This window comes from Brevundimonas sp. NPDC055812, from assembly GCF_053616535.1.
Genome location: NZ_JBSHDX010000002.1, coordinates 301,509 through 411,667, shown reverse-complemented (window position 1 = coordinate 411,667; position 110,159 = coordinate 301,509). Strand labels below are relative to the sequence as shown.

Below are 110,159 nucleotides of genomic sequence, written 5' to 3'. Positions count from 1 at the left end.
TGAAGCGCGAGGATCTCGCCGAGGTTCTGCGCACTCTCGAGGACACGCTGACCCGCACCGTACGTCGCGTGCTCATCGTGGAGGACGATCTGGTCCAGCGCGACGCGGTGAGCCGCCTGCTGGCCTCCGGCGACGTAGAAACCGTAGGCGTGGGCACCGCCGCCGAATGCCTGGAGCAACTCAGAACCCAGACCTTCGACTGCATGGTGCTTGATCTCACCCTGCCTGACGCGTCGGGCTTCTCCCTGCTGGAGACCCTCAGCCGCGAGGGCGGCCATGGCTTCCCGCCTGTGATCGTCTATACGGGGCGCGATCTGTCGCCCGATCACGAGCAGCAGCTGCGCCGCTATTCGAGCTCCATCATCATCAAGGGCGCCAAGTCGCCGGAGCGGCTGCTCGACGAGGTCTCCCTCTTCCTCCACCAGGTGGTGTCCGAGCTTCCGCCCGAGCAGCAGAAGATGATCCGCAAGGCGCGCAATCGCGACGCCGTGCTGGAAGGGCGCCGGATTCTGATCGTCGAGGACGACGTCCGCAACGTCTACTCCCTGACCAATGTCCTTGAACCGCGCGGCGCCCTGGTGGAGATCGCCCGCAACGGCAAGGAAGCGCTCGAGGCGCTGGAGCAGGCCTCGACCGATCCTTCGAAGGCTGTCGACCTTGTGCTGATGGACGTGATGATGCCGGTCATGGACGGCCTGACGGCGACGCGTGAAATGAGAAAGGATCCGCGCTGGACGACTCTGCCGGTGCTGATGCTGACCGCCAAGGCCATGCCGGACGACCAGGAGCGCTGCATGGCGGCCGGGGCGAACGACTACATGGCCAAGCCGCTGGACGTGGACAAGCTGCTGTCCCTGGTCCGCGTCTGGATGCCCCGCTGAGTCCGCCATGACGAACGAGATCGAGGATATCGAGATCGGTCTGCTGCTGGAGGCGCTATACCAGCGCTACCATTACGACTTCCGCCAGTACGCACGGGCGTCGATCAAGCGCCGCCTGATTCAGGCGCGCAGCCATTTCGGCCTGCCGAGCCTGACGGCCCTGCAGGAACGGGTCCTGCACGATCCCGAAATGCTGCCTCGTCTGCTCGCCTTCCTGACAGTTCAGGTCAGCGAGATGTTCCGCGATCCCGGCTACTTTCGCGCCCTGCGTGAGCAGGTGCTGCCCCATCTGCGCACCTATCCCTCGCTCAAGGTGTGGATCGCGGGGTGCAGCGCCGGGGAGGAGCTGTATTCCATGGCCATCCTGTTCCGCGAGGAAGGCCTGTTCGATCGCACCCTCTTCTACGCCACCGACATCAATCCCGACGCCCTGCGCGCCGCGGAAGCGGGGATCTATCCCCTCGATCGAATCCGCAAATTCACCGAAAACCACCAGAAGTCGGGCGGCCGCTCGTCCCTGTCCGACTACTATACGGCCGACTACGGTCGCGCGGTCTTCGACAAGTCGCTGCGCGCCAATGTCGTCTTCTCTGACCACAGCCTTGTCACGGACGCCGTCTTCGCCGAGATGCAGCTCATCTCCTGCCGCAACGTCATGATCTATTTCGACCGAGGCCTTCAGGATCGCGCCGTGGGCCTTTTCAGGGACTCCCTGGCGCGCAACGGCTTTCTGGGGATCGGATCGAAGGAAAGCCTGCGCTTCTCACGCCATGCGGCCGCCTTCTCCGAGTTTGTCCCGGCGGAGAAGATCTACAGGAAACGCGAACCATGAGTCCGTCCCCCGACCGGGCCGTGGTGATCGGCGCCTCCGCCGGAGGGGTGCAGGCCCTGCTCGCCCTCCTCCCGTCGCTGCCGGCGGACTTCCCCTGGCCGATCTTCATCGTCCTGCACGTCCCGGCCGACCGCGGCAACGTGCTGGCCCCTCTGTTCGGGGCCAGATGCCTGCTTGAGGTCAAGGAGGCCGAAGACAAGGAGACCGCCCGTCCCGGCGTGGTCTATTTCGCCCCCTCAGACTACCACCTGCTGGTCGAGAGCAACGGTGATATGGCCCTGTCCTCCGACGAAGCCGTCAACTACTCCCGCCCCTCCATAGACGTGCTGTTCGAAAGCGCGGCGGACGCCTACGGCGCCGGCCTGACCGGGGTGATCCTGACCGGCGCCAACGAGGACGGCGCAGCCGGGCTGAGCGCCGTCGCCGCCGCGGGCGGGGTCGCCCTGGTGGAGGAGCCCGCCGCCGCCTACGCCCAGGCCATGCCCCAGGCCGCCCGCAACGCCTGCACGGCGGCCGTCGCCCTGCCGCTCGAAGGCATCGCCGAACATCTGAAAGGTCTCGGAACAGAATGAGCAGCCCGGAACAGCCGATTCACCTTCTGCTGGTCGACGACCTTGAAGAGAACCTGCTCGCGCTGGAGGCGCTGCTGAAGCGGGAGGACGTCGTCTGCCTGAAGGCCCGCTCGGGCGACGAGGCGCTGGAGCTGCTGCTGATCCACGATGTCGCCCTGGCCCTGGTGGACGTGCAGATGCCAGGCATGGACGGTTTCCAGTTGGCCGAGTTCATGCGCGGCAATGTGAACGCGCGCCACGTCCCCATCATCTTCGTCACGGCGGGAAGCGCCGATCTGCAGCGACGGTTCAGGGGCTATGAGGCCGGGGCCGTCGACTTCATCCAGAAACCGATCGAAACCGACATCCTGCGCAGCAAGGCGAACGTCTTCATCGACCTCTATCGCCAACGCAGGGAGATTCTCGCCCAGCGCGATGAACTGGAGGCCTACGCCAACGCCCTGCGCGCGGCGGACCGCCGCAAGAACGACTTCATCGCCATGCTGGGCCATGAGTTGCGCAACCCGATCATGGCGCTCCGCGCCGGTCTTCAGCTTCTGGAGCGCCAGTCGGACAAGAACCGCAAGGCCGACATCCAGGCGCGGATGGAGGTTCAGGCCCACCACCTCTCGCGGCTGATCGAAGACCTGCTCGACGTCGCCCGGATCGATCAGGGCAAGATTTCCCTTCAGCGCGAGCGTGTGAGTCTGCAGAGCGTCATCGAGTCCGCCGTGGACACCAGCCGACCCAAGATCGAGGCGGGCGCGCATGACCTGACGGTCGCCCTGCCTTCCCAGCCCCTGTGGCTCGAAGGCGATTTCACCCGCCTGTCGCAGGTCGTCAGCAACCTGCTGACCAACGCCGCCAAATACACGCCGTCCGAAGGACAGATCCGTATTTCCGCGGATGTCGTCCAGGACGAGGTGCGGATCGACATCGCCGACAACGGCGTGGGCGTGCCGCATGACATGCAGGGCCGCATCTTCGATATGTTCACTCAGTCGAAGGGGCCGGACGATCGCTCGCGCGAAGGTCTCGGCATCGGCCTGGCTCTCGTAAAGCAGTTGGTCGAGATGCATGACGGAGCCGTCGAACTGGCCAGCGACGGCCCCGGTCGAGGCAGTTGTTTCACCCTGCGTTTTCCACTCGCCGCCTGACCGCGTTCACGCGTCCGATGCGCTCTTCGCCGCGTCGCGAAAGCGCCATTTCATAACCAGGACCGCCGACGCCATCACGAGGGCGGAGGCGTTGGCGACGGTCACAGGCCAGGCCGAGGTCATCACGCCGTAGATCGTCCACAGGATGAAGCAACTGACGGTCAGGGAATAGGTTTTGAGGCTCACCGCCGAGGCGTCCCTCTCCTTCCAGATCTTGTACGCCTGCGGGGCAAAGCTCGTAATCGAGCAGATTGCTGCAGCCGAGCCGATAAGTGTTGCAACATCGCCAGTCATGATGGGCCAACGTCATGTTAGCGACGCTGTTCCCAAGGTGCATGTTCGCCGCTGAGGTCAATGTAGTGACGATCGCCTCAGCGCCGCCGACAACGATCCTAATGGATCGGAGCCTTTTCCGATTGCGCCGGGGTGGGTCGATAAAAGCCATCTACGCTTGCGCCTGTAGCGAGAACAGGGACGGACGCGGCCGATCTCGCGCCGCCGTCCCACCGCGACCGCCCGCTTACTCTGGAGGCGACTCCAGGTAGGCCTTGTCGAACTCGGCCAGGGCGGCCAGCCCGCCCCAATCTTTCAGATGAACAAGAGCCCCCTTCCACTCCACGAGACCTTCTCGTCGAAGCTCCGCCACGACGCGGTTCACATGGACGGTCGAAAGCCCAAGGATATCCGCTATCTCCGCCTGGGTCATAGGCAACTGGAAGCAGCAGTCTTTCGCGCGGCCCACCAGTTCCAGTCGGCAGTAGAGTTCACACAGGAACCAGGCCAGGCGCTCCTTTGCGCTCTGGGCGCCGAGCGCAAGAATCCACTCGCGGCTTACGGCGCCGTCGACCAGGGTGTCCAGCCACAGGCTTCTGACCAGGTCGCCGTCGGCGTCGATCAACCGATCAAGGCGAGCATGGGGAATGGAGGCCGCCCGACAGTCCGTCAGGGCCACGACGCCCTGCGGCTGACGCTTCTTCAACAAAGAGCCGAGATTGACGAAATCGCCTGGGAGACAAATCTCGGTGAATTGGCGCCGCCCATTCCGCAACAAGCGGTAGCGAGCCGCAAACCCGTTCAAAAGCAGGAGGCAGGAGGAGGCCTTGACGCCCTGTACGATGAGGTCGTCCCTCGCAGGGATGAGCGCCAAGGGATTGAACGCTTCACTGAGCTTGCGGAGGGTTGCTGGAGACACGCTCCTGCGCCGCGTCAGCTTGATCGTGATCAGATCGTGGAGCTCGTCGCCGGACCACATCCCCTCTTCGCCTTCCCGCTCCACACTTCGCGCATTTCCATCGCCGCCGCTCATGCGACGCGGCGTCGATAACGTCCTCGACGCCCAGGCGTTGCTTTAACGGTTCCCCTTCGCATGGGTCGGATCGCCTGGCGCCATGCCGAGAGACGCCGATCAGCAGAGTCATCCTAGGTTCAGGCTCGGGCGTATAGGTTTCCGTCATGGCCCTCTACGATTTCCTCGTCGCCGGTCTGGAGGTGGATCAGGTCCACGAAGCCGAGGCTTCGACGGACGCCGAGGCGCGTCGTCAAGGGTTTCGCTTCGCCGGCGATCTGATCAAGGAGCGCGAGATCCTGAGCCGGGAATCCGTCGCCTTCGAAGTGAGAGTGAAGACGAAGGACGGCCGCCAGATCTGCGCGGTCAATGTGAGGCTGGATTAGGATTCCCGAAATGGGCCTCGGACGATCGGCCGGTTGCTCTAACAGGACATGACGGTTGGCATGGTACCGGACGACGTTTGTGTTACACATTAACAATGCCTTCTTCCCGATCGACCGCCTCGCCGTCCTTCTTCAACCAGGAGATGGCGGACGCCTACGACCATCGGAACCGCGCCCTCGTTCCGATCTCCAATTGCCTCCACTTCCTAACGGGCCTGGTCCTGGCCGAATGTCCGAGCGAAGCGCGAGTGCTGTGCGTCGGCGTGGGAACGGGCGCTGAAATCCTCTCCCTGGCCCAAGCGCGTCCAGGATGGTTTTTCGTCGGGGTCGATCCTTCCGCCGAGATGCTGAATGTCGGCCGGGACCGGTTAAAGGAAGCGGGCGTTCTGGAGCGATGCGAGCTTATCCAGGGCTACGCCGAGGACGCGCCCCCCGGCCCATTCGACGCCGCGGTCAGCCTGTTGGTCGCCCATTTCATCAGACGGGAACAACGGCCGGCCTTCTACAGCGCCATTCATGATCGACTGAAGCGGGGCGGTCGCTTCGTCAGCGCCGAAATCAGCGCCGATCTCGAAGATGCGGCGTTTCCAGACATGTTGAAGGACTGGAAGCAGGTCCAGACCCTGATGGGCGCGACCCCCGAATCGTCGGCCAGGCTGGAGAGCATGCTGCGCGACGCGCTGGGGGTTCTGCCGGCGGCAGAGACCGAGGCCCTTTGGCGGGCAGCAGGGTTTGCGACGCCCGTGTCCTTCTTCCAGGCCTTCATGATCCGAGGCTGGCACGCCATGAAGGCGTAGGCCGGACGCGATCCGGGCCGGGACGCTGGCCGGCCTTTGCTGACGCAGTCGCAATGGCCGGCCGTCGGTTGGAAGCCCCCAAACTTATGGAACAGCCTGCCGGGCTGGACTACAGCGCCCCTTGAACCGTCTCCGCGGCCATCCAAATAGCGACCGCCTTCACTCTTCACTGGAGATGCTTCGATGCGAACCGTCGTTGTAGAACCCTTTGGCGACGTCTGGGCCGTCCGCGTGGATGACGTCGAGCCTCAGCTGTTTGGGCGCGGGCGCGCCGCGGAAGACGTCGCCAAGACCGTGGCGGAGCGGCTGGCTGCCGCCGGCGACCACGTCGAGATCCATCTGTTCCTACGGAACGGCCAAAAGGCGGCGCGATTTGTTTGCCTACCTCCCCTTTCAGCCGAGGACTCTCCTCTGCTGATCGGAGGAAGCCTGCTGGCCCAGGCGGCGGCGAACGTCGACGATACCGACCAGCGCGTAAACGCCTGACGGCCAAGGCGGAGTGCAGCAGGTAGAAGGGGGCGCCAGAAGAGCGCTGCGGACTCGCCCTTCCCTATGCTGCCCAGGAGGGATTTATCCAGGTCGCCGAGCCGGTCCGTCGATGCGGCCGGTCGAGGGCTGGACAGCCATGCAAATTGTAAAATAGTAACATCGTTCACGACGGGAGGCGGAACGTGCCGGGGCGGCCCAAACGAACGGGACGGATGACAGAGGCGGTCCTGATCGCCCTGTGTCTTGCGATCTTCGGCATCCTTTACTGGATTGCGACCGGATAACGTGAAGCGGGCCGGCTTCGGCTGTCATTCCGCAGTTGGTCGAAGAGCCGCCCCCGTGGAACCCATCGCCCTCGGGACGGCTAAGGATTGTCTTCCGCGCGGAAGTCTGCGGCCCGGAGCGCAACCCCCCTGACCACCGCTCCGGGCCGCAACCCCTGACGAGAAAGGCGCGACCGAGAGGAACCAGGCCGGGCTTAAGCAGTTTGCCGGGCATCCCCTTCTTCCTGGCGCCGGGAGATCGTCTTTGCGCAAACAAAAATCTCCCATCCCCCGCTGGTGGCGTCTAGCCGGGTGGGAGGCGGCGCGGCTGCTCGGAACGCTTTCGTTCATAGGGATCGTCGGGTGCGCCTACATGGGCTGGATGGGCTGAGACGGAACCCCGGATGGTCCTCGAGCTTTAAGGAGGCGCATTCCGGCGCTGGCGTGCGATGCGGCCCGGCGCGCAGCCACGCACCCCCTGCGGCGCACCGGGCCGCAACCAATTCCGGCGCAGCTTGTTGGCTTCGCATGACTGGATTTGGCGGACACCTGCTCGCGGCGCTCGATCGCCTATTCAAACGCCTGACCGGGAACGAGCGCCTCCTCTAGGCGGCCTCCGTCCCTCGACTGCGGCGGCGTGCGGGCTGAAATATCAAAAGCGCTGCCGTTAATCATCACAGGTTAAACGCGCAAAGCGCTTGGAGATCTAAGCTCGCCCAGTCGCTCGCCTCCTGAGCGGGCCTGCTCCAGTCCCTCGCGCACCTCCTGAAAGAGCGGGGCTGGACCGACGGTAGAGGAACGCGACTTGCCCAGACGTCCCCAATGGCGACCCAGCTTCGGCGAATGGTCGGTGGTGATTGCGATTTTGGCCCTACTCGCGATCGCCGCTTCCTCGGCCTTCGAGTGATCGGACAGACTCATTGATGTCGGCCGTCAGGTCGTCGGCCGTGCGGCGAGGTTGCTTTCAGGTGGCCATGACGACAAGGAGACCACCCCATGGCGGAACGTCGACTTTCGCAATGGCGCAACCTCGGCCTGGCGGCCCCGGTGATCTTTGCCGCTAATCGAGTGCGGCGGCCTCGCCTGTCCAGCTGGCATCCGAGTGTCGTCTGCGGGGCTTCGCCGTCGCGGGCGTCGCCACCGGCTCCCTGATAAGGTTTCTGGCCGTGCTGTCGGCCTTGCAACGCCTGCGTCCCGTCTGCTGCTAGCCCCGGCCGGTCTTCCGTAGAGAGAAGCTTGGGAGGTCGTGGCGCCGACAGCGACGGCGACACCATCAATGTGAGCGCTGGCCCGGCCGGCGGATGTGGCTCCCGCCCGTGCGAGCGTTTCTTCTGTAGGCAAATGAAGACCCCTCGCCGGCGCCTGGGGCCTCCAACGAGGGGCTTCGCGGTTCAACAGAGGGCAGCTCCAGGGGTTAGAGAGCTGCGATGGGCCAACTCACGGGAATGAGAACGGTTCCGAACGTCAAGGACATGCCCCCCGAAGCGAGAGCACGCATGAGGCGCGTCTGCAGTAAACTTCAAGCGCCAAAGGCCGCTCTCCGAATACCCGCCAAACCGGAGGCCCTGCAATCCGGGCTCGCTCCCTCTCGCAGCTGAGCTTTCAGGCTCGTTAGGCCCTCCTGAGTCCCAATGCGGCAGATCGGTTTTCTTATGCTCGCCTAATAAGTCCAGCATGCTGAGGCGCGCCTTCGCGTCCCGCCGGTCGTCGACGGAGCCGTCATATCAGGCCACCGCCGATGGCGACGTCCAAAGCGCGCGGCCCGCTGTAGAGCTGTCCTCCGGACAGTTCGCTCTTTCAGCCCGCCGACGCGTTCGTTCAAGTCGTGGATACCTCGGAGAGCGCCGATGACCTGCGGGACCGCCGACCACCCTCTCTATCGTTTCGCCCTGTTCGGGCACCGCTCCGCCTTCTGCGCGGAGATCGCGGCGGCCACGGACGACGACGCATACAGGGAAGCTCTGCGCTTCATGGGCGAGCTGTTGAAAGAGGGCGACACCATGAGGGACGACGGCTTTTCGTATCGGGTCACGGTGACCGCGATCGACGGCCGCCGAATCTGCGACATCACAAGCTGCGGCGCAAACCACGCGAGCCGAGATTGATCGCGTCGGACGCGTACGCCCGAGCGCCCGCTCGGATGCAACGCCGCAGGCGCGGGAGCCTTATCTAGAAGGCCCAGCGTCAGATCGACGACGGCCGGTTTCAAAGCTTGAGCGCCTCCTCGTTTGGTTAGGACCGTCAGGAAATCCGCATGTTCTTCCCCACCCGCCGGCCCAGGTCGACCGCGCCGCCGCTCCCGGCCGGCCGTCGCAAGCCAAGCCATCCGGCCGCCCGGCTCGAAGGCGACCTGATGGAAGGAGCGCCCGATCACAGCGATCGCCGCCCTGGACCTAGCTCCGCCGACATGGGGATTGGGCAGCGGCGCGCGGCCCTGGTCGCCCTTCTCGACCTGCTGGCGGCCGCCGGGTACGATTTCGTGAGCCCGACCCCCGCCACCCACAGACGGGTGGCGTCCCGGCGGGAGCGCGCCCGCGCCGCTAACCTGCGAGACATCTTCGGCTGGGGGCGCCCCTTCGACCCGAACGACCTCGACCCTACCCTCCTCGCCACGATGTCGAGCGGCGGGCTCCTCGTCGACGAGGGCGCGTCGCTTCGATCCGCTGTCAGGGTCAGTGCGCTTGACGGGCGCCTGCACCTGCACTCCGCCCGGAGCGACGCCTCTGACGCCGTCTTCCTTGGACCGGACAGCTACCGCTTCGTCCGCTTCCTGACCTCCGCGCTATGCGGTACGCAGCCGCGCTCGATCCTCGACGTCGGCGCCGGCGCCGGCGCCGACGCGCTGGCGCTGGCCGCACGCTTGCCGCATTCCAGGGTCGTGGCCGGGGACGTGAACCCCTTCGCCCTTGCTCTCCTCGCCGCCAATGCCGCCCACGCCCGCCTGTCGATTGAAATTGTCGCGGGCTCTGGGCCCGGGGCCGCGGCCGGCGAGTTCGATCTCATCATCGCCAACCCGCCCTATCTGGCCGACGGCGAGCACCGGACCTATCGCGATGGAGGCGGCGCCTTGGGCATGGACCTCGCCTTGGCGTGGGTCTCTGTTGGACTGCATCGCCTGCGTCCGCGGGGGCGCTTCGTGCTCTACACGGGCAGCCCGATCATCGAAGGCCGAGATATGCTGCGCATCGAGCTCGAGCGGCTCGCCGCCGAGGCAGGCGCGAGCATGACATATGAGGAGATCGACCCGGATGTCTTCGGGGGGATGCTGGCGCACGAAGGCTATCGAGAGGTCGAAAGGATCGCGGCCATCGGCGCTGTCCTGTCTCGCCAGGCCGCGCCGCGAAGGTTATTCGCCACCCGGGGCCTTCGCCCTTAGACCGCTTGGGCTTCGGTGAAGGCTGCGTTCCTTATGCCAGCCTTCGGTCGCATCCGCGTGAGGAGGAACGGGATCCCGGAGCGCCGGTTAAACCTCTGAAGGCCTTAATAGAGGGCGTGGCTAGAGAGTATGTGCACAGGTCCATGACGCAGATCGACGTAAGTTCGCCAGAGCCCCAGCTCTGCCTCCGATGCGCGGGATCAGGCATCTTCGACACGGGCGTCTGCCACATGTGCGACGGGTCCGGGAAGGCGCAGATCGACACCGACCTTTCAGCCGCCGCCGAGCAAGAGTCGAATCCCAGATCGCAGCCGAATTCTTCCGCTCGCCTCGCGGCCCAGCGCTGATGGACGACGGCCTTTACAAGATCGGCTTCAGGACACGGCTGGGACCGGGCTATGGGGTAGTCGTGCTCCAGGGCGGGCGCATCATCGGCGGCGACAGCAGCTCGTTCTATGTCGGCTCCTATGTCATTCACGGAGCGAGGTTCAAGGCCAGCCTGCAGCTCGATCGGCATACCATCATCCCTGTCCTGCGATCCGTGTTCGGCGTCGAGCGTGCGCGTATCGAGTTGGAAGGCGATATCCTCGGCCAGGACGCGCTCATGTCGGGGTCTTCGCCCGATGCGCCCGAAGTGAGTTTCGAGGCCGTGATGAGCAGACTGGCCTAGACGGCGCGCCGTCGTTTACGGCCAGATCAACAACGACCGCCTCCGCCGATCGAGGCTGCGCCTTCGCAATCGCCTTCCATCACCAGGCGACCGACCACTTCTGCTCCGCCCTGCAGGGCCATGAGCTTGTCTTCAGCGTCCTCCCAGTCCTCCGCTTCCAACTGGAGAGAAAAGCAACGCTCGCCCTGCTGGTAGTCCACGAGAAACATCGGCATCGCCTATCCTACCACCAACCAGGTTGAGGGACGTCCTCGAGCCGCGAGACGGCGAGCGACGCTCCAGGCGAAGGCCCGTTTCGCCGCAGCTTTGTCATCATAGCGGCGCGGCTTGTCCGTCCCACCTCCGGTCAGGCGATACCACGCCTCCCGTCGTCTTGAGCCAGGCTGGATGCGTTCAAGTCTGACGCCCACGCGGGAGCGTAACAGGCGTTTTCTTTTCATTTCTCCGTCCTCCTGCCCCCGCGCGAGGCGGCGAAGGCGGCGCAAAGCGCCCGCGCCGCCTCCCCTGCGCGCCTTATCGATATCGAGCGCGCTCCGCAGCGATCTCGTCGGTTGTATAGGGCGCCCCGGCGGGGTCAAAGCGCGTCCAGCCCGTCTGGCGGTAGGCGGCCCCTCGAGCGGCGGCGTCCCAGCCGCGGCTCTCGTCCAGGATCGCCTGCGCCCGGGCCCGCTCCGTTTCATTGACGCGAACGCTGACAAGGGTTCCGCCCCGACGCACGCCTTCGGCGTAGACGTGGGCGTCATCGTCATCATGGCCCGCCTCTTTGAGCGCGCCGAGAATTCCGCCGACCGCCCCGCCCGCAGCGGCGCCCGCGGCCCCTGCAACCGCCGCCGACGCGAGCCAGCCTGCTGCCACCACGGGGCCCAGGCCCGGCACCGCCAGCATGCCCAGGCCCGCGAGAACGCCGGCGCCCACGCCGAGCGCGCCGCCGGTCGCCGCCCCCTTGCCCGCGCCTTCTGCGACGTCGTTCTCGCCGTCGCCGTTCATGTCACCGGGCGCCCGCCCGTGATGCCGGTGGCTCTCGTGCCAGTTGTCGGCGTTATTGGAGATGACGCTGATGTCAGCCGCTCCAAAGCCGGCGGCTTCGAGGGCGGACACGGCGTCCATCGCTTCGGTGTGAGTATCGTAGAGTCGCGTGATAGTGGACATGGAAATCTCCTTCAGCATCAGGAAGCGGGCGACGCGCTGACGACGCCTTTGTAGTCTACGGAAACCCTCGACTCGACGCCGTCCTTGACGGCGGTCGCCGTCCAGACGCCGTCTTCGCCCTGGCTCAAACCGCCGACCTGGGCGTAGCCCTGTTTCTCAATGGCGCTTCTCGCCTGCCCCTCGGTAAAGGAATTTGCGCCCGGCGTGATCGTCCCCTCTGCAGCGTTCTCCGTCGTGTCGACGGCGGGGTTCCGAGGTGTCTCCGACGCGGACACCACAGGCCCTTCGACAGGGGATTGGGCGTCGCGGTTATCTCCGCACGCTCCAAGCAGAACGACGGCTCCGATCAGACCTATGGAAGCTCTCATGGGTTTCTCCTTTGATGAGGTGTTGAGGGAAGTCGCCCGGATTCAAAGCGTTCCGCCGCGTCGAAGACTTTCCCGCGGACCGTAAGGTTCCGGGTCATCCAGCCCGCTCCGAGGTCCGCGCTTCGCCCGTCTCTGCGGCCGAAACGCCATCTCGCCTCGACGCCAGTCGGTACAAGGCATGCTCGTCGTCGAAGACTTCAGCGGAAGAAAAGGTCCGGCTGACGGCGAGCCGCCGCCGCGCCTCGGCCATGGCGGCCGCGGCGTCCTCCACCGTGACGCATTCGACGCGCAGGACGCCTGTCCCCGCTCCACTGTAGCGAATGGTGAAGTGAGGCATTTCGCGGCTCCTCTGTGACGGTGAAGCAAGAGCCCGCCGCGCGACCTGTTCCTTGGGTCGCCTAGCGGACCCATGCGGAAGCAGGCTGGCGCTCGAGAGCCGAATCCTCTTTCGCGCTGGCATCCCCGTTTCGAGACACGGCCGGGACACGGCCTCAGCAAAGTCGATCGGACCTGGCTCCCACGATCTCGAATCCAAGCGCTGGAAGAGCAGCATCACCTTTGCAACTCGGCGCGACACCTATCCCTGCCGCAATTCGCGTTGATGGGCGTAGGCGAGGCGAACACCGGCGAGACAGTCATGGCGCCAGGTTCTGGAACGCCTCCTCGCCCCCTCAACTTCTCTGGGAATAAGAGGAGAGAGCCATGACCGAGACCCCACGTGATCCGCCTGAACAGCTCAACAATGAGGACGGCGACCTGACGCCGGTCAAAGCCGACACAGTATCGAGGGGTGATCCAGCCGAACGGCTTCGCGGCGTCGGCCAGGAGAACATCTCCGCCCGTCCGGTCAAGCCGAAACCATCGGACCCGCCCCCTGCCCCGCCGGAGTTGGACGACGACGCCACACAGATGAAGAAGATCGAGGACGCCGCCGGTACGGAGCCTTCACCGCCTGGCGTCGCCGAGCCGGAGGGCGCACGCGAACTGCCCAGGCCGCCGCTTGCGGATCCGATCTGATGGCTCCGCGGCTCAAGCTGTTCGAATGGTCGGACGGCTTCCACACCTTCACCGTGGCGGCCAGCTCGCGACCGAAGGCGTTAGCCGCTTGGGGCAGCGGCCAGGATCTCTTCGCCACCGGCCTGGCCAAGGAAATCGACGACAGCCCCGACGCTGAGGCCGCCAAGGCTTCGCCCGGCACGGTGATTGAGCGCAGGCTCGACGTGAAGCTCCCGGCGAGCGATCCGAAGAAGGGGGCGGCGAAGAAGACGAAGCAGCCCAGCGCCGCCGATCGGAAACGCGTGGAGGAAGCCCAAATCGCCCTGGACGACCTCGACGCCATGCACGGTCAGGCCGCACGGCGGCTGGATGAAGAGCTGCAAGCCATTAGGGCGCGCAGGGAAGAGGAACGGACGGCCTATGAAGCGCAGCGCGAGAAACTACAGGCTCGCCTGGAGAGGGCGCGCGCTAAGCTCTAGCCCTCATCGTCATCGTCTTCGTCGTCCTCGGCCTCGGCCTCGGCCCCGAAATCCGCGAACACGAGCTGCATCTCAACCCTCACCTCGTCCATGGTCTGCTGGACCCAGGCGTGAAGGGCGCGGACGGTCTTCTCGGCTGATACGGCGTCCGGCGAGAACAGACGCTCCATGACATCCGTCAGCGCCTGGTTCCTGCCCATGAGCACGCCAGCCCGATAAATCGGGTCGTCTGAAGGGTCGATGTCGTCGTCTTCGTCCATGTGCGACCTTCTGGCGCGCTAACACTCTTGTGAGTTGCGCACTCGCGTAACGGTTGTGACCCTCTCGCCAGGAGATAGTCTCCATCGGGAGAGCTATATGTCCGTAAAACTATAGGCGTCGCGATGGCTGCCCTCACGATGAATGTTATGGCCGCGGGCGCGGCGCCCGTGCCGCCTGACTGGTAACCTTCCGCGGCGCTTCGCCGTCAACAAATCCCTTCAATGGGATCAGCGGCCCGGCTTGAGGACAGTCCCCCGGTTCTCGCTGGGCCGTTTCGATTCGCGAAGTAGCTCGGAACCAGTGAACCTCCCACCGCTTGGTTTCAGGCAACCAACAGGGAGATGACCATGACCGACGTCCAACCGAACGATCCGAACCGCAATCCCAGGGAAGCGCCCGAACTGGACGGCGATGAAGTCGAAGCTGGCCGCCAGGCTCGCAAGAGCGGAGCCAATCAAGACCCTCTGGCGAACAACAATCCGGCCGACAGGAACACATCGCCTTCGACCGGCGGCGACGGCGCCGCGGGCGCCGGCGGTCCGAAGGGCTTTGGCACGGGCGCCTGATCAGCAGGAATGGGTGGCTGGCCGAATCTCCGGAGCGGCGCCCATTCGACTGATTGATCGTCGGTGGCGGCGGCGCTCTTGCGCCGCCGCACAGCTTGAGCGCCGCCCTGTTCCGGCGACGCCCTATACACTTGGCGTCCGGGCTCACCGAGCCGCCCTGACCGCCTATCTCCGATCGTCGCGGGTGCGATCTCGCAGTTCACCAGAGCGGCGCGCAACCATCGGGCTCACGCTGTGCAAATCTGACGCCGTCAGGCTGGTCGGCTAAGGCCGCCGCGCGCGTGTCGCACCAGCGACCGTCGCAACGCCAAGGCCTGCAACGACAAGGTCCTCGACGATCCCGCTGCGGGTCTGGCCAATGCGCCGCAGCGCGGCCTTTCGGCCGGCCAGCGTCAGATAGGCCAGCGGTATGGCGACGCCCACGGCCAGGGCGGCGCCGCGCCGCTCGCGTCCCCTCGGCGCCAGGGCGCCGCCGGCGATCCCGGCGCTCGCGATCCGGGCAAGCAGGCCGAGGAATACCGTACGATCCGGCGCGGACTTCATCTTGTCGCCCAGCAGTTCGCCAACGCCCATCGCCAGCGCACCGAACCTGAATAACGGACGGTCGAGCAGAACGAGTCTGCCCGGCGTGGCGCGGCGGCCCAGGCGCGCTGCGGCGATGACGGCCATGGGCGTCATCGAACGCGCGCTGGCGGCGGCGCCGATCAGGACCGAGGGAAGCAGGTCGAGGAAGCGCATGAAGGCTCAACCCTCTCCGACCGGGCGGGTTGCGTCGGCCGTCTCACGAAGCCTCCTTCCACCCTCGCACATTTCCGGCGAGGACCGCCACGACCGAAAAGGGCAATGAGATATTCTGAGATCGCCCCTGGTGGAGGCCGGTCAGCGCCGACGCGCCGACTGGCGCAGTCCCCTATGGCGCCGCTGGCGAGCGACCGATGCCGCCAGCGACGATCTGGAACTGATGATCCTCAAGGACCTCGAGAGCCTGCGCATCGTCTCGCGCAGCGCCCCCGTGCTGGGCCTTGTCGCCACCATGATCCCCATGGGCCCCGCCCTGCTGGCGCTGGGACGTGGCGACGCCTCGGGCGTAGGCGAGAACATGGTGGTGGCCTTCTCAGGCGTCACACTGGCCCTGATCGCCGCCAGCATCGCCCACTATGTCCTGACCGTGCGCCGGCGCTGGCTGCTTCAGAACCTGCGCGCCATCGAACGCGCGCGGGAGGCCGGTTGATGCGCTTCCTCGACGAAGAAGACGACGATCCCATCACCGCCGTTGTCAATCTGATCGACCTGTTCGTAGTGATCATCGCCGTCCTGCTCGTGGTTCTGGTTCAGAACCCGCTCAACCCCTTCAACGCGCGCGACCTGATGGTGATCGAGAACCCTGGCAAGGCCGACATGCGCATCACCGTGAAGGAAGGCGACGAACTGACCCGCTACGAATCCCAGGGCCAGATCGGCGAAGGCCAAGGCGTCAAGGCGTCAAGGCGGGCTCGGCCTATCGCCTGCCGGACGGCAGAATGATCTATGTGCCGGAATAGAAGTCCGGTCATAGATTCTGATCTGCTTCACCTTAACCGGAGAACCGGCCGTGTAATGCGCTCTCCTCAGAGACGCGCATAGAAGCGTCGCAGGACTGGTTGCCTATCTGCAACCTTCGGAGCCATGTCGACGCCACAGCCGGAAAATTTGCAATTAATAATCCCTCGCAATAAAGCAGGGCATCACCACGCCGTCGAGCCATTCGCCAGCGGGCGATCGATGCTTCGAAGGATGACTCATGCGCAAACCCGCCCTTATCGCCGGCGCAACCCTGGCGATGTCGCCTCTCGCGGCCGCGGCTCAAACTGAAGGCTCCGTCGCTTCTGAAGCGCCCGTGGCGGTGGGCGAGGTGGTCGTCACCGGCCGTTACACGCTTCCCAACCGGATCGACACCGCAACGGGCCTGGGCCTGACCGTGCGCGAGACGCCGCAATCGGTCAGCATCGTCACTGAGCAGCGCATCCTCGACCAGAATCTGGCGACCGTCGCGGACGTCATAGCCAATGGGGTCGGCGTGTCGGTCAATGAGGTCGATGACGTCCGCAACACCTTCAGCGCCCGTGGCTTCGAGATAAAGAACTACCAAGTCGACGGCGTGCCCCTGGCCTGGACCCTCGCCGGCGGCGCCGGCGAGACCGTGGCAGACGTCTCTCTCTATGAGCGGGTCGAGATCGTGCGCGGCGCCACCGGGCTGCTGACTGGAGCCGGCGATCCGTCCGCCTCCATCAACCTGGTCCGCAAACACGCCGACAGCGAGGTCCTGGGCGGCTATGTCGGCGCCAGCGTGGGATCCTGGAACACCTGGAGCGTATCGGCTGATGTGGGCGGCAAGCTAAACGCCTCCGGCGCGCTGCGCGGGCGGCTGGTCGCCAAATACGAGGAGGGCGACAGCTACATCGACCTCTACCATAATGAGAAGACCGTGCTGTATGGGGTGATCGACGCCGACCTGACCGACCGCACCCTGCTGAGGATCGGCGCAAGTCATCAATCCGGTTCGCCCAACGCCCCGGCCTGGGGCGCCCTGCCCTCCTTCTACAGCGACGGCTCCTTCGCCGTCTGGCCGCGCTCCAAGACCGCTTCGGCCGATTGGACCTACTGGGACACCGAGAACCAGAACATCATCGCCAACATCCAGCACGAGTTCGCCAACGGCTGGCGGCTCACGGCCAACTACAATTGGTTGCGCAACGCCCAGACCACCGAGATTCTCTATCTGTCGGGCCTGGTCGATCTCTCTACCGGCTCGATCCAGTACACCTATCCCTACTCGGACGATGGCGAGAGCATCCAGAACAGCTTCGACATTCAGTTGAAGGGCGACTTCGGCCTGTTCGGCCGCCGGCATGAGTTCGTCGTCGGGGCCCTGCACAGCACCCAGGATCGGGAGACCTCCACCTACGCCGCCCTCGCCTTCCCCCCGGCGGACGACTTCGTGAATTGGGACGGCGCCGCCTATCCCTATCCCGGCTTCTCCGACGTCGGCGTCCTGGCGGTCGATGAGACGGTCAAGCAGACAGGCTTTTACGGCGCCCTGCGGCTGAACCTGACGGACTCGCTGAAACTGATCGGCGGGGGGCGCCTGGCGAGCTGGGAGCTGTCAGGATTCAATTTCGGACCCGAGCGCGACTACGGCGACGACGACGTCTTCATTCCCTATGTCGGAGCGCTCTATGACCTGACGCCGACGCATCGGCTCTACGCCAGCTATACCGAGATCTTCCAGCCCCAGGATGCGCGCGATCGCAACGGCGGCTATCTGGAGCCTATCGTCGGCGCCGCCTATGAGGCCGGGCTCAAGAGCGCCTTCTTCGACGACGCCCTGCAGACCTCCGTCGCCGTGTTCCGGATCGAACAGGACAATCTGGCTCAGGCGGACATCGGCTATTTCGTTCCCGGCGTCACCCCGCCGGCGCAGGCCTATTACGGCGCCGAGGGCGCGACCAGCAAGGGCTTCGAACTGGAAGTCACCGGCCGCCCGCTCGAAGGCTGGAACATCAACTTCGGCTACAGCCAGTTCGAGGTCGAGGACGCGACCGGCCAGGCCGTGAACACCGACCATCCCCGCCAGTTGCTCAAGCTGTTCACCACCTACCGCCTGCCCGGCGCCTGGAGCGATCTGGTCATCGGCGGCGGGGTCAACTACCGCAGCAAGAACTATTCGGCCGGCGTCAATCCCGTCACCAACGCGCCCTTCCGCTTCCAGCAGGACGGCTTCGCCCTGGTCAGCCTGATGGCGCGCTACGACCTGAGCGACGCGCTTCAGCTGCAGGCCAATGTCGAGAACCTCTTCGACGAGACCTATTACAGCCAGATCGGCTTCTTCAGCCAGTATCGCTACGGCGCGCCCCGAAACGCGACCGTCAGCCTGCGATACCGCTTCTGACCCCCTCATGCCCAAGGCCGTCAACATGACCAGATTACAGAAATCATCCGCCGCCGCCCTCCTGCTGCTCGCCGGAGCCGGGCTTTCCACCTCCGCGCTGGCGCAGAACATGCCGTCGGGCCTGCCCGCCGAACCCGCCGCCAGCGCCGCCGTGCAGGATAATGGCGTGCTCTACCGCGAGTTGACGCGGGGGATCTATGAAGTCCGCTACAATCCTCGCGACGACGCGCTCTACGTTGCCTCCGCCCTGGCCATTCCGGGCGTCAAGGGCGGGATCGTCTATAAGTTGAACGCCGACACCCTGGAGCCGGTCGGCGCGATCCACACGGACCGGGGCAATTTCGCCCTGGCCCTGAACGCCGACGGCTCAAGGCTCTATGCGACGAACAGCCTTGAGCACAGCGTCACGGCCTTCAACCTGGAAGACAACAGCATCATCGGCCGGCTGGACCTGAACGAGGTCGGCCCGGACGGTAATAAATTCGGCCCCCGTCAGGTGATCCATGACGCCGCCAACGGCGCGCTCTACATCGGAGCGGTGGGCGATCCCGGCGTGATCTGGGTCGTTGACGCCGATACGCTTCAACTTCGCCATACAATCCGCGAGGCTGGGAAATGGGTCACGGGCTTGGCGATCCATCCGCGCACGGGCGACCTCTACGCAGCCAACGGCGGGGGAGAAATCCTGGTCATCGATACCGCCTCCTACGCCATCAAGCGCCGTTTCCGCCCGGCCGGAGACGCCGAAGCCCTGCTGCTGAACTTCGCCTTCGACGTCGATAGCAATCGGCTCTACGTGACCGATCACTCGAAGCTGAAGACGGTGCTGATCGTCAATCCGGACACCGGCGAGAAGATCGGGGACATTCCGGAGGCCGGCGAGTCCATGGCCATCCTGCTCCACCCCCAACGGCGCGAACTCTATGTGACCAACCGCGAGCGGGGCACGGTGTCGGTATGGGATGCGGATACGCACGCCCTGAAACGCACGGTGCGGGCCGGGCCGAACCCGAACAGCCTGGCGCTTTCGGCTGACGGACAGACATTGTTCGTAACCGTGAAGACGCCCTTCACCAGCACCTACTCCGCCAGCGGCGTCGAAAGCATCGTCCGCATTCCGCTGGATGTCGCCGCCCCTCCGGCGGCCCCGCGTCCCTGATCGGCGAAGGGGCCGCTCCGGCGCCCCCGAACCGAGCAGAATCTGCGGCCGGCTCAGTCCGACGGCCACGGATGCCGCTCGTCAGATAACCTATCGTCGTCGACCTGCTCGCTTGCCGTCTCAGCCGCCTCGCTCTCTCGAAGTCTATCAAACGCACAGGCAGGCGCTGATCGACTACGCCTGCGGCATCGTCGGCGATCACGCCCATGCCGAAGACCTGGTTCAGGACGCGTGGCTTCGGGTCGAAGCTGTCGAACGTCGCCGGCTCATCGCCGAACCTGTCGGCTACCTCTATAGAACCGTTCGAAACCTTGCGCTGGACGTTTACCGCGCGCGCAAGCGGTCAGGGCGGCGATCCGTCGAAGGCCTGGTCGAGGACGGAAACCAACCGACCGACGACTCCCCCTCCCCTGAAGCCGTGGTCGTGGCGCGTTCCGATCTCCAGCGCCTGCTGGAGAGCCTGAACGAACTGCCCGAACGGACGCGACGCGCGGTCATTCTCTACAAGGTCGAAGGTCTGAAGCTCCGAGAAGTCGCCGCACGTCTGAACGTGTCCGTCGCCTTGGCCCAGGCGCTTGTCGTCGACGGCGTGGAACACTGCGCCCAGCGCCTGTCGCGAGACGTCTGAACCATGATCACGACGCCTGTTTCTGGAAAAACCATCGGTCCAGACGTTGAGTTTGAAGAGGCCGCAATCTTCATCCAGGCCCTTCTTGAGGGGAAACGGAAATGACAGCGCCGGCGAAGTCCGACACGCCCCTGAGGCAGGCGGCGCAATGGTCCGTCCGTCTGAACGAGGCGCCGGGCGACGAAGACCTTCGGCGCGCGTTCGAACGCTGGCTCGATCAATCCCCCGCCCACGTCATCGCCTGGGAAGACGTGGGCCAGGTCACCTCTCTGATGCGGAAGATTCCAACGTCGCGCGCGTCGTCGCGGCCGCGAGCCCGTATCGTCGTCGATTGCGGGATCGCCGCAGCCTTGATAGCCGCCGTCCTGGCGCCGTCGACGGCCTTGCGGTGGACCGCCGATTACGTGGCGGACATCGGTCACGAGCGCACCATTGCGCTCGCAGACGGCAGCACCGTCCGCCTGGCGCCGGGCAGCGCGATCTCGATCGACCGGCAGGGAGATCGCCGCGATGTCCGCCTCGTGACCGGCGAGGCCTATTTCGAGGTCGCACACGACCCGACCCGTCCTTTTCATGTTGAGGCCAAGGACGCGCGCGTCACCGTGCTGGGCACCGGCTTCAATGTGCGGATGGGCGCGGCGGGCACGGACGTCGCTGTTCGACACGGCCGGGTCCGCGTCGAGCGAAACGACGCCGACGTCACCGTCCTGAATGGCGGCGACTGGACGCGAGCCGTCCCCGGCGGCGTCCGGATCGGGCGTAGTGCGCCCGAGATCGTGGGCGCCTGGCGGCAAGACCGTCTCATCGCGCTGGATCAGACCGTCACCGAGATGCTGAGCGATGCACGACGGCGCCACCGCGGGGTGATCATCCTGACAGACGGCGGACTTGGCCGCCGCACCGTAACCGGCTCCTACGACATGACCGATCCTGCTTCAGGTCTGGCTGTGATGGTCGAACCCCTGGGCGGAAAGGTGCGGCGCATCACGCCATGGGTCATCATCGTATCCACATAACATATTGAATAATCGTTATAAATAATCATCCCAACCCGCCAGTCGGCACTATTTCTGGAAAACCGGACCGCTCGCTCGTTAAGCCCAGAACAGGCGATTGCGAATGAATTGCATCCGCCGCTTCAGTCGAGAGATGGAGTTTCTCAGTGAGTATGGGGCGAAACGCGCGTAGTCGGGCGCGCCGGTCGGCGGTGACTTCCTTCCTGATGGCGACCGCGGCCCTAGGGCCGCTTTATCTCGCCTCGCCCACGCTCGCGCAGTCCGCCGCGCAGCAGGCCGCACGCGCCTATGACGTGCCGCGCCAGCCGCTGGCCGACGCCCTGGTCGTCTTCGCCACCCAGTCAGGGCTTCAGGTCGCCACCGACGGCGCGGCGGTTCGGGGAATCCAGACCGCAGGCGTCCGGGGCGTCCTGACGCCGCGGCAGGCGCTGGATCGCCTGCTGGCGGGCTCCGGCTTCACCTATCGGCTGAACGGCGCCGTCGTCACGCTGGAACGGGCGCCCCAGGCGCAGCCGGGCGTTATCCAACTCGGCGCAGTGCGGGTCGAGGGCGCCGGCGACAGCCGTCAGAGCGAAGCCGGCTCCGGCGCCGTGGGCGGATGGGACCGCACCGCCTCAACCGTCTATGTGACCCCCGGCTCCGTCAGCGTGATCGATCGCGAAACTCTGGACGCCTATCCGGGAACCTCGCCCGCCGACCTGCTGAAAAGCGAAAGCGGCGTTCTGTCGGGCGAGTCGCGCAACAGCGGCGGTCTGGACGTCAATATCCGTGGATTGCAGGGCCAGGGCCGCGTCGCCGTCACCGTGGACGGCGCCATCAACGGAACCACCGTTTATCGGGGCTATCAGGGGACCAGCAACCGCAGCTTCATCGATCCGGACTTCATCAGTTCCCTCGCCATCGAGAAGGGCCCCTCGAACGGCAACGCCATCGCGGGGGGCATCGGCGGTTCGGTCAGCATGACCACCCTGACCGTCGACGACGTGGTCCCGCAAGGCGAGACCAGCGGCCTGCGCTTCAAACTGGGCCTTGGAACCAACAGCACCGAGCCCGGCTCATCCATGCGTCGCTCGCTGATCGAACCCGCGCTCTGGGGCGGCTATGAACCACTGCTGGCCACGCGCGGAACCGGCCGCCCCGCCGTGTTCGAACCCACCAACGGGTCGGGCAGCCTCGTCTATGGCCGCAAGGGCGAGCGCCTGGACCTTGTCGCAGGTTACGCCTTCCGCCGCAGCGGGAACTATCACGCCGGCGCGAATGGCGACGGTGCGCCCCAGCGCACGAACACGCCCTCCGAATACTGCGTCTCCGCGCCCAAGGATCAGCAGATGACCCAGTTGTGTGCGCGCGCCCTGGCCTTCTACGACGGCTACGGCGCGACGCCGTTCGCCGCCGGCGAAGAGGTGCTGAACACTTCCACCGAAACAGAATCCGTTCTGTTCAAGGCGACGTTCCGGCCGGCCGAGGATCACGCCGTCGAACTGGGCTACGGCGGCTACTGGAGCAGCTTCGGCGAGAACTATCCCGGCGCCATGACCAATCCGACGGCCTCCGTGAATCAACGGCATCCGCTGTCGCAGACGGCGCTGGACCGTTTCACCGGCCGCTATCGCTGGAATCCGGCGAATGAGCTGATCGATCTGAAGCTCAACGCTTGGCTGTCGCAACTGGAGGAGAGCGCGCCGTCTCTGGGCCAGTCCGACCCGATGCGTCGCTACATCGACACCTGGGGCGTTGATGCGACCAACAGCTCGCGCCTCGCAACGCCGGCGGGGCTGCTATCCGCCGACTACGGCGTCTCCTATCTGCGCGAGGAAGCCGGCCCGATCGGCGAATGGAGCGGCAGCGGCAACCCTCCGGCCCGCCAGGGCATGCGCGAAGAGGCCAGCCTGTTCGCGCAGATGCAGTTGACGCCGACGGCCTGGCTGCAGTTGAACGGCGGCCTGCGCTATCAGGATTACAGCCTCGAAGACCGCCAGACCGGCACGGTGTACAGCGCCCCGATCCCGAACCGCAGCGAGGACGCCTTCGGCTTCTCGCTGGGCGCCACGGTCATGCCTGCGGACGGATGGCAATTGTTCGCCAACTACAAGCAGGCGGCGCGCCTCCCCTCGCTGATGGAGGCGACATCCGGCTTCTTCATGATGGCCAATCCCGACCTGCACAAGGAAGAGGCCCATAACTGGGAAGTCGGGGTCAACTATGTCCGTTCCAACCTGTTCGCCGCCGATGACGACCTGGGTCTGAAGCTGGTTTGGTTCGACAACGATATTCACGACTACATCGCCCGCCGCTACGTCCGCTCCGTCTATCAGATGCAGATGTACAACATCGATCGCGCCCAGTTCAGCGGGCTGGAGTTCAACGCCGACTACAGCATCGGAGGCTGGAAGGTCGCGGCGGGCGCGACATGGTATGACGACATCCTGTTCTGCCGCCCCGGCGAAGCCTGCGTGGCCAGTTCGCTGGCCTCCGACTACGCCACCAACTACATCCCGCCCGAGTTCTCGGCCAATCTGTCGATCAACAAGAGCTTCCTGAATGATAGGGTCATGGTCGGCGGCCGCATCGTCTATCGCGGCGAGCGCGCGGTGGAATTCGAGCCGACGGACAGCGGCTTCGCGCCTCTGTTGAAGGCCATTCCCTGGGAGGCCTACACCACCGTCGACCTGACGGGACGCTATCGTTTCAGCGACGCCGTATCGCTGGACTGGAGCGTCGAGAACCTGACGGACGAATATTATCTGGAGGCGCTCAGCCTCGGCGTTGTGCCTGCGCCGGGTCGCACCTTCCGTATCGGTCTGACCGGCCAGTTGGGCGCCGGCTCGAGCGCCTGGCTGCCGAACTGGTTCGGCGGCGCCGACGACGGTGAGGTCACGGACTGGACCGGCCCCTATGTCGGCGCCAGCTTCGGCTATGGCTTCGGCCGCTCGGAAGGAACGGTCACGGATGCTTCGGGCGCTCCGGCCGATCTGGAAAACGACGGTCTGATCGATCTGCGCCTCGACAACGCCATGGGCGGCGTCCACGCTGGCTACAATTGGCAGTTCGCCAATAATCTGGTGCTGGGTCTGGAGGGCGATTTCCAAGCCGGCGCGCTAGGAAGCTGGACTGGCGTGCTGGTCAGCGACCCAAGCAGCTATACAGACAGCCTGCGCGCGCTCGACACGCTGGAATCAGACACGAGCTACGACTGGGATCGCATGGGGGTCTTGCGCGCCCGTGTCGGCTACGCCCTGGGCCGTACGTTCGTCTACGGCGCCGCCGGACCGGCTTGGCTGCGAGAAACCCAGACCCGCAATCAATATCGTTCGGTCGGCGGCAACGATCAGGGCATGATCAACGCCCTGGAGCATTTCTTCACCGAAACCAGCCGCAAGACGCGGTCCGGCTGGAGCCTGGGCGCAGGCCTGGAACGTGATCTGGGCGGTTCGTGGTCCGTGCGAACGGAGTACCTCTATTCACGCTTCGGCGACGCCACGCACAGCTTCGATGAAGCCAGAAAGGGCGCGGCCCTGGCCTGGTCCCAGACATCGTTCGTCCGCGATCCTGTTACGGGCGCCATCATGCGCGACCGTGTGACCGGCGCTATCCTGCGCGAGACGATTTCCAGCCCCGGGACGTCCAATATCGTCAACGGCCGAAAGGTTCGTAGCGACGCGGACCTGCACGCCCTGCGCATCGGCTTCAGCTATCGTTTCTAGGCAATGATCACGACAATGAGCGCACACAGTCGCGCGCGGCGCCTCAAGGCCGCCAGCCATCAAATTCACGACAGCCTCGACAAGACCATCATGGCCGCGGATCCGTTCGCCGACAGGGGACGCTACGTTCGTTTCCTGCGGGTGCAGCACGCGTTCCACAAGGACATCGCGGCGCTCTACGATCAGCCGGAACTGGCGGCGCTGATCCCGGACCTGTCACATCGACGCCGCGAAGCCGAAGTGCGGGCCGATCTGGCCGACTTGGACGCCGAGCCAGCCACGGACGACGATCCCCCCCGCTTCGCGGCAGGCCAGGCCGCCGATGTTCCCACGGCCCTGGGCTGGCTCTATGTCGCCGAGGGCTCCAACCTCGGCGCCGCCTTCCTGCTGAAGGCCGCCGCAGGCCTGGGATTGTCAGAGGCCTTCGGCGCCCGCCACCTCGCCCCCGCGTCGGAAGGTCGCGCAAACGCCTGGCGCGCCTTCACCGCCCGTCTCGACGCTCCGGATTTCTCCGCCGAAGAGGAAGAACGGGTGAACGAGGGCGCGCGTGACGCCTTCAGGCGTGTTCGAGAACTCGTTGATCGCGCCTTCTATTTCGACGCCGGTCAGGCATGAGGCTGACCGCCGCCCCCGTATCGTTCGCCGCATCACCTCCGCCGGGACGGCCGGTGCGGCGTTCGCGCCGTCGCAATCTGATGGCGATGTCGGCGGCCGTCCTTCTGCACGCCGCCCCCTTCATTGTCCTGTTGAAGGTCGGCGCCGCCGCTCCGCCTCCGCCCGAGCCCCAGGCGATTGCGGTGGAGCTGATCCGTTTTGACGCCTCGCCGGTCCAGGCGCCCTCCGAGCGCGCGCCTGGCGAGGAACAGGCTCAACGCGCCCAGAACACCCCCGGGAGCCGACAGCCGGCGCAGAAAGTCGTCCCCCGCCTTGCGGCGGTCGACACGCCGTCGGCCGCCCTGGCGTCGCCCGTCCAGCCTGAAACGTCGCCAGCGGCTCAGACGCCCCAGCCGCCTTCGCCAGCCACTACGGCGCCACTGGCCCGACCCGCTCCACCCGCCGCTCAGGCGTCCAGCACGCCCCAGGAATGGCGCGCGCGGGTCCTGGCTCACCTCGACCGCAATAAGCGCTATCCCGCCATCGCCGAGCGCCAGCGCCAAGAAGGCGTGGTGCATCTCCGCTTCACCATGGACCGCGCCGGACGGGTGCTGTCATCGTCGATCGTCCGCGGATCTGGCCGCCCCATGCTCGACAGGGAGGCGCTAGCCATGCTCCAGCGCGCCCAGCCCCTGCCGCCGCCGCCGAAGGACGAGCCTGGCGATGTGATCGAGATCATGACCCACGTGGACTTCTTCACGCGCCGATGACAGCCTTCATACAAAGTCAGCCAAGCTTCCTCATTCGGCTATACCGCCGGATAGGCAGCATGGACCGCCTGATCCAGATTGTCCTTGCCCGCTCCCCGCGCAGGCATGACAGCGACTGGCCATGCGAGGATATAGGGGTCCAGACGCAGCCGGCGCAGAAGAGCGTTCATGGGCTTAGGCCGACAGTTCTTTCCGGATGATCTCCGCGCCCGCGCTTAGCGCCTTCAACTTGCCGTTGGCGACCCGGCGCGACAGGGGGGCCATGCCGCAGTTGGTGGCGGGATAGAGCTTGTCGGCGTCCACGAACTGAAGCGCCTTGCGCAGGGTGTCGGCGACCTCCTCCGGCGTCTCGATGACGTCGGTCGCCACGTCGATGGCCCCGACCATCACCTTCTTGCCCCGGATCAGTTCGATCAGGTCCATCGGCACGCGGGAGTTCTTGGCCTCCAGCGAGATGATGTCGATGCTGGACGTCTGCAGCTTGGGGAAGGCCTCTTCATACTGGCGCCACTCCGACCCCAGGGTCTTCTTCCAGTCGGTGTTGGCCTTGATGCCGTAGCCGTAGCAGATGTGGACGGCCGTCTCGCATTTCAGCCCCTCGGCAGCCTTCTCCAGCGTCGCCACGCCCCAGTCATTGACCTCGTCGAAGAAGACGTTGAAGGCGGGCTCGTCGAACTGGATGATGTCGACGCCGGCGGCTTCCAGCTCGCTGGCCTCCTGGTTGAGGATCCTTGCGAATTCCCAGGCCAGCCTTTCGCGGCTGCCGTAATGGTCGTCGTAGAGGGTGTCGATCATCGTCATCGGCCCCGGCAGGGCCCATTTGATCGGCTGGTCAGTCTGGGCGCGCAGGAATTTCGCGCCCTCGACGAAGACCGACTTCGGTCGGCTGACCGCGCCCGCGACCACCGGCACGCTGGCGTCATAGCGATTGCGGATGCGCATGGTCTTGCGCTGCTCGAAATCGACGCCGTCCAGATGCTCGATGAAGGTGGTGACGAAATGCTGGCGGGTCTGCTCGCCGTCGCTGACGATGTCGATGCTGGCCCGACGCTGATCGTCCAGCGACAGGCGCAGGGCGTCCCGCTTGGCCTCGATCAACGCCTCGCCTTCCAGCTTCCAGGACGACCAGAGGGTCTCGGGTTCGGCCAGCCAGACGGGCTTGGGCAAGCTGCCGGCGGTCGAGGTGGGCAACAGGGTTTTCATTTTCGATGACTTTAGCAATTCGGGACTGATCAGGCGGCGAAGTTGGCGGACCACTGGTCCAGCAGGGCGCGGTGCGGCTTGATGAAGCGCTCCTCGACGAACCGGCCCTGTTCGACGGCCAGTCGACTGCGTTCCTCGCGGTCGTAGACGATCCGGGTCAGCGAATAGTCCTGGTACTTGAGGCTGGGCTGATACTGTTCCGAAGCCGGGGAGTTGGCGTTGTAGATCTCGGGACGGTAGATTTTTTGGAAGGTCTCCATGGTGCTGATCGTGCTGACCAGCTCCAGATCGGTGTAGTCCGCCGTCAGATCGCCCACATGGTAGAAGGCGAAGGGCGCCACGCTGCCCTTGGGCATGAAGTAGCGGACCTTCATCCCCATCTTCGCGAAATACTCGTCGGTCGGCGAGAAGGCGTCGTTCCCGTATTCCAGACCCAGGACGGCGTGCTCATCGCCGGTGCGGTGATAGGTCTTATTGCTCGACACGCTCAGACAGATGACCGGCGGCTTGCCGAAATTGGCGCGATAGGCGGCCGAGTTCAGGAAATGCCTGAACAGCTTGCCGTGCAGGTCGCCGAAATCCGCCGACGCAAAGGCGCCGGGATTGGCCTTCATGTGCGCCGGCAGAACCACGCTGAAGTCGTAGTCGCGGACGTAGGAGGAGAAGTTGTTTCCCACGATCCCATCGGTCCGCTCGCCGGTCTGCTGATCGACAATCGTCGTCTGAAGGATTTCGATCAGCGGAAAGCTGTCCGTCCCTTCACCGGGAGCCAGGCTCATCTCGACGGAGACGATCTGGAGTTCGACCGCGTAGCGATCGCCTTTCGGATTGCCCCAGTGCGCCAGGGAGTTGAACCGATTGTCGATCATCCTCAGCGTGTTGCGCAGGTTCTCCTGACGGCTCTCGCCCCTGGCCAGGTTGGCGAAGTTGGTCGTGATCCGCGTGTTCTCGGCGGGAACGTAATTCTCGTCGAGCGGGGTGCGCTTGATGCTGAAGGTGAATTCGCTGCTCGCCATGGTCTCTGCCGTTGATGCTGTGGCGAGACAGCGGACAGGGACGCGCGACCGCTCGCGCGGAATCGTCCCGTCGCGGCGCTCATGCGACCTGACCGGACACCCCGCCGGAGGACGTTATTTGTCGAGGCAGGTCTCCTGGCTCACGGGTCATCGCCTCCGGTCCGGCCTTCCCGGAGGCGAACCCCCAGTGACACAAAATGGACCTTCAACTCGCCGCTCACAGTTGCGGGGGCAGCGCCGGCATCGACCGAGGTCTCACCGGCTTCCCTCTTAGCTTCGCGCAGTCCGAGGACCGTGCGGAGAACCACGACGGCGTGAACATGACACGCCAGCCGCCAGAGTCAATTATTATATAAAGATATCTTTATATAATTATGCTAGTACTGCGAGCTCATCGGCTTCTCGCCAGGCCTGAATGTCGGCCTGCGTCAGCGCCTGAATGCGCTCTGAGCCATAGGGATGGACATCAGATGGCCGCGACGGATGTTGGCGAAGCCTGCTGCGACGCCACCGATCTCGTCGCATGGCTCGAGGCCAGGAAGCCGGTCGCAGGCGCTGTGCTGCTCGACCACGGCGAGCACAGCCCTAGCCGCTCTGGAGGCCCGGCTGACCGAGGCTGGTTATGCTCTAGTGACGCCTGAGCTTGATCAGTCCTATCGACTGACTCGCGCCTCGATTACGCCTCTCGCGCGTGGCGCGGCCAGATTGACTCCTGGCCAGGCGACCCGTCCAGGCTGGCACAATGATCGCGCCGCCTTCCTGGTCGCCCTGAACGAACGACTGCAGAGTCTGGCGAACGATCCGGAACGGACTAGACTGCTCTCCGAGCTGAATGGAGTGCTCGAGGGGTATGCCTCGGTTGGAAAGTCGTCGTCATCCTACGGAAAATCCGCGGAAACAGCGCCACCTTATGCCGCCCAACCTAAATCATCCGTAGAGCATCCCACCGAGCTTCAAAGGGATCGACGGCAGCGCGCCTCTGCGAAGGCGGAGCGTTCCGCCCTCGCGGATAGGGAAATAGACTCCAAGTCCGGATTAAAAAAGCCCACATAATACATTGATTTTACTGGATTTATATTGCCTCAGATCGGCATAGTCAGAGCGACTATGCGAACGCCGATACCTCACACTTGGTTTTCTCGCCTGATATCTTAAAGTTCAGCCGACGCGACCGCGAGGTCCGCCAGGAACCTGGCGCGTTCTTTATCCCTCGTCGTTGGATCAGGCAGGCGCAGCAGATAGGCGGGATGAACCGTTAACAGCACCCGCGCGCCGTCGTCCGCCGTGATGATCTGGCCGCGCTCCGCCTGCACGGCGGGCTTTCGGCCCAGAAGCGCCAGACCCGCCGTCGCGCCCAGCGCCAGGATCAACCGAGGCTTCACCAGGCGCCGCTCATGATCAAGCCACCAGCGGCAGGCCTGGACCTCGCCCGCATTGGGCGTCTTGTGCAGACGGCGCTTGCCGCGCGGCTCGTGCTTGAAATGCTTGACCGCATTGGTGAGGTAGAGGTCGCGCCGATCCAGCCCCGCCGCCTCCAGCATGGTGTCCAGCAGGCGTCCGGCCGGGCCGACGAAGGGACGTCCGGCCAGGTCTTCCTGATCGCCTGGCTGTTCGCCGACCACCATCAGGCCGGCGCGCGCCGGCCCCTCGCCGCAGACGCCCTGGGTGGCGTCCCGCCACAAGGGACAGCGGCGGCAGCCCTGAACGCCGCGCGCCAGGTCGTCGAGAGTCTCGGGAACCAGATCATCGGTCGTGGCGCGATCAATCGCGGGCGCGCGAACACGCTGGAACCGTTCGTTGGGTCGAGGCGCGGGCTGGGTCACCATGGCTTCTGTGCGAACCGACGCATCCGCGGTCAGTTCCGGGATCAGCGCCGCCTCGGGCAGGTTTTTCCAGTAGCGCTTGGGCATTTCCGAGCGCATGGCCTGGAGCCGCAGCCGCGCCGGATTGAATGTCGAGGCGTAATAGGTGCGCCAGAATTCCTCCATCGCGTCTTCCCTAGGCGCCTGCGCCTGATCGGCGGGCGGCCCATAGGTCAAGGCCTCGCCGTTCCAATGGGCGGACCCGTCCGGCGTCAGGATCGACCACCGCATGGTGCTGAACCGCCGCGCGAAGAAGGGGGCCGTCGCCGGCAACACGCGATGGGCCGGCTCGAACCAGGCGCCCCAATGCTCGCCCGTCTCGTCTTCAGCCTGTCGGAAACGAACGAAGGCCTTCATCTTGTGAGCGGCGCGGCGCACCGCCTTCACCCGATCAGCCGCCTCGGCGACGTCACGATCCGACAGAACGGCCATCAGGTTCGGCTGATCCTTCAAGCGCCATAGCAGGCGATACATCAGGTCGAAGCGATCATCGGATCGATGCTGGATCAACTGGGTCGCCGTTTCCCAGAAGGTGCGCGGGACGCTGAACGCGCCATCAACCCGGGGAAGAGCAGCAGCTTCGTCGAACAGGCCGCCGAAGGACTGCCCCACCACGAACTGCACCCGCGCCGGCTCGACGCCGGCCAGCCGCAACCGCCGCGCCGCCTCGCGCCAGCCGTCGAAATCCAGCGGGTCGGCTAGAACCGCGGTCTGCATCAGAACAGGCTCAACTGCTCGGCTTTGCGGCGGGGCGCCAGGCGCGCGCGCAGGTCCGCCGCATCGGTCAGGCCGCCGGGCGTCCAGTCCAGCGCCGTGATCCACGGCCGCACCGCCTCAATGGAGCGAGTCAGCCGCCCGATGTCCTCGAGCCGCAAGGTCCGATGCCGCCGCACCGACAGGATGCGGTCGACCGCCTTCACGCCCAGGCCCGGCACCCGCAGCAGACTCTCTCTCGCAGCCCGGTTGACGTCCAAAGGAAAGGCCTCGCGTCGCCGCAGCGCCCAGGCCAGCTTGGGATCGACGTCCAGGTCCAACATGCCGCCGTTCGCACCCTCCCCGATCTCGGGCGCGGTGAAGCCGTAGAACCGCATCAGCCAATCGGCCTGATAGAGCCTGTGCTCGCGCATCAAGGGCGGCTTGGTCGGCGGCAACAGGCTGGAGCCGTCGGGAATGGGGCTGAAGGCGGAATAATAGACCCGGCGCAGGCCATACCCGCCGTACAGCGAGGCGCTGCGGGCCATGATCTCCGTGTCCGGCGCGCCGTCGGCGCCGACGATCAGCTGCGTCGACTGACCCGCAGGGGCGAAGGCGGGCGGCCGCTTGCGGTCTCTCCTTTCCGGCTGCGCCGCTTCCAGCTTCAGCCGCACCTGCCCCATGGTCTTGCGGATCGTCCTAGCGTCCTTTTCCGGGGCGAGACGGCCCAGAGCCTCATCGCGAGGCAGTTCGATATTGGCCGACAGGCGATCCGCATAGAGGCCCGCCAGCTCCACCAGCCGTGCGTCCGCTTCGGGGATCAGCTTCAGGTGGATGTAGCCACGAAAGTCGTGCTCCTCGCGCAGGCGCCGCGCAACCTCGACCAGTTGTTCCATGGTGTAGTCGCCGTCGCGGATCACGCCCGACGACAGGAACAGCCCCTCGATGTAGTTTCGCTTGTAGAAGGCCAGGGTCAGATCCACGACCTCCTGCACCGTGAAGCGCGCCCGCTCGACGTTCGAGGACACCCGGTTGATGCAGTAGGCGCAGTCGTAGATGCAGAAGTTGGTCAGCAGTATCTTCAGCAGGCTGACGCACCGTCCATCCGGCGTATAGGCGTGGCAGATGCCCATGCCCTCGGTCGAGCCGATCCCTCGACCGCCCAGAGAATCCCGTTTGGTTGAACCCGATGAGGCGCACGAAGCGTCGTATTTCGCCGCATCCGCCAGAACCGCCAGCTTTCGTTTCAGATCAATCCGCGCCATATGTTCATGATATGTTCCAATCTATCGGCGATCCAGTACGCCCGGATAGATTTTTCAGAACGCCAGCGGCGTCGTCTGCCACGTCACCCCAACGGCGGCGACAAGCGCGCCAGTCAGAGCCACGCGTCGCTCCCACAGACCCGGCCCATCGGGGAGAGGACGCCGCGCCATGACGACAGCCACGACGGCGATCAGCGCCAAACACAGAAGGCTGAAGCCCAGCCCTATCCAGCGCCCAGCGGCCGCCTCGGTCGACGACCAGACGTCTGCGGCGCTGGCCAGCAGATAGAGACCGAGAAAGTGCGCGGCCCAGATCAGCAGGCCCGCCGTCATGGCCAGCCAGCGCGTCACGATCCGCCGCCCGGAAACAGCCGGATCAGCAGCACGACCATCGCCGCCTGCCCCGCCGTATAAGCCATGAAGAGGCCGATCAGATCGACCGTGGAGGGCCGGTCGGCCGACACCCGTCCAAACGTTCGACGCAACAGGATATAGAGTCCCATCAAGGCCCCGATCCCCGCGAAAGTCCCCGCCCAGCCCAGAAGAGCGAAGACAGCGGCGCCCTGACTGGTAGCGTCCGGCTTCAAGCCGGCGAACCACCAAGCCCGAAGCTCCAACCCTGTCGCCGTCGCGACGCCGATGGCGCTGACGAGCAGGAGAGCCGTGGCGAGCGTCTCCGCTCCCCTCCTCGCCCGGCGCAACACGCGCGGCGCGGCTGCGGCGCACAGCCCCGCCAGGGCCAGGGCTCCGAGGTGCAGCATCATCGACGCCGTCTCCGGCGGCGCCTGCCACAGATCCGGCCGTCGGCTCCACAGGAAGACATAGGAGAAGCCTGCCAGCAGGCAGACCATGCCGCCGACGATCAGCACGATCACCATGGCCCACCAGCCATGACTGGACGGCCCCGAAACATAGTTGGGCATGCGGACGCCCGCCCCGATGTCCGTGGTCTTGCGACTGTAGGGCGCATCCAGGAACCAGCACCAGCGCATGATGCAGTAGATCGCCAGCACCCCGCTGATCACCGCGGCGGCATAGGCCTGGATGGTCAGGATCAGGAAGAAACCGGCGGTGAAGACCGCGCCGAAAACGTGCCAAGGGGACGGGCGCGGGAGGCGCAAGACATACTGCGGCTCCGCGTTAAGGGGGCTGGTGACCAGGGTCTGGCGCTCGCCTCCCGCCGCGCCGGGCAAAAACCAGCGCCCCTCCCGCACCTCCTTCGCCAACCCCTTCTGCTCCCAGAGCGGATAGAGGCTATTCACCACCGGGACGGAGCGCACGGAATAATAGCCGCTGGGCAGCCATTCCAGACCGGGGCCGTCGTGGATGTTGCCCGCCTCGCGCGGGCCGAAGGGGCGGAAGTTGCGGATCATGTCGATGACCCAGAGCAGGACCGCCAGCCCGAACAGGAAGGCCCCTATGGTCGAGATGAAGTTGGGCAGGTCCCAGCCGCGTCCCGGCAGATAGGTGTAGACCCGGCGCGGCATCCCCATCAGCCCCGTCAGGTGCATGGGCAGGAAGGCGATGTTGTGTCCGGCGAACATCAGCCAGAATATCCATTTGCCCATGCGCTCGCTCAGCGGCCGGACGCTGGACATGGGCAGCCAGTAGTAGATGGCCGCGAACATGGGAAAGACCATGCCGCCGATCAGGACGTAGTGCAGGTGGGCGACGATGAAGTAGCTGTCGTGGGCCTGCCAGTCGAAGGGCACCATGGCGACCATGACCCCGGTCAGCCCGCCCATGACGAAGATGACCAAGCCGCCCACGGCGAACAGGCCGGGCGTGGTGAAGCGCATCTTTCCGGCCGCTATGGTGGCGATCCAGGCGAAGACCTGCACCCCGGCAGGCACGCTGACCGCCATGGAGGCGGCGCTGAAGTAGTTGATGCTGATCTGCGGCATGCCGGTGGTGAACATGTGGTGCGCCCACACGCCGAAGCTGATGAAGCCGGTCGCCAGCATGGCCATCACCACCAGGGGATGACCGACCAGCTTCGTGCGCGCCATGGCGGGGATGATGGTCGACATGGCCCCGGCCGCCGGCAGGAAGATGATGTAGACCTCCGGGTGGCCGAAGAACCAGAACAGGTGCTGCCACAGCATGGGATCGCCGCCCTTCAATGGATCGAAGAAGGGCCAGCTCAGCGCCCTCTCCAGCTCCAGCAGCAAGGTCGCTAGGATCACCGAGGGAAAAGCGATGATGATCATGCAGGCGAAGATCAGCATGGCCCAGGCGAAGACCGGCAGCTTGTCCAGCGTCATGCCGGGCGCGCGCGTCTTCAGCACCCCGACGATGATCTCGATCGCTCCGGCGATGGCCGAGATCTCGATAAAGCCGATGCCCAGCAGCCAGAAGTCGGCGTTGATCCCCGGCGAATAGGTCATGCCGGTCAGCGGCGGATACATGAACCATCCCCCGTCCGGCGCCAGGCCGAAAAACAGGGAACAGAAGAAGGCCAGGCCGCCGATCAGATAGGCCCAGAAGGCATAGGCCCCCAGACGCGGAAACGGCAGGTCGCGCGCGCCCAGCATCTGCGGCAGAAGCAGCACGCCCAGCGCCTCGACCGCCGGCACGGCGAACAGGAACATCATCACCGTGCCGTGCATGGTGAAGATCTGGTTGTAGGTCTCCTGCGGCAGGAAGCCGGTCATCGGCAGGGCCAGCTGGGTGCGCATCAGCAGCGCCAGCACCCCCGCAAGCACGAAGAACAGCATGGCCGCGCCGACGTAATAGACGCCGATGATGTTGTTGTTGATCGCCGTGATCCACTCGCCGGGACGGCGCGGACCGCACCAGGCGGCCTCCAGCTTCTCCAGCTCGCCGTCCGGACGCGGCTCCTCGGTGGGAAAGCGATCGTATTTGCGGACGTCGAAGCCGGTTTCCGACGTCATTTCAGACCGTCCAGATAGGCGGCCAGGTCGCGCAGCTCGCGCCCGGTCAGCACCGGATAGGACGGCATGCGGTTGCCCGGCTTGATCCCTTGGCTGTCCGCGATCCACCCCGCCATCGCGCCCTGATTGTTGGGCAGGATGCCCGCGCCCAGCGTCTGGCGCGAACCGACGTGGGTCAGGTCCGGTCCGGCCAGGCCGTTGGCCTCCGTTCCGCGTATGGTATGGCAGGCGCCGCAGCCCGAGGCGCCGAACACCGCCGCACCCGGCAGGGCGGACGGCGCAGCGGGCGCGGCTTGCCTGGCCCGCCAGGCCTCGAAGTCGGCCTCGGCATGGGCGACGACGACGAAGCCCATCAGGGCGTGAGGTCCGCCGCAATATTCGGCGCACTGTCCCGCATAGACGCCCGGCTTGTCAGCCTGCAGGCGCATGAAGTTGCGGCGGCCTGGGATCATGTCCGTCTTGCCCCCCAGGCGCGGCACCCACAGGCTATGGATGACGTCGGCGCTCTCCAGTTCGACCACCACCGGGCGGCCGACGGGGATGTGAACCTCATTGGCGTCCTGGACCGTTTCGCGGCCCTGTCCGTCCAGATAGGCCACGCGCCACCACCACATCTCGCCGGTGACGCGCACGCGCATCTCGCCGTCGCGCGGCGCATCCGACACGCGCGCGGTGACGCTGAGGCCGTAGATCAGCAGGCCCGTCAATACGACCACCGGAAAGGCCAGGCCGCCGATCCAGACCAGGCGCTCGCCGCCGACGCGACGTTTCCACTTCCTCGGCCCGAACAGGGCGACGCCCAGTGCGATCAGGACGACGGCCAGCACGACCGCGCCCATGACGAACAGCACCCAGGCGACGACCGTCACCGGCCCGGCGAACGGCCCTGCCGGGTCCAGCACCGGCGGCGGCCAGCCGCCCAGCATGTCCCGCGTCTCAGTCGTCATCGAGCGTATAGAGATAGGCCGCTATGTCGCGGGCTTCGGCTTCGCTCAGGGGCATGGGCGGCATGCCGGTGTCGGGTAGCAGCGACGGCGCGTCGCGCACGAAGGCGGCCATGATCGCAGGCTGGTTCGGCAGGCGCCCTGCGATCATCGGCCGCGCCCCGACGCCCGCCAGCGATCCGCCGGTCCGCCCCTGGGGCCAGGCCACGCCGGGAATGGCGTGGCAGGCGCCGCAGCCCTGCGTCCGGACAAGGCGCAACCCTTGCGCCGGATCGGCGCCCGCCAGGTCGCGCGGCGCCCCGGCCTTGTCCGCGCAGGCGGCCAAGCCTAGCAGGCCGACGGCCGAGACCGCCGCCCCTATCTTCCCCATCGTCGCGACATGACGGCATCCGGCCCCTTTCAGCTTCGCCAGAACCAATCCATCGGGCGGCCGGGGGTTCCGAAGCGGAACCGGCGCCGCAAGGCCGGTGTTGGATCGGGGTGCGCGCCCTGCCCCTCGCTTTTCTGGGACTGACCCTCGCCGCCTGCGATACGACGCCGGGTGAGACCGATCGCGCCTTTCAGGCGTCCGGCGAGATCATCGCCATGAGCGGCGGCGCGGGCGGCGCGGGCAACGCCTGCTTCACGTGTCACGGCCTGAAAGGCGAAGGCGACGGCGTTTCCTCGCCGCGCCTGGCAGGTCTGGACCGGGGCTATCTGCAGAAGCAGATGGAGGATTACGCCAGCGGCCTGCGTCCCGACGACGTCATGACCCGCGTGGCGCGCGGCCTTGACTCCGACGCCCGCCGCATCGTGGCCGCCTGGTACGCCGGACTGCCCGCTCCGCCCGCCGGTGCGTCAGCCGCCCCTCCGCCGTCGATCTGGCTGACCGGCGACACAGCACGAGGGATCACCGCCTGCGCCGCCTGCCATGGAACTGAAGGCCAGGGCGCAGGCGCAGGTCAGCCGATCGTCGCCCGGCAGCCCGCCGCCTATACTCTGGAGCAGATCGACCGCTGGAAGTCCGGCCGGCGGCGTAACGACCCGCGCGGCGTCATGGCCGCCGCCGTCCAGCATCTGACGGAAGAAGAAGCCCGCGCCATAGCCGCGTGGCTGTCGACCCGACCCGCCGCTCAAGCGCACGCCAACGCCTCTGCCAGCGCGTCCGTTTCGGCTTCGGCTGCGGCACGACCGGCAGCATCGCGTGAAATACGTCGTCCCGATCGATCAGATGGTGCTTGAGCGCCGCCCCCGCATGGATCGGGATCATCAGAAGAAGGGTCAGGACCAGACCCCAGTGCATCCACTCGGCCGTCGCCTCGACCGCCCAGAGCTGACGGTTCGACAGATCCTGCATCGGCAACAGCGGCCAGGGGATGAAGCCCGCCGCCGCCAGCTGGGTGTCCCGCGCCGTCGCCGAGATCATAGCCCAGCCCGACAGCGGCAGGCCGAACAGGCAAAGATAGAAGACATAGTGGGTGACGTGGGCGGCGGTGCTTTCCCAGCCCGGCTTGTCCGCGTCATTGATCAGGTCCGGCGCGACCAGCCGCCAGGTCAGGCGACCGATGACTAGCAGCAGCATCAGCACGCCGACGGCGAAATGCACTTCATAGGCCGCCACCTTCTCGCCGCCGACCGGCAGCCGCCCCATCCACCAGCCCCAGCCCAGCTGGAATACGACCAGACCCGCCATGATCCAGTGAAACCAGATGGCCACGGGGGAATAGCGCCCCTCATCATGATGACCGGCGGCCCACTCCAGCGCCTGGGCGATCAGCCGGTCGATCATGCCGCCGCCTCGCCCGCCGGCTTCAGCAGACCGTGAATCCGCCACAGTGCGACCAGGAGGTAGGCCGCCGCCGCCGGCGCCCACATGATGAGCCCGGCCGCCTGCTGATCCTCCAGCGGCGTCATGTTCCAGGCCAGCGTGCTGGCGAAATGCGGGGCGTACAGGGGCTGGCCCGCGAACACGATCAGGGCGCCCAGCAGCCCCATCAGCAGCATGGCCGCCAGCAGAGCGGCCACGGCCGCATGGCCCCTGGCGCTTCGCACCGCCGCCCAGAACCAGACGGCGCTCCCCAGGATGCTGATCTGCATCAGCCAATAGATCCCGTCATGCGACAGGGCCTGAGCGTAGAGTCCGGGCGCGTGCCAGGCCCAGAAGACCACCGCCTGCACCGCGGTGGCCGCCGCCAGACGCGGCCGTTTCAGCCGGGGCAGACACAGGGCCAGCAAGGGCGCCGCCGCCAGCACCAGCAAAAGGTGATGCAAGGTCCGTGCGGTGAACAGGGCCGAACTCAGCGCGCACAGAGGCGAGATAAAGCCGATCGCCAGCACCGCCATCGCCGCCGCGCATCGCCCCTTTTCCGGTCCGCGCAGCAGAACCAGCCCCGCGACCGTCGCAGCCGTCAGAACGGCCCAGAGAACCGGGTCGCCGTTCCAGCGGCTCAGCGCCTCGGCCGGATCGGGCGCGGGCCCGCAATAAGGTGTCCAGACGGCATCGACCATCCTGGGCCAACGCCTGCGTGCAGCGACGGTTCACCGACCCGGATCACGCCAGGCCTGCGCCCTCCGGGGCGGAACCCGGCTTCGATATGCGCCGTTCCCCTGCCCTGTTCAGGAACCCGCACCCCATGTCCGACACGGTCGCCGACCCTGCTTTTGAACCACCGCCCGAAGCCCAGGCCTTCTATGAGGAGGCCCTGCGCCTGCTGAAGAAATCCGGGGTGCCCTTCCTGCTGTCGGGCACCTATGCGGTTACCGCCTATACGGGAATCCGTCGGCCGACCAAGGATCTCGACGTCTTCTGCAAGCCCGGCGACTACCCTCGAATCCTCGCCTTCTTCCAAGCGCGCGGCTATCGCACCGACGTCGAGGACGAACGCTGGATCGCCAAGGTCTGGAAGGACGACAAGCATTTCTTCGACGTGATCTTCGCCATGTCGAACGGCACGATCGCCGTGTCCGACAGCTGGTTCGGGCCGGACCGCATCACCGTCTACGGGCATGAGGTGACGATCACCCCGCCGACCGCCCTGATCCTGTCCAAGGCCTTCATCCAGGACCGCTATCGCTACGACGGCGCCGATGTGAACCACGTCATCCTGAAACAGGCCGAGGCCATCGACTGGAAGTCGCTGCTGGATCAGATGGACCTCTATTGGGAGGTGCTGATGGCGCACCTGCTCAACTTCCGCTTCGCCTATCCGACCGAGCGCGGCCTCGTGCCCGCCTGGCTGATGACCGAACTGATCGGTCGCCTTCAGGCCCAGGTCGATCTGCCGCCGCCGCGCGTTAAGGTCTGCCGAGGCCGTCTGTTCAGCCCGCGCGACTATATCGCCGACATCTCCGAATGGGGCTTCGGCGACGTGGTGGGCAAGGGCCTGGAGGAGCGCCATGACCCCGTCGCCTGACACCGCCGCCGCCCCCGAAGGCCAGACGCCCCAGCCGGGCATGGAGTCCGGGCCGAAGAAGAAGCTGCGCGTCGCCGCCGTGGCCGACCTGCACGTGGGCGAAACCTCGCATCGCGCCTATCGCGACCTGTTCGACCGGGTGCATGAGGACGCCGACGTGCTGTGCCTGTGCGGCGACCTGGTCAATTTCGGCAAGACGGTCGAGGTGGAGAACCTGCTGGAAGACCTGCGCGCCTGCCGCATCCCCATGGTCGGCGTTCTTGGCAATCACGAGCACGAGTGCGGCCAGCCGCAGGAAGTGACCCGTATGCTGACGGAGGCCGGGGTCAGGATGCTGACCGGCGAGGCTTATGAAATCGACGGCGTCGGCTTCGCCGGGGGCAAGGGCTTCGTCGGCGGTTTCGGCCGCTACATGCTCAGCTCCTTCGGCGAGGCCTCGATCAAGACCTTCGTCAATGAGGCGGTGGAGGACGCCAATCTCATCGAGAATTCGATCCGGACCCTGCGCACCGAGCGGAGCGTGGTTCTGCTCCACTACGCCCCCGTGGTGGATACGGTGATCGGCGAGCCGCCCGAGATTCACGCCTTCCTCGGCTCGTCGCGGCTGGCCGAGGTCGTCGATCGTTATGAGAACGTCAAGCTGGTGCTGCACGGCCACGCTCATCGCGGCGCGCCGGAAGGCCGCACCGCCCGCGGTGTCCCGGTCTACAACGTCGCCCTGCCCGTTCTGCGCGCGCTGGGCGATACGCCCTATCGCGTGTTCGAGGTCTGAAGAGGGTCAGGCGATCCCGGCGCCGCCGGTGACGCCCCAGACCTCGCCGGTGACGAAGCTGGCCTCCTGCGAGGCCAGCAGCACGTAGACGGATGCGATCTCGACCGGCTGGCCCGGGCGGCCGAAGGCGCTGTGGGCGCCGAACTTCTCGACCTTCTCCTGAGGCTGGCCGCCGCTGGGCTGCAGCACTGTCCAGAAGGGGCCCGGCGCCACGGCGTTCACCCGCACGCCCTTCTCGATCAACTGCTTGGCCAAGGCCTTGGTGTAGGTGACGATCCCGCCCTTGGTGGTGGCGTAGTCCAGCAGGATATCCGACGGCTCATAGGCCTGGATCGAAGCCGTGGTGATGACCGCCGCGCCCGGCGGCAGGTGCGGCGTCGCCGCCTGACACAGCCAGTGCAGGGCGTAGAGATTGGTCTTCAGCGTGGCGTCGAAATCCTCGGTCGAGACCTGGCCCACGTCCTTGCGGAACTGCTGCCGGCCGGCGTTGACGACCAGGATGTCCAGGCCGCCGAAGGCCTCGAGCGCGCGCTCCACCATGGTCGCATTCCACGCCTCGTCGCGCACGTCCCCCGGCAGGGCCAGCGCCTTGACGCCCTCCGCCTCGATCAGGGCGATCACCTCGCGCGCGTCGGCTTCCTCCGAGGGGAGATAGGAAATCGCCACGTCGGCGCCCTCACGGGCGTAGGCGATGGCCACCGCGCGACCGATGCCGGAATCAGCGCCGGTGATCAGGGCGCGCCGCCCCTTCAATCGCCCGTGGCCGTGATAGGCCTCCTCCCCGTGATCAGGCTGAGGCTCCATTCTGGCGACCAGGCCCGGCGCAGGCTGAGGCTGACGCGGAAACGGCGGGCGCGGATACTGATTGCGGGGATCCTGCATGGTCAGGCGGTCGGACATGACAGCTCCTCTGAACGACTGAAGGCGTGCCTTCCTAAGTCGCACCCTGCGCGAGCGTTCCCCGCGGGGTTCGGCTCGCCGGCGCGCGTCATCCTCGACAGCGTGACGGCGGCTCGCCTGGAGAAGGCCTCGAACCACCGCGCCGGAAAATCGAGAAGCGACCGGCGCCGTATGGAACGGGCCGCGCGCCTTTTCCTTCTCCTCCACGACGAAAGGAGTTCCTCTTGCCCCTCGCAAACAAGGAAAAGCCCCCGATCCTGCGACAGCCGCGGCGGCTGATGATGATCGTCGGCGCCATCCTGGCCCTGTTGTTCGTCGTGTATCTGGCCACGGCCGCGACGGGCTTCCTGCGCACCCAGACCAAGGTTGCGGATCCGCGCATGACGGGTACGGAAGCGCCTCTGGAGCGCGCCATGTAACGGCGTGTTCAGGCTTGGCCGTTTGGAACGGCGGCGCGCCTGACCGCTTAACCTCCTGTCACAGGGAGGAAAGAATGAACCGACTTCGCACTCGCCCGCCCCCCGCCGTCCTCATGGGAGGCCGTCATGCGTTTCTATGAAGTGGTGGTCGGCAGCGACAGCGGCCCGCAGCGGCGCCTGCGCGTGACCTCGCCCACGGACGCGCAGGCCGCAGACGCCGCCGCGCCCCTGATGCGGGCGCACGAAGCCATCCTGTCCATTCGAGAAACGCCTGACGACGGGCTGCAGCAGGCCGACGCCCCGCCGCCCAAGACCCAGGCGGAAGAGCTGGCCCCCGACACGCCGGGCATGGCCGCCAAATCCTGATCCATCGCAAGGAGATTCACTGATGATGAAACAAACCATGGCCGTTATGGCCGTCTCGGCCGCCGCTCTCACCCTGGCGGCCTGCAACCAGCAACAGGGTTCCGAGGCCGTCGACAAGGCTCAGGACGCCGTTTCCGAGCCGGTCGGCCAGACCTCGGCCGCCACCATGGGCGCCAATATGGTCAGCGCCTATGTTCCCAACGCCGCCATGGGCGACATGTACGAAATCCAGGCCGCCGACATCGCCCTGGAACGGTCGCAGAACGCCCAGGTCAAGGAATTGGCCCAGATGATCAAGACCGATCACACGGCCGCCTCAGCCGCCCTGAAGACCGCCGCCGCGCAGGCGGCGCCGGACACCGCCGTGCCGACCGAACTGGATCAGCGTCGCAAGGGTCTTATCGATAACCTGCGCTCGGCCACGGCGGCGAGCTTCGACAAGACCTATATCGATCAACAGGTCGCCGCCCACGAGGAGGCCGTCACCCTGCATCGCGGCTTCTCGGACAAGACAGATGTCCCGGCCCTGGCCGAGCACGCCCGCACGGTCCTGCCCAAGATCGAAGCGCACCTGGAACGCGCCAAGCAGTTGCAGTCCAGCCTGGGCGGCTGACGCCGACCCCGTTGCGAAGCGAGAGGGGCGGGCCGCGGTCCGTCCCTTTTTTCTACGCGTCGGCAGACTTCCGCGCCTCATAGGGCGGGTCTAGGCGTCTGTCCGGATGCAGACACACCGGAACGCCGCGACGTATCTCCCGCTTCGAAGGCGCCCACTCGTTTTGAGGAGACAACCATGGCCGAGAAAACGCTGCAGACCCTGTTTCACGACACTCTGCGCGACATCTATTACGCTGAGCGCAAGATTCTGAAGTCTCTGCCCAAGATGGCCCGCGCGGCTCAATCACCCGAGCTCAAGGCGGCCTTCGAGAAGCATCGGGAGCAGACGGAAGGACAGATCGAGCGCCTGCAGCAGGTGTTCGAGATCATCGGCAAGCCCGCCCGCGGCAAGACTTGCGACGCCATCGAAGGCATCCTGGCCGAGGGCGACGAGATCGCCGAGGAATACAAGGACACGGCGGCGCTCGACGCGGGTCTGCTGGCCGCGGCCCAAGCGGTCGAGCATTATGAGATCACCCGCTACGGCACGCTGAAGCGATGGGCGCAGGTGATGGGGTTGAAGGACGCCGTCAAACTGCTGGACGAGACCCTCCAGGAGGAAAGCCAGACGGACGAGGACCTGACGGCCATCGCCGATTCTGCGGTCAACGCCGAGGCGCTGCAACCCGCCTGACGGCCGGTCTCCCCGCCGCCTCGTCGGCGGCGGGGACGAACCGCCTCAGACCGGCAGCTTCTCCAGTCGGAGGTAGGACGGATTGAACTCGGCCGCATCGGCCAGTCGCTCCCAGGCGAGGATGCGGACGTCGGCCCCGCTCCATTCCAGCCACCCCGCCTCTCGCATGACTTTCAGCGTGCGGTTCACATGCACCGCCGACATGCCCAGAAGGTCGGCGATCTCCGCCTGGATGATCGGAAAACGAAAGGCTCCGTCGCGAGCGAGTCCGACGGCTTCCAGGCGGGTGTAGACTTCACAGACCAGCAGGGCGGTCCGCTCCAGCGCCTCTTGCCGCCCCAGCGCCAAGAGCCATTCGCGATGCATGGCGGCGTCCACCACCGTCTCCAGCCACAGCAGACGCGTCAAGTGCGGGTGCTGCTCCGTCAGGCGTCGCAGACGGTCGTGGGGAGCCTCTGCGATGAGGCAATCGGTCAAGGCGCGCACCCCGTGATCGACCCGCTTCAGCACGAAGCCGTGCAGGTCGATGAAATCCCCGGGAAGGTTGATCTGGGTGTATTGACGCCGCCCATCGCTCAGGTCGCGGTAGCGCGCGCAGAACCCCCCGATAACCAAGCTGGAGTGATCGACCAGGGCGTCCTGTGAAACGATGTCGCTGCCCGCCGGCTTGACTACGATATTGACCAGCACGCTTCGCAAGGCCTGTCGTTCCTCGTCCCCGAGGGCGTCGCGACGCTCCAGCTTGTTCTCCAACAGGCGGCTATGGTCGTGCATGGGGCGGCTCCGCTGACGCTTGCCAAAGCTCAACGTCGCCCGACGGCGAATGTTGCCGCCAAGCTCGCCTCCGCCCGGTTCCGTAACGCCGCAAAGGCGACACAAAGAACCGGCTACGGCCTAGCTGCGTTGGTTTCGCGTAACAGGGGAGTTTGCATTGTGAACAGGACACCAGTCATTGAGCGGGCCTTTGAGCTGGCGCGCAGCGGTCGCTTCCGTATCCCAAGCGAGGTCCGCAAGGCGTTGATATCCGACCGCTATACCCAGGCCGAGCTGTTCCAGCTCGAAGGCAAGGCCACTTGGCGCCAGCTGCGAACCTTGTGCGCGGATTCCTACCATCGCGCCTGAGACCGATCTATCAGCCCTGCGGCGGCGCTGCGACTAACCTATGTAAAGAACGAAACACCCCTGGCCGTGCTGTTGGTCAGGGGGATGAAGAATCAGTCTTATCAAGATGATGTAGACATAGCGGCGGCGTCGTTGGAACGGATGCTTTCCAGCTTCGCCGTGCTGTCGTCTTCTGACGTCGATCGCATTCGCGGCTGGTTCCGGGGTCCGGCGTTGGCCCACCCTCCCGGCGGCCCCATCCCTCTTCATCCCGAACGCAAGGACGCCCGGGTCGTAGCGCGCGGCTGGGTGGCGCGGGGCGCCATGCTGGAGGACGGTCGTCGGCAGATCGTGGGATTGAGTTTGCCCGGCGACGTCATCCTGGCGACCGACTCGGTGGACGCAGATATGGCGGTCTGGGCATTGACCGACGCCTCGACCCTCGACGCAACCCTGCTGTGGGACGCCATTTCAGAAGGTGCGGACTTCAGCCCGCGCCTCCTGGAGGCCTGGCGCCAATTTCGCTCTGCGGAGCGTCTGCGGCTGGCGCGACATGTGATCCGGCTCGGTCGGCTCAGCGCCTATGAGCGCACCGCGCACCTCCTGCTGGAGTTGTACGAGCGGCAAAGCCGTCTGGGCGCTGTCGAACCCGGCGTCCTGCATCTTCCCCTCACCCAGGACATGCTCGCCGACATCCTGGGCCTCAGCGCCGTGCATATGAACCGCACCCTGCAGCAGCTTCGCCGCGCGGGCCTCGTTGATTACCGGACGGGCCGCGCCATCCTGCCCGACCTGTCGGGCCTGGCGCTGGCCGCCGGCCTCAGCATAGCCGACGCTCTCGCGGACGCGCGGAACTTCGGCGACTAACCCATGTAAGTGGCGCCCCCCTGCATTCATGGCACGGCTCCTTCCCCAGGAGGGCTCATGCCTGCAGATTCCGCCGCCACGCTGCCTCCGTCCGTCCCGCTTCCCGGGCGTCCGCGCGCCCATATCGGAGATCATCCGGTCTATCACGCCTTGCCGCCGGACGCGCAGCGGCGCCTGATCGCGGAAGGGACGGAAGTCGATCTCCCGGGTGATGCGCGCCTGGCCCTGGACAGAGACCACCTCTGGTTCGTCATCTCCGGCGTGCTCGGCGCCTTCCCGCCCGACAGCGAGGTCTGCGTCGCGCCGGTCGTATCCGGCGCCGTCTACGGGTGGGATCACGCCCTCGGCTTCAGCGGCAGCGGCGCACAGGTTCGCCCCCTGCTGGACGTGCGGCTGTTCCAGGTTCCCGCCGCCGCCGCACGCGAAGCGCTGGGGTATGACTGGCTGGCGCGTTTCGTCGCTCTGCAGGCGGTCCAGCGTCTGACGTTTCTGGAACAGGAAGCCGCCTGCAACGCCTCCCACCGGGTGTCGGAGCGGCTGGCGAAATGGCTGCTTCGCCTGCATCACGGCGGGAACGGCGCGCCGGTTCGCCTGAATCAGGCCCGACTGGCGGCCATGCTCGGCGTCCAACGCACCAGCATCAACGTGGCGGCGCGCAACCTTCAGGCGACGGGCGGCGTGCGGTTCAGTCGCGGCAAGGCCTCCATTCTGGATGTGGCCAAGCTGACCGCGAGTTCATGTCGGTGCGGCACGACGGATTAACGAGGATCGCAGCCGGCAATCGGCGAGCGGCGGCGTTCGGAGCGTCAGGGCTCCGACCAGCCCAGCACGCGCAAAGCCGGCTCTGGCTTGTCCGCCTGCGAGAAGACCAGGCTGGCCTTCTTCTCTCCCCGCCCGGGGACATAGTCGAGCGAGGCGCCGGAGCGTTCGCCGCCGACCTGACCCTCGATATCCACGGCGGCGGCGGCCAGGTCGCCCTGGTTGGCGACCACGACGTCGACCACCCATCCGCCGGATGAAGGTCGAACCGCCTCGCTTCTGATCGTCAGCGCCGCCGGCGACGGAACCGAAAAAGCCGCTCGCGCCAGCACGCCCGCCGCGCCGAGCGTGATGACGAGGCCAATCAGAGCGCAGGCGCACTGCAGCCGCGACACGCCCTTCTTCCGTGCTTTCTGCTTCTCCTTGTCCGTCACGGCTACACCAGAAGCCGCGCGGCCGCGGCCCCGATCGCCGCCGGAAAGGCCAGGATCACGACATTGGCCATGAGCGCCTGGAGCCCATGGCCGTCAGCTCCGCCGAACACCCACAGCATGGCGAGGCTGGCCAGCAGGCACAGGGCGTAGCCCGGCAGGGTGAAGTCGAAGAAGGCCCGAACCGGCGTTTCCGCCTCTTCCTGCCCCGCGAAACCCGCCTCGAAGACGATCAGGTGCAGCAGGATCACCGACAGAATGAGCACACCCAACGCGCCCAGCGGCGTGGCCATATAGGCGATCAGTCGCATCTCCTCGGTCGGAGCCAGGTTCATGGCGAAGTAGAGGGCGCCGGCCAGCATCAGGAACAGCTCGCCCGGATAGGAGGCCTCATCCTCGTCGCCCTCGTCCGAATCGCCCGACAGCTGGCGTCGCGCCGCCAGGGCGCCCAGCGCGGCGGGCACCGCCTGCAGGGACATCTGCCCCACGGCGGACGCCGGCGAACTCAGATCCAGCACGTTGAAGACCAGCAGAAGCGCAGCGGCGGTGACGAAGCCCACAGCCAGGGCGACCAGGGTGTCCAGCGCATTGTTGACCGGACCCCGGCGTGCCGAAAACCCGGCGTAATGCGCCAACCCGAACAGCACCGGCAGCGCCGCCAGCAGAAAGACGAGACGCCGCTCCGGTTCCGCAGCGAAGCCGAGCGCCCACATCTCCATCGTCATCAGCAGGGGCAGGCTGAAAAGCAGAGCGCCGCCGAAGGCTCGGCCCAGATCGCGAATATAGGCGCTGTCGTCCGCCCGCGCGGCGTCCTGCATCGAAGTCATTCCCAAGCAACGCCGCCGTCCGGTTTCGGCTCCCGCAAGGGCTGTGCCCCTTAGTTCAACCGGTTGCGGAGGCGCCGTTCCAGAGCGCCCTCCGCCAGCCCGGCGTCGCAATCGCAGGCCGCCTGCCAAAGCTCGTCCTGATTCGGGCAGGACGAATCTGGACAGCTCCCCGATCCTGCAGGTGGCGGCACAATGCGTTGATACTGGTGCGCTGCAAGCCGAGCATGTCCGCCAATTCGCCCTGGGTGATGGGAATTCCCCCCTCTCCTCACCGTCGGCCGCATGAAGACGCGCGATCCATTTCGCCAGGCGCTGGAGGGCCGTATGCCGGGCGTTGCAGGCGGCCTCGACGCCGAGCGCGCGCGCGCGCGACGCGGCATAGGCGGCGAGAAACTGGTGAATCCAGGCGTCCCTCAACACGGCGTGGACTGGCTTCAACGGCGCGACATAGCCCTCGGTCGGCAGGACGGCTCGCGTCTCATGAGCATGGAGGGTCGCGCCGACGGCGGCCTCCCAGCCCAGAACGCTGCCGGGAGGAATCACGCCCACGCAGACCCGCTGCCCGGACGGAAGGAAGCCGAGGGCGCCGTTCAGGACGAAATAGAGGGCGTCGTCTGGCGGAGGCTCGCCCGCAACCAGCGCAAGGCGCCGCGCCGTCTCCATGAGGACAGCCTTAACCTTCGACGGCAGGACGTCGTAGCCTGGATGGTGCTCCATCCGGAATGAAAGGCCGCAACGCAAGCCATATCGCAGCTTTGCGCCAGCAGCGGAGGGCCGCCCGTCAATCGTACGGCCGACTTTGCCTGGCCAAGCATTCCGCCTAATCTGACACCGTCGAAAAGGCAGGCTGGCGGTTAGTCCGGCCCTCGCGCAAGCGGGTCTGTCCGGCGCCGCCAGCGGCGAGTCCCCCGATCTTCACGCGGTCTGCATGGTGCAGGCGGCGAGCAAAGGAGATTTCGGTCATCACGCTAAGCGTCACTGATCTGGCTAGATCCAGACAATTTTACGTAGAGGGGTTCAGGTGGGTCGGCCGTCTTCGAGAACGACGAAATCCTCCTTTACCAAATGAATGGCTTCGTTCTCGGCACATGGCTGGAGAGCGAGCTCAACATGCAGAGGGAGGGGTTGAAGCTGCCTGGCGCCTTCAACCTCGCTCATAATGTAAATGAGCCGGATCAAGTCTCCTCATTGATCGACCGGCTGGCCAGCTTCAGGGGCCGCATCCGTCGCCAGGCCGATGCGCCGCCACACGGTGGCTTTCGGGGCTACGTCGCGGATCCAGACGATCATGCATGGGAGATCGCCTTCAATCGGCATGGCGGGTCGACGAGCGAGGCTTGGTGACCTTCGGACTGTAGCCCTCAGCGGGGGCGGGTTTCGCGAGAAGCCCGCCCCTATCGACGAAGAAGCATAGCGCCGATCGTTGACCGGGTTGCGCCCGTAGCGCAGGTTGACCTCCTGTCTGAATGAAGATTTTCCAATGAGCACCAAGCATCTTGAGAGGAGGAGCGTGCCCAGCTGATGCAACGAGGTGTCCTCAGTTCCAAGAAACGCGCCCTCTACGGCCGCCATTCCTCGGACCTCCAGAACGCCCGGTCGACCAAAGACCAGATCACGCTTCTGCGCGAAGCCAGCCGAGTTGAGGGCGTCACAGAAGTTTTCGAGTTCATGGACGAGGCCGTTTCCGGCAGCGCGATCGCCAACCGACCAGGACTACGCGCGCTCCTCGCCTCCGTAGAGCGCGGGGAAATCAGCGACGTCATGGCTGAGGCGCTCGACCGACTTTCGCGCGACCAGGAGGACCTCGCCGGCATTTTCAAACGCCTCACCTACGCCGGCGTCGCGCTGAAGACCCTGACCGAAGGCCCGATCGACAGAATTCACATCGGGCTGAAGGGCATGATGAACGAACTCTTCCTGCACGACCTGGCAGAGAAGACACGTCGCGGCCTGACCGCACGAGTAAAGGCTGGCTTCTCTGGCGGAGGTCGCTGCTTTGGTTACGATATCATTGGCAAGGGCGAACTGCAGCCCAACGCCCGCCAGGTCAGCATCCTCCACCAGATTTTCACCGACTTCGGCCGCAACGCAATGTCAGCCCGCGCCATCGCTCACAAGCTGAACGCCGACGGCGAACCTGGCCCGCGTGGCGGCGAATGGACCCCCTCGGCCATTCACGGCAACCGCCGCGCCCAGGACGGCATCCTGCACCAGGAACTTTATATCGGCGTGCGGGTCTTCAATCGACGTCGCTACCGCAAGCACCCCGACACGGGCAGGCGATCTTCGGTTCTGAATCCGCCTGAGGAATGGCTGCGGGAGCCCGTCCCGCACCTGCGCATCATCGATCAGGGACTTTGGGACGCCGTCCAAGCCCGGCTCTGCGTCCAGGCGAGACAGCCCAAGACGCTCATCAGAAAACCGAAACGCCTGCTGTCCGGACTGATGAAGTGCAGTCTGTGCGGCTCCGCCATGACGCTGAAAGGCGACAAGTACAACTGCAGCGGCCGCTTCGATCGCGGCACCTGCTCAAACGGCAAGATTATCGCCGCCAAAACGGTGGAGGAACGCGTCCTTGCCGGCATCAAGACCCACCTGCTAGCCCCGGAAGCGATCACCGAAACCGTCAGAACCTTTCACGCCGGCGCGGAAGCAGAGCGCCGCGCCCTTCAGGTCGAACGGGCACCGCTGGAGCGCGAACTGGCGGACATCGAACGCAAACTGAAGCGCGCGCAGACCATGTGCCTAGACGGCGCGATCGAAACGGACGAACTGAAGATGATCAGCACCCCGCTGAAGATCCGCCGAAGCGAGATCCAAGCCCGAATGGCGGCCGACAGCACCCCATCCGTGATCCAACTTCACTCCGGCGGCATGGAGGTCTACCGCCGGCTGGCGGAAAATCTGCATACGGCGATCGAGAGCGAGGACGGCGAGGAAGTGCGTACGGAACTGCGCCAGCTGATTGACCGCGTGGACTTCATCCCGGCGGTGGGCCTAGGCAAGTTCCAGTTGGAAGTGCACGTCAGCCTTGCGGCGTTGCTGACGCTGGGCCAAGCCTACAGAAACCCCACGGCTGGAGGCCTAGGAGTTTCTGTAAGTCAGGGCCTCACGTCCGGGTGCGAGGTAATGCTGAGAGCGAAAGGCCGCTTCGCCAACAACACCATCGACATTTCTGCCTAGGGAAGACAGCGCCCCGCCCGTTACTATAGCGTTTGGATGCTGGCAACGAGAGATCGATCGAACAGCTTTGCTTGGCGTCGCCGAGCTGGCGGTCCTTGCATGGTAGGATGACTGGCCTCGCAGATCGCCTATGCGTCGCACGCCCCAGCGCACGATCGGCCAGTCTGTGAACCTGTCAGCCGCTGCGGTGCAGCGCCGAATCGCGGCGCTGGAGGCGGCGAACGTAATCCAGGCCAATGTAGCCAGGGTCGATCATGATGCCTATCACCGCCATTGTCTAGGTGGTGCTGCACGACGAGCGCGCCGACACCGTTGACCGGGCCAAGGCCCTGTTCAGCGCCACGCCCGAAGTACAGCAATGCTACTACGTAACCGGCGGCGTCAGCTTCATGCTGATCGTTATCGCCCCCGACATGAGGGTCTATGAAGGCCTGACCCGACGGTGGTTCGCCGAGAACGACCTTGTGGCCAGCTACCGAACCCTTGTGGCTCTGGATCGCGTCAAAGCAGGGATGTCGGTCGTCGTGCCCTGATTACTCTGCGACGATGTTGAGGTCCACTCCCCCCCTGGAGGACGTTCGGCGCGACGAGCCACCAAGGTCAGCAACGCGCCTTGAGCGATCATTGGCGTCGGCGCGGAAAGCCGACACCGGTAGCGGCCAAGCGCTTGAACCGCGCCCAGCCCGTTGCTGACCTTTAATCTGCCCGCATGACCGAAATTTAACTGGCCGCTCGCCGGCGCCGCTGACTACCAAGCCTGAACATCATTCTGGTCCGTCATGCTCCTTCCCCTTCTCGCCGCCGTGTCGCTGATCCAGCAGCCTTCCGAACGTTTCGACGCCGAGACGCGCATCAGAGACGCCATCGCTGTCGTTCGCCCCGTGGCCTATCGCAGCCGGCAGGTCGACTGGGACGCCCTGGCCGAGGATATGCGCCATCGCGCCGAAGGCGCCCGCGACGACATCGACATGCTTCCGGCCTGGGCGGCCTTGGCGGCTGGATTGGGCGACGGCCATTCCTTCGTCCAACCGACCCCCGACGCGATCGCCGCCTGGCGCGAGCGATACGGCGACCGCCCGCTCATGCCTGACGCGCCGCCTCGGCCTCGTCCAGGTTCGCCGTTCATGAAGCGGGCGGAGATAGAAGCCCACACGCTTGCTGTCGGCCCCGATCATGACGCCGAGTTGATCACCGTGCCGTCCGTCTCTGGTTTTGGTGAAAAGGCCATCGCCTACGCCTCTCGCCTGTTCGGCGCGGTCGCCAACGCCGGCCCGCGCAGCTGCGGCTATGTCCTGGACCTGAGAGGCAATACGGGCGGCAATGTGTGGCCGATGCTGATCGGGCTTTCGGGTCTGCTCGGGGACGGTCCGCAGGGCCGGAGCGAGGACGCCGACGGACGGATCGAGGACTATGCCACCTTGAAGGAAGGCTCCGCAGTCGTGCTCGCCGAACAGGGGCGCGGCCTCACAATGATGTCGATCGACGAGTGGCGCCCGATCCCGTCGCTCGCCGCCTCCCCCGTCGCGCTTCTGCTGGATGACGCGACCGCCAGTTCCGGCGAGGGCGTTGCGATCGCCTTCGCCGGCCGGGCGCTCACCCGCAGCTTCGGCGCCCGCACCTATGGCGTCGCCTCCTCGAACGAGGGGTATCCTCTAGCCGACGGCGCCAATGTGGTCGTGACCACGGCCATGATGGTGGATCGAAACGGCCGAACCTACCCAGATGGTATCGAGCCGGATCAGGTCATCGATGGTGAAGGCGAGGATGCGGTGGACGCCGCCCGCGCCTGGCTCGCCCTCCAGCCCGCCTGCAAATAGGCTCCTGCCCTGGAGGCAAGACCCAGAGTTCCGTTCGCGTCCAACACCGCCGCTTACCGTCAGCCAGATAACGTCTGCCCAGACCTATTGGGCGTGGTCCACTGGAGCGATTCTGGATTTCACCCAGGAAGACGCCAGAAAACGGGGACGCGCGGCGGGCGCCGAGCCGTTATTCAGCGGCCTTGGACCTGCGCATTCCATTATCGCAACGCAACCTAAAATTTGATCATATGTTCTATGAACTAGAAAATATTGGGTAAATAATACCTATATTGCATCACGACTCCGGGATCGGTAAAAAATCTTTTGCTAACTTCGCGGCCGCACCCTTTAATACGCAGATGCAAAAAACGGGATCATTCCACCCAGTTGTCTTCCGCAGCGAACAGCCGTGGCTGGGGGAGCAGCGCGCACGCGCCTTCGCGGAGATCACGCCAGAACCGACCGCCGGCGAGGCCGCTCAAGCCTGCGTCAGGCCCGCCCAGCCCGCCTGACATCATTTTCCCCGCGTCTTCTCCCCGAGACCCTCATGACCCCACAGACGATTTCCAAGGCCGCAGCATTCTGTTGCGGCCTTTTCGCTGTTGCGCTTTCGGCGCCAGCCCTGGCGGCCGCGCCGCCCCTACTGGAACACCAGGTCCCATTGGCGCTGGATGGCTCGGGCACAGCCTGGATTCTCACATCGACGGCCCTGGTGCTCATGATGACGCTGCCGGGCCTGGCCCTCTTCTACGGCGGCATGGTTCGGAAAAAGAACCTGATCGCCACCATCGCTCATTCCACGGCGGCCATGGCGATCGTCACCGTCCTATGGTTCGTCGCCGGCTACGCCCTGTCGTTCGGCACGATCAACGGCGCGGCCAACAACTTCGTGGGAGGGCTTCAAGCCTTGTTTCTCAACGGGGTCGGAACCCACACCGCCCACGCCCTGACCCCGGGCCTGCCCGAGTTTCTGTGGATCGGCTATCAACTGACCTTCGCCATCATTACTCCGGCCCTGATCGCGGGAGCCTTCGCCGAGCGCATCAAATTCTCGGCCAGCGTGCTGTTCTTCACCCTGTGGCACCTGATCGTCTATGCGCCGATCTGCCATCAGGTCTGGGGTGGCGGCTGGATGGGAGAACTGGGCGTGCTCGACTTCGCGGGCGGCGCCGTCGTTCACGTCAACGCCGGGGTGGCCGGCTTGGTCTGCGCCGTCGTACTCGGCCCGCGACACGGCTGGGGCCGGGACAACATGGCCCCTCATAACCTGGCCTTCACCGCCATCGGCACCGGACTGCTGTTTGTCGGTTGGATGGGCTTCAACGGGGGCTCGGCCGCGGGCGCCAATGAGATCGCCGCCGTCGCTGTCTTCAACACCCTGCTGGCTCCCGCAGCCGCCGCCGTCGGCTGGATTGCGGTGGAGTGGACATTGAAAAAGAAACCAACACTTCTGGGTCTGCTGACCGGCGTCGTGGCCGGCTTGGTCGCCATCACCCCCGCCGCCGGCTTCGTCGACCCTAAGGGCGCCTTCCTGATCGGCCTGATCTCAGGTCCGATCGCCTATGCCGGCGCAGTCTGGCTCAAGCATAAGCTCAAATATGACGACAGCCTGGACGCCTTCGGGGTGCATGGCGTCGCTGGAATTGCGGGAGCCCTGCTGACCGGCGTCTTCGCCAATGCCGCCATCAATCCGGCCGCCGAAGGGGCCACCGTCCTGAAACAGGCCATCGGCCTTGGCGGCGCCATGGTCTGGAGCGCAGCGGGCACCTTCATGGTGCTCATGATCTGCAAATATACAGTCGGCCTCAGGGTCCAGACTGAGGCCGAGATCGAGGGCCTCGACTACAGCGAGCATGGTGAAGCCCTGCCCTAGTTCAGCCGCAAGCCGCCTTTTTTCCGCGTCGACAAGCATAGCAGGCAAAGTCAGAACAATGAGCGCCGGGAGCGAGGCCTGCCTCGTGGACATACTGGAGCCGCTGCGCGCCCTGCCCGGCTACGGACTCGTGGCGCTGACGATCTTCGCCTATCGGGTCTGCGACAACGATCCCAACAACGAGGCCTCGGTCGTCGTGGTCGTCCGACGTCCCCAGGCACGCGGCTCGCATGCGGTGGAATTGGTACGGTCGATGAAGCGCCGCAGCTTCTTCGCCCACCTCCTTGCCCTGCCGGTCAACACCGACATTGCCCGTGCGCGCGGTGTCGAGGGCACTCAACCGCCCAAGTGGCTGACCCCGATCGATGTCGCCTTCTGGTCCCGGATTACGGCCTCGGTCGCCGCGCCGGACGGGACGCCGGACATCAGCCTCAGTCTGCCGACGCCGAAGTTCCGAACACTTCCCTCGCAGTCGCGCATGGGAACCAACACCATGTTGAACCGCATCGACGGCCAGCGGCGCCAGATTGCGTGCAGTCCAACACCCTGCGCTTCGCCCAGCAGGTCCTGCCTTCAGGGATCACACTGAAGCGAGAAGGCGGGCCGTTGACGCAACTGCTCGACGGCCTCGGCGCTTCAACCCTGGTCCAGTTGGATGTCACGCAAGACGCCCAACTTGTCCCTCACATGCCGACTCCAATCACGGCCGCCGGCCAATTCCGATGACCTCAGGAGAACACCCATGCCCTTCGTGACCACCTCCGACGGTGTCGACATCTTCTACAAGGACTGGGGCCCCAAAGAGGCTCAGCCAATCCATTTCCACCACGGCTGGCCGCTGTCGGCAGACGACTGGGACAACCAGATGCTCTTCTTCCTCAAGCAGGGCTATCGCGTCGTCGCCCATGACCGGCGCGGGCATGGACGTTCGGAACAGGTCGGCGACGGGCACGACATGGATCACTACGCCGCCGACGCCTCGGCTGTTGCCGAGCATCTGGACCTGAAGAACGCCATCCATATCGGTCACTCGACCGGCGGCGGACAGGTGGCGCGCTTCGTCGCCCGGTTCGGCCAGCCCCAGGGCCGCGTCGCCAGCGCCGTGCTGGTCAGCGCCGTGCCGCCCTTGATGGTCAAGACCGACAGTAATCCTGACGGCACGCCGATCGAGGTGTTTGATGGCTTCCGCGTCGCCCTGGCCGCCAATCGGGCGCAGTTCTTCATCGACGTGCCCGCCGGCCCCTTCTACGGCTACAACCGCCCCGGCGCAGACGTCTCACAGGGCGTGATCGACAACTGGTGGCGTCAGGGCATGATGGGCAGCACCAAAGCCCACTATGAAGGCATCAAGGCCTTCTCGGAAACCGATCAGACCGAAGACCTGAAGGCGATCACCGTGCCGACCCTGATATTGCAAGGCGATGATGATCAGGTCGTGCCCTACAAGACCGCCGCCCTGATGCAGGACAAGCTGCTGCAGAACAGCAAACTGATCATCTATCCCGGATTCTCGCACGGCATGCTGACAGTTAACGCCGATGTGGTGAACGCGGACATCCTGGCCTTCATCAAGGGATGAGGGACGACGTCCACATGATCCCTCCGGGCGCGGACGTGGCCGTACTGGATCGGCAAAGGCGCGCCTTCCTTCGGGACGGCGCCCCACTTCTCCCCTGACCGATTGAAAACGGCCCAAAGACACTGCGCGGATACAGAACGCAAAAACCCTGCAAGCCACTGAACTCGCAGGGTTAATGTTCCCTAGATTGGTATAACCAGGGAGGTTGTAAGTGCGGGAGGGCGCTGTCCTTGTTGCTATTGGCCGATGATCCTGCCCGGCGAGAAATGTCGGTGCGTGCTCCTCGGCAAACACGGTCCCGAAGAGGCACACGATTCAAGTTGGTGGGAGATCAGGAGCCTCCCGTCGTTCCTCATAGAAGAATCGTACCATCTCAAACAAAGCCCCTACTTCTCGATTTGGCAGAAGGCAGATAGTTCGAAAAGCTTCCGCGAAGCGGAGCCACTCGGGGGTGTTATGGCCTCGAAAATATTCGCTATTTCCGAAAGCGCCGATCCTCTCCCCAATCCTGTTAGCCCATGACAACCAGACCATCACTGGTCGCGGGATTGGCCATGCGGATTTGTCGCACGAAAAGAGCAACTCCGCTGAGATGACATCAGTCGCTAGGCGCCTGCGATCCGTTCAGGGGGCGGCTGCTGCTACTGGGGCGCTCCCCGCTGGAGCGGCTGTCTTGCCCTGCTCACTACTGCTGCCGCCCAGAGCACCCCAGCCGGGCGGGTCTTACCGAGCCGAACGCGTATCGACGTCGAAAATCAGGAAAAGCTGCCAAGTCAAAGCCAGGATCGCCAGGCCTGACAATATCCAGGGGTGACCGATCCAAAGGGCGGACCAGTCAAAGCTGCCATTGTTGATCTTCTTGATATGATTAAAATTCTGGCTGATCCCGACGACTAGGCCCATCATTCCGACGACGGCGGCGATATAGCGCGACCACAGGGCGTCATATGATTTCAGCATCAAGATGAGCGCCAGGACGCCAAGAGCGAACCTCTGGACCCGACAGTAGGGGCACGGGAAGACCAGACCCGCCAGATCGACGGCCAAGGTGAACAGGACCACGGCAAGAATGGCGGCGCCCACGATTCGCCGGTTCAAAAGGGCGCTTCCCAGCAAACTCATGATCTTGTTCACGCCAACTCCAATCCCATCAACCCCCAGGGCGCCTGCGCCCCACCCGATATAGCTTTGCCTGCCAGCGTCGCCGTGTGAATGCAATGATCGGATCGCTCGACAGCACGGGCGTCAATCCGACTTTCGCCCTTCCTCGCCGGAACCGGCGCTTCGGATGTTGATCCGATCGAGCAAGAGCTCGACGCGCAAGCCGCCCAGAGGCGAGTTCAGAAAGCGAACTTCGCCGCCATGGGCCTTGATCGTCGCCAGAACGATCGACAGTCCCAGTCCCGCACCTTCATGACGACCGCCGGCTCCCCGAAAGAAGCGCTGTCCAAGTCGTGAAAGCTCGTCCGCAGCCGCCCCCGCCCCGTCATCCTCGACGACCAGACGCGGGGACCGGAGCGTCATTTCCAGTCCGATGCGTATCCGCTTGTCCGCATGACGCCGGGCGTTCGCCAGCAGATTGTCGGCGGCCGCGCCAAAGCGAACAGGATCGACATACAGAAGGCCGTCCTCCCCGAAGAACTGAACCCTTTCATCCGAGGCGGCCGCAGGAAAGGCCTGCCTCAGGGTGATCAATCGGCGGTTTTCGTTCTGGATCGGGGTCTCATCCTCGCGCGCCAGCGCCAGCAGCCCCGCCACCAGCCGCGCCGTGCGATCGACCGAGGTCTGGATCTGCTCAAGCGCATGTCGCCGCATCGACGGGTCGTCCGTAGCGGCGGCGATCTGCGCCTGTATCCGCAGACCCGCCAGCGGCGTTCGCAGTTCATGCGCCGCCGCCGCTGTGAACTCCGCCTCCCGGCGCCGTGCGGCGCCCAGGCGGCCGATCAGCTCGTTCAAGGCCAGGACGAACGGCTGAAACTCACGGGCGCCGTGGGACACGTCGATGGGAGCCAGATCATCGGCATCGCGCGCGCTCAAAGCGTCGGTCATCTGACGGACCGGCGCCAAGCCTCGCCCCACCGACCACCAAATCAGGGCGCCCAGCGCCGCCAGCCCCAGAACCGCCGGTCCGATCAGGCCTGTCACGACGCTTCCGACCAGATGTTCGCGGACCGCCAGATTGTCGCCGACCATCACCCGAAATCCGGCCTGCGGATCGCTGACGGTATAGACGCGCCATCGCTCCCCTCGAATCTCGCGCTCGGAGAACCCGTCCTCTCCGCCGGACAACTGCTCTACGGGCGCGCTTTGGGATCGTCCCAGCAACTGGCCGTCCATCGACCAGATCTGACAGGAGAGCTGGCGATCATAGACGTGGCCGGCCTTCGTTTCAGAGGCCTGGATGACAGGACGAACATCGCCCGCCCGCATCATCGAGGACACCATGCGGGCGGATTCCATCAGACGGCTGTCCAGAACCTGCTGCACCTCGGCGCGGGTATGCACCTCGGCCCACAGAACCGCCCCGCCCCATACCAGGGCGGTGACGAGTGCCAGTGTGGCGAACAGCCTGAAGCGGATCGATTTCATTGCAGCGTATAGCCGACGCCGCGAACCGTGCGGATGAAGCCGGCGCCCAGCTTGGCGCGTAGATGATGAATATGAACCTCGACGGCGTTCGAACCGATATCCTCCTGCCAGCCATAGAGCCGCTCTTCGAGCTGCGCGCGCGAAAGCACCTGGCTCGGCCGCTCCATCAGGGCTTCGAGAACGGCGAACTCGCGACGCGACAACGACAGGTCGCCGTCACCGCGCCAGGCCAGTCGGGCCTTCGGATCAAGGGTCAGATCCCCGTGACGCAAGGCGGGCGATGACCGTCCCAGCAACCGCCGCCGAACCGCCCTCAGTCGGGCGGCGAGTTCGTCAAGGTCAAAGGGTTTGCCCACATAGTCGTCCGCGCCGGCGTCAAGCGCCTGTATGCGGTCGCGACTGTCGTCGCGCGCGGACAACACCACGACGCCGACATCCATGTCTCGCTCGCGCGCATATCGCAGCACCGACAGACCGTCGCCGTCCGGAAGTCCGAGATCCAGCACGACGGCGTCAAAGCCCGACGCCTCCAGCGCCGCCCTCGCCTCCTCGACGGTGGCGACCTGTTCGACGGTCCAGCCGCAAGCGCTCAGGCCGACGCTCAGCCCGTCGGCCAGAACCGGATCGTCTTCAATGGCGAGAATTCTCATGATTTCGATTTGCGGGTCGCGGCTTAAGCCTGACTTAAGTTCATTCTACGACCTGTCCCCGCCATGATGTCTCTTCAACGCTTCGTCAGCGTCATGCTGCTTCTGCTCATCATCGGTTTGGGCGGATCGGCATTGGCGCAAGCGCCCTTGCCTCTCGACCAGGCCTTCGTGCTCAAGGTGTCGCGCCAAGCCGACGGCGATGTGGCGTTCGACTGGACCATCGCGCCGGGACACTACCTTTATCGGGATCATACAGCCGCAACGGCGTCAGGCGCCACGGACGCCCTGCCGCTGAGGCTGGCTCCTGGCGAGCGCAAGGATGATCCAGGTTTCGGCGTCGTGGACGTCTGGTACGGCAAGGGCCGCGCGGTCCTGTCGGCCGAGGCCCTGGCTGCGGCGGGCGCGCCCCGTTCGCTCGACGTCACGTTCCAGGGCTGTCTTGAGGACGCCATCTGCTACCCGCCGACGACGCGGACCGTCGAAACGCCCGCGAAACCGGAATCGCCGGCATCGGCCCCGACGACGCCCGCGCCCGCCACGCCTATCGTCTCCGTCGTTCAACCGCCGAAGGACGTCTCGACCGAGCCGACCGGGCCATTGGTCGAACCGGCAGCCCCTGAGCCGTCGCCTCTCGCACCGTCTGAGGCGGTTCCGACCTCGAACGGCCTGATCGACAGCCTGGCGCTGAAAGGCGGCGCTGTGTGGGTGCTGGCGGCCTTCTTCGGCTTCGGCCTTCTGCTGGCCTTCACCCCGTGCGTTTTTCCCATGTACCCGATCCTCGCGGGCGTCATCGGTCGCGGCGTGGACGGCCGAGGAACAAGGCGAGGCCTGATCCTGTCGATCGCCTATGTTCTGGGTCTGGCCGCCGCCTTCGCCTTGCTGGGCGTCGCGGCCGCCTGGTCGGGTCAGAACCTGCAGGTCGCCCTGCAATCGGCCTGGGCCGTCGGCGGCCTCAGCCTCATCTTCCTGGCCCTGGCGATCTCCATGTTCGGCGGGTTCGAGCTGCAACTGCCTTCGGCATGGACCAATCGCTTCTCGCGCGAAGAAGGACAGGGGCGGCGTTCAGCGCCATCCGCCGCCGCCATGGGTTTCGTTTCAGCCCTGATCGTCGGCCCTTGCGTCACCGCACCGCTGGCCGGGGCCCTGCTCTATATCGCCCAGACGGGAGACGTGGTTCTGGGCGCGGCGGCCTTGTTTTTCCTGGGGCTGGGCAAGGGCGTGCCCCTGATCGTGTTCGGCACCGCCGGAGCTCGCTTCCTGCCGAAGGCGGGTCCCTGGATGGACCGGGTCAAGATGGCTTTCGGCTTCGCCTTCCTAGGCATAGCCTGGTGGTTGGCCGGACGTATCCTGCCGCCGGCCGTCACCCTGGCGACGGGCGCGGCGCTCAGCTTCGCCGCCGCCGCCGTGCTCGGGCTCTTCAGCCCCGCGACGAACAATCTGATCTCGAACCTCGCCCGAAGCGCCGGACTGGCGGCGAGCCTATGGGGCGCCCTCATCCTGATCGGCCTCGGTCTCGGCGCGGTCGACCCCTGGCGGCCGCTTGCGCCCCTGATGTCGGCCAATTCAGGCGCGGCCGCGACGCCATCTGTCGTCCCGACCGCCATCGTCGAGGATCAGGCGACGCTGGAGCAGGCCCTGGCTCGCGCCGCCGATGTCCGCCGTCCGGCCGTCCTCTACTTCACCGCCGACTGGTGCACGATCTGCAAGGCCGTTGATCGTCGCGTTCTGGCCGATCCGGCGACGATCGCTGCGTTCGCCGCAGCAGACCTGATCAAGGTCGACGTTACCCAAAATACGGCTGAGACGCGTGACCTGATGAAGCGCTACGGAGTGGCCGGGCCGCCTACCATGATCTTCCTGACCGCTTCATCCACCGAGGCGACCGGAGCCCGCCTGATCGGCGATATGACGGCTCAACAGGTCCAGACCGCTTTGGAACACGCCGGGGCGAGGTCATGAACGCCGTCTCCCTGGGCCCGCTGGTCCTGTCAGGCGAACGTTTCGCCATCCTGGCCGGTGTCTTCGTCTTCATCATTGGAACGGGCCTTCTCGCCACTCGCGTCAGCCCTCGCTTCAATCTCTGGAGCAGCGTCGTCGCCTTCGGCGGTATCGCAGCCGCTCGCCTCGGTCATGTCCTGACCCATTGGGAGTATTTCCAGGACGCTCCGTGGCGCGCCCTGGCGGTCTGGCAAGGCGGCTTCAGCTGGATATGGGCCGTGCCGGTCATCATCGCCGCGATGGTCGTACTGCTGCGGACCAGGCGAGAACGCGCCTGGGCCCTGGCGCCGTTGGCGGTCGGCGCGCTCGTCTGGACGACAGCCTATCAACTGGTCTCCGCCACCGAGCCCCTGCCTCCGCCCCATCTCACCCTGAGCGCGCTTGAGGGGCCGCCTGTCGACCTGTCGGCTGTCGACGGTCGTCCCGCCGTGATCAACCTGTGGGCGACCTGGTGCCCGCCCTGCCGTCGGGAAATGCCCGCCCTGGCGCAGGCCCAGATCGAACACCCGGACGTACGCTTCCTTTTCATCAATCAGGGCGAAGGCGATGTCGTCGTGCGTCGCTTCCTGACGAATGAAGATCTGAACCTTCAATCCGTCCTGTTCGACACGGCGATGGAGGTTCCGCGCCACTATCGAACAGTCGGCATTCCCGTGACCCTGTTTCTTCACGCCGACGGCCGTCTGGCCAAGACTCATCTGGGTGAAATCGCCCCCGAGCAGATCGCGACCGAAATCGCGCGTCTGAACTAGCCCGCCATGCTCAAAGGAAGTCCCATGATCCGCAAATTCGTCCCCGCCCTCGCTGCTGCCGCGGCGGCGCTGGCCGCCTGCAGCCCCGCCGATGCCGACAACGGCGCCGCCGGGACAGCGGTCGCTCAGGACATGCCGCCCATCGCCAGGACAGGCTTCGACGATCTATTGCACAATCCGGCCACGCCGTTCCTAGGCGCCGAGAACGCTGACGTCACCATCATCGGGTACGTCGACTACAACTGCCCCTACTGCAAGAAGATGTACGTCGAAATCGACGAAGTTCTAAAGGCGGATCCCAAGCTCCGGGTTCTCTATAAGGACTGGGCCATCTTCGGCGCCGTATCGGAAAACGCCGCCCGATCCGCCCTGGCCGCCGGTTATCAAGGCAAGTATCACGCGGTCCACGCCGCGTTCATGAAGCATCCCTCGCGGGTCACCGACGATGAGATACGCCGCCTGCTTCAAGGAGCCGGGGTTGATCTGGCGCGGTTAGACCAGGATCTGGAGACGCACCGCGCCGAGATCGACGACGTGCTGATGCTCAATATGCAGGAAGCCATGGCCATGGGTCTGCAAGGCACACCCGCCTTCATCATCAACGGCTATCTGATCCCGGGCGGAATGCCGCGAGCCCAGCTCGAAGCCATCATCGCCCGCCTGCGCACAGGCCAACCTCTGCGTTAAGGCTGCAAGGACTGCGGCGGCGGCGTCCAAACGACGACGTCGCCCGCCTTGAGTCCCGACAGCACCTCGACGCCCATCGGACCGACCTGGCCCACGACAATATCGCGCCGGACGGGCTCGGCGCCGCGCGCCCGAACCATGACGAAGGCGTTGGGCGCCGCCCCCTGGACCGCTTCAGGGGGCGCAACCAGGGCGCTCGGATTTTCATAGGCCACGATCGAGATGTTGGCGGTCATGCCGATCCGCACAGCCCGCGCGGCTTCGGGCGACAGGGGATCCAGCCTCACGCGCGCCTCAAACACGGCCTTGTTCGCGCCAGCGTCCGTACTGGCCTCGCCCGCGACGCCTGTGACGACTCCCGTCAAGGTCTGTCCCCCGAAGCCGGGCCCGGTGACGACGGCCTTCTGTCCGGGTTGAATGGCGTTGAGGTCCAGCTCGTCGAGCGTGAAAACCACGTCAAGCGCAGCTGTGCTGGCGATCACCGCTAAGGATTGCCCTTTGGCGACACGCCCTCCGGTCCGCACGACCTTGTCGGCGCTTTCGCCTTGCGACTCCGGCCGGACGATCACGCCGCCCTGCGGCGCGATGATGACGCCGTCGCCCCCGTCTCGCACCGCATCATACTGCGCCGCAGCGACAGCGCGTTGCAGCGATGCAAGACGCTTTTCTCCAGCGCCGGCTCGCCTGAGCGTTTCAGCGAGATCTTCGCGCGCCGAAACAAGCGCGGCTTCGCGCTGACGCCGTTGCTGTAGAAGCCCCTCATGCTCGCTTCGGGGCACAAGCCCTCGCTCGAGCAAGGCCTGGGTTTCCGCGATTTTCGCCTCAAGGTCGCTCAGGTCAGCTTCAGCTGCAGCGATCGCCCGGGTCGCGCGACGCACTTCTACGCCTCCTTCCCAACCGGCCATTCGGTCAGCCTCGGCGTCCGCCTTCAGCCAGGCGGATTCCGCTTCCGCCCGACTCCGCAGGACATCCGCGGCGTCAAGTTCCAGCAAGCGCTGCCCGGCATCGATCTGATCGCCATATTCAAACAGGACGCGGGTCACCCGGGCGTCGAACGGAGCGCTCAGATCAATACGCTCGCCAGGCGTCACCCGGCCTGAAAAGTTGACGGAAACAATAAAAGGCGCGCGTGTCATCGTGGCGCGCTGCTCCTCCATCGCGCCCTGGTCCGCCCCGCCGCGCGTCAAGCCGAACGCGGCTCCAGCGGTCAGAACCGCCACAACAGCCAGGGCGCCCTGCACTTTGCGAGATTTCAGTCGTTCAAGGAAATGCGCCATGTCTCAAGCGTGCTCCCGATTTGCTGATCCAGCGCCGTCAGCGCATTGAGGTACGCGATGTTGGCCGACAACTGCTGAGCATCGGCGGCGCGCAGGTCGGCCTGCAGAGACAGGACCTCAAAGTTCGAGGCCCTGCCGAAACGCAAGCGTTCCTGTCCGATCTCAAGAGCCTGCTCCGACAAGGCGCGAGCCCGCCGCGCCGCCTCCACCTGAAGCCAACTGGCCTCAACCGACTGAACCGCGTCCAGCACCTGGCTTTCCACCGACTGCTTCATTTCCTCGAAGGCCAGTTCAGCCGTCTGCATATTGGTGTCCGCCGCCAGCCAGCTTTGGCGCCTTGATAGATCACCGATCGGAATATTCAGCCGCAGTCCGACCCTCGTATCGGTTTCATTAAAGCGATCAAGGAACCTGGGGCCGTCATCACGCGTGGCCGAGGCTTCCAGCGACACGTCCCAAAGCCGCTGATTACGCGCGACAATGAGCGATTGACGCATCTGTTCCAGAGACGTGCGCTGGGCCAGAAGATCGATACGCGACGAAAAGGCCGTCGCCATCGCGCTGTCCAGATCCACCTCAACACGGGCCGCCGCAACGGGATCGACCGCCACGACATTGGTGCGGGAGGCCAGGGCCAGCAATTGCAGAAGTCCCAGTTGGGCCGAAACCACCTGCTGGCGCGCCTGCAACACGGCCACTTCCTGGTTGGCTACGCCGGACTCTGTCTGAACGATGTCGGAAGCCGCCATACGCCCTGCCGCGATAAGCGCCTGGTTCGTTTCGAGCAGTATCCGGGTCCGCGCCAGAGCTTCTTCGGCCAGGCGCACCTGCTCCTGAGCCTGGATCAAGGCGCGATAGGATGTGATGACGGCGCTGACCGTCCCGGCGACTGTCGCCTCCAGCTGCAGCCGGTTGATCTCTTCCTGGAGACGAGCAATGCGGACCGGGGCCATGTTGACCGCCAACCCGGCGCCGCGCAGCAAGGGCTGACTCAGACTTACTCCCGCCGTTTCATACTCAGCCCCCTCGCCGGTCAAAGGGTCTGCCCGAGCCCATACGAAGTTCACCGTCCCTCCCAACGGCGTACGCCAGGATGCTGAGGGGCTGATGACGATGTCGCCGTCGGTCTCGCCATCCTGACGTCGCTGCACGACCTCAATGCCGATCCCGCCTTGAGGGACGAAGGCGCGCTCGGCCACGCGCAGATCGAAACGCTGAACCACCCGCTGCAGATAGGCCGATCGGATTCCGCGATTATAACGCAGGGCCAGGGCGACGGCTTCATCCAGCGTCAACTCCAGCGGCGCTCCCGCCGGAATAGGCGGGGCGGACGGCAAGACCACGGGTGAAATCGGACCGGGCGTCGCCTGGGCGCGCGCGTCCACCGCGGTCATCGCCACGAGGCTCGACACGCCCAAGTTTACGAAAACTCTAGTCCCCACGCAGAGCCTCAATCGGCAGAATCCGCGATGCCGCAATGGCGGGATAGAGACCGAACACCAATCCCACACTCGCTGCGACCCCCGCCCCCAGAATCATGACGCCCCAGTTCACCGCAAATTCAAAAGGCAGGAACAGCGTCGCCAACCACGTCAGCCCCACGCCCAACACATCGCCCAGCACGCCGCCTCCCAGAGCCAGGACGACCGCCTCGATCAAGAACATCATGCGGATGTCGCCGGGCGTCGCGCCGATGGCGGCCCGCAGGCCGATTTCGCGCCGCCGCTCCATCACCGTCATCAACATGACGTTCATGACCCCAACCCCGCCGACCAGCAGAGAAATGGAGCCGATCGCCACCAGGACTCCGCCCAGCATGGCCATTTGTTTCTTCATCGCCTGGATCATCGATCGGGCGTCCTGAACCCGCACAGGCGCCTGAGGCGTCGATAATGCGGCCGTATACCGGATGACCGCTGCCTCGGTATCGGCTTCAGGCTGGAGGCGTATCAGGGCTCCGGTAGCCGTATCACTTGCCATCACGCGACGTGCACAAGTCAAAGGAATAAGAACAGCATTATCATATTGAACGGGGCTAAGCGCCTGAGGCGGGGTCTGAGTCAGAACCCCAACGACGGTAAAGGCGTAGCTGCCGATACGGATTAAGCTTCCCGGCATCATCGCCGCCCCAGGGGAAGAAAGATTCAATGCTGCTTTCGGCCCTAGGACGGCGACCTGGCTACAATCATCAAGCTCCCGCAGCAGTCTTCCGCTAGACGTCGACAAGCCAGCCAATGTGCTGATCGCAGGAGTGACGCCGGCCACAGTAACGTTGCTTGTCTTTCCATTGGCGCCCGCCTCCAGCATGGCTGTGGCAAGCGGCGCCGCTGATAACGCCGCCGTATCCATCTTCACCACAGCATCTATTCTAGCTGGATCGAGGCCCGCGGCCCCTTCCGCTTGCACCGCTAGAATGTCTACACCCGTCTGCCGAAAGCTCTTCATCGCTTCGATCTGGGCGATGTAGGCGATGTTCATCAGCGCGACGATGGCGGCAGAGCCAATAACTATCCCAAGCAGAGCCAGGACCGAGCGCCGCCCCTGGCCACGCAAATTGGCCACCGCCTCAAGCGCAAGTTTCGTCAGATCTGCGCGCCCGCGCCTCAACCCGCATCCCCTTGCGGCAGCAACCGCCCATCGCAAATCTCGATTACCCTATCGCATAGCATCGCCATGTCCCGATCATGAGTGATCATCAAAACGGTGACGCCGAAATCACGATTGAATGAGCGCAAAAGCTCAATGACCTGCGAGCCTGTCGTGCTGTCCAGGTTTCCCGTTGGTTCATCAGCCAAAATCAGGCGCGGCTCGCCAACCAGCGCACGGGCGATGGCTGTTCGCTGACGTTGGCCGCCAGACATCTGGTCAGGGCGATGAAAGACGCGATCAGATAAACCGACACGCTCCAACATGGCTAAAGCTCGCGCCTTGCGTTCGGCGCCGCCGACGCCGCGATGAAGTAGCGGCAGGGCCACATTCTCCCACGCCGTCAGTCGAGACAGAAGGTGAAACGACTGAAAGACAAAGCCAATCAGATAATTGCGAACTCGGGCAGCCTCTACGCGAGATAAATTAGAGACCGGGACACCGTCCAGGATAATCTCACCTCTATCCGGACGATCCAATAGACCAATCAGATTCAGCAGAGTACTCTTGCCGGATCCAGAAGGTCCGACAAGCGCGGCGAATTCACCGGATGCAAGGTGAAGCCGAACATCCTCAAGAACGATTAATCCACGGTCATAGGTCTTGCTGACGCCCTCAACACGCAACATGGATCACACTCAAAATATGGCTAACGCAAATATCGCAGGCCGGGCGATAAGCCCGACCTGCGACATCAGAGGCCGAAAAACATCGGCGCACCCATCAGCTTAAGGCGTAATGTCGACATCCTGAGCAAGCTTGAAGTTCAAGGTTACTTGGCAAGCTCCCAAGGTGCCGGAAACGGAGAAGTCCCGCTTCTCGGTCAAGGTGCCGGTGAGGGTCCCTTCGCAGAAGGTGCCCGTCGTGGTTTTGGCTCGGACGTTGGCCAGAGCCACAGTCCAAACACTCGGCCCGCCAGACACGACCGTACCCGTCCAAGGCTGGTTGTAGAGGACGATGGTAGGGCAGAGCAGCGAGTCGGTCAGGCCGCCGTTGCCCACGAACGGATTCGCAGTGCTGGTCACGGTAAACTTATTCTGCGGAGAGCCAGCAGCCGGCGTGCCGAACTGAAATGCAGTGTTTGAAGCCGGCTTACAGTTCAGCGTCACAGTATTGTACAGAGTGGCGGTGCTGCCAGCTTGCGTGACGTTAACCGTCGCGCCTTGCGGGGACCAAGCGGATTGAGCGGCAGCGTTCCCGGCGACACTCAGAACACAAACGGCGACAGCGGCAGTGATTGAGCTTTTGAACATTTCACTTCCTCCCTTTTTCACAACCCTAGATGGTTGACGCCTAACCATCACCAAAACTATCAGAACTGTCAATATAAAAAGATGCTTAAAATCAATCGGTTATCATGACCCATAGCTTAACCGATCCACGCGCGACATGCGGGCAGACCTAAAAAGCAGTCGCCTTTTCCAGGCGACTGCAAATCAGCAGACAGTCAGAAGCGCTTAGAAAGACTGACCCCAATAATGCGGGGATCGAGAGTAAATACATTCGTCGTCAGCAGGGAATCGTCGCTGTTCGTGAAGGCATCGACAATCGGAGCCTTATCGAACAGATTTTTCACATAAGCTTGAACAACAAGGTTCTCGCCCATGTTCTCCATAGTGATGGTCAGGTTGGCGTTGTCCCAGCCCTTCAATCGGTCGTAATCCGTGTTGTATACACGGAAATAGCTTGATGATTGGCGATAGTAGTCGCCACGAACAGTCAAATCCCAGTCCCTGATATGGAACGTATACTGAGCGCCGATGTTCGCTGTCATGCGCGGTGCGTTAGGCAGTTCATTTCCTGACAGGTCCGCGGTAAAGCCGCGCCCCAAATTGGGCGCCTCAGTCATTGGATCGTAAGTGAAGCCAAAAAAGGCCCAAAATGGCAGAATGCTGTCGAAGTTCGGATCAAACGTGCCCCAACGCTGAGACCCCGAACACAGAGCCGAAAGCGCCACGACCCCGAAGTCAGCAGCAAGCGGACTTTGAAGGATCGTCTCCACGTGCTTGGTCGGAGCGACGCAGTTGGACGGAACCTGCAGCCAAGGCCGAACAACCATCCAGTCAGAGTTGCCCTGCGTGCGGTTCATGACATCGATGGAGCCCTCGCCATCGCCGATCTTCGTTTTCAGGAAGCCCAAGTTTGCATCAATACGGAAATCGGGGATGGGACGAAACACCGCCTCCAATTCTAGTCCCATTGATTTCGCGTCGAAATTCTCATTCAGAGAAATTCGATCGACAATCTGGGACACTTGGTAGTCCGTGTAGTCATAATAGAAGGCCGTCGCATTCAAGCGAACGCGCCCATCATAAAAGCTATTCTTTGTCCCGATCTCGAAAGCATCGACGTATTCAGGATCAAACGTTTCCGCCAGACTCTGATACTGAACGACTTCCGAGTTGATATCCGCCCGAGGAGGATTAGCTCCCCCTCCCTTGTAGCCCCGTGAGTAGGAAGCATAGACAAGCGTGTCTTCACGCGGCCGCCAATCCACCACCAAACGACCAGTAACAGCATCCCAATTTTGCTTTATATCGTCCATCGCACGATAGCCGCGACTGATTGATCCGCCAGTTGAAGCGCCCCAACTTCCATCCGGCTCGGCCCCTAGCAGCAGCTGACTAGGATAAGGAGTCGATACCTTTTCATCATTTGTGTAGCGTAGCCCGATCGTCAAACGAACCTCAGGGCTTAAATTCCAGTACCCTTCGCCAAACAGAGCCCACGACCGCGTATGCACGACATTCTTGCTTCGGAAATAGTTATGTCCATCTCCTTCAAGATTATCAAGCGATGTTGGATCGACATAGATACACTCCTTGATCGCCGTCTCGTCACACGCTGTAGTCGTTAAAGTCGGACTACCCGGAGATGGTGATCCATTATTGTAAAAATACTCAGATACAAAGCTGAAGAGGTTATTAAACACATAATAGTCATCTTGAGTTTTAAAGTCTAAATAATTTGCACCAACATTAAAGTTAAAGCCTCCGCTAAAATTAGACTGAATACGAAACTCCTGATACCATTGCTCGTTATTAGATTGACTTAGATCCAGCGAAACCATTCTATTAGAAGAACCGAGCTGGGGGTCGCTATAATATCCATTAACAATCGCAGTTTGTGGAATCTTTTCTCCTATATAATTATAGGCTCCGTCAATATTATTGAATATAACATTTGAAACATATCTATTATAATCTTGAGTAGATCTAAAATCATCTTTTGAATAAGCCGTCTGCGATATGAACTTGAGGTTATTAGTCAGATCGTACTCTAAGTTTAGTTGGACAACATCGTTTTTCGCTCGATAGGTTGGGTCGAAGTAAGTCGCCACATCACGCATATCGCGTGACTGCGTCACTCCAAAGTAGGGATTCATCTGGTCGAGCGTTACATTGGTAGCCGGGATAACGTTTCCAAATTCGTCGAACCCCGCCCCCACGCCTGAAATGAAGACAATAGCCGCCGCCCCACCGTTAGGCGTCCCATATGATGCATCGTCATACAAGCTTACAGCGCGGCAGCCCTGGCTTAGATGGCTTCGGGCTGCATCATTGAAATCGATAGCGTCGCCGACCGTCTCTGGCCCAGGATCATTAGCGCACAGTTGCTTGCCCGTGCGCGAGCGATCATCGTCTTCGTTGAAGTGTTCCCAGATCAGATTGGCTCTGAATCGATCGCTCGGCGTCCAAGCCGCCGATAGCCGTGTAGACCACAGATCACGGCCGTTAATATTGGTATCGTTGAAACTATTGTAGTCGAAGCCATCTCGCTGAGTAAGTCCCCCCGCCACACGGACAGCGAATTGTTCACCCAGAGGCAGGTTGATCATCCCCTGACCACGGAGTGACCCATAGTTTCCGCCTTCCGCCTTGAGCATCGCCTCAAAGTCAGGACTCGGCAGGTTAGGAATCATATTGACCACGCCTGCAGTGGCATTTCGACCGTACAGCGTGCCCTGGGGTCCTCGCAGAACCTCGACCCGGTTCACATCCAGGTATTCCTGCTCAAATAACCGGTTGCGGATCAGGGGGCTGTTATTGAAGCTAACGGCCACCGCCGGATCAGATGCAGCCGAAACGGCCTTGGTGCCAATCCCGCGAATCGCGAAATTGTACATGGAAAAATTGTTCTTGGAGAAGCTGACATTAGGAACGGCCCGCATGAGTTCGGAACCGCCTTCAATCTTCATGGCGTCCAGATTTTCGGCTGAGAAAGCCGAGACCGCGATCGGCACATCCTGAATGGATTGTTCACGCTTCTGGGCGGTAACGATGATGTCGCCGACCGACGTTGCGTCCTGGGAAGGCGCTGCATCCTGAGCCAGCGCAGGGCCAGCCGCGACAACTAGAGCGAAAGCCGACGCGGTGACAGCCAGACGCGCGCGATTACAGGCCGCTGAAGCCATGAAAACCCTCCCCTGCACGGCCCTGCTCCCCAGCTGGACCGAATGCTTCCTCCCGCCTTTGTGTTGAGCTGACGACGAGGCGGATGCGCCGAAAGCTGACGCTATCGATCCACCTATTCATACGCATGTCAACAGCCTACTTACATAGATGTCTTGTGACCTTACGGAAGCTTTTCATCTTCTCCCGCAGCGCACTCGTTGTTTCCGCCCACCCACGCCCATCCGATGTCTCGGATTTGTTTGAACGAATGCGAACGCCGCACTTGTATTTACATAGCTGTTAGTGAAATCATGCTGCATTCGCTTTTTTAGGAGGACATGATGGACGGGGACGTCATTGTCGTTGGAGGCGGGCTCGCAGGCCTGGTTGCGGCGCACGAACTGACAAGGGCAGGTCGTCGCGTTCTGCTGGTGGACCAGGAAAACGCGAGCAATCTTGGCGGTCAGGCGTTCTGGTCGTTCGGGGGCCTGTTCCTGGTGAACTCGCCCGAGCAACGACGCCTGGGCGTGCACGACAGTTTCGACCTTGCCTGGCGGGATTGGCGGGGCAGCGCGGGCTGGGATCGGCTGGACGGCCCCTTGGCCGAAGACGAATGGGCGATGCGCTGGGGCCGCGCCTATGTTGAGTTCGCCGCCGGTGAAAAACGCGACTGGCTGCGTCAGCATGACATCAAGCTGACGCCCATGGTGGGCTGGGCGGAGAGAGGCGCCGGCAAGGCGTTCGGCCACGGCAATTCGGTTCCTCGCTTTCATGTCGCCTGGGGCACGGGAACGGGCGTGTCGGAGCCGTTTGCGCACCGAGCCAGAGAAGCAGCGAGAACCGGGCGGCTGACCTTTCACCACCGGCATAGAGTCGATCAGATTCTGGTCGAAGGCGGGCGGGTGACCGGCGTTGCAGGCGCCGTGCTGGCGCCCGACGACGCGCCGCGAGGCGCCCCCTCCAATCGCCAGGTCATCGGCGACTTCACCCTGAAGGCCGACGCAGTGATCCTGGCGACCGGCGGCATCGGCGGCAACCATGAGATGGTCCGCCGCTATTGGCCCGAACGGCTGGGCGCGCCGCCGAAGACCATGATCACCGGCGTGCCCGCCCACGTGGACGGACGAATGCTGGACATCGCCGCCGGGGCCGGCGCGCGCCTCGTGAACCGGGACCGCATGTGGCACTATGTGGAGGGCGTGCAGAACTGGGCGCCGATCTGGCCCGACCATGCGATCCGCATCCTGCCGGGACCGTCGCCGCTGTGGTTCGACGCCCTGGGGCGGCGCCTGCCCTTCCCGGCCCTGCCCGGCTACGACACCATCGCCACGCTGAAACATCTGCGCACGACGCCCGACCTGATCGAGCACGACCACTCCTGGTTCATCGTCACCGAGACCATGCTGGCCAAGGAGTTCGCCCTGTCGGGCTCGGAGCAGAACCAGGACATCACCAACCGCAACCTTCTGGGCGTCTTGCGTTCGCGCCTGGGCAAGGCCGCGCCTCGAGAAGTCGCCGCCTTCCGCGACAAGGGAGACGACTTCGTGGTCGCCGACGACTTGGAGACCCTGGTCGGCAGGATGAACGGCCTGACCGACAGACCGCTGCTGGACGCCGCCCTGATCCGCGCCCAGATCGAGGACCGCGACGCCCAGATGGCCAATCCCTACGCCAAGGACGCGCAAGTTCAGGGCATTCACAACAGCCGACGCTATCGCGGCGACCGCTGGGCGCGCACCTCGGCGCCGCACAGGGTGCTGGACCCGACGGCCGGGCCTCTCATCGGGGTCAAGCTGCACGTCCTGACGCGCAAGTCTCTGGGCGGACTGCAGACGGATCTGTCCAGCCGCGTGCTGACCCCGGACGGAACGCCGCTGGAGGGACTCTACGCCGCAGGCGAAGCTGCGGGCTTCGGCGGCGGCGGATTGCATGGTTACAATGCGCTGGAGGGCACCTTCCTGGGCGGATGCATCTTCTCGGGACGGGCGGCGGGGCGCGCGCTGGCGGGCCAGGCCTAAGAGGGACAATCGCGCCTCCATCTGGCGCACGGGGAGAAACGACGCATGGATTCCGCAATGGCCACCATCGGCCTGCCCGTCGCGCTGGGCATCATCATGTTCGGCCTGGGCCTCGGACTGACGCCCGCAGACTTCGCCCGCGTGGCCCAGCGGCCCAAGGCGGCGGGCGTGGCCCTGGCCTGCCAGTTGCTGTTGCTTCCGGCCATTTGCTTCGGGCTGGTGCTGCTGTTCCGCCTGCCGCCCGTTCTGGCGGTCGGCATGATGCTGCTGGCCGCCTCCCCCGGCGGGACGACCGCCAATCTCTACAGCCACTTGTTCCGGGGTGATGTGGCGCTGAACATCAGCCTGACGGCCATCAACTCCGTCATCGCCGTCGTGACCTTGCCGGTCGTGGTCAATCTGGCGATCGCCTTCTTTCAGCCGGGCGACCTGCATGTCGGCCTGCAGTTCAGGAAGACGATCGAGGTCTTCATGATCGTGCTGGCTCCGGTGGCGCTGGGGATGCTGGTGCGCGGATGGCGGCCCGCCTTCGCGGCCGCCATGGACAAGCCGGTGCGCATCGCCTCCATTCTGATCCTCGTGCTGGTGATCCTCGGCGCCGCCGCCTCCAGCTTCCACGTCCTGATGAGCCAGATCGGCGGACTTGCCGGCGTGACTGTCGCCTTCTGCCTGCTCAGCCTGGGCGTCGGCTACGGCGTGCCGCGCCTGCTCAGGATCGAGCGCCCGCAGGCCGTCGCCAGCGCCTTTGAGGTCGGGCTGCATAACGCCACCCTGGCCATCGTCATCGCCCAGTCGGTGTTGAACAGTCCCGAGATGACCCTGCCCGGCGCCGTCTATGGCGTGCTGATGTTCCCGCTGGCGGCGGGCTTCGGCTTCCTGATCACGCGCAGAAAGCCCGGCATGGCCTAGTCACGCAGGTCGCGGCGCAGCACCTTGCCCACATTGGTCTTGGGCAGGGGCTCGTCGCGGAAGACGATGATGCGCGGCACCTTGTAGGCGGTCAGCCGCTCACGGCAGTGGGCGACGATCATCGCCTCTGTCAGCTCGGACGAGCGCGGCACGATGACCACCTTGATCCGCTCGCCCTGCACTGGGTCGGGGACTCCGACAGCCGCCACCTCGTCCACCAAGGGGTGGGCCGCCACCACATCCTCGATCTCGTTCGGATAGACGTTGAAGCCGGAGACCAGGATCATGTCCTTGATCCGGTCGACCAGCCGCACCCGACCGTCCGCCTGCATCACGCCCACGTCGCCCGTCGCCAGCCAGCCGTCGGACGACAGGACCTTGGCCGTTTCCTCTGGCCGGTTCCAATAGCCGCGCATGACCTGAGGGCCGCGCACGCACAGTTCGCCTGGTTCGTCGATCCCGCACCAACTTCCGTCATCGCGCCGCATCCGCACCTCGGTCGAGGGCACCGGCAGTCCGACTGTACCGTCGAAGCCCATCGTCTCGGGCCGCTCGATATCCACATAGCCGATGCAGACCACCGGCGAGGTTTCGGTCAGACCATAGCCTTCAATCAGCGGTGCGCCGGTCACGGTCTGCCAGGCCTCGGCCACCGACGCCTGGGTCGCCATGCCCCCGGCCACGGTCAGGCGCAGATCGGTGAAGTCGCGATCGCGGAAGGCCTCATTCTTCAGCAGGCCGGCGAACAGGGTGTTCAGCCCGGTGAAGGCCGCGAACCGCTCTTTTCTCAGCACCCACTCCACCCGCTTCGCGTCGCGCGGATTGGCGATCAGGATGTTGCGCCCACCCACCCCCACGAACATCAGCAGGTTCGCCGTCAGGGAGAAGATATGGTAGAGAGGCAGCATGGTGACGTTGCCCACCACCTGATCCTGCGGGATCTGGGCCATGATCCAGGCGCGCCCCTGCAGCACATTGGCGATGATGTTCCGATGGGTCAGCATGGCCCCCTTGGCCACGCCGGAAGTGCCGCCCGTATATTGCAGGAAGGCGAGGTCTTCCGCCTTCGTCTCGACCGGCTTCAGCGACAGTCGCCGCGCCCGACGCATCACGGCGGGCCAGCGTTCAGCCTGCGGGATGCGCCACTTCGGCACCAGCTTTTCGACATGGCGCAGCAGGGCGGTGATCGCCGTCCCCTTCACCGGCCCCATCATGTCGCCCATGGCGGTGACGACGACGTGACGGACATCCGTGCCCTCGATCGCCTGTTCCAGGGCAGCGGCGAACATCTCCATCACGACAATGGCGACCGCGCCGCTGTCCTTGAGTTGATGCTGCAGCTCGCGCGGCGTGTAGAGCGGGTTGACGTTGACCACCACCGCCCCGGCGAACAGCACGCCGAACAGCGCCACCGGATACTGCAGGCAGTTCGGCATCATCAGCGCCACGCGATCGCCCGGCCGCACGCCTTGGGCCTGCAGCCAGGCGGCGAACGCCCGCGCGTCCGACAGCGCCCGGCCATAGGTCACGCCCGAGCCCATGCTGACGAATCCGACGCGTTCCGCATATTTGCGGGCGTCCGCCGCGAACAGGTCGCCGACCGAAGCCCATTGCACCAAGTCGTTGTCGATCGTCGCCGGCACGTCGGAACGATAGGCGCGTGTCCAGAAGCGCTCGGCCCACAGGTGATCGGCCTCGGTCTTCGTCACATGCAGCGTCGCGCTCATTTCTCGATCACGGCGACGACGCCCTGCCCCCCGGCGGCGCAGATGGAGATCAGGCCGCGTCCCTTGCCGGCCCGGTTCAGCATATGCGCCAGATTGCCCAGGATGCGCCCGCCCGTCGCCGCGAACGGATGCCCCGCCGCCAGGGACGAGCCGTGGATGTTCAGCCGCTCCCGGTCGATGGCGCCGGGCGCCCGATCCAGCCCCAGCCGGGTGCGCGCATAGTCGTCGCTTTCCCAGGCGTTGAGCGTACACAGCACCTGGGCGGCGAAGGCCTCGTGGATTTCGTAGAAGTCGAAGTCCTGAAGCGTCAGCCCCAGCTTGGCCAGCATTCGCGGCACGGCGTAGGCGGGCGCCATCAGCAGACCTTCCTCGCCGCTGACGAAGTCCACGGCCGCCGTCTCTCCCGCCCTCATCCAGGCCAGGATCGGCAGTCCCCGCCCCTTCGCCCATTCCTCGCTGGCCAACAGCACCGTCGAGGCGCCGTCCGTCAGCGGAGTGGAGTTGGCCGCCGTCAGCGTGCCGTTCTCGCGATCGAACACCGGCCTCATCGCCGCGACCTTGGCCGGATCGATATCGGGCCGCAGATTGTTGTCGCGCTTCAACCCGTTGAAGGGGGTGATCATCTCGTCGAACAGCCCCGCCTCATAGGCCGCCGCCATATTGCGATGGCTGCGGATCGCCAGGGCGTCCTGCTCATCGCGCGGAATGGCCCAATGCTTGGCCATCAGTTCGCAATGCTCGCCCATCGACAGGCCGGTGCGCGGCTCGGCGTTGCGCGGCGGTTCAGGCCGGAAGGGCGCGGTCAGGCCCGCTCGTGACAGGGCCTTGAGCCGCCCCAGCGTCGACTTCTGGCGATTGGCCGCCAGCAGGGCGCGGCGGAAACCTTCATTCAGGGTGATCGGCGCATCCGAGGTGGTGTCCACCCCGCCGGCGATCCCGACCTCGATCTGGCCCAGGGCGATCTTGTTGGCGACCAGAATGGCCGCCTCCAGTCCCGTGCCGCAAGCCTGCTGGACGTCATAAGCCGGCGTATCCCGGCCCAGAGTGGTGCCCAGGACGCTTTCGCGCGTCAGGGCGATGTCGCGCGAGAGCTTCAGGACGGCTCCCGCCGCCACCTCCCCCAGTCGCAGCCCATGCAGGTCGAAGCGGTCGATCAGCCCCTGCAGGGCGGCTGTCAGCATCTCCTGGTTCGACGCCTCGGCGTAGGCCGTGTTCGACCGGGCGAAGGGAATGCGGTTGGCGCCGACGATGGCGACCCGACGCGGCGCGGACAGGGTAAGCATCAGACGATGATCTCCGATGGAGGGGGGACGCTCAGATGTCCTCGCAAGTGAACGCGCTCGCCCGCAGGATCGCGCACCTCGAAATCGCGATGCTTCGGAGCCATGAACAGCGCCGCCTCGCCGGGCAGAAACAGAGGCGCGCGGAAGGAGACCTCGATTTCGGCCGCCTCCCACCCGCCCGGCGGCGTCAGGGCGGCCAACGCCCGCGCCTTGGTCCACATCCCGTGGACGATCGCGCGCGGAAAGCCGAACAACCGCGCGCCCAGGGCCGAGGTGTGGATGGGGTTGGCGTCGCCCGACACGCGGCCATAGCGGCGCCCCAGCTCAGCAGAAAGCGACCAGACCTGGTCGCGAGTCATACCGGGCGCCCGCTCCATCTCAGGAGCCGGGCGGCCAAGCCCGCGATCGCCGCGTTTCAGATAGACGCTCTCGCTCTCCCACACGATCACGCCGTCGCGGCGCGCGGCGGTGAGTATGCCGAAGGCCTGGCCTCGGTCATGCGTCATCAGATCCCCGAAGCGCGTGCTCAGGCTCAGCGCCTCCCCCGACGTCAGGCGCGCGTGCTGGCGGATGCGGTTGTGCAGATGAACCAGGCCCGCCAGGGGAAAGGGGAAATCCGGCCGCATCATCAGACGCAGATGCATCGGAAAGGCCAGGATATGCGGCCAGGTCAGCGGCACGCCCTGCCCCGCCTGAAAACCGCACAGCCGGCTGTAATCGGCGATCGCCTCGGCCTTCAACCAAACGGCGTCGGCCTCGAGCACCACGCTCGGAAGATCCCGCGCCCTAGCTTCACCACGCAACAGCCCCCGCGCCGCGCCGCCCGCCAGTTGCAGCATTGTGATCGGCGTCGCCGCCTCAGCGCCTCGCATTCGTCACGCCCCCAGAAGGCTCTGGCCGCAAACGCGCACGACGGCCCCGTTCACCCCGCCGTTATCCGGCTCGGCCAGCCACAGGGCGGTCTCAGCGATGTCGATCGGCTGGCCGCCCTGCCCCAGACTGTTCATCCGCCGTCCCGCCTCGCGGATCGCGAAGGGGATGGCGGCCGTCATGCGCGTCTCGATGAAGCCCGGCGCGACCGCATTGACCGTGATCCCGTCGCCCGCCTCGGCCGCCAATCGCCGCACCGCCCCGATCCAGCCGGCCTTGGACAGGGCGTAGTTGGCCTGTCCCTTGTTGCCCGCGATGCCGCTGAGCGAGGACACCGCGACGATCCGTCCGTTCGACCGGATCAGCCCCGCCTCCAGCAGCGCGCGCGTCAGGGCCAGCGGCGCGCCCAGATTGACCGCCATGACGCTATCCCATTCGGTGGCCGACATCCGGGCCAGGGTCCGGTCGCGCGTGATCCCGGCGTTGTGGACCACCGCGTCGTATCCGCCCGCCGCCCGCGCCGCGCTGACCAGTCGTTCCGCCGCATCAGCCGCAGTGATGTCGAGGCTCAGCGCCTCGGCGCCGATCTGGTCGGCCAGCACGCGCAGGTCCGTCTCCGCCCCCGGCGCATCGAGCGCCGTCACCGCATAGCCTTCGGCCGCGAACAGCCGCGCCATCGCTTCGCCGATGCCGCGCGATGCGCCGGTGATCAGGGCGCGCCTCGGCTCAGTCGAGGCAGGCGCAGCCGTTCCGCTGATCGTCACCACCTGCCCCGAGACATAGGCAGAGCGCGGCGACAGGAAGAAGGCCAGGCTGGACGCCGCCGCCTCTTCCGCGCCCGCCGCGACCCGCAACAGTTGCGCCGTTCCGCCCTCGCGCGCCTCCTTGGCCAGAGAACGGACGAAGCCTTCCAGTCCGCGCTGCAGCGCCTCGCCCTCGACGGTCGCCGTGTCTTCGGGCGGTCGGCCGATCACCAGCATGCGCCCATGAGGATCAAGCCGACGCACCGTCTCGTGGAAGTAGCGATAGAGGCCCGTCGCGCTCGCGACATCGGCGATGTCAGAGGCGTCGAAGATCAGCCCCCCGTAACGCGCGCCGTCCTGCGCCTTCGAATGGAGCTCGACGCCCCAACGCTCGGCCAGGCCATGCAACAGCGGCGAGAGGCGCGCGCTTCCACCCAGCAGCAACGGCCCCACCGGCGCCGCGCCCGCCTCGGCGCGACGACGCAACGGCAACGGGCGCGGCAAACCCAGCGTTCCAGCCAGCCAGCCGCCCACGCCGCTGTTGGCGAAGTTCAGATAACGGTCCGACATCAGGCCGCCTTGCTTCCCTTGCCCGCCGACGCCGCCTGGCGCCGCGCCAACCCCTCAGCCAGGCCGAAATCCTGCGGAAAGTCGTCCACCTGGATCGCCTGTATCGCGACCTCGGCGTAACGCGCGATCAGAGCCCTCTCCTCGGCGTCGACCAGGCCCTGAGCCTTGGCCTCGCTCGCCCAGGCGGTCAGTTGGGTCAGGTCCTGCGGCGCACGCGGCAGACGTCCGGCCTTGATCGCCGGTTTCAGCCGCGCCTCGACGGCTTCCACCTGAGGATACAGATCGAACGCGACCAGAACGGCGGCGATGGGATCCACGTCCAGGCTGGCGCTCCACGATCCGGCGACCAGCCGATCCCGCGCCGGACCGTGACGCTGGACCAGGCCGGCGACCTGACCGGCGCAGGCGTCGCCGGGCGTCGGCGCCTTGAGCCCGAACGGCGTCCCCGTCAGTTTCAGGAAAAGGGCCGCGCCCCGGCTGGGGTGGTTGGCCAGCACGTCCCGCCACGCCGTGGCCGCGCGGTTCAGCGCATCCTGCGCCGCCCAATGCACGAAGGGCAGGTCTTCGGCCGGACGCCCCTCGTCCTCAAACCGCTTCAGCGTCGCCGACAGGATGAAGAGCTGGGACAGGATATCGCCCAGCCGCCCGGTCAGGGCGCCCTTGCGCTTCAAGGCGCCGCCCACCGTGGCCATGGAAATATCCGACGCCAGGGCCAACAGGGTCGAAAGCCGCGTCGCCAGCTTATAGTAGCGCCGCAGTTCGGGCGCCGCGTCGCGTGGCGCCGAAATCAGCGCGCCGCCGGTGAGGCCGAAGCCGACCGCCCGCGCCATATTGCCCAGGACGAAACCGACATAGCCGAACAGGGCGCGATCGAAGGCTTTCAGCTCCTGCGCCTCGGCCGTGCGCATCAGCGGCAGGACATAGGGATGGCAGCGGATCGCGCCCTGGCCATAGATGATCAGGGTGCGCGTCATGATGTTGGCGCCCTCGACCGTGATGGCGACAGGGATCTGCTGATAGGCGCGGGCCAGGAAGTTGCCGGGACCCATGCAGACGCCCTTGCCGCCGATCACGTCCATGCCGTCATTGACGATGATGCGGGCGCGTTCGGTCACATGATATTTGGCGATGGCCGAGACGACCGAAGGCTTCTCGCCCTGCTCCAGCGCCGCCGCCGCCAGCCGCCGCACGGAATCCGTGGCGTAGAGATGCCCCGCCATCCGGGCCAAAGCCTCCTGCACGCCCTCGAAGGCGCCGATCGGCTGGTTGAATTGACGCCGGATGGCGACATAGGCCCCGACCATGCCGACAGCCAGCTTGGACATCCCCACGTTGGAGGACGGCAGGGAGATGGCTCGACCGGCCGCCAGACACTCCATCAGCATCCGCCAGCCGTTTCCGATCTGCTCGCGCCCGCCGATGACCATCTCCATCGGCACGAAGACGTCGTCGCCCTCGATCGGCCCGTTCTGGAAGACGGCGTTGAGCGGCCAGTGCCGACGCCCGATCCGCACCCCCTGATGCTCGCGCGGGATCAGGACGCAGGTGATCCCCGGCTCTTCGCCTTCGCCCAGCAGCCCGTCCGGATCGACCGCGCGGAAAGCCAGGCCGATCACCGTCGCGATGGGGGCCAGGGTGATGTAGCGTTTTCGCCAGGTGATGCGGAAACCCAGGGTCTCGCGTCCTTCCCACATGGCCTTGCAGACCACGCCCGTGTCGGTGATCGACGCGGCGTCGGAGCCTGCGAACGGGTTGGTCAGGGCGAAGCACGGAATCTCGTCACCGCGCGCCAGACGCGGCAGATAGTGGTTCTTTTGTTCTTCCGTGCCGTAGTGCAGCAGCAGTTCAGCCGGCCCCAGGGAGTTGGGCACCATCACAGACACCGCCGCCGCCGAGCAACGCGTCGACAGCTTCTGGATCACCTGGCTGTGCGCGTAGGCCGAGAAGCCAAGGCCCCCGTAGACCTTGGGAATGATCATGCCCAGAAAGCCCTTGTCCCGCGCATAGGCCCAGGCGTCAGGCGGCAGGTCCTGCCACACCGCCGTGCTGTCCCAGTCATTGGACAGGTCGCACAGCTTTTCCGTCTCAACGTCGAGGAAGGCCTGCTCCTCGTCCGTCAACCGCGGCGCGGGTGTCGCCAGCAGGCGTTTCCAGTCCGGTCGACCGGAGAAGATTTCCGCGTCCCACCAGACGTTGCCGGACTCGATCGCCGCCTGCTCGGTGGCGCTCATACGCGGCATGATGCGACGGAAAGCGTCCATCGCCGGGCGTGACAGCATGGCGCGACGGACCGGCGCGACCGTCAGCATGACCAACAGGACGGCGAGAACAGCCCCCGCCGCAATCCAAACCCACATCAACGCTGTTCCTCCCCGGCGACGGGCGCAGTCGCACGGCCGCTCATCAGTTCATTCATGAAAGAAGGAACGCGGCCGCCCCCGTCCGCGCTCCCTCAGCCCCTCGCCTCAGCCCTTGCCGCCGCGATAGGCGTTGCGGACTTCCGCCGGCACGCGCTCATAGATTTCGGGCCGTGGAATGCGCAGACGACGCCGGGCCTGATCCAGAGGCTCCGCCAGCAAGGCCTCGTAATCCTGGCCCGGAAGCCAGGCCGCCCGACGACCGTCGCGCCACGCCTGGAACACCGCTCTGGCACACGGATAGCCGGTGCGCGCGCGTGCGAACTGCACCGCAATCGCCGCCGCGATCAGGCCAAACCCTGAACTGCGCGTCTGCGGCAGAGAGAAGGCCACCACGCAGGCTTCGCCCAAGGCGTCGGTATGATAGCCGGTCAACACGTGCCAGATATCATGCACGTCGCGCAGGCGGCGCGCATACCAGGCGCGCGGATGCGCCGCCTCGATCTCGCTGTCCGCCACCTTGCGGCTTTCGTCAGCCAGTCCGTAGGCGGAGAAGTCCTGTGCGACGATGAAGTCCAGATAGGCCGCGCCGACGCTGCCTTCCGGCATGGTTTTCAGCCACTCCCGATCCTGCAACCGGTCTGCCAGCTCCAGGCGGCGATAGGCCTGAACCCCGCCTTCGGGACTGCTCATCAGCTTAGCGTAGCCCCAGTCGACGGAACGCCCCGCCAAGGCGTTCATGATCTCGAACACCTGTTCGGTGTCGTCCTTGTCCGCAACCAGCCTGCTCATGGCGCGCGCAGCCCGGACCGGCTGAACCCGACGGCTCAGCGTGCGCGAGGCTTCGCGAAATCCCGTTATGGCCCCACTATGATCCAGCGCGGTCGCGGCCATGGCTTGCAGTCTCCTTGGACGGCTCGTAAGACACATTACCTACATGGATGTCATTTACAACGATGTCAATTAAAATTGCCGACAAGCCGCGCCGCCGGCGCCGTTCGCCTGAAGAAGCCCGTCGCGAGGCCCTGGCCTCGGCGCGCGACCTCCTACTCTCAGGGGGTCCCAACGCCGTCACCCTGGCCGCCGTGGCCGGCGAGATCGGCGTCACCCATGCGAACCTGATTCACCATTTCGGCTCGGCCGCAGGACTGCAGTCGGCGCTAATGGGATCGATGGTGGCCGATCTCAGCGACGCTCTGGACGCCGCAGTGGCCCGTTTGAGGACGGACGAAGGCGCGCCGTTGGAATTGATCAACGCCGTCTTTGACGCCTTCTCGACCGGCGGCGCCGGGCGACTAGCGGCCTGGATCGCCCTGTCCGGCGACCTGTCGCACCTCGAACCGGTGCGCGAAGCCGTTCAGAATCTGGTCGTCGCCATTCAGGAGAAACTCGGCCTAGGCGGCGATCAGACCGACGAGACTATCGGCTCGGCCGTCCTCTTCATTGCGCTCGGCGCCTTCGGGGACGCGCTGATCGGCGCCCCTCTGCGCGGGATGCTGGGCCAATCGGACGACGCCAGCCGCAGGGTCGTGGCCAGCCTGCTGCCAGCCTTCCTCGCCATGCATCCCCGCGCCTGACCAGAGAAAAGAAAGCCCGACGCGAGGCATCGGGCTTTTGAAGTCATTTGGTGATGGTGGGTGTCCTCGAAGAAAGAAGACAGGCCCTTGATCAACCGGTTTGGTTAATGAGCCATTAACGCTGTTTTCAGTCTGGCAACCAGGTCGTCTGATAGGCGGAACCAGACAGCCCCCGCGTAATTCGCCAGCCCTCGCCCGCCCGTTCGGCGTGGGCGGCGGGCGCGCCTGGCCCAGGGTAGTGAAAGACCGTTCCATCGACCTCGATATCGCCTGCACGATCGCTGGCCGTCGCTACAGGCGCGACCCAGCGCCCGCGCGAATCCGCCACCGCCTGGGCTGACATCCCGCCGGCGCGCACGACAATCTTCTGGCCTGGATCTGCGCGGCCGGAGGCGATCAGACCTCGACCGTCGCCATCCAGGGCGTCCAAGGCCGGCCCCGGCGTCAGACGCAGGCTGGGGCCGCCATCCGTCAGCAGCGCGGCCGCCTGCCTTCCCTCCCCCACCACGAGCAGTCGCTGAGGCCCAGGCGTCGCCGTCTGGCCGATCTGAATCTCCGGGGTCAGAACCTGGCCTGTCGCTGCGGCGCCGACATGGAGCTCGAACCGGCCCTGGGCGTCCGCGCCCGCCGCCACGGCCGGTCCGTCCGCCCCGCTGAGAATGACGCGCGCGCGCGGCGCCGCCGCGCCGCGCACTAGGACGCCGCCGTCCCCTTGAGTGGAAACGCTGAAGATGCGGGGCGTCGTCATCCAGTCGTCTTCCTGCGCTTCGGCCGGGTCCGCCTCCGCTTCAGGTTTGGGCGAACCGCAGGCCGACAGCGCCGTCGCCAGCACAAGGCTCAAACTCGCCAGCAGGCCGATCCTTCGTTCCATCCTGTCCCGCATCGCTATAAGGCTGTTAGTCCAGATAGACGGCTACGTCCGCCCGGCCCAGCCCCTTCGGCCCGGCCTGCCCGGTTTGTCCGTCTGTCCTTCCACCTGCCGCCAGAGGTCGTCAAAGGTCCCATGTCCCTGCCCTCCGTCAATATCGCCCCATTCGAGGGCCGGTCCGTCTGCCTGTTCTGCGGCTCGTCCGATGGAACTGATCCCCGCTACATCCAGGCGGCGGCGGCGTTCGGGAAGGCCGTAGCCGAGGCGGGCTGGCGCTTCGTCTATGGCGGCGGCGGCGTGGGTCTGATGGGCGCGTCCGCCAGGGCGGCCCATGAAGCGGGCGGCCGCGTGGTGGGCATCATGCCGGCCTTTCTGCGCAGCCGCGAACGGCTGTTCGACGACGTGGAGACGATCGTCGTCACGTCCATGCACGAGCGCAAGCAGCTCATGTACGACGAGTCCGACGTCTTCGTGGTCGCACCCGGCGGCGTCGGCACGCTGGAAGAAGTCGTGGAATTGCTGTCGTGGAAGCGGCTGGACCTGCATGCCAAGCCTGTCATCTTCTTGAATCTGGACGGCTTCTGGGACGGATTCTTCACCCTGATCGAACACACCGTCGAGAAGGGCATGACCCCGTCGGGCTTCCTGGAGGCCTATGTCAGCGTCGATTCTGTCGAGGCCGCGATCGAGGCCATGAAATCAGCTCAGGACACGCCGCACTTGCAACATGATCATCGGTAAGTAAACGTGCGTCAGTAACGCCGATCCGTCGAGCGGGAAGCTGGATTGACAGTTTCTTTAAAAAACGGACTATGGCGATGCTGGGCGTGCGCCCTACCCTTATCGGAGACTGTTCATGCGTGCTCTTCTCGCCGCCGTCGCCCTGTTCGCGGCCGCCCCCGCCTTCGCCCAGGCCCCGGCCACCAGCGCCACCCTGGCTGACGCCGCCCAGGCCCCGACCGGCCGCGTGATCGTCGACGGCGCCACCTGGCGCTGCGAAGGCGACGCCTGCACCGCCACCGGCGGCTCCAATCAGCCCGCGACCCGCGCCTGCCGCCGCGTGGTGGCCAAGCTGGGCCCCGTGACCAGCTTCTCCTACAAGGGCCAGGCTCTGAGCGCAGAAGAGGTCGCCTCCTGCAACGCGGGCTGATCCCGATCACGGTCCACAACGAAAAAGGCCGCCTTCACGACGAAGGCGGTCTTTCTTGTATCCGGCGCCCCAACCGTCAGGCGGTTCCGCCCTTCAGCCGTTGAACCATGCGCTCGCGGCCGATCAGGGGGATCATGGCCGCCATGTCCGGCCCATGCGCCTGCCCCGTCAGGATCAGACGCAGCGGCATGAACAGACCCTTGCCCTTGGCGCCGGTCTTGTCCTTCACCGCCGAGGTCCAGGCTGACCAGGCCTCAGCGTCGATGGTTTCGGGCAGCAACTCCAGGGCGGCGGCGGCGAAGGCGGCGTCTTCGATCACCGGCGTCACCGGCCCCGTGACGATCTTCGCCATTTCAACGACATCGCCGAACTTGCTGAGATTGCCCTTCACCGTGTTCCAGAAGGCTTCGCCCAGATCGACGCCTAGAACTTCCAGGCGCGGCCTGGCCCCGGCGTAATCGATGGCGTGCACAGCCTGAGCATTCAGACGGTCCAGATCAGCGGTGTCGTAACGCGCGGGCGAGCGGCCCATCTTGGAGAAGGCGAAGGCGGCGCCCAGATCTGCAAGCGAGGCCGCAACCTCCAGATTGTCCGAGGTGCCGATCTTGCCCAGATGGCTGGTGATGGCGATCGGCTCATAGCCGTCGGCGCGCATGTCCATGATGGCCAGCGAGCCCAGACGCTTGGACAGGGCCGTGCCGTCGGCGCCGACCAGCAGCGGCATGTGAGCGAACCCTGGAACCTTGGCCCCCAGCGCCTCGAAGATCTCGATCTGGGCGCCGGTGTTGGTGACGTGGTCCTCGCCCCGGATGATGTGGGTGATCTCCATGTCGATGTCGTCGACGACCGACGGCAGCGTATAGAGGAACAGCCCGTCCTCGCGGATCAGCACCGGATCGGACATGGAGGCGGTGTCCACCTCGGCGTGACCGCGCGCCAGGTCTTCCCAGGCGACGCGCTTGCCTTCCAGCTTGAAGCGCCAGTGCGGACGGCGGCCCTCCGCCTCCAGCGCGGCCTTTTCGGCCTCGGTCAGCGACAGGGCGGCGCGGTCATAAATGGGCGGCAGGCCGCGCGACAGCTGCACCTTGCGGCGGCGGTCCAGTTCGTCGGCCGTTTCGTAGCAGGGGTAGAGGCGACCATCGGCCTTCAGCCGAGCGGCGGCCTCTTCATAGCGATCGAACCGCTTGGACTGGTTGTAGCGTTCGTCCCAGGTCAGGCCGAGCCATTTCAGGTCGATCTCGATGTTGTCTTCCGACTCTTGAGTCGAGCGGACCAGGTCGGTGTCGTCGATCCGCAGCACGAACGAACCGCCCTGCCCCTTGGCGAACAGCCAGTTCACCAGAGCCGTGCGGACATTGCCGACGTGCAGCTTACCCGTGGGAGACGGAGCGAAACGAACCTTGACGGACATGGGGGATCAACGACCTCGATAGGAAGGCGGCTTGGTCGCGCCGCCGCCCTCTCAAGTCAAGCCGAACCGCCCTTAATCGACGCGAGGGAAGCGTCAGTCGTCGCGGTGAACGCGCTCGCGGCGTTCGTGCCGTTCCTGAGCTTCCACCGACAGCGTCGCCGTCGGGCGGGCTTCAAGACGACCCAGGCCGATCGGCTCGCCGGTGTCTTCGCAGTAACCGTAGGACCCGTCCTCGATCCGACGCAGGGCTTCGTCGATCTTGGAAATCAGCTTGCGCTGACGATCACGGGTCCGAAGCTCAAGCGCACGATCGGACTCGGAAGAGGCCCGATCCACCAGATCGGGGTGGTTCTCAGTCTCTGCCTTCAGATTGGTGACGGTGCCCTTCGACTCGCGAAGAATGTCGTCCTTCCAGCTCAGAAGCTTGCTCTTGAAATAGGCGACCTGCCGCTCGTTCATGAACGGTTCGTCGTCGGTCGGCCGATACACAGCCGAGTCCCCGGACATTACAGAGGCCAATGCGGTCATCGCACTCACACTCGTTCTCTATCGCGCCCCCCTGCGGCGCAAGGGCCGTATAGGCAAGCGCAAGAGTCGCGGCAATGGCGTTCGCGAGTCCGTGATATGGCTAAGGTGCATTGACCCAGGGGAAGTGTGGCGAATTATCCTCACAAACCGCCGGAGATCCGGGGTTCAGCCGAAGTTTCAACGCCTTCACACGCGAACACGGCTCATTTCAGCTTTCGCCAGTTCCACCGACGCGCGCAGGTCGATCTGATCCAGCACAGCTTTCAAGCCCGGCTCTGCTCCTTCCTCGCGCTCTTCGCGCAGGTCACGGGCCAGACGGCCCAGGGCGGCGGCGCCGTCCTGACCGCCCAGCAGGGCCAGCTTCAATTCGTCCAGCCGATCCAGCAGGCCCGAGCCCCGACGAATGGCCCGGCGTCGACGTTCGGTCGGATCATCCACCCCCTGCAAGGCCATCAGGGCCGCAGCACCGGCCACGCCCGAAGCGCCCGAGGTCGCCCCCGCCTGGGCGGCGGACGTCGCGCCGGCCGTCGCCGGCAAGGCGAAGCCGCCCGCCGCACGTGCGGCCGGTCGCGTAGTCGGCGTCGAAGCGGCGCCCAAGGGTCCGGTGACCTTCATGCAAGACGTCTCCTTCTGCGCGTCGCACCATGCCGCCAGGGACTGAAGTCTTGGTTAACGGCCCGGCAAAACCTGCCGCCAGGCGCCGACCAAATCCCGGTCAATTATTGAAATTAATGAAGTTTTCTTCCGGCACGATCCTCGCATGGTTAATGACGAACGCTCACGCAGGGACGTCTGTCGCATGCAGAAGTTGCTTACCGCCCTCATCGCCCCGGCTGTCGCAGCCGTGGCGCTCGCCGCCCAGCCGGGCGTCGCCGAGGCGCAGTCGCGCATCAAGGACATCGTCTCGATCGAGGGGGTCCGCTCCAACCAACTCGTCGGCTATGGGCTGGTCGTGGGCCTCAACGGCACCGGCGACAGCGTGCGCAACTCGCCTTTCACCCGCCAGTCGCTGGAGGGGATGATGGAGCGCCAGGGCGTCAACATCCGCGGTGCCAACCTGAACACCAAGAACGTCGCGGCCGTCATGGTCACGGCCGAACTCCCCCCCTTCGCGACGCCGGGCTCGCGGCTGGACGTCAGCGTCTCGGCCATGGGCGACGCCAAGAGCCTGCTGGGGGGCACGCTGCTGGTGACGGCGCTGCAGGGCGCCGACGCCGAAATCTACGCGGTGGCGCAAGGGTCCGTGCAGACGGGCGCCGTCTCGGCTTCGGGCGCGTCAGGCTCCTCGATCACACGCGGCGTGCCCACGGCGGGCCGTATCGCCTCGGGCGGGGTGGTCGAGCGCGAGACGGGCTTCGATCTCGGTTCCATGCCGTCGGTGCGCCTGACCCTGCGCAACCCCGACTTCACCACGGCGCAACGCATCGCCGCCGCCATCAACGAAACCTACCCCCAGACCGCCTTCGCCGAGAACGGCACCGTGGTCGCCATCCGCGCGCCCCAGAACTTCGGCATGGCGGGCTTCCTGAGCCGGGTCGAGAACCTGCCGGTCCAGATCGATTCCCCGGCCAAGGTCATCATCGACGAGGTCAACGGCGTCATCGTCATGGGCGAGGCCGTGCGCATCTCCACCGTCGCCGTGGCCCAGGGCAATCTGACCGTCTCGGTCCAAGAAACGCCTCTGGTCAGCCAGCCCGAGCCGTTCAGCCGCGGCGGCCAGACCGTGGTCGTGCCCCAGTCGGACATCAGCATCTCCGAGGAGACCGGCCGCCAGATGCGGATCGTCGGCGGCTCGACCTCCCTGTCCACCCTGGTCAACGGCCTGAATGCGCTGGGCGTCAGCCCGCGCGACATGATCAGCATCCTGCAGGCCATCAAGGCCGCCGGCGCCCTGCAGGCCGAGATCGAGGTGATCTGATGACCCCCCTCGCCGTCTCTCCGGACCTGTTGCGCGCCGACACCCCGGCCCGCCCCGGCCCGCCGCAGAATCTTGAAGCCATGCGCCGCACGGCCGAAGCCTTCGAGGCCAGCTTCCTGTCGCAGATGATGAAACTCATGTTCGAGGGCCTCAGCACCGAGGCTCCCTTCGGCGGCGGCGCAGGCGAGGCCGCCTGGCGCGGCTTCCTGGTCGACGCCATGGCTCAGCAGACGGTGAAGGCGGGCGGCGTCGGCCTGGCCGACAGCGTCCTGGCCCAGATGATCAAGATGCAGGAGCAAGGCGCATGACCGCCGATACCGAGACCGCCGCCCTGCGGGTGCAGCACCTGACCCGCCTGACCCGAGACCTGACCGATCGCCTATCGCTGGAAATGGACGCCATGCGCGCCCACCGCGCTCAGGATCTGGCCCAGGGCGTGGCCGAGACGCAGGAGATGGCCAACCTCTATCGCCGCGAATCCGCCCACGTGAAGGCCAACCCCGCCGCCATCGCCGCTGCGCCCGAAACCGACCGGGAGGCCTTGATCGAAGCCACCGAAACCTTCGAGGCCGTCCTGGCGGAACACGCCGTGACCGTCGAAGCGGCCCGCCAGGTGTCCGAAGGCTTGGTCCGCACCATCGCCGCCGAGGTGGCGGGCGCCCGAGCTCAGGGCGTGGGCTATGGCGCGGCGGGTCAGGCGATGCAGGGCGACGGACGGGCCGTGGCGCTGAACCGCACCGCCTGAGGCCCCTTATCGCCATTCTTTAACAGCGTGCGGCCTACGGCTTCGGCATGACACTGACCCCCCGTCTCCTGGGCCTGGCGTTCGCCGCCGCCGACGCGCTGATCGAAGTCAATCAGCATGGCGTGGTGCGCTTCGCCCTGGGTTCCGGCCCCGTCGCAGGTCAGCAAACCTCAGCCTGGGTCGGCCACCCTCTCGGCGAGCGCCTGTCGCTCCAGAGCGCCGCGACGCTGCGGAACCTGCTGGACGCGCTGCTGCCGGGACAGAGAAGTCCCGCCGCTGAGGTTCTGGTCGATTGTGGCGACGGCCGGATGCGCTCCGCAACCTTACGCGCCTTCGCCCTGCCCGACATCGCCCCGGCCCGGTCCTGCGCCCTGTCCTATGCAGGAGAACCCTTCGAGGTCGACCACGAGCCTCTGGCCACAGGCGCTCCGCCGAGAAACGCCGAGGGTTTTCTGACTCATGTGCACGCCAGCCTTTCGAGCGGCGAGACCGGCGCTCTGCAACGCCTGGCCCTGGCCTTCATCGACGTGAACGGCCTGCATGACGTCGATCCCGCCACGCTGGAGCGGGTTCACCATCGCATCGGCGGCGCGCTCAACGCCGCCTCTCACGACGGCGCCAGCGCGGGTCGGCTGACGTCCGACCGCTACGCCCTGATCCGCAAGCTGGACGATACGAGAGATCTGGCGGCGGAAATGCGGAAAGCCGGTCAGGCCGAGGGTGTCGTTCTGTCGGCCGTCGCGACGCAGAGCGCCCTGGGCGGCGACGCCGCCTCGGCCCTGCGCGCCATGCGCTTCGCCATCGAGGGCTGCCTGAAGGACGGCGGGCTGGATCAGCCGGAGCTGTCCTTCGCTGATTCCCTGCAACGCACGCTGAAGGACGCCGACCGTTTCCGCAGCATCGTGCGTGACCGGGATTTCGCCCTCTACTACCAGCCCATCGTCGATCTGAAGACCCGGGCCGTCCACCATTTCGAGGCCCTGGCCCGCTTTGGCCAGGGATCAGGCCCCGCCGCCGCCATCCGCATGGCCGAGGAACTGGCTCTGATCGACGGCTTCGACCTGGCCGTAGCGGAAAAGGCGGTGCGGCGCCTGCGCGAGCCGGGCGGCGGCCTGCTCAAGATCGCCGTCAACGTCTCGGGCGCCTCTCTGGCCAACGACGCCTATGTCGCGGCCCTGCTGAAGATGACCGCTGCGGCGCTCGATGATCGTCGGCGCCTGATGGTCGAGGTGACGGAGACCGCCGCCCTGGCCGATCTGGCCGCCGCCGATCGTCGTCTGGGCGCCCTGCGCAACGCCGGGATCAAGATCTGCATCGACGACTTCGGGGCCGGTTCGGCCTCCTTCGATTATCTGCGCGGCCTGTCGGTCGATGCGGTGAAGATCGACGGCGCCCTGGTGCGCGATATCGATATCGACGCCCGAACCCGCACCCTGGTCGCCCATCTGGTCGAGTTGTGCGGCTCGTTGAACCTGGAAACCATCGCCGAGATGATCGAGACGGATCAGATCGCCGACGCCCTGCGCGACCTGGGCGTCACCCACGGTCAGGGCTGGTTGTTCGGCCGGGCAGAGCCTGAGCCGCGCACCATTCTGACCTCCCCCGCGATCCGAGGACGCCGTCAGGGCGTGGTCGAAGGCTGGAGCTGACCGTCCTTCAGCATGATCGTTCGTTCGACGCGCAGATTCGCCAGGAAATCAGCGTCATGGCTGACCACCATCAGCGCGCCGTCATAGCCTGACAGCGCCGCCTCCACCGCCTCGACGGAATCGATGTCCAGATGGTTGGTCGGCTCGTCCAGCACCAGCAGTTGCGGCGGCTGCGTCCCGGTCATGACGCAGGCCAGGGCCGCGCGCAGCCGCTCGCCGCCAGACAGGTCTCCACTCTTGCGGTCGGCCTGCACATTGCGGAACAGAAAGCGGGCCAGAGCCGCCCGCGCCGCATTGGGCGTGCCCTGCGGGTTCAGCCTCAGCCAGGCATCGACGAGCGTTTCGTCCGGCTTCAGCATGGCCGCCTGCTGATCCAGCAAGGCCGCGCGAACCGGCCGCTCAACCGAGCCCGCCGATGGTTCGGTCAGGCCCGCGATCAGCTTTAACAGGGTCGTCTTACCCGCCCCGTTGGGACCGACGATGGCGACGCGCTCCGGCCCGGTCAGACGCAGGGAGATCGGCCCCAGCAGAACGCGGCCGTCATCGGCCCTCACGACCGCCTCGTTCAGGTTCAACACCATACGTCCCGTAGGCAGCCCGGTCGGCGGCATGGCCAGCGCCATCTGGCGAACGCGTTCGACGCGCTCGCGCGCCTCGACCAGATCGCTCTCGGCCGCCTGGCGTTTGCGTTCCGCCAACCGCTGACCACGCGCCCCTGTTTCCTCGGCCCGCTGGGCCTGGGCGTCGAGCAGGATCTTCGGATCGGAGCTGTTGGCGCGCGCCGCCTTGGCCGTGCGGTCACGGCGCGCCTGACGCTCCTGCGCCATCTGCGTCTCACGCTGGACCCGACCGATAGCGCGTTCCGCCTGTTCCAGATCGCGTTCGGCGGAGGCCCGCTCGGCGTCGCGGCGCTCGACATACAGATCCCAGCCGCCGCCATGAACCCGCGCGCCCAGACTGGAAAGCTCGACGATGCGGTCCACGCGACGCAGCAGGGCGCGATCGTGGCTGACCAGCACCACCCCGCCCGGCCAGTCGGACACGACATCGGCGATCATGGCGCGGGCCTCGGCGTCCAGATGATTGGTCGGCTCGTCCAGCACCAGCAGGTCCGGCGCCGCCAGCTTCAGCCCCGCCAGCCGCAGGCGCGTCTGTTCGCCGCCGCTCAACTCCGCCGTACGGCGATCCAACGCCAGATCGGCCAGACCGACCTCGACCAGAGCCGCCTGCATCCGCTCCTCCAGCGTCCAGTCCGCCTCGGCCATGTCGTCCAGCGAACCTTCACCCGCCAACACGCGATGCAGGACAGCCAGAGGCGCAGCGACATCCAGCGTCTCGGCGACCGTCTCATCATCGCCCGGCGTCTGGGCCTGCGCCAGCCAGCCGACCGTTCCGGCGCGCGCGATCGCGCCCTCGGCCGGTTCGGCCAGACCAGCGACAAGGCGCAGCAACGTGGTCTTGCCCACGCCGTTGCGCCCCACGACGGCCGTGCGTTCGCGCCCGAAGGCGAGCGTCAGATTGTCGAAGAGGCTTCGGCCGTCAGGCGTGCGGACCGCGACGCCGTTGAGCGTCACGAGCGCGGATGCGGACCGGCTTGGGCTTGGGTTGAGTAAGGACATAGGCGAACACGAGCAGCGGCATGGAAAGGGCGAAACCGATTTCCAGGGTGCTGATCATGATCGTCTTGCCTCCTCACTGATGCGTTGGCTGATGGAAGGATGGGGACGGAAGTTTCGTAACGCAACCCCAAAACTGCGGCTCAGCTTTCGCAATGCGGCCGCCCCCCCCTTGGACAATCGGCGTCATGGTCTTTCGGCCTCCCGGCTCCTATCTTGAGCGTCATGAGCACGCCCGATCGTCCTGTCGCCTTCCGTATCGACCGTCCTGCGCCGGATCGAGCCGAAGCGGCCGCACGTAGGGAAGCCGCCGTGGCCCGCATCCGCGCCGAAACCGGCATCGACGAAGACATGATCGACGCCCTGGTCGAGGGCTTCTACGCCAAGGTGCGCGAAGACGATTTCATCGGCCCGATCTTCGACGCCCGCATCGACGACTGGGGTCCGCATCTGGAGCAGATGAAGCTGTTCTGGTCGTCCGTCGCCCTGTCCACCGGCGTGTATCAAGGGCGGCCCATGCCCAAACACCTGCCCCTGCCCATCGACGCCCGCCACTTTGACCATTGGCTGAGCCTGTTCGAGGCGACCGCCCGCGATCTGTGTCCGCCCGTGGCCGCCGAACACTTCATCGTTCGCGCCCGCCGCATCGCCGAAAGCCTCGAACTGGGCGTCGCCAACGCCAACGGCGTCCTGGTCGGCCCCGGCGAACGCTATCGCCGACCTGAAACGCCATGGGCGCCCGAAGCAGGCTAGAAGTTCTCATATTGTTCTTGCTGTTTCAGGCGAATTGATGCCCATATAGCGTCGTCGCCCCGGACCGTTCCGGGGTCTTCCGCGTTCCCGGATTCCATGACCGAAAAGCACAACTTCATTCGCGTTCGCGGCGCCCGCGAGCACAACCTCAAGGGCGTCGATCTCGACATTCCGCGTGAGCAGCTGGTGGTCATGACCGGCCTGTCGGGGTCGGGCAAATCCTCGTTGGCGTTCGACACCATCTACGCCGAGGGTCAGCGCCGCTATGTCGAAAGCCTGTCGGCCTATGCGCGCCAGTTTCTGGAGCTGATGGGCAAGCCGGACGTGGATCTGATCGAGGGCCTGTCCCCGGCGATCTCCATCGAACAGAAGACAACGTCGAAGAACCCGCGGTCGACCGTCGGCACCGTCACCGAAATCCACGACTACATGCGCCTGCTGTGGGCGCGCGTGGGCATTCCCTATTCGTCCGCCACCGGCCTGCCGATCGAAAGCCAGACCGTCAGCCAGATGGTCGACAAGCTGACCGCCCTGCCCGACGGCGAACGCATCCTGCTGCTGGCGCCGGTCGTTCGCGGCCGCAAGGGCGAGTACAAGAAGGAAATGGCCGAGTGGCAGCGGCAGGGCTTCCAGCGGTTGAAGATCGACGGCGAGTTCTACGCCATCGAAGACGCCCCCGCGCTCGACAAGAAGTTCAAGCACGACATCGATATCGTCGTCGATCGCATTGTCACCAAAGAGGGTCTTGAAGGCCGTTACGCCGACAGCATTCAGACCGCGCTGGGCCTGGCCGACGGCATCGCCACGGCGGAATGGGCGAATGCGCCCGAAGGCGAAGAGCCGCGCCGCATCGTCTTTTCCGAGAAGTTCGCCTGTCCTGTCTCAGGCTTCACCATCAGCGAGATCGAGCCCAGGCTGTTCTCGTTCAACAACCCCTTCGGCGCCTGTCCGACCTGTGACGGCCTGGGGGTCAAGTTGGCCTTCGACGCCGATCTGGTGATCCCGGACCGCGACAAGACCCTGCACAAGGGCGCCGTGGCGCCGTGGGCGCGCGGCCCCTCGCCCCTCTATACGCAGACGCTGCAATCGCTGGCCCTGCACTACGGCTTCTCGATGGACAAGGCGTGGCGCGACCTGCCGGAGAAGGCGCAGACCGTCATCCTGCGCGGCTCGGGCGGCGAGAAGATCAAGTTCGTCTATGACGACAACGCCCGCAAATACGAGGTCTCCAAGCCGTTCGAGGGCGTGCTGCCGAACCTGGAGCGCCGCTGGCGCGAGACCGACAGCGCATGGGTGCGCGAGGAACTGGGCCGCTATCAGTCCGAAACTCCGTGCGAGGTGTGCGGCGGCAAGCGCCTGAAGCCCGAGGCCCTGGCGGTCAAGGTCGGCGGCGAGGACATCGCCGACATCTCCAACCTGTCGATCTCCAAGGCCTTCCTGTGGTTCTCGACCCTGGAAGACGCCCTGACCGAAAAGCAGGTCGAGATCGCCCGGCGCATCCTGAAGGAGATCACCGACCGCTTACGCTTCCTCAACAACGTCGGCCTGGATTATCTGAACCTGTCTCGCAGTTCCGGCACCCTGTCGGGCGGCGAGAGCCAGCGCATTCGTCTGGCGTCGCAGATCGGCTCGGGCCTGACCGGGGTGCTGTATGTGCTGGACGAACCGTCCATCGGCCTGCACCAGCGCGACAACACCCGTCTGCTGGACAGCCTGAAGGGCTTGCGCGACCTGGGGAACTCCGTGCTGGTGGTCGAGCACGATGAAGAAGCCATCCTGACGGCCGATTACGTCATCGACATGGGCCCGGCCGCTGGGGTCCATGGCGGCACGGTCTGCGCCGAGGGCACGCCCGCCGAGGTCATGGCCAACCCCAACTCCCTGACCGGCCAGTATCTGACCGGCGCGCGCGAGATCGAACTGCCGCCCGAAGGCCGCCGCCCCATCAACCGCAAGCGGATGCTGAAGGTCTCAGGCGCCACGGGCAACAACCTGAAGAACGTCACGGGCGAGATCCCGGTCGGCGTCTTCACCTGCGTCACCGGGGTGTCGGGCGGCGGCAAGTCGACCTTCACCATCGAGACCCTGTACAAGGCCGCCGCGCGGCGCCTGAACAATGCGTCCGACGCCCCCGCCCCCTTCGACCGCATCGAGGGGCTGGAGCATTTCGACAAGGTCATCGACATCGACCAGTCGCCGATCGGCCGCACCCCGCGCTCGAACCCCGCCACCTATACCGGCGCCTTTGGACCCATCCGCGACTGGTATGCGGGCCTGCCCGAGGCCAAGGCGCGCGGCTACGGCCCCGGCCGCTTCAGCTTCAACGTCAAGGGCGGCCGCTGCGAGGCCTGTCAGGGCGATGGCGTCATCAAGATCGAGATGCACTTCCTGCCCGACGTCTATGTCACCTGCGACGTCTGCAAGGGCAAGCGCTACAACCGCGAGACGCTTGAAATCGTCTTCAAGGGCAAGAGCATATCGGACGTTCTGGACATGACGGTTGAAGAGGCGGCGCGCTTCTTCACCGCCGTGCCGTCGATCCGCGACAAGATGCTGACGCTGGAGCGCGTGGGTCTGGGCTACGTCAAGGTCGGCCAGCCCGCCACCACCCTGTCCGGCGGCGAAGCCCAGCGGGTCAAGCTGTCGAAGGAACTGTCCAAGCGGGCGACCGGCAAGACGCTCTACATCCTGGACGAGCCGACGACCGGCCTGCACTTCGAGGACACGCGCAAGCTGCTGGAGGTGCTGCAGGAGCTGGTCGAGAACGGCAACACCATCGTGGTGATCGAGCACAACCTCGACGTCATCAAGGTGGCCGACCATCTGCTGGACTTCGGTCCCGAGGGCGGCGACGGCGGAGGCGAGATCGTCGCCGTCGGCACGCCGGAACAGGTCGCCGAGAACCCCGCCAGCTGGACCGGCCGCTACCTCAAGGAGGTGCTGGACCGGCACGAGGAACGCCGCAAGGGCCGCGTCGCCGCCCTGACCGCCGAACCTGCGCCCGCCAAACGCGCCAAGGCCCGCAAGAGCGCCTGACCTGAAAAGAACGCCGCGCCCCTGTCGGAGCGCGGCGTTTCATTTCCAGCGAGGTCGTCGGATCAGACGCGCGGCACACCCTTGATGCCCAGATAGGCCGCCGAGAACGGCGCATAGATGACGGCCGCCTGCGCCGCCGACAGCAGGGCGTTGACCACGCCCCACACCAGCAGGGCCGGCCAGAACTTCACGAGAAGCGTGGCGACATTGGTCGTCTCTGCTCCCGCCAGGCTCTCCAGGCCGCCGAAGATCAGGTTCAGCGGCGCGATGACGATGGAGCCCAACAGCCCCACCAGCATGGACATGACGCCCGCCAGAACCGCCAGGCCCAGCAGCGGCCAGAAACGGCCCCTGGTCATGGCCCAGCTTTCCTTGATGGCGATCTTCTGCTCCGCGAAGGTCGTCGGCGCGACCAGGCAGAGGCGCACGGCTAGCCAGGCGGCGGCCGCAGCAACCCCAAGTCCCACAAGAACCGCCGGCAGGATCAGGAAGGGCGCGGCCATGCTCGCCGCCAGGCCCACAAAGACGCTGACCAGCACCGTGCCGCCCATGATCACGCCGAACATCAGCAGCGCCACAACCAGCGTGGCCCCCAGGATACGCAGTTCATCGCGCCCCAGGCGCAGATAGCCGAACCGCTTCTCCTCCGGACGAATGACGGAGCGCGCCACCGCCGCCGTCAGCACGGCGCTGAACAGCAGCGACAACGGCAAAGCCAGCATCATCATCGAGCCATAGGCCCGGAACACAAGCATCAACTCTTCCATCGACGGCTCGGCGCTCTGTTCGATCTGCTCGGCCAGGTTGATGATGTTGATCAGACTGCCGCCGGCCACGGCGAAGAAGACAGCGAAGAACACGATATAGGCGGCGGCCCAGGCCAGAATGGCCATCGGCGCCCGACGGGCCAGGCGGAAGCCTTCAAAGGCGGATTCGGTGGCGTTGAAACTCATGCTGGCTCCTCGATTCTCGCTCAGCTTAACGCAGCCGCGCCGGTTTCGTCCTGTTTCTGCATCGCCAGCATCTGGCGACAGGCCGAAACGCCGGGCGCGATCCAGATGGCGACGATGACGCCGTAATAAGCCGCAATGGCGATAAAGGCCGCAACGCCCGCCACTGCGACAACGAGCGGGTTGAAGGCCGGAAGCTCGCTCGACGCGCTCTGGGCCCAGGCCGCCAGTTGAGGCCAGAAGGGAATGCTGACGCCCAGGGCGATCAGTCCCGCCACGATCAGAAACAGCACATGGACCAAAAACGTGACGGCAAGCGTCGCGGCGAAAAGGCCCAACAGCATCCCGACGCGGCCCTTCGTCATCTTCCACCCCGCCACGAAGGCGAAATCCTGAGACGCGATGCTGAGCGGCATGATCATGGAGGTCCGCAACCCCGCCCAGACGATGCCGACGATTCCCGCCAGCCCCACCGCCACGCCCAGCACCACAGCCGCTGTTTCGGACACCATCCAGAAGGCCGCCCCAAAGGCGAAGGCCAGTAGAAGGACGACCAGCATCACGCCATAGCAGCCCGCCATGACGGCCAGGCCGGCCACGGCCACCCTCGCCTCATCCATGCCGACTCGAAGATCGAAAAAGCGACCCGGCGCGCGCTCGGGCCACAGCACCGCGCGGCAGATGGCGGCGATGATCAGGACGTAGCCGATCAACTGCACCACATTGATCAGCATGGACCAGGCCTGCATCCGCATCATGGCGGCGAGCGCCTGCGGGCTGGCGTCTGCATTCTCGGCCATGGCCTCAAGACCGATCGTCATCAAGAGATCGATCATGACGATGGCGGACAGCAATACAGGCAGGGCCAGAACGACGCCCCAGGCGAAGACGCTGCCGGGCCGACGCCGGATCAGACGAAAACCATCCGCCAGCGCTTCATCGATCTGGAATCCATGGGTCATGAACAGCCTCCGCCGTCGCTTATAAGGACGAACGTCGTCCTCCGACAGCCTTGACCGCACGCCCCGCATGACAGGCGCGCGCCACGCGGCTATTAGGCCGCCATGTCGAATGCGTCCCCCACTCCCCGCCCCGTCCACGTCATCGGCGGCGGCCTCGCCGGATCCGAAGCGACTTGGCAGATCGCCCAAGCGGGCGTGCCCGTCATCCTGCACGAAATGCGCCGGGACGAGCCGGAACAGGTCCGCACCGACGCCCACCATACAACGGGCCTGGCCGAGCTGGTCTGCTCCAACTCCTTCCGCTCGGACGACTGGGAGTTCAACGCCGTCGGCCTGCTGCACGCCGAGATGCGCGCGCTGGACAGCCTGATCATGGCCTCGGGCGACGCCAATCAGGTGCCGGCGGGCGGCGCTCTAGCGGTCGATCGCGTCGGCTTCTCGGACGCCGTGACGGCCAAACTGGAAGCTCACCCCCTGGTGACCATCGTGCGCGAAGAGATCGCGGGCATCCCGCCGGAAGACTGGGACAACGTCATCGTCGCCACCGGCCCATTGACCTCACCCGCCCTGGCCGACGCCATCCTGAAGGCGACCGGCGAAGAAAGCCTCAGCTTCTTCGACGCCATCGCGCCGATCCTTCACGCCGACAGCATCGACTTCGACGTGGCATGGCGCCAGTCGCGCTATGACAAGGAAGGCCCCGGCGGCGACAAGGCGGCCTACGTCAACTGTCCGATGGACAAGGCCCAGTACGAGGCCTTCATCGACGCTCTGCTGGACGGCCCCAAGGCCGACTTCAAGGAGTGGGAGAACGTCCCCTATTTCGACGGCTGCCTGCCGATCGAGGTCATGGCCGAGCGCGGCCGCGAGACCCTGCGCCACGGCCCGATGAAGCCGGTCGGCCTGACCAATCAGCACAACCCGACGGTCAAGCCCTACGCCATCGTCCAACTGCGTCAGGACAATGCGCTGGGCACCCTGTTCAACATGGTCGGCTTCCAGACCAAGCTGAAATACGGAGCCCAGACCGACGTCTTCCGCATGATCCCCGGTCTGGAGAACGCCCAGTTCGCCCGTCTGGGCGGCCTGCACCGCAACACCTTCCTGAACAGCCCCAGGCTGCTGGACAAGCAGATGCGGCTGAAGGCCATTCCGCGCCTGCGCTTCGCCGGTCAGGTGACCGGGGTCGAGGGCTATGTCGAGAGCGCGGCCATGGGCCTGCTGACCGGCCGTCTGGCTGCGGCGCAGGCATTGGGACGCGACCTGTCTCCGCCCCCGCCGGAAACCGCCATGGGCGCCCTGGTCGAGCACATCACCGGCGGCCACCTGGAAGGCTCCAAGTTCCAGCCGATGAACATCAACTACGGCCTGCTGCCGCCGCTGGAGGCGCCCAAGGTCGATGAAGACGGCAAGCGCATCCATCCCAAGGAGCGCGGCCGCGCCAAGAAGCGTCTGCAGAGCATCCGCGCCATGGATGCGCTCAAGGCCTGGCGCGACGCGGCGCAGTAATATCGTCACCCTCGGGCTTGTCCCGAGGGCCCATCGTCGAGCCTGTCCCAATGGAGTGGAATGATAGCCGCAGCCTCAAAGCGGCTCCTACCGCGACTGAAATCCACCATAGGCCCTCGGGACAAGCCCGAGGGTGACGGTGAGGGGCGGATTATTGAAGCTTCGCGCCGCCGGGTTTGAAGGCCAGGGTCATCGCCGCCATGGCGACGAGGCCCAGCCCCATCAGCGTCCAGGCCTGACTCAGGTCCGACAGGCGGTCGCGCAGCAGCCCGGCCGCCAGCGGCGACAGGCTGGCGATGATGTAGCCGCCGCCCTGAACGAAGGCGAGCAGGTCGCCTGAGCGCACCGGATCGTCGATCTGGTCCATGGCCAGGATCAGGGTCAGCGGAAACACCGCGCCGATCCCCAGACCCAGCAACAGCATGACCGGAATCGCCAGACTGACCGGCGCCAGCACCAGTCCCGCCAGACCGATCAGCGCCAGGGCCACGGCCGCCAGCATCGGCCCGCGCCGGTCGGGAAACCGGGCGATGAACAGGGACACCAGCACGCCCGCCAACACCTCGGCGCCCGTCATGCCGCTGAGCAGGAAGCCCGCCGTCGTCCGCGCCTGCCCCATGTCGACGTAGTAAGGCGGCAGCCAGGCCAGCACGAGCGTATAGGCCGAGGTGCCCAACCCCAGAATCGGGACCAGCGCCCAGGCTCTGGGCTGCCTCCAGAACGGAAGCTCGGGGTGGGTTCCTTCGGCGACGGCGGCGCGGTTCGGCTCCTCGGCCGCAGGATCACGTGCGGCGATCATCCAGACGACAGCCGCCAGGAAGGCGGGAACCGTCCATAGGGCCAGCGCTCCGGCCCAGCCGACCGCCTCGGCCCACCCGGCGGCCGTCGCCGCCGCCACGGCCGCCCCGCCCATGATTCCGGTCGTATAGACGCCCATCACCGTGCCGAAGCGTGTGGGGAAGGCCCGCTTGATCACGACCGGCGCCAGGGCCTGAATCAGGGCGACGCCGATACCCACCACCACGGCGCTGGCGATCAGACCGGCCGTCCCGTCGAAGATCGCTCGCGCCAGACAGGACAGGCCGATCAGAACCGCGCCCAGCAGGATGCCCTTGCGCTCGCCCAGCCGTCGCCGCAGCGGCCGGATCGACAGGGCGCCGACGCCGATCATCGCCACCGGCAAGGTGGTCAGCAGGCTGGCCGTGGTCGAATCCATGCCGGTCGCCGATTCGATCAGATCCAGCAGCGGCCCGACCGCCGCCATCGCCGGGCGCAGGTTCAGCGCCAGGGCGAAGATGGCGGCGACTAACAACAGGCCCGCGCCGCGCGACGGTTGCGAGGCGTTCGACTGATCCATTCGAGGTGACTCCGACGACGAAAGGCGATAATGTCTCGCTATCAAGTATCTTGATGTCAAGACAATGACCGATCGCGCTTCCCGCGCCGCCGCCCAGTGGGCTGTCGCGCGTCCCGACCTCGACCTGCTGGCCATGGAGACGCTGGGCCGTCTGCATGAAGCCTCCATCCTGGTGACGCGCGAGCGGCAGGCGCCGCTTTACGCCCGCTACGGCCTGCAACATGGCGAGTTCGACGTTCTGGCCACCCTGCGCCGCGCGCCCTCGCCCGACGGCCTGACGCCCACGGCCCTCTATGAGGCGACGATGATGTCGTCCGGCGGCATGACGGCCCGGCTGGATCGGCTGCAGAAATCCGGCCTGATCGAGCGCACGCCCCACCCCAGCGACCGCCGCGCCTCACTGGTCAGGCTGACGCCCAAGGGGTTCGACCTGATCGACGGCCTGATGCCGCTGCACATGGCTGAGAGCCAGGCCATGCTGGCCGACCTGTCGCGCGAGGAGCAGGCTGCGCTGGGGGCTCTGCTCGCCCGGCTGATCGCCGGGCTGGAGCGTTGAGCGTCAGCTCCCCATGATCGCCTTCACAGCCACATAGGCCGCAACGACCAGGATCAGCCCGGCGAACAGGCGCCGGCCCAAGGCGGCGTCGGCTCCCAATCGGCTCGCCAGCGGCAGTCCCGCCACTGTGCCCGCCGCGCCGCCGACCGTCATGGCCCCGACCAGGGTCCAGTCAACCAGCCCCGACAGGCTGTAGTTGACGGCCGTGCTGGCTCCGAACGCCGCCACGCTCAACAACGAGGTCGCCTGCGCCGCCGCCAGGGTCATCCCCGTGGCCCACATCAACCCCGGCACGATGAGAAAGCCGCCGCCGATCCCGAAGAAGCCAGCCGCCACGCCGACGCCCGCGCCCGACGCCGCGACACGCGGCGCCATGTCGCGATTCAGGCGCACGCCGGGATCGCCGTCGCCCTTCCTGGAGGACAGCATCGCCAAGCCCACCATCGCCATGGCCACGGCGAAGGCCAGCAGCAGATGGCGGCCGTCGATAGCCTTGGCCACGGATGAGCCGACCCAGGCCGCAGCCGCGCCCGTGACGGCGAACACCGTCGCGCAGGGCCAGCGAACCCGACCGGCCCGCGCCCGGCCCGCCAACGCCGTCAGAGCGTTCAGCGACACTCCCGCCGCCGAAACCCCGATCGCCACATGGGGATCACGCACCCCGACGACATAGAGCAGAAGCGGCACGGCCAGAACCGATCCGCCGCCGCCGAACACGGTCAGCAGCAGGGCGACCACGCCCCCGCTCATTCCCGCCAGAAGCAACGGAGTCAGGCCCATGATCTCAGGCCCTCTTCATGTTTCGGTTCCAGGGCATGACCGCCAGCAACCGCGCCATGCCGCAGAAGCCGGTCGCCCCCGCCACGAACAGACCGGCGCCGACAAAGGCGCTGATCCCCCAGAATCCAGGATGGACCATGACGCCCAGCGCCCCGCCGAGCAGGATCAGCCCCCCTGCCGCCATCTGCACCTGACGCATCAGCTCCAGCGGCTGCTTGCGGTCGGCGCGTACAGGCAGCCCCGCCTTCTTCCAGGCGTCCAGCCCGCCTTCGAGAACGTGCGCCGGACCGTCGATGCGCGCGGCCAACCGGTCGCAGTTTCCGGCCGTGCGATTGCCGCTCCGGCACATGAAGATCGCATCCTTTCCGGGCTTGAGGCTCAGCTCGGCGCCTTCGAACACGGACAGGGGCGCGGTCACGGCGCCCGCAATATGCTCGCGCGCATGCTCGTCCGGCTCGCGCACGTCGATCAGCACGGCCTGGCCCGCCTTGAGGCGGGCGGCGACATCGGCGGGCGAAAGAGAGATCAGCGGGTTCATTGAAAATTCCTTCCAGGGAAGCGGCGCTCAAAGCGCCTCAGGCGGACAGAAGATCTCCGCCAGGATCCCGATCACCTTCAGGGCGGCCGGATCGGCGATGCGATAGAAGACGGCCGTGCCGCTCCTGCGCGCGCTGACCAGACCGTCCTCGCGCAGGCGCGCCAGATGCTGGGACAGCGCCGACTGCGACAGGCCCACCTTAAAGTCGGACACCTGACGCTCGCCCTCGCCGATCTGGCACAGGATCATCAGACGGTTTTCATTGGACAGCGCCTTCAGCAACCGGGCGGCGTCGCCCGCGCTGGCTTGAAAGCGTTCCAGTCCCATGGCTTCGAGATCGATCATGCAGTCCATATATTCGATCTTGCTAAATTAGCAATACCTAATATTTAGAGACGAAACGGAGACCCATCATGACCCATCATCCGCTCCAGCCTGATGTCCTCGGCTTCTTCGATCCCGTCACCCACACCGTGACCTATCTGGTCTCGGACCCCGCGACCGGGGCGGCGGCCATCATCGATCCGGTGCTGGACTATGACCCGGCTGCCGCGCGGACATCGACCGGCTCCATCGACCGAGTGCTGGAGGCCCTGGCCGCGCATGACCTGAAGCTTGAGCGTGTGCTCGAGACGCACGCCCATGCCGACCACTTGACCGGCGCAGATGAAATCCGCACCCGCACCGGCGTCCCCATCGGCATCGGTGAGAAGATCACACGCGTCCAGAAGACGTTTGGCGATCTGTTCGACGCCGCCGACGTGACGCCCGACGCCGTGGTGTTCGACGAAGTCTACGCCGACGGCGCGCGCTTCATGCTGGGCGCTATCCCCGTCGAGGTGCTGCACACCCCCGGCCATACCCCGGCCTGCGTCAGCTATCGGATCGGCGATGCAGTCTTCGTCGGCGACACCCTCTTCATGCCTGACTTCGGCACGGCGCGCTGCGATTTCCCCGGCGGCGACGCCGGCGTCCTTTACCGCTCGATTCAGCGGGTCCTGGCGCTGCCGGAGGACACGCGCGTCTTCGTCGGACACGACTATCTGCCCGAAGGCCGCACGGAGTTCCGCTGGGAAACGACTGTCGCCGCCCAGAAGGCGGACAACATTCATATCGGCGGCGGCCGCTCCGAAGCCGCTTTCGTGGCCCTGCGCGAGGCGCGCGACGCCACGCTGAAGGCGCCGCAGCTTATCCTTCCCGCGCTTCAGGTGAACATCCGCGCCGGCGCTCTGCCTCCAGCCGAGGCCTCGGGCAAGCGGTTCATCAAGCTGCCGTTGAACGCGCTCTAAAGACGCCCGCGCAGAACGGACCAGAACAGCCGCAGCCGTTTGAACGGCTCCGCCTCGTCAGCCCGGGTCAGCGCCGCAGGCGCCACGGCCGGAAAGGCGGCCGTCGGCAAGCGCTTGAGGGCGGCGTTCGCCGTCCGACGCACCGCCGTCGCTTCGTCGGTCCGCCCCGTCTGAGCCAGGCCGCGCACACGGCCCGCCCCGGCGACCGCCGCATCATGCCCTTCCCCCGCCAGGATGCGCGCCGCGACCTGCATCGGCCCGACATAGAAGGCGTCCAGGTCGTGCGCCTCGCCATGCACCCGGCCGATATGCGCCTGGATCAGGGCGTCGAAAGGCTCGCGCGACAGACCATGCCGCGTCACGGCGGCGGTCAGCGCCTCCAGAATCGGGTGGCCGACGCGCGGCGCGTCGCTGAACACCCCATCCATCTGTTCGGCCCACCAAGTGTATCGCATCTCGGCCAGCAGGGGCTGCGTGACCCGCGTGGGAATGGCCACCAGCTCCGCCTCGAAGGCGTAGAGGGCGATCAGATCCGCCCGCGCCGCTTCGTCCGCCACGAAACGGCTGGCCAGCCAGCGGTCTAGATCGGCGGCGCGAACCTGAGCATCAAGATCAACAGTCATGGCGACAGGCCCTTCGACCATTGAGGCGATCGCATCAAGCCCGGAAAGCAAACGGCCCGCCGTCCTTTCGGAGGGCGGGCCGCGATTTGGAGACGGACGTCGTCCTTACGGACGGCTGGCCATGCCCAGCTTGACCGGCGTAGCGTCGGCCTTGCCGCCGCCGCTACGGTCCACGCCCCACAGAAGAATGATCGGCGCGCCCACATAGATGGACGAGAAGGTGCCGATCACGACGCCGAAGGCCAGGGTGATCGAGAAACCGCGCAGGGCCTCGCCGCCGAAGACGGCCAGGACGATCAGCACGATCACGGTAGTCAGGCCGGTGATGATGGTCCGCGACAGGGTCTCGTTGATCGACAGGTCGATCACCTCGCGCAGAGGCATGACCTTGTACTTGCGAAGGTTCTCACGCAGGCGGTCGAACACGACGACGGTGTCGTTCATCGAATAGCCGATGACCGTCAGCAGGGCCGCGACAAGATTGAGGCTGAACTCCATGCGCAGGGCGACGATGAGACCGAAGGTCAGCGCCACGTCATGCAGCAGGCCCGCCACGGCGCCGATGCCGAACTGCCAGGGGAAGCGGAAGGCGATGTAGAGGAACATCAGCACCACAGCCACGACCAGGGCCAGGACGCCGTTGGTCAGCAGTTCGCCCGAGACCTTGGAGCCCACGACGCTGACGCCGGAATAGCCGACTTCGCCCACAGCCTGGCTGATGGCGCCTTCGACCTTCTGGACGACAGCGGTCTGATCCTCATTCTCCGGCACCTGGAAGCGCACGATGGCGGTCGAGCCGTCATCCAGATTGGTGTCGCGTCGGGCGATGCCCTGAACCTGGACGTCGCCCAGATCCAGCCCGCTGACCGCGCCGCGCAGCTTGTCCAGCTCCAGCACCTGACCGGCGGGCTTGGCGACTTCCATCGAGGCGCCACCCCGGAAGTCGATGCCCAGGTTCAGGCCGGGATAGAAGCAGCCGATGATCGCCGCCACCGTCAGGATCGCCGACAGAACGGCGAAACCCTTGGCGTATTTGACGAAGTGGAAGTTCGTCTTGTGCGGCAGCAGTTTGATAATAGGCCAACCGTTCATCGACATCACTCCGCGATCGGCAGTTTCTTCGGCTTGGCGATCTTGAGCCAGTAGCCGAGCAGGACTTGGGCCGTCAGCACCGAAGAGAAGACGGAGGTGAAGACGCCGATGGTCAGGGTCCAGGCGAAGCCGCGCACGGGGCCGGCGCCGAACATGAACATGATGATGGCCGCCACCAGGGTGGTCAGGTTGGCGTCGATGATGGTGCCCATGGCGCGGTTGAAGCCCGCGTCCATCGACGCCACCACGGAACGCCCCTGACGCGCCTCGTCGCGCATCCGCTCATAGATCAGCACGTTGGCGTCGACGGCCACGGCGAAGGTCAGGATCAGACCGGCGATGCCCGGCAGGGTCAGCGTAGCCTGGGTCAGCGACATGGCCGCGACGATCAGGATGCCGTTCAGCACCAGGCCGATCACTGAAATGCCCCCGAACAGGAAGCCATAGGCCAGGATCATGAAGACCACGATGACCACGAAACCCAGGGCGGTCGACAGGGCGCCTGCGGCCACGGCGTCGGCGCCCAGCTCGGCGGTGACGACGCGGCGTTCCTCGACCTTCAGCGGCGCCGGCAGGGCGCCGCCGTTCAGCAGGTTCACCAGTTCGGACGCCGAAGCGATGGTGAAGCTGCCGGTGATCTGACCACGGCCGCCGGTAATCGGCGACTGAATGGTCGGCGCCGAAATGACCTTGCCGTCCAGGATGATGGCGAATGGCTTGCCGATGTTCTGGGCCGTCGCCTCGCCGAAGCGACGCGAGCCCTGGCCGTCGAACTGGAAGTCGATGGCCGGGCGGTTGTTCTGATCGGCGCCGACGCTGGCGCGGGTCAGGTTTTCGCCCGAGACTAGGATACGCTTCTTGACCAGGTAGGGCGTGCCCAGATCATCGACCAGCAGTTCGGCGTCCGGCGGCACGCGGCCGGCCAGGGCGTCGTTCAGGCCGGTCGGCGAGGTGTCGACCATCTGGAAGGTCAGCTGAGCCGTACGGCCCACCAGACGCTCCAGTTCGGCCGGATCGCTCTGCCCCGGCGCCTGGATGACGATCCGGTCGGCGCCCTGACGGGTGATGGCGATTTCCTTGGTGCCCGAGCTGTCCAGACGGCGGCGGACCACCTCGATCGACTGATCGACGGCGGTTGCGCCCATGCTGGCCAGAGCCGCGTCGGTGAAGGCGTAGCGGATACGGCCGCCACCCAGCTTGGTCGCCACCCGGTCCGGCTGGCCGGTCGGGCCGACGCCCTGCTGGGCCATGGTGCGCAGGGTGTTGAAGGCCGTGTCATAGGCCGCGCCTTCGGCGACCGTCACGACGACGCCGCCTGCCTCGCGCTGCATGCCCGTGATGTTGACCTGGTCTTCCCGCAGGGAAACCCGGACGTCTTCCATCAGGTTCGAAATGCGCTTCTCACGCATTTCCGGCACGTCGACCTCAAGCAGGAGGTAGGAGCCCCCCTGCAGGTCCAGGCCCAGGTTCAGGCCGTTGCTCGGCAGCCAGCTCGGCAGAGCCTCGCGCTGCGCCGGCGACAGCACGCTCGGGTAGGCCAGGAACAACCCGAGGACGAGCGACAGCGCGACCAGGGTGATTTTCCAGCGTGAAAGCTGAATCATGTCTCGGTTCTCTTCAGGGCCGGCGCGCGCCGCGCCGAGGCGAGGCTATCAGCCCTTGTCGTTGGCGGCGATGGCGGTGCGGTTACGCACCTCGGCGATCATCGCCTTGACCACGCGGACGTTCACGCCCTGCGAGATCTCGACCATGGCCTCGGCGTCCTCGACGCGGGTGACCTTGCCGACCATGCCGTTCGACAGGACGACTTCGTCGCCGCGCTTGACGCCGGCGATCAGGGCCTGGTGCGCCTTCATCCGCTTCTGCTGCGGACGGATCATCAGGAAGTAGAACAGGATGAAGATCGCGACGATCGGCGCGATCTGAATGACAAGGGCCATCAGGCCGCCGTCTTGGGTTGCAGTCATGAAAAACTCCCCGAGGCGGGCCGCGCCTTCATCGGGGGCCCTTCGAAAAACAAGGCGCGGAACCTAGGGCGCGCCGGGCCGATTTGCAACGCGACGCGATGACAAGTCCGGGACAAGAGCATCCGGGCGTCGCCGCCCGGACACGCCGCTTCACCGGATCAGCGCGGCAGGACCGTCAGCGGATCCAGAGCGACCGGATCGTCGCCGCGCATCTGACGCACTTCATAATGGATCGACGGGCGGCCGTCTCCGGCGGTCAGACCCACCGTACCGATAACCTGACCCGCGCGCACCTGGGCTCCGTCGCGCACGGTGGCCGAGCCCAGATGGCCGTAGACCGTGCGCCATCCGTCGCGGTGAACCACCAGGACCGTCAGCCCCTGCCCCACGATGTCGTCCCCGACATAGGCCACCGTGCCGTCGGCCGAAGCCTTGACCTCGGTTCCGGCCGAAGCGCCGATGTTGACGCCGTTGTTGCGCTCGCCCATGCCCACGGGGCCGAAACGACGCAGGATGTCGCCTCGCACAGGCCATTGGAGAGCCAGCGGGCGCCCAATCTCGGCCAGCGGCGCGGCAGACGTATCCGCAGCCGGCGCACGGGTCGGCGGCGGCAAGGGCGTGTTGCCGCTGGGCGGCGGCGGAGGCGGCGGGGCCACCCCGTTGTTCGGCGTCCGCACGCCCACCGGCGACGGCCCCGTGGCGTAGGGATCGGCGCCGCCGTCCACTGCGCTATCCGGCAGGATGACCCGCTGACCGGAGCTGATGGCGCCTCGCGGCCCCAGTCCGTTCAGGTCGATCAGAATCTGGACCGGGGTGCGGAACCGTCGTCCCACGCCCGAAATGGTGTCGCCCGGCTGAATCACATAGGTCGCGCCAGGCATGGCCGGATTGCCGGCGGCAGGCGGCGGGGTCACCGTGATCGGCGCGCCGGTCGAGGGGTAGGCCGGACCGCCCGCCGGCGGCAGGCCGCCGCCCTGGATGTCGCCGGCCGGAGCGCGAGGCCCTTCCTGCACGGGCGGCTGGGCGGGCTGCTGCGGCTGTGTCGCCGGGCCCTGATAGTAGGGATTGTTCGGATAGGCGCCGGGCTGCTGCCCCTGCTGTTGGCCCTGCCCCGGCTGCGGATAGCCGCCCGCCCCCATCGGCCGGGTCGAATAGCGCGGCTCGCTCGGATAGGTCGAACACGCCGTGACCGCCAGCGCCCCGCCGACGACCGCCGCCGCCCTGATCCAGCCTGTGAAGCCGCTCATGCGTCTCTCCGTATTAACCTTGTTCAGCATCTCGAAGCCGGTTTGCCCCGGTCCGCCGCCGAAGCCAACCCGGCAACCCGCGCAAAAGTGGGGCGGAAAGGTTAATGGAGCGGTGAGATTTCGCCCCTCACCCCTCTTTAGCCGTCCCTTCGACCAGGGGAACGAAGCGGACCTCGCACAGGCTTTCGCGCTGGAAGCTGCCGTCAGGCTGGCCGGTGTAGCGGTTCAACATCTGCACCGAGGTGCGGCCGACCGGCGCGACCAGGACGCCGCCTGGCTTGAGCTGTTTCAGCAGCTCCGTCGGCTCATGCGGTGAAGCGGCCGTGACCATGATGCGGTCGAACGGCGCCTGCTCCGGCCAGCCCTGCCCGCCGTCGCCGTGGCGGGTGAAGACATTGTCAATCCCCAGGATTTTCAACCGGTTCTCGGCCTCGGTTAAGAGGCTCTTGTAACGCTCGACCGAATAAACGAAGCGCGCCATCCGGCTCAGCACCGCGCACTGATAGCCGCTGCCGGTGCCGATCTCGAGCACGCGGTGGCGCGGCTGGACGTCCAGCGCCTGGGTCATCAGGCCGACGATGAAAGGCTGGCTGATCGTCTGGGCGCAGTCGATCGGCAGGGCCTGATCTTCCCACGCCTGGTCGAGGAATTTCTCATGGACGAAGACGGCGCGGTCGATGGACTCCATCGCCTTCAGAACCCGCGCGTCCGTCACCCCCTGACGCCGCAGCGACAGGATCAATCGGCCCGCGCGGTCGTCCTTGAGACTCATTTTTCCTGCGGCCCCTTGGGCGGCGCCCCGCCCAGCACCTTCTTCAGATCATTGACCG

Annotated in this window: 115 protein-coding genes, 1 pseudogene and 1 riboswitch (2 of these 117 cut by a window edge); of the genes and pseudogenes, 58 read left to right on the top strand and 58 right to left on the bottom strand. The window is 65.6% G+C overall.

The window, feature by feature from the left end; genetic code table 11:
- The 4 genes in view from ACWGL1_RS05030 to ACWGL1_RS05015 are tightly spaced (at most 7 nt apart) and all read left to right on the top strand, a layout consistent with a single transcriptional unit that may run on beyond the window.
- Positions 1-881, top strand: partial view of a response regulator gene (locus tag ACWGL1_RS05030; RefSeq protein WP_338578619.1) — the end only. The gene continues 2,500 nt to the left of window position 1, outside the view; the window shows 881 of its 3,381 coding nt (coding positions 2,501-3,381); its start codon lies off the left edge, out of view; its stop codon occupies positions 879-881.
- A gap of 7 nt (positions 882-888) precedes the next feature.
- Entirely contained in the window at positions 889-1,713 is an 825-nt protein-coding gene (locus ACWGL1_RS05025) for a CheR family methyltransferase (protein ID WP_338575452.1), read from the top strand.
- Complete coding sequence (locus tag ACWGL1_RS05020) at positions 1,710-2,285, top strand: chemotaxis protein CheB (protein ID WP_269298488.1); 576 nt, start codon at positions 1,710-1,712, stop codon at positions 2,283-2,285. Before ACWGL1_RS05025 ends, ACWGL1_RS05020 begins: the two co-directional genes overlap by 4 nt.
- The gene (locus tag ACWGL1_RS05015; protein ID WP_452111340.1) at positions 2,282-3,421 is read left to right on the top strand and encodes a hybrid sensor histidine kinase/response regulator; all 1,140 of its coding nucleotides are present in this window, start codon (positions 2,282-2,284) and stop codon (positions 3,419-3,421) included. The genes ACWGL1_RS05020 and ACWGL1_RS05015 overlap by 4 nt, the downstream gene beginning before the upstream one ends.
- Positions 3,422-3,427: 6 nt before the next feature.
- Here the strand turns inward: ACWGL1_RS05015 and ACWGL1_RS05010 are convergent, their stop codons facing one another.
- On the bottom strand, positions 3,428-3,715 hold the full coding sequence (locus tag ACWGL1_RS05010; protein ID WP_200165245.1) for a SemiSWEET family sugar transporter: 288 nt from the start codon (positions 3,713-3,715) through the stop codon (positions 3,428-3,430).
- A 226-nt stretch (positions 3,716-3,941) separates the two neighbouring features.
- Entirely contained in the window at positions 3,942-4,727 is a 786-nt protein-coding gene (locus tag ACWGL1_RS05005) for a Crp/Fnr family transcriptional regulator (RefSeq protein ID WP_269298483.1), read from the bottom strand.
- A gap of 146 nt (positions 4,728-4,873) precedes the next feature.
- Here ACWGL1_RS05005 and ACWGL1_RS05000 point away from each other — a divergent pair, with 146 nt between their 5' ends.
- The 6 genes from ACWGL1_RS05000 to ACWGL1_RS04975 all read left to right on the top strand — a co-directional run bounded on the left by ACWGL1_RS05000 (position 4,874) and on the right by ACWGL1_RS04975 (position 10,687).
- Entirely contained in the window at positions 4,874-5,092 is a 219-nt protein-coding gene (locus ACWGL1_RS05000; protein WP_269298481.1) for a hypothetical protein, read from the top strand.
- 143 nt (positions 5,093-5,235) lie between these two features.
- Positions 5,236-5,889, top strand: a complete 654-nt coding sequence (locus ACWGL1_RS04995) for a class I SAM-dependent methyltransferase (protein WP_269298479.1) — start codon at positions 5,236-5,238, stop codon at positions 5,887-5,889.
- Positions 5,890-6,072: 183 nt separating this feature from the next.
- On the top strand, positions 6,073-6,375 hold the full coding sequence (locus ACWGL1_RS04990) for a hypothetical protein (RefSeq protein WP_269298477.1): 303 nt from the start codon (positions 6,073-6,075) through the stop codon (positions 6,373-6,375).
- Positions 6,376-8,488: 2,113 nt separating this feature from the next.
- On the top strand, positions 8,489-8,746 hold the full coding sequence (locus tag ACWGL1_RS04985) for a DUF6894 family protein (RefSeq protein WP_291783760.1): 258 nt from the start codon (positions 8,489-8,491) through the stop codon (positions 8,744-8,746).
- Positions 8,747-8,895: 149 nt separating this feature from the next.
- Positions 8,896-10,017, top strand: coding sequence for a methyltransferase (locus ACWGL1_RS04980; protein ID WP_452111339.1), 1,122 nt, complete (start codon positions 8,896-8,898; stop codon positions 10,015-10,017).
- Between the two features lie 346 nt (positions 10,018-10,363).
- A complete protein-coding gene (locus tag ACWGL1_RS04975) occupies positions 10,364-10,687 on the top strand; it encodes a hypothetical protein (protein WP_452111338.1) in 324 nt (107 codons plus the stop codon).
- A 26-nt stretch (positions 10,688-10,713) separates the two neighbouring features.
- Here the strand turns inward: ACWGL1_RS04975 and ACWGL1_RS04970 are convergent, their stop codons facing one another.
- The 4 genes from ACWGL1_RS04970 to ACWGL1_RS04955 form a co-directional block, all read right to left on the bottom strand.
- Positions 10,714-10,902: a hypothetical protein gene (locus ACWGL1_RS04970; RefSeq protein ID WP_200165253.1), complete on the bottom strand. Its 189-nt coding sequence runs from the start codon at positions 10,900-10,902 to the stop codon at positions 10,714-10,716.
- 298 nt (positions 10,903-11,200) lie between these two features.
- Positions 11,201-11,836: a hypothetical protein gene (locus ACWGL1_RS04965; protein WP_291783755.1), complete on the bottom strand. Its 636-nt coding sequence runs from the start codon at positions 11,834-11,836 to the stop codon at positions 11,201-11,203.
- Between the two features lie 17 nt (positions 11,837-11,853).
- Positions 11,854-12,204, bottom strand: coding sequence for a hypothetical protein (locus tag ACWGL1_RS04960; RefSeq protein ID WP_253108006.1), 351 nt, complete (start codon positions 12,202-12,204; stop codon positions 11,854-11,856).
- A 94-nt stretch (positions 12,205-12,298) separates the two neighbouring features.
- A complete protein-coding gene (locus ACWGL1_RS04955; RefSeq protein WP_291783753.1) occupies positions 12,299-12,541 on the bottom strand; it encodes a hypothetical protein in 243 nt (80 codons plus the stop codon).
- Positions 12,542-12,906: 365 nt separating this feature from the next.
- Between ACWGL1_RS04955 and ACWGL1_RS04950 the strand changes: the two genes are divergently transcribed.
- Positions 12,907-13,221 (top strand): hypothetical protein, encoded by a 315-nt coding sequence (locus tag ACWGL1_RS04950; protein WP_291783751.1) that lies wholly within the window; start codon positions 12,907-12,909, stop codon positions 13,219-13,221.
- The gene (locus ACWGL1_RS04945; protein ID WP_452111337.1) at positions 13,221-13,679 is read left to right on the top strand and encodes a hypothetical protein; all 459 of its coding nucleotides are present in this window, start codon (positions 13,221-13,223) and stop codon (positions 13,677-13,679) included. Before ACWGL1_RS04950 ends, ACWGL1_RS04945 begins: the two co-directional genes overlap by 1 nt.
- On the opposite strand, the gene ACWGL1_RS04940 is transcribed toward ACWGL1_RS04945, so the two are convergent.
- The gene (locus tag ACWGL1_RS04940; RefSeq protein WP_291783746.1) at positions 13,676-13,939 is read right to left on the bottom strand and encodes a hypothetical protein; all 264 of its coding nucleotides are present in this window, start codon (positions 13,937-13,939) and stop codon (positions 13,676-13,678) included. The two genes, ACWGL1_RS04945 and ACWGL1_RS04940, sit on opposite strands and share 4 nt — an antisense overlap.
- 348 nt (positions 13,940-14,287) lie before the next feature.
- Here ACWGL1_RS04940 and ACWGL1_RS04935 point away from each other — a divergent pair, with 348 nt between their 5' ends.
- Complete coding sequence (locus tag ACWGL1_RS04935) at positions 14,288-14,506, top strand: hypothetical protein (RefSeq protein WP_291783744.1); 219 nt, start codon at positions 14,288-14,290, stop codon at positions 14,504-14,506.
- 264 nt (positions 14,507-14,770) lie between these two features.
- Here the strand turns inward: ACWGL1_RS04935 and ACWGL1_RS04930 are convergent, their stop codons facing one another.
- Entirely contained in the window at positions 14,771-15,244 is a 474-nt protein-coding gene (locus ACWGL1_RS04930) for a hypothetical protein (protein WP_269298458.1), read from the bottom strand.
- Positions 15,245-15,374: 130 nt separating this feature from the next.
- On the opposite strand from ACWGL1_RS04930, the gene ACWGL1_RS04925 reads away from it, so the two are divergent.
- From ACWGL1_RS04925 to ACWGL1_RS04885, 9 genes are all read left to right on the top strand, one after another.
- Positions 15,375-15,737 (top strand): MotA/TolQ/ExbB proton channel family protein, encoded by a 363-nt coding sequence (locus ACWGL1_RS04925; RefSeq protein WP_338575477.1) that lies wholly within the window; start codon positions 15,375-15,377, stop codon positions 15,735-15,737.
- The gene (locus ACWGL1_RS04920; protein WP_338575480.1) at positions 15,737-16,030 is read left to right on the top strand and encodes a DUF2149 domain-containing protein; all 294 of its coding nucleotides are present in this window, start codon (positions 15,737-15,739) and stop codon (positions 16,028-16,030) included. The genes ACWGL1_RS04925 and ACWGL1_RS04920 overlap by 1 nt, the downstream gene beginning before the upstream one ends.
- Before the next feature lie 256 nt (positions 16,031-16,286).
- Entirely contained in the window at positions 16,287-18,434 is a 2,148-nt protein-coding gene (locus tag ACWGL1_RS04915) for a TonB-dependent siderophore receptor (RefSeq protein ID WP_452111336.1), read from the top strand.
- A 7-nt stretch (positions 18,435-18,441) separates the two neighbouring features.
- Positions 18,442-19,593, top strand: coding sequence for a YncE family protein (locus tag ACWGL1_RS04910; RefSeq protein ID WP_291783734.1), 1,152 nt, complete (start codon positions 18,442-18,444; stop codon positions 19,591-19,593).
- 112 nt (positions 19,594-19,705) lie between these two features.
- Positions 19,706-20,221, top strand: a complete 516-nt coding sequence (locus ACWGL1_RS04905; RefSeq protein ID WP_291783732.1) for a sigma-70 family RNA polymerase sigma factor — start codon at positions 19,706-19,708, stop codon at positions 20,219-20,221.
- A 101-nt stretch (positions 20,222-20,322) separates the two neighbouring features.
- The gene (locus ACWGL1_RS04900) at positions 20,323-21,237 is read left to right on the top strand and encodes a FecR family protein (protein ID WP_291783730.1); all 915 of its coding nucleotides are present in this window, start codon (positions 20,323-20,325) and stop codon (positions 21,235-21,237) included.
- Between the two features lie 206 nt (positions 21,238-21,443).
- Complete coding sequence (locus ACWGL1_RS04895) at positions 21,444-24,941, top strand: TonB-dependent receptor domain-containing protein (RefSeq protein ID WP_452111335.1); 3,498 nt, start codon at positions 21,444-21,446, stop codon at positions 24,939-24,941.
- A gap of 15 nt (positions 24,942-24,956) precedes the next feature.
- The gene (locus tag ACWGL1_RS04890) at positions 24,957-25,556 is read left to right on the top strand and encodes a biliverdin-producing heme oxygenase (protein WP_291783726.1); all 600 of its coding nucleotides are present in this window, start codon (positions 24,957-24,959) and stop codon (positions 25,554-25,556) included.
- Complete coding sequence (locus ACWGL1_RS04885) at positions 25,553-26,305, top strand: energy transducer TonB (RefSeq protein WP_291783724.1); 753 nt, start codon at positions 25,553-25,555, stop codon at positions 26,303-26,305. The genes ACWGL1_RS04890 and ACWGL1_RS04885 overlap by 4 nt, the downstream gene beginning before the upstream one ends.
- A 38-nt stretch (positions 26,306-26,343) precedes the next feature.
- Here the strand turns inward: ACWGL1_RS04885 and ACWGL1_RS04880 are convergent, their stop codons facing one another.
- The 9 genes from ACWGL1_RS04880 to ACWGL1_RS04840 all read right to left on the bottom strand — a co-directional run bounded on the left by ACWGL1_RS04880 (position 26,344) and on the right by ACWGL1_RS04840 (position 36,552).
- A complete protein-coding gene (locus ACWGL1_RS04880) occupies positions 26,344-26,475 on the bottom strand; it encodes a hypothetical protein (RefSeq protein WP_291783722.1) in 132 nt (43 codons plus the stop codon).
- Between the two features lie 4 nt (positions 26,476-26,479).
- Positions 26,480-27,508, bottom strand: coding sequence for a methionine synthase (locus tag ACWGL1_RS04875; RefSeq protein WP_452111334.1), 1,029 nt, complete (start codon positions 27,506-27,508; stop codon positions 26,480-26,482).
- Between the two features lie 29 nt (positions 27,509-27,537).
- On the bottom strand, positions 27,538-28,524 hold the full coding sequence (locus ACWGL1_RS04870; RefSeq protein ID WP_452111333.1) for a DUF1852 domain-containing protein: 987 nt from the start codon (positions 28,522-28,524) through the stop codon (positions 27,538-27,540).
- Positions 28,525-28,632: 108 nt separating this feature from the next.
- Positions 28,633-28,848: riboswitch (cobalamin riboswitch) on the bottom strand.
- An 827-nt stretch (positions 28,849-29,675) separates the two neighbouring features.
- Entirely contained in the window at positions 29,676-31,103 is a 1,428-nt protein-coding gene (locus ACWGL1_RS04865; protein ID WP_291783712.1) for a UdgX family uracil-DNA binding protein, read from the bottom strand.
- Positions 31,103-32,344, bottom strand: coding sequence for a putative DNA modification/repair radical SAM protein (locus ACWGL1_RS04860; RefSeq protein WP_291783708.1), 1,242 nt, complete (start codon positions 32,342-32,344; stop codon positions 31,103-31,105). The genes ACWGL1_RS04865 and ACWGL1_RS04860 overlap by 1 nt, the downstream gene beginning before the upstream one ends.
- Positions 32,345-32,398: 54 nt before the next feature.
- On the bottom strand, positions 32,399-32,695 hold the full coding sequence (locus tag ACWGL1_RS04855; protein WP_291783705.1) for a hypothetical protein: 297 nt from the start codon (positions 32,693-32,695) through the stop codon (positions 32,399-32,401).
- Positions 32,692-35,238 (bottom strand): cbb3-type cytochrome c oxidase subunit I, encoded by a 2,547-nt coding sequence (locus ACWGL1_RS04850; protein WP_291783702.1) that lies wholly within the window; start codon positions 35,236-35,238, stop codon positions 32,692-32,694. The genes ACWGL1_RS04855 and ACWGL1_RS04850 overlap by 4 nt, the downstream gene beginning before the upstream one ends.
- Positions 35,235-36,185, bottom strand: a complete 951-nt coding sequence (coxB, locus tag ACWGL1_RS04845; protein WP_291783699.1) for a cytochrome c oxidase subunit II — start codon at positions 36,183-36,185, stop codon at positions 35,235-35,237. Before coxB ends, ACWGL1_RS04850 begins: the two co-directional genes overlap by 4 nt.
- Positions 36,175-36,552: a c-type cytochrome gene (locus tag ACWGL1_RS04840; protein ID WP_291783695.1), complete on the bottom strand. Its 378-nt coding sequence runs from the start codon at positions 36,550-36,552 to the stop codon at positions 36,175-36,177. Before ACWGL1_RS04840 ends, coxB begins: the two co-directional genes overlap by 11 nt.
- A gap of 215 nt (positions 36,553-36,767) precedes the next feature.
- On the opposite strand from ACWGL1_RS04840, the pseudogene ACWGL1_RS04835 reads away from it, so the two are divergent.
- A pseudogene (locus tag ACWGL1_RS04835) lies at positions 36,768-37,223 on the top strand (c-type cytochrome); the annotation flags it as partial.
- Here the strand turns inward: ACWGL1_RS04835 and ACWGL1_RS04830 are convergent.
- The gene (locus tag ACWGL1_RS04830; protein WP_291783692.1) at positions 37,216-37,950 is read right to left on the bottom strand and encodes a cytochrome b; all 735 of its coding nucleotides are present in this window, start codon (positions 37,948-37,950) and stop codon (positions 37,216-37,218) included. The pseudogene ACWGL1_RS04835 and the gene ACWGL1_RS04830 overlap by 8 nt on opposite strands.
- The gene (locus ACWGL1_RS04825) at positions 37,947-38,669 is read right to left on the bottom strand and encodes a cytochrome c oxidase assembly protein (protein WP_291783690.1); all 723 of its coding nucleotides are present in this window, start codon (positions 38,667-38,669) and stop codon (positions 37,947-37,949) included. Before ACWGL1_RS04825 ends, ACWGL1_RS04830 begins: the two co-directional genes overlap by 4 nt.
- An 86-nt stretch (positions 38,670-38,755) precedes the next feature.
- Here ACWGL1_RS04825 and ACWGL1_RS04820 point away from each other — a divergent pair, with 86 nt between their 5' ends.
- Positions 38,756-39,574, top strand: coding sequence for a hypothetical protein (locus ACWGL1_RS04820; RefSeq protein ID WP_452111332.1), 819 nt, complete (start codon positions 38,756-38,758; stop codon positions 39,572-39,574).
- Entirely contained in the window at positions 39,558-40,346 is a 789-nt protein-coding gene (locus ACWGL1_RS04815; RefSeq protein WP_291783684.1) for a metallophosphoesterase family protein, read from the top strand. Before ACWGL1_RS04820 ends, ACWGL1_RS04815 begins: the two co-directional genes overlap by 17 nt.
- Positions 40,347-40,352: 6 nt before the next feature.
- Here the strand turns inward: ACWGL1_RS04815 and ACWGL1_RS04810 are convergent, their stop codons facing one another.
- Positions 40,353-41,246 carry an SDR family oxidoreductase gene (locus tag ACWGL1_RS04810; RefSeq protein ID WP_291783682.1) on the bottom strand — a complete coding sequence of 298 codons (894 nt, stop codon included), beginning with the start codon at positions 41,244-41,246 and terminating at the stop codon, positions 40,353-40,355.
- Between the two features lie 224 nt (positions 41,247-41,470).
- Here ACWGL1_RS04810 and ACWGL1_RS04805 point away from each other — a divergent pair, with 224 nt between their 5' ends.
- From ACWGL1_RS04805 to ACWGL1_RS04790, 4 genes are all read left to right on the top strand, one after another.
- The gene (locus ACWGL1_RS04805) at positions 41,471-41,665 is read left to right on the top strand and encodes a hypothetical protein (RefSeq protein WP_291783679.1); all 195 of its coding nucleotides are present in this window, start codon (positions 41,471-41,473) and stop codon (positions 41,663-41,665) included.
- A gap of 126 nt (positions 41,666-41,791) precedes the next feature.
- Complete coding sequence (locus ACWGL1_RS04800) at positions 41,792-42,031, top strand: hypothetical protein (RefSeq protein ID WP_291783675.1); 240 nt, start codon at positions 41,792-41,794, stop codon at positions 42,029-42,031.
- A 22-nt stretch (positions 42,032-42,053) separates the two neighbouring features.
- On the top strand, positions 42,054-42,644 hold the full coding sequence (locus tag ACWGL1_RS04795) for a DUF4142 domain-containing protein (protein ID WP_291783673.1): 591 nt from the start codon (positions 42,054-42,056) through the stop codon (positions 42,642-42,644).
- Positions 42,645-42,821: 177 nt separating this feature from the next.
- Positions 42,822-43,319 (top strand): YciE/YciF ferroxidase family protein, encoded by a 498-nt coding sequence (locus ACWGL1_RS04790; RefSeq protein WP_291783670.1) that lies wholly within the window; start codon positions 42,822-42,824, stop codon positions 43,317-43,319.
- A 45-nt stretch (positions 43,320-43,364) separates the two neighbouring features.
- On the opposite strand, the gene ACWGL1_RS04785 is transcribed toward ACWGL1_RS04790, so the two are convergent.
- Entirely contained in the window at positions 43,365-44,093 is a 729-nt protein-coding gene (locus tag ACWGL1_RS04785) for a Crp/Fnr family transcriptional regulator (RefSeq protein WP_291783667.1), read from the bottom strand.
- Between the two features lie 159 nt (positions 44,094-44,252).
- Between ACWGL1_RS04785 and ACWGL1_RS04780 the strand changes: the two genes are divergently transcribed.
- The 3 genes from ACWGL1_RS04780 (at position 44,253) to ACWGL1_RS04770 (ending at position 46,049) form a co-directional block, all read left to right on the top strand.
- Positions 44,253-44,441, top strand: a complete 189-nt coding sequence (locus tag ACWGL1_RS04780) for a hypothetical protein (RefSeq protein WP_343831521.1) — start codon at positions 44,253-44,255, stop codon at positions 44,439-44,441.
- Between the two features lie 141 nt (positions 44,442-44,582).
- Positions 44,583-45,287, top strand: a complete 705-nt coding sequence (locus ACWGL1_RS04775) for a Crp/Fnr family transcriptional regulator (protein ID WP_291783740.1) — start codon at positions 44,583-44,585, stop codon at positions 45,285-45,287.
- A 57-nt stretch (positions 45,288-45,344) separates the two neighbouring features.
- A complete protein-coding gene (locus ACWGL1_RS04770; protein WP_291783661.1) occupies positions 45,345-46,049 on the top strand; it encodes a Crp/Fnr family transcriptional regulator in 705 nt (234 codons plus the stop codon).
- Positions 46,050-46,093: 44 nt separating this feature from the next.
- On the opposite strand, the gene ACWGL1_RS04765 is transcribed toward ACWGL1_RS04770, so the two are convergent.
- From ACWGL1_RS04765 to ACWGL1_RS04755, 3 genes are read right to left on the bottom strand one after another with little or no spacing between them, the layout of a single operon-like run.
- Positions 46,094-46,480, bottom strand: a complete 387-nt coding sequence (locus ACWGL1_RS04765) for a hypothetical protein (RefSeq protein WP_338575508.1) — start codon at positions 46,478-46,480, stop codon at positions 46,094-46,096.
- Positions 46,481-46,482: 2 nt separating this feature from the next.
- Complete coding sequence (locus tag ACWGL1_RS04760; RefSeq protein WP_338578620.1) at positions 46,483-47,304, bottom strand: TIGR02587 family membrane protein; 822 nt, start codon at positions 47,302-47,304, stop codon at positions 46,483-46,485.
- 55 nt (positions 47,305-47,359) lie between these two features.
- The gene (locus ACWGL1_RS04755) at positions 47,360-47,554 is read right to left on the bottom strand and encodes a helix-turn-helix domain-containing protein (RefSeq protein WP_452111407.1); all 195 of its coding nucleotides are present in this window, start codon (positions 47,552-47,554) and stop codon (positions 47,360-47,362) included.
- A 32-nt stretch (positions 47,555-47,586) separates the two neighbouring features.
- On the opposite strand from ACWGL1_RS04755, the gene ACWGL1_RS04750 reads away from it, so the two are divergent.
- The 9 genes from ACWGL1_RS04750 to ACWGL1_RS04710 all read left to right on the top strand — a co-directional run bounded on the left by ACWGL1_RS04750 (position 47,587) and on the right by ACWGL1_RS04710 (position 55,738).
- Entirely contained in the window at positions 47,587-48,030 is a 444-nt protein-coding gene (locus ACWGL1_RS04750) for a hypothetical protein (protein WP_452111331.1), read from the top strand.
- A 339-nt stretch (positions 48,031-48,369) separates the two neighbouring features.
- The gene (locus ACWGL1_RS04745) at positions 48,370-48,648 is read left to right on the top strand and encodes a VOC family protein (protein WP_291782068.1); all 279 of its coding nucleotides are present in this window, start codon (positions 48,370-48,372) and stop codon (positions 48,646-48,648) included.
- Between the two features lie 177 nt (positions 48,649-48,825).
- Positions 48,826-50,487, top strand: a complete 1,662-nt coding sequence (locus ACWGL1_RS04740; RefSeq protein ID WP_291782071.1) for a recombinase family protein — start codon at positions 48,826-48,828, stop codon at positions 50,485-50,487.
- A gap of 130 nt (positions 50,488-50,617) precedes the next feature.
- Positions 50,618-50,803 (top strand): Lrp/AsnC family transcriptional regulator, encoded by a 186-nt coding sequence (locus ACWGL1_RS04735; RefSeq protein ID WP_366936260.1) that lies wholly within the window; start codon positions 50,618-50,620, stop codon positions 50,801-50,803.
- Positions 50,769-51,020 (top strand): Lrp/AsnC ligand binding domain-containing protein, encoded by a 252-nt coding sequence (locus tag ACWGL1_RS04730; protein ID WP_291782074.1) that lies wholly within the window; start codon positions 50,769-50,771, stop codon positions 51,018-51,020. The genes ACWGL1_RS04735 and ACWGL1_RS04730 overlap by 35 nt, the downstream gene beginning before the upstream one ends.
- Before the next feature lie 246 nt (positions 51,021-51,266).
- Positions 51,267-52,304, top strand: a complete 1,038-nt coding sequence (locus ACWGL1_RS04725; protein WP_291782077.1) for a S41 family peptidase — start codon at positions 51,267-51,269, stop codon at positions 52,302-52,304.
- A gap of 529 nt (positions 52,305-52,833) precedes the next feature.
- Positions 52,834-54,159, top strand: a complete 1,326-nt coding sequence (locus ACWGL1_RS04720; RefSeq protein ID WP_291782083.1) for an ammonium transporter — start codon at positions 52,834-52,836, stop codon at positions 54,157-54,159.
- Positions 54,160-54,244: 85 nt separating this feature from the next.
- Positions 54,245-54,748: a hypothetical protein gene (locus tag ACWGL1_RS04715; protein WP_291782087.1), complete on the top strand. Its 504-nt coding sequence runs from the start codon at positions 54,245-54,247 to the stop codon at positions 54,746-54,748.
- Positions 54,749-54,901: 153 nt separating this feature from the next.
- Positions 54,902-55,738: an alpha/beta fold hydrolase gene (locus ACWGL1_RS04710; protein WP_338575520.1), complete on the top strand. Its 837-nt coding sequence runs from the start codon at positions 54,902-54,904 to the stop codon at positions 55,736-55,738.
- A 723-nt stretch (positions 55,739-56,461) separates the two neighbouring features.
- Here the strand turns inward: ACWGL1_RS04710 and ACWGL1_RS04705 are convergent.
- The 3 genes from ACWGL1_RS04705 to ACWGL1_RS04695 are packed head-to-tail and all read right to left on the bottom strand — an operon-like array spanning position 56,462 to position 58,977.
- Entirely contained in the window at positions 56,462-56,956 is a 495-nt protein-coding gene (locus ACWGL1_RS04705; RefSeq protein ID WP_452111330.1) for a disulfide bond formation protein B, read from the bottom strand.
- A gap of 27 nt (positions 56,957-56,983) precedes the next feature.
- Positions 56,984-58,327, bottom strand: coding sequence for an ATP-binding protein (locus tag ACWGL1_RS04700; RefSeq protein WP_452111329.1), 1,344 nt, complete (start codon positions 58,325-58,327; stop codon positions 56,984-56,986).
- Entirely contained in the window at positions 58,324-58,977 is a 654-nt protein-coding gene (locus ACWGL1_RS04695; protein WP_343829313.1) for a response regulator transcription factor, read from the bottom strand. Before ACWGL1_RS04695 ends, ACWGL1_RS04700 begins: the two co-directional genes overlap by 4 nt.
- 63 nt (positions 58,978-59,040) lie before the next feature.
- Between ACWGL1_RS04695 and dsbD the strand changes: the two genes are divergently transcribed.
- The 3 genes from dsbD to ACWGL1_RS04680 are packed head-to-tail and all read left to right on the top strand — an operon-like array spanning position 59,041 to position 62,414.
- Positions 59,041-60,936: a protein-disulfide reductase DsbD gene (dsbD, locus tag ACWGL1_RS04690; protein ID WP_452111328.1), complete on the top strand. Its 1,896-nt coding sequence runs from the start codon at positions 59,041-59,043 to the stop codon at positions 60,934-60,936.
- A complete protein-coding gene (locus tag ACWGL1_RS04685) occupies positions 60,933-61,727 on the top strand; it encodes a prolipoprotein diacylglyceryl transferase family protein (protein WP_452111327.1) in 795 nt (264 codons plus the stop codon). The genes dsbD and ACWGL1_RS04685 overlap by 4 nt, the downstream gene beginning before the upstream one ends.
- Positions 61,728-61,751: 24 nt before the next feature.
- A complete protein-coding gene (locus ACWGL1_RS04680) occupies positions 61,752-62,414 on the top strand; it encodes a DsbA family protein (RefSeq protein WP_452111326.1) in 663 nt (220 codons plus the stop codon).
- Here the strand turns inward: ACWGL1_RS04680 and ACWGL1_RS04675 are convergent.
- From ACWGL1_RS04675 to ACWGL1_RS04650, 6 genes are all read right to left on the bottom strand, one after another.
- On the bottom strand, positions 62,411-63,691 hold the full coding sequence (locus ACWGL1_RS04675; protein ID WP_452111325.1) for an efflux RND transporter periplasmic adaptor subunit: 1,281 nt from the start codon (positions 63,689-63,691) through the stop codon (positions 62,411-62,413). The two genes, ACWGL1_RS04680 and ACWGL1_RS04675, sit on opposite strands and share 4 nt — an antisense overlap.
- Positions 63,667-65,085, bottom strand: coding sequence for a TolC family protein (locus ACWGL1_RS04670; RefSeq protein ID WP_452111406.1), 1,419 nt, complete (start codon positions 65,083-65,085; stop codon positions 63,667-63,669). Before ACWGL1_RS04670 ends, ACWGL1_RS04675 begins: the two co-directional genes overlap by 25 nt.
- Positions 65,086-65,122: 37 nt before the next feature.
- Positions 65,123-66,253, bottom strand: coding sequence for an ABC transporter permease (locus ACWGL1_RS04665; protein ID WP_452111405.1), 1,131 nt, complete (start codon positions 66,251-66,253; stop codon positions 65,123-65,125).
- Positions 66,254-66,294: 41 nt separating this feature from the next.
- Positions 66,295-66,966, bottom strand: coding sequence for an ABC transporter ATP-binding protein (locus ACWGL1_RS04660; protein WP_291782122.1), 672 nt, complete (start codon positions 66,964-66,966; stop codon positions 66,295-66,297).
- Positions 66,967-67,065: 99 nt separating this feature from the next.
- Positions 67,066-67,590 carry a hypothetical protein gene (locus ACWGL1_RS04655; protein WP_291782125.1) on the bottom strand — a complete coding sequence of 175 codons (525 nt, stop codon included), beginning with the start codon at positions 67,588-67,590 and terminating at the stop codon, positions 67,066-67,068.
- Positions 67,591-67,784: 194 nt separating this feature from the next.
- Positions 67,785-70,751, bottom strand: coding sequence for a TonB-dependent receptor (locus ACWGL1_RS04650; RefSeq protein WP_452111324.1), 2,967 nt, complete (start codon positions 70,749-70,751; stop codon positions 67,785-67,787).
- Between the two features lie 318 nt (positions 70,752-71,069).
- Between ACWGL1_RS04650 and ACWGL1_RS04645 the strand changes: the two genes are divergently transcribed.
- Both ACWGL1_RS04645 and ACWGL1_RS04640 read left to right on the top strand, forming a co-directional pair.
- Complete coding sequence (locus tag ACWGL1_RS04645; protein WP_452111323.1) at positions 71,070-72,749, top strand: FAD-binding dehydrogenase; 1,680 nt, start codon at positions 71,070-71,072, stop codon at positions 72,747-72,749.
- 45 nt (positions 72,750-72,794) lie between these two features.
- Positions 72,795-73,658, top strand: coding sequence for a bile acid:sodium symporter family protein (locus ACWGL1_RS04640; protein ID WP_291782133.1), 864 nt, complete (start codon positions 72,795-72,797; stop codon positions 73,656-73,658).
- On the opposite strand, the gene ACWGL1_RS04635 is transcribed toward ACWGL1_RS04640, so the two are convergent.
- From ACWGL1_RS04635 to ACWGL1_RS04610, 6 genes are all read right to left on the bottom strand, one after another.
- Positions 73,655-75,385 (bottom strand): AMP-binding protein, encoded by a 1,731-nt coding sequence (locus ACWGL1_RS04635; RefSeq protein WP_452111322.1) that lies wholly within the window; start codon positions 75,383-75,385, stop codon positions 73,655-73,657. The genes ACWGL1_RS04640 and ACWGL1_RS04635 overlap by 4 nt on opposite strands.
- Positions 75,382-76,668 carry an acetyl-CoA C-acetyltransferase gene (locus ACWGL1_RS04630; protein ID WP_452111321.1) on the bottom strand — a complete coding sequence of 429 codons (1,287 nt, stop codon included), beginning with the start codon at positions 76,666-76,668 and terminating at the stop codon, positions 75,382-75,384. Before ACWGL1_RS04630 ends, ACWGL1_RS04635 begins: the two co-directional genes overlap by 4 nt.
- Positions 76,668-77,540, bottom strand: coding sequence for a MaoC family dehydratase (locus ACWGL1_RS04625; protein ID WP_452111320.1), 873 nt, complete (start codon positions 77,538-77,540; stop codon positions 76,668-76,670). Before ACWGL1_RS04625 ends, ACWGL1_RS04630 begins: the two co-directional genes overlap by 1 nt.
- Positions 77,541-77,543: 3 nt before the next feature.
- Positions 77,544-78,851: a 3-oxoacyl-ACP reductase gene (locus ACWGL1_RS04620; RefSeq protein WP_452111319.1), complete on the bottom strand. Its 1,308-nt coding sequence runs from the start codon at positions 78,849-78,851 to the stop codon at positions 77,544-77,546.
- Positions 78,851-81,208 (bottom strand): acyl-CoA dehydrogenase, encoded by a 2,358-nt coding sequence (locus tag ACWGL1_RS04615; RefSeq protein ID WP_452111318.1) that lies wholly within the window; start codon positions 81,206-81,208, stop codon positions 78,851-78,853. The genes ACWGL1_RS04620 and ACWGL1_RS04615 overlap by 1 nt, the downstream gene beginning before the upstream one ends.
- A 108-nt stretch (positions 81,209-81,316) precedes the next feature.
- Positions 81,317-82,102, bottom strand: a complete 786-nt coding sequence (locus ACWGL1_RS04610) for a Coq4 family protein (RefSeq protein ID WP_291782152.1) — start codon at positions 82,100-82,102, stop codon at positions 81,317-81,319.
- Positions 82,103-82,164: 62 nt separating this feature from the next.
- Between ACWGL1_RS04610 and ACWGL1_RS04605 the strand changes: the two genes are divergently transcribed.
- Positions 82,165-82,785 (top strand): TetR/AcrR family transcriptional regulator, encoded by a 621-nt coding sequence (locus ACWGL1_RS04605; protein ID WP_291782154.1) that lies wholly within the window; start codon positions 82,165-82,167, stop codon positions 82,783-82,785.
- 127 nt (positions 82,786-82,912) lie between these two features.
- On the opposite strand, the gene ACWGL1_RS04600 is transcribed toward ACWGL1_RS04605, so the two are convergent.
- Positions 82,913-83,656, bottom strand: coding sequence for a hypothetical protein (locus tag ACWGL1_RS04600; protein WP_291782157.1), 744 nt, complete (start codon positions 83,654-83,656; stop codon positions 82,913-82,915).
- 132 nt (positions 83,657-83,788) lie between these two features.
- Between ACWGL1_RS04600 and ACWGL1_RS04595 the strand changes: the two genes are divergently transcribed.
- Positions 83,789-84,394, top strand: a complete 606-nt coding sequence (locus tag ACWGL1_RS04595; RefSeq protein WP_452111317.1) for an LOG family protein — start codon at positions 83,789-83,791, stop codon at positions 84,392-84,394.
- A 115-nt stretch (positions 84,395-84,509) separates the two neighbouring features.
- Entirely contained in the window at positions 84,510-84,803 is a 294-nt protein-coding gene (locus ACWGL1_RS04590) for a CC_3452 family protein (RefSeq protein ID WP_452111316.1), read from the top strand.
- Between the two features lie 76 nt (positions 84,804-84,879).
- Here the strand turns inward: ACWGL1_RS04590 and gltX are convergent, their stop codons facing one another.
- From gltX to ACWGL1_RS04575, 3 genes are all read right to left on the bottom strand, one after another.
- Positions 84,880-86,214, bottom strand: a complete 1,335-nt coding sequence (gene gltX, locus ACWGL1_RS04585; RefSeq protein WP_452111315.1) for a glutamate--tRNA ligase — start codon at positions 86,212-86,214, stop codon at positions 84,880-84,882.
- A 93-nt stretch (positions 86,215-86,307) separates the two neighbouring features.
- Positions 86,308-86,721: an RNA polymerase-binding protein DksA gene (gene dksA / locus ACWGL1_RS04580; protein WP_291782169.1), complete on the bottom strand. Its 414-nt coding sequence runs from the start codon at positions 86,719-86,721 to the stop codon at positions 86,308-86,310.
- A gap of 207 nt (positions 86,722-86,928) precedes the next feature.
- Complete coding sequence (locus ACWGL1_RS04575; RefSeq protein ID WP_452111314.1) at positions 86,929-87,357, bottom strand: flagellar assembly protein FliX; 429 nt, start codon at positions 87,355-87,357, stop codon at positions 86,929-86,931.
- Positions 87,358-87,541: 184 nt separating this feature from the next.
- On the opposite strand from ACWGL1_RS04575, the gene ACWGL1_RS04570 reads away from it, so the two are divergent.
- Genes ACWGL1_RS04570 through ACWGL1_RS04555 form a run of 4 tightly spaced genes read left to right on the top strand, consistent with a single transcriptional unit; the run spans position 87,542 to position 91,054 of the window.
- Entirely contained in the window at positions 87,542-88,660 is a 1,119-nt protein-coding gene (locus tag ACWGL1_RS04570; RefSeq protein ID WP_452111313.1) for a flagellar basal body P-ring protein FlgI, read from the top strand.
- Complete coding sequence (locus tag ACWGL1_RS04565; protein WP_452111312.1) at positions 88,660-88,968, top strand: rod-binding protein; 309 nt, start codon at positions 88,660-88,662, stop codon at positions 88,966-88,968. Before ACWGL1_RS04570 ends, ACWGL1_RS04565 begins: the two co-directional genes overlap by 1 nt.
- Positions 88,965-89,405: a flagellar basal-body protein FlbY gene (locus ACWGL1_RS04560; RefSeq protein ID WP_452111311.1), complete on the top strand. Its 441-nt coding sequence runs from the start codon at positions 88,965-88,967 to the stop codon at positions 89,403-89,405. The genes ACWGL1_RS04565 and ACWGL1_RS04560 overlap by 4 nt, the downstream gene beginning before the upstream one ends.
- Positions 89,406-89,452: 47 nt before the next feature.
- Positions 89,453-91,054 (top strand): EAL domain-containing protein, encoded by a 1,602-nt coding sequence (locus ACWGL1_RS04555; protein WP_452111310.1) that lies wholly within the window; start codon positions 89,453-89,455, stop codon positions 91,052-91,054.
- Here ACWGL1_RS04555 and ACWGL1_RS04550 read toward each other — a convergent pair.
- Positions 91,027-92,628 (bottom strand): ABC-F family ATP-binding cassette domain-containing protein, encoded by a 1,602-nt coding sequence (locus tag ACWGL1_RS04550; RefSeq protein WP_452111309.1) that lies wholly within the window; start codon positions 92,626-92,628, stop codon positions 91,027-91,029. The genes ACWGL1_RS04555 and ACWGL1_RS04550 overlap by 28 nt on opposite strands.
- Positions 92,594-92,731, bottom strand: a complete 138-nt coding sequence (locus tag ACWGL1_RS04545) for a hypothetical protein (RefSeq protein WP_338575557.1) — start codon at positions 92,729-92,731, stop codon at positions 92,594-92,596. Before ACWGL1_RS04545 ends, ACWGL1_RS04550 begins: the two co-directional genes overlap by 35 nt.
- Positions 92,732-92,895: 164 nt before the next feature.
- Here ACWGL1_RS04545 and ACWGL1_RS04540 point away from each other — a divergent pair, with 164 nt between their 5' ends.
- Complete coding sequence (locus tag ACWGL1_RS04540) at positions 92,896-93,423, top strand: group III truncated hemoglobin (protein WP_452111308.1); 528 nt, start codon at positions 92,896-92,898, stop codon at positions 93,421-93,423.
- A 96-nt stretch (positions 93,424-93,519) separates the two neighbouring features.
- A complete protein-coding gene (uvrA, locus tag ACWGL1_RS04535; protein WP_452111307.1) occupies positions 93,520-96,459 on the top strand; it encodes an excinuclease ABC subunit UvrA in 2,940 nt (979 codons plus the stop codon).
- A gap of 62 nt (positions 96,460-96,521) precedes the next feature.
- Here the strand turns inward: uvrA and ACWGL1_RS04530 are convergent, their stop codons facing one another.
- Entirely contained in the window at positions 96,522-97,412 is an 891-nt protein-coding gene (locus tag ACWGL1_RS04530) for a hypothetical protein (RefSeq protein ID WP_452111306.1), read from the bottom strand.
- A 20-nt stretch (positions 97,413-97,432) separates the two neighbouring features.
- Positions 97,433-98,371 carry a hypothetical protein gene (locus tag ACWGL1_RS04525; RefSeq protein WP_452111305.1) on the bottom strand — a complete coding sequence of 313 codons (939 nt, stop codon included), beginning with the start codon at positions 98,369-98,371 and terminating at the stop codon, positions 97,433-97,435.
- Between the two features lie 102 nt (positions 98,372-98,473).
- On the opposite strand from ACWGL1_RS04525, the gene trmFO reads away from it, so the two are divergent.
- Entirely contained in the window at positions 98,474-99,880 is a 1,407-nt protein-coding gene (gene trmFO / locus ACWGL1_RS04520) for a methylenetetrahydrofolate--tRNA-(uracil(54)-C(5))-methyltransferase (FADH(2)-oxidizing) TrmFO (RefSeq protein WP_291782197.1), read from the top strand.
- 151 nt (positions 99,881-100,031) lie between these two features.
- Here trmFO and ACWGL1_RS04515 read toward each other — a convergent pair whose 3' ends face one another.
- Positions 100,032-101,237 carry an MFS transporter gene (locus tag ACWGL1_RS04515; RefSeq protein ID WP_452111304.1) on the bottom strand — a complete coding sequence of 402 codons (1,206 nt, stop codon included), beginning with the start codon at positions 101,235-101,237 and terminating at the stop codon, positions 100,032-100,034.
- 64 nt (positions 101,238-101,301) lie between these two features.
- Here ACWGL1_RS04515 and ACWGL1_RS04510 point away from each other — a divergent pair, with 64 nt between their 5' ends.
- Entirely contained in the window at positions 101,302-101,793 is a 492-nt protein-coding gene (locus ACWGL1_RS04510; RefSeq protein ID WP_291782201.1) for a MarR family winged helix-turn-helix transcriptional regulator, read from the top strand.
- 3 nt (positions 101,794-101,796) lie between these two features.
- Here ACWGL1_RS04510 and ACWGL1_RS04505 read toward each other — a convergent pair whose 3' ends face one another.
- The 3 genes from ACWGL1_RS04505 to ACWGL1_RS04495 are packed head-to-tail and all read right to left on the bottom strand — an operon-like array spanning position 101,797 to position 103,456.
- Entirely contained in the window at positions 101,797-102,573 is a 777-nt protein-coding gene (locus tag ACWGL1_RS04505) for a sulfite exporter TauE/SafE family protein (RefSeq protein WP_452111303.1), read from the bottom strand.
- 4 nt (positions 102,574-102,577) lie between these two features.
- A complete protein-coding gene (locus ACWGL1_RS04500) occupies positions 102,578-103,111 on the bottom strand; it encodes a rhodanese family protein (protein ID WP_452111302.1) in 534 nt (177 codons plus the stop codon).
- A gap of 27 nt (positions 103,112-103,138) precedes the next feature.
- Positions 103,139-103,456, bottom strand: a complete 318-nt coding sequence (locus tag ACWGL1_RS04495) for an ArsR/SmtB family transcription factor (protein ID WP_452111301.1) — start codon at positions 103,454-103,456, stop codon at positions 103,139-103,141.
- 68 nt (positions 103,457-103,524) lie between these two features.
- On the opposite strand from ACWGL1_RS04495, the gene ACWGL1_RS04490 reads away from it, so the two are divergent.
- Entirely contained in the window at positions 103,525-104,400 is an 876-nt protein-coding gene (locus ACWGL1_RS04490; RefSeq protein WP_291782209.1) for an MBL fold metallo-hydrolase, read from the top strand.
- Here the strand turns inward: ACWGL1_RS04490 and ACWGL1_RS04485 are convergent.
- The 7 genes from ACWGL1_RS04485 to surE all read right to left on the bottom strand — a co-directional run.
- Positions 104,397-105,023, bottom strand: coding sequence for a squalene/phytoene synthase family protein (locus tag ACWGL1_RS04485; protein ID WP_452111300.1), 627 nt, complete (start codon positions 105,021-105,023; stop codon positions 104,397-104,399). The genes ACWGL1_RS04490 and ACWGL1_RS04485 overlap by 4 nt on opposite strands.
- A gap of 105 nt (positions 105,024-105,128) precedes the next feature.
- Positions 105,129-106,121, bottom strand: a complete 993-nt coding sequence (gene secF, locus ACWGL1_RS04480; protein ID WP_291782212.1) for a protein translocase subunit SecF — start codon at positions 106,119-106,121, stop codon at positions 105,129-105,131.
- The gene (gene secD, locus ACWGL1_RS04475; protein WP_452111299.1) at positions 106,121-107,719 is read right to left on the bottom strand and encodes a protein translocase subunit SecD; all 1,599 of its coding nucleotides are present in this window, start codon (positions 107,717-107,719) and stop codon (positions 106,121-106,123) included. Before secD ends, secF begins: the two co-directional genes overlap by 1 nt.
- 48 nt (positions 107,720-107,767) lie before the next feature.
- Positions 107,768-108,082 carry a preprotein translocase subunit YajC gene (gene yajC, locus ACWGL1_RS04470; protein WP_003165259.1) on the bottom strand — a complete coding sequence of 105 codons (315 nt, stop codon included), beginning with the start codon at positions 108,080-108,082 and terminating at the stop codon, positions 107,768-107,770.
- A gap of 158 nt (positions 108,083-108,240) precedes the next feature.
- The gene (locus ACWGL1_RS04465; protein ID WP_338575576.1) at positions 108,241-109,329 is read right to left on the bottom strand and encodes a peptidoglycan DD-metalloendopeptidase family protein; all 1,089 of its coding nucleotides are present in this window, start codon (positions 109,327-109,329) and stop codon (positions 108,241-108,243) included.
- Positions 109,330-109,456: 127 nt separating this feature from the next.
- Positions 109,457-110,101, bottom strand: coding sequence for a protein-L-isoaspartate(D-aspartate) O-methyltransferase (locus ACWGL1_RS04460; RefSeq protein WP_128115360.1), 645 nt, complete (start codon positions 110,099-110,101; stop codon positions 109,457-109,459).
- Positions 110,098-110,159 carry the 3' end of a 5'/3'-nucleotidase SurE gene (gene surE, locus ACWGL1_RS04455; RefSeq protein WP_291782223.1) on the bottom strand. Its footprint extends 730 nt past the window's final position, so only the last 62 of its 792 coding nucleotides appear in the window; its start codon lies off the right edge, out of view — the gene reads right to left on this strand; its stop codon occupies positions 110,098-110,100. Before surE ends, ACWGL1_RS04460 begins: the two co-directional genes overlap by 4 nt.

Bases quoted from the DNA above. Each gene is read 5' to 3' on its own strand.
- ACWGL1_RS04885 (WP_291783724.1), top strand. From the start codon at position 25,553: ATGAGGCTGACCGCCGCCCCCGTATCGTTCGCCGCATCACCTCCGCCG.
- ACWGL1_RS04920 (WP_338575480.1), top strand. From the start codon at position 15,737: ATGCGCTTCCTCGACGAAGAAGACGACGATCCCATCACCGCCGTTGTC.
- ACWGL1_RS04700 (WP_452111329.1), bottom strand. From the start codon at position 58,327: ATGAAATCGATCCGCTTCAGGCTGTTCGCCACACTGGCACTCGTCACC.
- ACWGL1_RS04785 (WP_291783667.1), bottom strand. From the start codon at position 44,093: ATGCACGACCATAGCCGCCTGTTGGAGAACAAGCTGGAGCGTCGCGAC.
- ACWGL1_RS04670 (WP_452111406.1), bottom strand. From the start codon at position 65,085: ATGACCGCGGTGGACGCGCGCGCCCAGGCGACGCCCGGTCCGATTTCA.
- ACWGL1_RS04495 (WP_452111301.1), bottom strand. From the start codon at position 103,456: ATGATCGATCTCGAAGCCATGGGACTGGAACGCTTTCAAGCCAGCGCG.
- ACWGL1_RS04975 (WP_452111338.1), top strand. From the start codon at position 10,364: ATGGACGACGGCCTTTACAAGATCGGCTTCAGGACACGGCTGGGACCG.
- ACWGL1_RS05015 (WP_452111340.1), top strand. From the start codon at position 2,282: ATGAGCAGCCCGGAACAGCCGATTCACCTTCTGCTGGTCGACGACCTT.
- ACWGL1_RS04795 (WP_291783673.1), top strand. From the start codon at position 42,054: ATGATGAAACAAACCATGGCCGTTATGGCCGTCTCGGCCGCCGCTCTC.
- ACWGL1_RS04865 (WP_291783712.1), bottom strand. From the start codon at position 31,103: ATGCAGACCGCGGTTCTAGCCGACCCGCTGGATTTCGACGGCTGGCGC.
- ACWGL1_RS04505 (WP_452111303.1), bottom strand. From the start codon at position 102,573: ATGGGCCTGACTCCGTTGCTTCTGGCGGGAATGAGCGGGGGCGTGGTC.
- ACWGL1_RS05020 (WP_269298488.1), top strand. From the start codon at position 1,710: ATGAGTCCGTCCCCCGACCGGGCCGTGGTGATCGGCGCCTCCGCCGGA.
- dsbD (WP_452111328.1), top strand. From the start codon at position 59,041: ATGATGTCTCTTCAACGCTTCGTCAGCGTCATGCTGCTTCTGCTCATC.
- uvrA (WP_452111307.1), top strand. From the start codon at position 93,520: ATGACCGAAAAGCACAACTTCATTCGCGTTCGCGGCGCCCGCGAGCAC.
- ACWGL1_RS04955 (WP_291783753.1), bottom strand. From the start codon at position 12,541: ATGCCTCACTTCACCATTCGCTACAGTGGAGCGGGGACAGGCGTCCTG.
- dksA (WP_291782169.1), bottom strand. From the start codon at position 86,721: ATGTCCGGGGACTCGGCTGTGTATCGGCCGACCGACGACGAACCGTTC.
- ACWGL1_RS04985 (WP_291783760.1), top strand. From the start codon at position 8,489: ATGACCTGCGGGACCGCCGACCACCCTCTCTATCGTTTCGCCCTGTTC.
- ACWGL1_RS04950 (WP_291783751.1), top strand. From the start codon at position 12,907: ATGACCGAGACCCCACGTGATCCGCCTGAACAGCTCAACAATGAGGAC.
- ACWGL1_RS04685 (WP_452111327.1), top strand. From the start codon at position 60,933: ATGAACGCCGTCTCCCTGGGCCCGCTGGTCCTGTCAGGCGAACGTTTC.
- ACWGL1_RS04555 (WP_452111310.1), top strand. From the start codon at position 89,453: ATGACACTGACCCCCCGTCTCCTGGGCCTGGCGTTCGCCGCCGCCGAC.
- ACWGL1_RS04790 (WP_291783670.1), top strand. From the start codon at position 42,822: ATGGCCGAGAAAACGCTGCAGACCCTGTTTCACGACACTCTGCGCGAC.
- ACWGL1_RS04530 (WP_452111306.1), bottom strand. From the start codon at position 97,412: ATGAGTTTCAACGCCACCGAATCCGCCTTTGAAGGCTTCCGCCTGGCC.
- ACWGL1_RS04770 (WP_291783661.1), top strand. From the start codon at position 45,345: ATGCCTGCAGATTCCGCCGCCACGCTGCCTCCGTCCGTCCCGCTTCCC.
- gltX (WP_452111315.1), bottom strand. From the start codon at position 86,214: ATGTCCGTCAAGGTTCGTTTCGCTCCGTCTCCCACGGGTAAGCTGCAC.
- ACWGL1_RS04615 (WP_452111318.1), bottom strand. From the start codon at position 81,208: ATGTGGGTTTGGATTGCGGCGGGGGCTGTTCTCGCCGTCCTGTTGGTC.
- ACWGL1_RS04655 (WP_291782125.1), bottom strand. From the start codon at position 67,590: ATGTTCAAAAGCTCAATCACTGCCGCTGTCGCCGTTTGTGTTCTGAGT.
- ACWGL1_RS04900 (WP_291783730.1), top strand. From the start codon at position 20,323: ATGACAGCGCCGGCGAAGTCCGACACGCCCCTGAGGCAGGCGGCGCAA.
- ACWGL1_RS04570 (WP_452111313.1), top strand. From the start codon at position 87,542: ATGCAGAAGTTGCTTACCGCCCTCATCGCCCCGGCTGTCGCAGCCGTG.
- ACWGL1_RS04750 (WP_452111331.1), top strand. From the start codon at position 47,587: ATGAAGACGCGCGATCCATTTCGCCAGGCGCTGGAGGGCCGTATGCCG.
- ACWGL1_RS04815 (WP_291783684.1), top strand. From the start codon at position 39,558: ATGACCCCGTCGCCTGACACCGCCGCCGCCCCCGAAGGCCAGACGCCC.
- coxB (WP_291783699.1), bottom strand. From the start codon at position 36,185: ATGACGACTGAGACGCGGGACATGCTGGGCGGCTGGCCGCCGCCGGTG.
- secD (WP_452111299.1), bottom strand. From the start codon at position 107,719: ATGATTCAGCTTTCACGCTGGAAAATCACCCTGGTCGCGCTGTCGCTC.
- ACWGL1_RS04995 (WP_269298479.1), top strand. From the start codon at position 5,236: ATGGCGGACGCCTACGACCATCGGAACCGCGCCCTCGTTCCGATCTCC.
- ACWGL1_RS04825 (WP_291783690.1), bottom strand. From the start codon at position 38,669: ATGGTCGATGCCGTCTGGACACCTTATTGCGGGCCCGCGCCCGATCCG.
- ACWGL1_RS05010 (WP_200165245.1), bottom strand. From the start codon at position 3,715: ATGACTGGCGATGTTGCAACACTTATCGGCTCGGCTGCAGCAATCTGC.
- ACWGL1_RS04850 (WP_291783702.1), bottom strand. From the start codon at position 35,238: ATGACGTCGGAAACCGGCTTCGACGTCCGCAAATACGATCGCTTTCCC.
- ACWGL1_RS04915 (WP_452111336.1), top strand. From the start codon at position 16,287: ATGCGCAAACCCGCCCTTATCGCCGGCGCAACCCTGGCGATGTCGCCT.
- ACWGL1_RS04970 (WP_200165253.1), bottom strand. From the start codon at position 10,902: ATGCCGATGTTTCTCGTGGACTACCAGCAGGGCGAGCGTTGCTTTTCT.
- ACWGL1_RS04500 (WP_452111302.1), bottom strand. From the start codon at position 103,111: ATGAACCCGCTGATCTCTCTTTCGCCCGCCGATGTCGCCGCCCGCCTC.
- ACWGL1_RS04990 (WP_269298477.1), top strand. From the start codon at position 6,073: ATGCGAACCGTCGTTGTAGAACCCTTTGGCGACGTCTGGGCCGTCCGC.
- ACWGL1_RS04575 (WP_452111314.1), bottom strand. From the start codon at position 87,357: ATGAAGGTCACCGGACCCTTGGGCGCCGCTTCGACGCCGACTACGCGA.
- ACWGL1_RS04775 (WP_291783740.1), top strand. From the start codon at position 44,583: ATGCTTTCCAGCTTCGCCGTGCTGTCGTCTTCTGACGTCGATCGCATT.
- ACWGL1_RS05000 (WP_269298481.1), top strand. From the start codon at position 4,874: ATGGCCCTCTACGATTTCCTCGTCGCCGGTCTGGAGGTGGATCAGGTC.
- ACWGL1_RS04875 (WP_452111334.1), bottom strand. From the start codon at position 27,508: ATGAAAACCCTGTTGCCCACCTCGACCGCCGGCAGCTTGCCCAAGCCC.
- ACWGL1_RS04840 (WP_291783695.1), bottom strand. From the start codon at position 36,552: ATGGGGAAGATAGGGGCGGCGGTCTCGGCCGTCGGCCTGCTAGGCTTG.
- ACWGL1_RS04640 (WP_291782133.1), top strand. From the start codon at position 72,795: ATGGATTCCGCAATGGCCACCATCGGCCTGCCCGTCGCGCTGGGCATC.
- ACWGL1_RS04940 (WP_291783746.1), bottom strand. From the start codon at position 13,939: ATGGACGAAGACGACGACATCGACCCTTCAGACGACCCGATTTATCGG.
- ACWGL1_RS04485 (WP_452111300.1), bottom strand. From the start codon at position 105,023: ATGACTGTTGATCTTGATGCTCAGGTTCGCGCCGCCGATCTAGACCGC.
- ACWGL1_RS05005 (WP_269298483.1), bottom strand. From the start codon at position 4,727: ATGAGCGGCGGCGATGGAAATGCGCGAAGTGTGGAGCGGGAAGGCGAA.
- ACWGL1_RS04490 (WP_291782209.1), top strand. From the start codon at position 103,525: ATGACCCATCATCCGCTCCAGCCTGATGTCCTCGGCTTCTTCGATCCC.
- ACWGL1_RS04930 (WP_269298458.1), bottom strand. From the start codon at position 15,244: ATGCGCTTCCTCGACCTGCTTCCCTCGGTCCTGATCGGCGCCGCCGCC.
- ACWGL1_RS04560 (WP_452111311.1), top strand. From the start codon at position 88,965: ATGACCGCCGATACCGAGACCGCCGCCCTGCGGGTGCAGCACCTGACC.
- ACWGL1_RS04600 (WP_291782157.1), bottom strand. From the start codon at position 83,656: ATGGAACGAAGGATCGGCCTGCTGGCGAGTTTGAGCCTTGTGCTGGCG.
- ACWGL1_RS04870 (WP_452111333.1), bottom strand. From the start codon at position 28,524: ATGGCGAGCAGCGAATTCACCTTCAGCATCAAGCGCACCCCGCTCGAC.
- ACWGL1_RS04590 (WP_452111316.1), top strand. From the start codon at position 84,510: ATGCGTGCTCTTCTCGCCGCCGTCGCCCTGTTCGCGGCCGCCCCCGCC.
- ACWGL1_RS04910 (WP_291783734.1), top strand. From the start codon at position 18,442: ATGCCCAAGGCCGTCAACATGACCAGATTACAGAAATCATCCGCCGCC.
- ACWGL1_RS04650 (WP_452111324.1), bottom strand. From the start codon at position 70,751: ATGGCTTCAGCGGCCTGTAATCGCGCGCGTCTGGCTGTCACCGCGTCG.
- ACWGL1_RS04630 (WP_452111321.1), bottom strand. From the start codon at position 76,668: ATGCTTACCCTGTCCGCGCCGCGTCGGGTCGCCATCGTCGGCGCCAAC.
- ACWGL1_RS04620 (WP_452111319.1), bottom strand. From the start codon at position 78,851: ATGTCGGACCGTTATCTGAACTTCGCCAACAGCGGCGTGGGCGGCTGG.
- ACWGL1_RS04880 (WP_291783722.1), bottom strand. From the start codon at position 26,475: ATGAACGCTCTTCTGCGCCGGCTGCGTCTGGACCCCTATATCCTCGCA.
- ACWGL1_RS04720 (WP_291782083.1), top strand. From the start codon at position 52,834: ATGACCCCACAGACGATTTCCAAGGCCGCAGCATTCTGTTGCGGCCTT.
- ACWGL1_RS04545 (WP_338575557.1), bottom strand. From the start codon at position 92,731: ATGATCAGCACCCTGGAAATCGGTTTCGCCCTTTCCATGCCGCTGCTC.
- ACWGL1_RS04660 (WP_291782122.1), bottom strand. From the start codon at position 66,966: ATGTTGCGTGTTGAGGGCGTCAGCAAGACCTATGACCGTGGATTAATC.
- secF (WP_291782212.1), bottom strand. From the start codon at position 106,121: ATGTCGATGAACGGTTGGCCTATTATCAAACTGCTGCCGCACAAGACG.
- ACWGL1_RS04645 (WP_452111323.1), top strand. From the start codon at position 71,070: ATGATGGACGGGGACGTCATTGTCGTTGGAGGCGGGCTCGCAGGCCTG.
- ACWGL1_RS04965 (WP_291783755.1), bottom strand. From the start codon at position 11,836: ATGTCCACTATCACGCGACTCTACGATACTCACACCGAAGCGATGGAC.
- ACWGL1_RS04465 (WP_338575576.1), bottom strand. From the start codon at position 109,329: ATGAGCGGCTTCACAGGCTGGATCAGGGCGGCGGCGGTCGTCGGCGGG.
- ACWGL1_RS04960 (WP_253108006.1), bottom strand. From the start codon at position 12,204: ATGAGAGCTTCCATAGGTCTGATCGGAGCCGTCGTTCTGCTTGGAGCG.
- ACWGL1_RS04740 (WP_291782071.1), top strand. From the start codon at position 48,826: ATGCAACGAGGTGTCCTCAGTTCCAAGAAACGCGCCCTCTACGGCCGC.
- ACWGL1_RS04515 (WP_452111304.1), bottom strand. From the start codon at position 101,237: ATGGATCAGTCGAACGCCTCGCAACCGTCGCGCGGCGCGGGCCTGTTG.
- ACWGL1_RS04695 (WP_343829313.1), bottom strand. From the start codon at position 58,977: ATGAGAATTCTCGCCATTGAAGACGATCCGGTTCTGGCCGACGGGCTG.
- ACWGL1_RS04510 (WP_291782201.1), top strand. From the start codon at position 101,302: ATGACCGATCGCGCTTCCCGCGCCGCCGCCCAGTGGGCTGTCGCGCGT.
- ACWGL1_RS04460 (WP_128115360.1), bottom strand. From the start codon at position 110,101: ATGAGTCTCAAGGACGACCGCGCGGGCCGATTGATCCTGTCGCTGCGG.
- ACWGL1_RS04800 (WP_291783675.1), top strand. From the start codon at position 41,792: ATGCGTTTCTATGAAGTGGTGGTCGGCAGCGACAGCGGCCCGCAGCGG.
- ACWGL1_RS04525 (WP_452111305.1), bottom strand. From the start codon at position 98,371: ATGACCCATGGATTCCAGATCGATGAAGCGCTGGCGGATGGTTTTCGT.
- ACWGL1_RS04745 (WP_291782068.1), top strand. From the start codon at position 48,370: ATGAATGGCTTCGTTCTCGGCACATGGCTGGAGAGCGAGCTCAACATG.
- ACWGL1_RS05025 (WP_338575452.1), top strand. From the start codon at position 889: ATGACGAACGAGATCGAGGATATCGAGATCGGTCTGCTGCTGGAGGCG.
- trmFO (WP_291782197.1), top strand. From the start codon at position 98,474: ATGTCGAATGCGTCCCCCACTCCCCGCCCCGTCCACGTCATCGGCGGC.
- yajC (WP_003165259.1), bottom strand. From the start codon at position 108,082: ATGACTGCAACCCAAGACGGCGGCCTGATGGCCCTTGTCATTCAGATC.
- ACWGL1_RS04565 (WP_452111312.1), top strand. From the start codon at position 88,660: ATGACCCCCCTCGCCGTCTCTCCGGACCTGTTGCGCGCCGACACCCCG.
- ACWGL1_RS04980 (WP_452111339.1), top strand. From the start codon at position 8,896: ATGTTCTTCCCCACCCGCCGGCCCAGGTCGACCGCGCCGCCGCTCCCG.
- ACWGL1_RS04675 (WP_452111325.1), bottom strand. From the start codon at position 63,691: ATGGCGCATTTCCTTGAACGACTGAAATCTCGCAAAGTGCAGGGCGCC.
- ACWGL1_RS04635 (WP_452111322.1), bottom strand. From the start codon at position 75,385: ATGAGCGCGACGCTGCATGTGACGAAGACCGAGGCCGATCACCTGTGG.
- ACWGL1_RS04710 (WP_338575520.1), top strand. From the start codon at position 54,902: ATGCCCTTCGTGACCACCTCCGACGGTGTCGACATCTTCTACAAGGAC.
- ACWGL1_RS04945 (WP_452111337.1), top strand. From the start codon at position 13,221: ATGGCTCCGCGGCTCAAGCTGTTCGAATGGTCGGACGGCTTCCACACC.
- ACWGL1_RS04895 (WP_452111335.1), top strand. From the start codon at position 21,444: ATGGCGACCGCGGCCCTAGGGCCGCTTTATCTCGCCTCGCCCACGCTC.
- ACWGL1_RS04760 (WP_338578620.1), bottom strand. From the start codon at position 47,304: ATGACTTCGATGCAGGACGCCGCGCGGGCGGACGACAGCGCCTATATT.
- ACWGL1_RS04605 (WP_291782154.1), top strand. From the start codon at position 82,165: ATGTCAATTAAAATTGCCGACAAGCCGCGCCGCCGGCGCCGTTCGCCT.
- ACWGL1_RS04810 (WP_291783682.1), bottom strand. From the start codon at position 41,246: ATGTCCGACCGCCTGACCATGCAGGATCCCCGCAATCAGTATCCGCGC.
- ACWGL1_RS04735 (WP_366936260.1), top strand. From the start codon at position 50,618: ATGCGTCGCACGCCCCAGCGCACGATCGGCCAGTCTGTGAACCTGTCA.
- ACWGL1_RS04625 (WP_452111320.1), bottom strand. From the start codon at position 77,540: ATGCGAGGCGCTGAGGCGGCGACGCCGATCACAATGCTGCAACTGGCG.
- ACWGL1_RS04830 (WP_291783692.1), bottom strand. From the start codon at position 37,950: ATGATCGACCGGCTGATCGCCCAGGCGCTGGAGTGGGCCGCCGGTCAT.
- ACWGL1_RS04725 (WP_291782077.1), top strand. From the start codon at position 51,267: ATGCTCCTTCCCCTTCTCGCCGCCGTGTCGCTGATCCAGCAGCCTTCC.
- ACWGL1_RS04890 (WP_291783726.1), top strand. From the start codon at position 24,957: ATGAGCGCACACAGTCGCGCGCGGCGCCTCAAGGCCGCCAGCCATCAA.
- ACWGL1_RS04820 (WP_452111332.1), top strand. From the start codon at position 38,756: ATGCGCCGTTCCCCTGCCCTGTTCAGGAACCCGCACCCCATGTCCGAC.
- ACWGL1_RS04935 (WP_291783744.1), top strand. From the start codon at position 14,288: ATGACCGACGTCCAACCGAACGATCCGAACCGCAATCCCAGGGAAGCG.
- ACWGL1_RS04610 (WP_291782152.1), bottom strand. From the start codon at position 82,102: ATGGCCGCGACCGCGCTGGATCATAGTGGGGCCATAACGGGATTTCGC.
- ACWGL1_RS04595 (WP_452111317.1), top strand. From the start codon at position 83,789: ATGTCCCTGCCCTCCGTCAATATCGCCCCATTCGAGGGCCGGTCCGTC.
- ACWGL1_RS04540 (WP_452111308.1), top strand. From the start codon at position 92,896: ATGAGCACGCCCGATCGTCCTGTCGCCTTCCGTATCGACCGTCCTGCG.
- ACWGL1_RS04680 (WP_452111326.1), top strand. From the start codon at position 61,752: ATGATCCGCAAATTCGTCCCCGCCCTCGCTGCTGCCGCGGCGGCGCTG.
- ACWGL1_RS04860 (WP_291783708.1), bottom strand. From the start codon at position 32,344: ATGGCGCGGATTGATCTGAAACGAAAGCTGGCGGTTCTGGCGGATGCG.